Origin of the sequence: Zhihengliuella sp., assembly GCF_031178195.1 — a bacterium.
Lineage (GTDB): Bacteria > Actinomycetota > Actinomycetes > Actinomycetales > Micrococcaceae > Zhihengliuella.
In genome coordinates, this window is sequence record NZ_JAPSJL010000001.1 from 285,691 (window position 1) to 401,033 (window position 115,343).

Here is a 115,343-nt window from a genome sequence, read left to right on the forward strand (position 1 = left end):
CTCCTGCGGCGGGAGACCACGCCGGACGCGATCTTCTGCGCCAACGACCTGCTCGCCACCGGCGTGCTCCAGGCCCTGATCATGGACGGCCGCTACCGGGTGCCGGAGGACGTGGCACTCGTGGGCTACGACGACATCGAGTTCGCCTCCAGCGCGATCGTCCCGCTGACCACCGTCCGCCGGCCGGCCGAGGAGATGGGCCGCACGGCCGTGCGGATGCTCCTGGGCAGGGCCGACGTCGAGCACACCGTGTTCAAGCCGGAGCTCGTGATCCGCGCGAGCACGGCGCGCGAGACCGGCGAGGCGAGCGCAGCCCACTAGGACCGCTCCGCGCAGCCCTACCGCGGGAGCTGCGGAGCGCGCAGCTGCCAGACGAGCGCGACGACGGCGACCGCCGTCAGCACCGACATGGCCACGGGCAGCGAGGCCGCCATGGTCGTGACGCCGATCGCGGGACTGAGCACGATCGTCGTCGCACGCATCGCGAAGCTGACCCACGTCACACCGCTGTGCGGCGGCAGGCCGGGGACCGCGTCGGCCTGCGCGAAGGCCACGGGCACGGTGACCGCGCAGCCGAGGCCCGCCACCACCAGACCGAGCAGCGTCAGCGGGACATTCGGGGCCCAGGCGGCCGCGAGCAGTCCGACGGCGACCGCCGCCAGGGAGATCAGCAGGGCCCGCCGGTCGCCCAGCCGGTCGATCACCCGGTCGCCGAGCAGCCGGCCCACGAACTGCGCGCCGAGCAGGACGCTCACGCCGATCCCCGCCGCACCGGCGGGCAGCCCCCGCTCGCTGGCCAGGAGGACCGCGGACCAGTTCCCGCCGATCTCCTCCACGCTGATGCCGGCCAGCGCCACCAGCGCCAGCGGGATGAGGAACTTCGCGACGCCGCGGCCGCCCAGCGAGGCGGCGGGGGCCTCCTCGGCGACGGCCGCTCGTTCGGGCAGGAAGTTCCGCGCCGCCCACGCCATCGATGCGACGCACACCGCGCCCCACACGGCCAGGTGGGCCACGAGCGGCACGTCGGCGACCGCCATGACCGTGCCGACGCCGCCGCCCACCGCCGCGCCGATGCTCCACCCCGCGTGCATGAAGTTCAGCAGCGAGCGGCCGTACGCCTCCTGCACGCGCAGCCCCTGCGAGTTCTGGCCGACGTCCACGCACGCGTCCCCCACGCCGCAGAGGAACAGCCCCAGGAGGAACAGCCACGGCAGCCCGACGACGACGCCGGTGGCCGCCACGGTCAGGGCGAGGGCGCACCAGAGGGTGCCGAACGCCGTCGTGCGCGGGGTGCCGAAGCGGCGCAGGACGGCCGCCGGCAGGTGGAAGGCGGCGGCGCCGCCGAGCGTCATGCCGACCACGAGCAGGCCGAACACCGCCGGACTGACCCCCATCACGTCCTTGACCTCGGCGTAGCGGGCCAGCATGGAGGCGGGGAGCGCGCCATTGGTCGCGAAGGCCAGCATGGCGGCGACGCGGGCGCGCCGGAGCACGGGATCTGGATGCATGAGGTCGAGTCTTCCGCATTCTCCGCCGGCTGGTGAAAAACAACGACGGCGCGTCGGACTCGGGCGACCAGCGGGTCCGGCCCTGCGCCGAACGCGCGTCCCCCTCGGACGCCGGCCGTACGCTGGGAGCGCCCCGTGCCGCATCGCGGCCCCGCTCCCCCGACCCGCCCGCCGAGGAGAACAACCCATGATCCGCGAGCATGCCCTGCTCCCCGTGCGCGAGGACCTCGAGCTCGAGTTCGAGGCCGCCTTCGAGCACGCCCGCACACTCATCGCCGCCAGCCCCGGCTTCCGCGGCCTGACGCTCTCCCGGTGCATCGAGCGCCCGTCCACCTATCTGCTGCTGGTGGACTGGGACAGCGTCGCCGACCACGAGGAGGGCTTCCGCGGCTCCGCCGGCTACGAGCAGTGGCGGGCGCTGCTGCACCGGTTCTACGAGCCGTTCCCGCGCGTGGAGCACTTCGAGACGGTCGCCGCGGTGGTTGACCCGCATGCGTAGGCTGGGACCGAGTCCATCGAGAGGGGAATGACATGGCGAAGAAGTCGTGGGCCGAGCTGACCCGGCAGCAGAAGTGGCGCCTGGGCGTCCTCGGCGTGGCACAGCTGGCCCTGCAGTTCGTGGTCCTGCGGGACATCGCGGAGCGCCCGGCGGAGGAGGTCAACGGCCCGAAGGCGGGCTGGATCGCCGCGAGCTTCCTCAACTTCGGGGGGCCGCTGGCGTATCTGGCCTTCGGCCGCAGGAACTAGCACCCACCCCCTGGCCCGGGCCCGTCCACTGCGGACGGACCCGGGCTTTTCTGCGTCCCGGGGCCGGCAGCCCGGCGGCAGCGCATCGGCGTCGCACTCCTGCAGGCCCACACCCGCTTCGGCCTGCAGGAGTGCGACGCCGAGCCCCGGGAGCTGCAGAAGTGCGACCTCGAGCCGCGGGACCTGCAGGAGCGCACCCTCGATCTCTCCCGCCCCGGACTATGACCGCAGTCACATGTGCCCTACAGTTGGAGCAGGCGCTTGTTCGACTATCGAACCGGCCGTTCTATTATCGAACACAGGGGATGCAGCGACCCCGTCACGAAGGAGTGAGGAAGCCGTGCAATTCCACCACCAGGGCTATGTCTCCGGCGACCCGCGGGTGCAGCCCGCGGCCGGCGTCGGACTGGACCGCCCGGAGGAGCTCCCGGACCGGGTCGACGTCCTCATCGTGGGGACCGGCCCCGCCGGTATGATCACCGCCGCGCAGCTCTCCCAGTTCCCGGACGTGACCACCCGCATCGTCGAGCGCCGCCCGGGCCGGCTGGCGATCGGCCAGGCGGACGGCATCCAGGCGCGCAGCGTGGAGACGTTCCAGGCCTTCGGCTTCGCCCAGCGCATCACGGAGGAGGCGTACCGGATCACGGAGATGGCCTTCTGGAAGCCGGACCCCGAGGACCCGTCCCGCATCATCCGCACGGCCCGCCCGGAGGACGACCCGGCCGGCATCAGCGAGTTCCCGCACCTGATCGTCAACCAGGCTCGCGTGCTGGACTACTTCGCCGAGTTCATGAGGAACTCCCCTACCCGCATGGAGCCGGACTACGGCTACGAGTTCACGGGCCTGGAGGTCGACGACGACGCCGAGTACCCCGTGACCGTGACCCTCGCCCGGACCGCCGGCGAGGACATCGGCGAGGAGCGCACCGTCCGCGCCAAGTACGTGGTGGGGTCCGACGGCGCCCGCAGCCGGGTGCGCCAGTCGATCGGCTGCTCGCTGGCCGGGGACCAGGCGAACCACGCGTGGGGCGTCATGGACGTCCTCGCGGTGACCGACTTCCCGGACATCCGCCTCAAGTGCGCCATCCAGTCCGGCAGCGGCGGGAGCATCCTCCTCATCCCGCGCGAGGGCGGCCACCTCTTCCGCATGTACGTGGACCTCGGCGAGGTCGACCCCGAGAACCACGGAGCCGTGCGGAGCACCACCATCGACGAGATCATCGCCAAGGCCAACGCGATCCTCAGTCCGTACACCCTCGACGTCCGCAACGTCGCCTGGCACAGCGTCTACGAGGTGGGCCACCGGCTCACCGACCGGTTCGACGACGTCGTGGCGGAGAAGCGCGGCCGGCGGACCCCGCGGGTCTTCATCACCGGCGACGCCTGCCACACGCACAGCGCCAAGGCGGGCCAGGGCATGAACGTCTCCATGCAGGACGGATGGAACATCGGCTGGAAGCTCGGCCATGTGCTGGAGGGGCGCAGCCCGGAGAGCCTGCTGGCCACGTACTCGGCCGAGCGCCAGGTGGTGGCGCAGAACCTGATCGACTTCGACCGGCAGTGGTCCACCCTCATGGCCAAGAAGCCGGAGGAGTTCGAGGACCCCTCGGAGCTCGAGGAGTTCTACGTCCGCACGCAGGAGTTCCCGGCCGGGTTCATGACGCAGTACTCGCCGTCCATGCTGGTCGCCGAGGCGGAGCACCAGGATCTCGCCACCGGCTTCCCGGTGGGCAAGCGCTTCAAATCCGCACCGGTCGTGCGCGTGTGCGACGCCGTCCCCCTGCACCTGGGGCACCACGCCAGGGCGGACGGCCGCTGGAGGATCTACGTCTTCGCCGACCAGGCGGAGGCCGGCGGCGCATCGGACGTCGCGGAGTTCGCCGCGTGGATCGGCGACGCGGCGGACTCGCCGTTCGCGGCCCTGCCCGACGGCGTCGCACCGAACGATTGGTTCGACCTCAAGGTGGTCTACCAGCAGAAGCACAGCGAGGTGGACCTCGGCGCCGTGCCCGCGGAGTTCAAGCCGCCCATGGGCCCCTTCGGGCTCACGGACTACGAGAAGGTCTACGCGGCCGACCCGCGGGAGGACATCTTCGAGGCCCGGGGCATCGCGCGCTCGGGCGCCGTCGTCGTCGTCCGTCCGGATCAGTACGTGGCGCAGATCCTGCCGCTGACGGCGACGGAGGAGCTCGGCCGGTTCTTCGCCGGCGTCCGCGGCACGGCGCAGCCGCCGAGCGATGTGCAGCTCGGGGACGCAGCAGAGCCGATGAGCGGAGCGCAGGCGGTGAGCGGCGCAACGCCGTCGCACTAGCCAGCACGTGAATGGGCGGCCCGGCACGGAGACGTGCCGGGCCGCCCGTTCCTCTCCGAGGCGCCTGCCTCGATCAACGGCCGTCGCCGCCGGGACGCTCGGGAACGCGCCCGCTGGCGCTGCTAGACCTCGAAGTCGCCGAAGCCCCCGCCGTCGCCGCCGAAACCGCCGAAGCCACCGCCCTCGCCGCCGAAGAGGCCGCCCAGCAGCCCGCCGGCCTGGTCCGTCAACCCCTCGCCGGCGGCCGTGATGCCCTCCCCGGCGCCCGCGATGCCTTCTCCGGCGCCGGCGATACCCTCCGTCAGCCCGTCGCCCGCGCCGGAGAGCTCCTCGCCCAGGCCGCTGAAGCCATCCAGGAGCGGGCCGGCGATCGCGGTGCCGATGAAGGCGCCGGCCACGCCGGCCATCAGTCCCGCGCCCAGGCCACCTGCCGCCCCTGCGGCCAGGCCGCCCATCCCGGGACGACGGGAACCACCGCCCTGTGCGCCGCCCCCGCCGAGGAGCTTCTCCATGAAGCCCGGGCGGGAGACCTCGGCCCGGGTGGCAGCCCGCGCCAGGTCGTGCGGCCGGTCGGTACCGGGCCGCTCGGCCGGCGGCAGCTCCTCGGAGAGCTCCGACTGCAGGAGTGCGCGCTGCTGCGGCGTGAGGCGGGCGAAGGCCTCCTCGTGCGCGCGCTCCATCTCCTGCGGCGGCGCCGTCCGCAGCATGTAGCGGTACTTCTCGATCGCCGCCCGGTCCTCGCGGGACATGGCGGCCGCGTCACCGCCCGGGGCGCCCTGCGGCCGCTGGCGACCCGAGTCGGGCCCGCGATTCTCGTACCGTCGGTCACCATGGCCGCCGCGGCCTCGGTCCTCGTAGCCGCGATCGTCGTAGCCGCCGGAGCCATAGCCCGGCTGGCGGTCGGCCTGCCGCCCGCCCGGTCCGCGCTGGCCGTCCCCGCTGCGCTGCTGGAGCTGCTCGCGGACGTAGTCGCCCGCCATCTGCTTTCCCTTGCGGACCAACTTGTCGAACATCGCCACGGTGCGGCCTCCTCGTTCTCGGGTGCGGCACGATTCCCACCGCGCCTCTCCCCGTTAAACTCCCACGCCCGGCCGGGAGTTCCCTCACCGGGCCCCCTGAGTCGGCCATCGAGACGGACGTCCGCCCGCCGTCCACCGCAGAACTAGATAACTTAGTTATATAAGTCTGTTATGCTGTTGCGCGTGTCCAGCACCCCCACCACTGCAGAGCTCATCAGCCGCCTCCTCGGTTCGGCCTACCGCACCACACGCCTGGCGGCCCACCTCTCCCCCGCACTCCGCGGCGACACCAACTACCGCGTCCTCGGACTGCTGCGCCAGTTCGACGGCGTGCGGGTCGGCCAGATCGCGGCGCACGAGCGCATCAGCCAGCCCCGCGCGACGCAGATCGCCGCGGACCTCGAGGCGGCCGGCCTGGTGGAGCGCGGCAGCGACCCCGAGGACCGGCGGGCCTCCCTCCTCCGGATCACCGCAGCGGGCAGTACCGCCCTGGACGAGCGGATGATCCAGCTCGCCGAGCTGCTGGAGCCGCGCTTCCCGGACCTGGACGAGCAGGACCGGGCCGCGATCGCGCGGACCATCGAACTGCTGGAGGCCGCGACCGGCGACTGACCGGCATCCGAGCGGGCGCCGGCGCACCCAGCGGCCCGCCGAGGATCCACCACGACCACGACCACCGACCACCGATCGACCCCGAAGGACCGAACACCGCGTGACCCGAGTCCCCACCGTCCAGCAGAATTCCATCCTCGACCAGCCCCGGGCCGTGTGGGCCCTCGCCTTCGCAGCGGTGATCGCGTTCATGGGCATCGGCCTCATCGGCCCGATCCTGCCCACCGTCACCGTCCAGCTCGGGGCGACGCCCACCCAGACCTCGCTCCTCTTCACCAGCTACCTGGCGATCACGGGGCTGGGCATGTTCTTCACGAGCTGGGTCTCCTCGCGGATCGGTTACCGGACCACGCTGATGCTCGGACTGGCGGTCATCGTCGTCGCGTCCGCCCTCGCCGGGTGCGCCACCTCGATCGAGGCGCTCATCGCCTTCCGCGCCCTCTGGGGCCTGGGCAATGCGCTCTTCATCTCCACGGCCCTGGCCTCGATCATCAGCGCGGCGAACGGCAGCGCCGGCTCGGCCATCATCATCTACGAGGCGGCGCTCGGCCTCGGCATCGCCATGGGCCCGCTGGCCGGCGGCCTGCTGGGGACGATCGGCTGGCAGGCGCCCTTCTTCGGCACCGCGGTGCTGATGCTGATCGCGTTCGGCTCCATCCTCTTCTTCCTGCCCCGGAGCGGATCGCGCCCGGAGCACGCATCGGTCGGGGCGCCCTTCCGCGCCCTGGCGGTGCCGTCGATCCTGACGCTCGCCGTGGCCGCGTTCCTCTACAACATCGGCTTCTTCGTGCTGATGTCCTACACCCCGTACCCGCTGGGCTTCACGTCCCTCGGCATCGGGATGGTCTTCACCGGCTGGGGGCTCGGCGTCGCCCTGACCAGTGTCTTCGGCGCACCGATGCTCACGCGGAGGATCTCGCCGCGGCGCGTGCTATGGGCAATGCTCGCGCTGTTCGCCGCCGCGCTCGCGGTCACCGGCTTGGAGGTCGGGAATACCCCGGCGCTTGTGGCCATGGTGGTGGTCGGCGGCCTGATCATCGGCGTCATCAACACCGTTCTGACCGAGTGCGTGATGGAGGCGAGCGACCTGCCCCGCGCGGTCGCGTCCTCGTCCTACTCCGGCGTCCGCTTCCTGGGCGGTGCCATCGCCCCGCCGGTCGCCGCGGCCCTCGCCGCGGCGTGGACGCCGACGGTCCCGTTCCTCTTCGGCGCCGGCGGGGTGCTCCTGGCCGCCGTGCTGGTCCTGGCGGCCGGCCGGGTGCTCGAGCGCACCGAGGAGCCGTTCCACGAGTCGCCGGCGCAGGAGGCGGAGGCCATCTCGCTGGGCGAGTAGGACAGGACGGCGGCCGCGCCGACCCCTCGGACGATGGACGCCGCAGGCGTCGACTCAGGCCGGCGCAGCGGTCCCGGTCTCGAGGCGGTGCCAGATGAGGGCGACGTGCAGCGCGGCCCGCGACTCGGCGTCGTCGAGCGAGACGCCCAGCTTGTCCTGCAGCCGGGCCAGCCGGTCGTAGAGCGCCGCGCGGCTCAGGTACCCGGTGCGAGCCAGCGCCGACTTGTTCCCGCCGTGCTGGAGATAGAGCTCCAACAGCTCCAGCGACGCGGCGTCGCCGTCCTCCAGCAGCCCGGCGAGTTCCGCCTCCGCGAACGCCCGCACCCGCGCATCCGTCCGCAGCAGGGACAGCAGCCCGCGCAAGCGCAGGTCGGCGAACCGGAAGAACGGGCGCGGCCGGGTCTCCAGGGTCCCGGCGATCTCGGCGACCTGCACGGCCTCGTCCAGGCCCGCGGCCGCTTCCAGCAGCGCCGGGCGGCTGCGCCCCACCCCGACGGTCCAGCCGGCGTCGGACTCATTCTGCCGCCGCCGATCGGCCAGCCGCGCGCAGATCCCCTCCAGCATCTGGTCCTCCAACTGCCGGGCGCCCACCGGGAGCAGCATGCCGATCGAGCCGGCGTCCTTGCCCGCGGCGAGCATGGTGCGATGCGAGCGCCGGACCACCTCCACGAGGTCGTCCATGAGCGCCCGCTCGCGGAGCTGGAGGCTCGTGGGCGCCTCCGCGGGGAGCCGGTCCAGGCGGAACACCACCGGCAGATAGTAGGGGGCGTCCTTGAGCCCGAGCGCCCCGGCACGCGTCCGGGCCGCCGACTCCGTCAGGGTCGCCGAATGCTGCAGCTCGTGGATCAGGCCGGCCTGCGCCTGGTAGAGCAGCTCGCGCTCGTCGCGGCCGGCGATCCGCGCCAGCGTGAGCGCCTGACCGGCGCGCTCGAGCACCTGGACCGCGTCGTCGTCGTCCTCCAGCGGCCCCGGGACCACGAGCCGCCCCCAGCGCCGCCCGGCGAGCCCCACCGGCGTCTGCAGCCAGTCCTCCGTATCGCCGCGGCGCCCGGTCCGCTCGAGGTAGCCCACCAGCCGGGCCCGGCCGGACCAGTCGCGCAGCAGCTCGGCCGAGTCCTCCGCGTGGAACGCCAGGACCCGGTGCGCCACGTCCTCCAGAACCACGGGCGCGCCGAGCAGTCCGGCCGTCCGGTCGACGATCCGCTGCTCGCTGGCGCTCTCGAGCGAGAGCTGCGTGAAGACCTCGTGCACGCGCCGGGCGCGCTCGACGCGGGCGAGCTGCTCCCCGACGAGCATGCGGTGCGCCACCTGGGTGATGCGCACGAACCTCACCTTCCGCGTCAGCAGCACCACGGGGAATGCCCGTCCGACGACGGCGGTGCGCAGGTGCGCGATCGCCTCCGGGGCGGGGCGCGAGTGCTCGTCGACGAGCTCGATCACGGCCCCGGCGGCCCCGGCCGCCTCCAGCTCGTCGAGGAAGCCGGCGGTGGCCTCCGCCGAGTGACGGAACGCCTGACCGGTGGTGAGCACCAGCTCGCCGCCCTCGAGCAGCTCGGCCACGTGCGCCGAGTCGCCGACGTGGACCCAGCGCACGACGGCGTCCAGGCCATCCGCGCCGGCCAGGACCTCGGGGTCCCCGGCGCGGATCTCCTCCTGGTCCAGCACGGCGGCGAGGGTGAGCCCCGAGGCGGGGGCATCCGGTGCAGGGGCTTCCGGGACGGGAGTGCCCGAAGGCGATGCAAGGGTACTCATCGACAGATCGTAGCCCTAGGCGTCCGAATCCCGACAGGTTGTCTCTACCGTCGATGTAACAGAGGTCTCAGGATGGAGGCAGAAGGCGCTCACAGCGCAAGCACCACAGAAGGAACCGGCATGCAGACCATCACCAAGACGCTCGGCCACTGGATCGACGGCGCGGAGTTCGACGCCGAGCAGGGCGGCCGATTCGCCGACGTCACGAACCCCGCCACGGGGCAGGTCACCTCCCGCGTGGCCCTGGCCTCGGCGCAGACCGTGGACCGGGCCGTCACGGCCGCGAAGGCCGCCTTCCCCGGCTGGCGTGACACCTCGCTGGCCAAGCGCACCACCGTCCTGTTCGCGTTCCGCGAGCTGCTCAACGCCCGCAAGGGCGAGCTCGCCGAGATCATCACGGCCGAGCACGGCAAGGTCCTCGACGACGCCCTCGGCGAGATCTCCCGCGGCCAGGAGGTCGTCGAGGTCGCGTGCGGCATCGCCCACCTCCTCAAGGGCGGCCACACGGAGAACGCCTCCACCAAGGTGGACGTCCACTCCGTCCGCCAGCCGCTGGGCGTCTCCGCCATCATCTCCCCGTTCAACTTCCCGGCCATGGTGCCGATGTGGTTCTTCCCGGTCGCGATCGCCGCCGGCAACACCGTCATCCTCAAGCCCAGCGAGAAGGACCCGACGGCCGCCAACTGGATGGCCGAGCTCTGGCGCGAGGCAGGCCTGCCGGACGGCGTGTTCAACGTGGTCCACGGCGACAAGGAGTCCGTGGACGCCCTCCTGGACCACCGCGACGTCGACTCCGTGTCCTTCGTCGGCTCCACCCCGATCGCGCAGTACGTCTACGAGCGCGGCACGGCCTCCGGCAAGCGCGTGCAGGCCCTCGGCGGCGCGAAGAACCACATGCTGGTCCTGCCGGACGCGGATCTGGACCTCGCCGCCGACGCCGCGGTCAACGCGGGCTACGGGGCCGCCGGCGAGCGCTGCATGGCGATCTCCGTCGTCGTCGCGGTGGAGTCCATCGCCGACGAGCTCGTCGCCAAGATCGCCGAGCGCACGCGCACGCTGCGCATCGGCGACGGCACCCGCGGCTGCGACATGGGCCCGCTCGTCACCGCCGCCCACCGCGACAAGGTCGCCTCCTACATCGACGCCGGCGAGGCGGCCGGCGCCGAGCTGGTTCTCGACGGCCGCCAGGTGGACCCGGACGCCGACGGCGAGGGCTTCTTCCTCAACCCGACCCTGTTCGACCGCGTGACCACGGACATGTCCATCTACACGGACGAGATCTTCGGCCCGGTCCTCTCCACGGTCCGCGTCGAGAGCTACGACGAGGGACTGGAGCTGATCAACAACAGCGAGTACGGCAACGGCACGGCGATCTTCACCAACGACGGCGGCGCGGCCCGCCGCTTCGAGAACGAGGTCCAGGTGGGCATGGTCGGCGTCAACGTGCCGATCCCGGTCCCCATGGCCTACTACTCCTTCGGCGGCTGGAAGGCCTCCCTCTTCGGCGACACCCACGCACACGGCGCCGAGGGCGTGCACTTCTTCACCCGCGGCAAGGTCGTCACCAAGCGCTGGCTCGATCCCAGCCACGGCGGACTCAACCTCGGCTTCCCGACCCACTCCTAAGGAAGAGGACCATGACCAAGACCACGACGACGGCGGCCGTCGCCCCGACGTCCGAGCAACTGGACGCCGGACGCCGGGCCTACGAGCTGGATCGCGCCCACGTCTTCCACTCCTGGTCCGCCCAGGAGACCCTGGATCCGATGTCGATCGTCAAGGCGCAGGACGTCTACGTCTGGGACGCCGACGGGAAGCAGTACCTGGACTTCTCCTCGCAGCTGGTCAACACCAACGTGGGGCACCAGCACCCGACGGTCGTCAACGCGATCGTCCGGCAGGCGACGGAGCTGTGCACGGTGGCCCCGCAGCACGCCACCGCGGCGCGCTCGGAGGCGGCGCGGCTGATCGCCGAGCTGACGCCGGGGGACCTGAACCGGGTGTTCTTCACCAACGGCGGCGCCGACGCGAACGAGCACGCCATCCGCATGGCCCGCCTGCACACCGGGCGGAAGAAGGTCCTCTCCGCGTACCGCAGCTATCACGGCGGCACCCACCTGGCGATCAACGTCACCGGCGACCCGCGGCGGGTCCCGAACGACGACGGCGACTCCGGCGTCGTGCACTTCCTACCCGCCTACCCGTACCGCTCCTACTTCTCCTCCACGTCCCCGGAGGAGGAGACGGAGCGGGCGCTGCGGCACCTCGAGGACATCATCGTCCTCGAGGGCGCCGGAAGCATCGCGGCGCTGGTGCTCGAGTCGATCCCCGGAACTGCGGGCATCTACGTTCCGCCGCCCGGGTACATCGAGGGCGTGCGCGCGCTCACGGCCAAGTACGGGATCGTCTACATCGCCGACGAGGTCATGGCCGGCTTCGGCCGCGCCGGCAAGTGGTTCGCCGTCGAGCACTGGGGCGTCACCCCGGACATCATCACCTTCGCCAAGGGCGTCAACTCCGGCTACGTGCCGCTCGGCGGCGTCGCGATGTCGGAGGCGATCTATCAGACGTTCGCGCAGCGGCCCTACCCGGGCGGGCTGACGTACTCCGGCCACCCGCTGGCGTGCGCCGCGGCGGTCGGGGCGATCACGGCGATGCGCGAGGAGTCCATGGTCGAGAACGCCGCACGCCTGGGCGAGGAGGTCTTCGGCCCCGAGCTGCGCGCCATGGCCGAGCGTCATCCCTCGATCGGCGAGGTCCGCGGCGCCGGGTGCTTCTGGGCGATCGAGCTGGTGAAGAACCGGGAGACGAGGGAGCCGATGGCCCCCTACGGCGGCTCGTCACCGGAGATGAACGAGCTCATCGCGGCGCTGAAGGCCGCTGGGCTCCTGCCGTTCGCGAACTTCAACCGCCTCCACGTGGTGCCGCCGCTGAACATCGGCGAGGAGGAGGCGCGGCGCGGTCTGGCGATCATCGACGAGGCGCTGAGCCTGACCGACCAGCACGTCGTCTGACACCCGTCCGCACCGGGAGCGGGGAGGGAGCCGAGCGGCCCCCTCCCCGCTCGCGTGTCCGGTGGGACCGGGTCCGGTGCCGGACGGCAGGTGCACGGAGGTCAGGTGCGGAGGAGTCAGGTGAGCCCGAGCTCGGCGAAGGCGGCCACCAGGCCCTCCTGCCGCGGCGGCGCCGCCGTCCGGTCCGCCAGAGCCAGCAGGCGCTCCGAGGCGCCCTCGATGACGATCCCGACCCCGGCGAACTCGATCATCTCCAGGTCGTTCTCCCCATCGCCCGCGGCGACCGAGTCCTCGCGGGCGATGCCGAGCCGGGCGAGCGCCGCCGCGACGCCGTCGGCCTTGCTGATCCCGCGCTGGTAGAGCTCGCCCGTGTGCCGGCCCTCGTCCGCGATCGAGTTCTCGACGACGGCGATCCCGTCGCCGATCTCCTCGACCAGGCGGGCCATGGGGACGGAGCTGTCCATCACGGACACCTTCGAGAACGGCACCTCGGTGCGCTTGCCCGCCGGCCGCAGGGCGCCCAGGATCGCGGACGCCCCGGCGCCGACGCCGCGGTCGAAGTGCTCCTGGATGATCGCCCGGAAGCGTTCCTCCGCAGCCGGCGGGACGTGGAGGAACTCCTGCGCCTCGAGCACGTAGACGACGTCGTTGGCGTCGAGGACCTCGACCGTCCGGGCCGCCAGATCCGCGGGGAACCGACGGTCCACCAGCACCTCCCCGGCGACCTCGACGTACGCGCCGGCGCTGGCGACGACGCCGTCGAAGCCCGCTCCGAGGAGGTCCGCGGACAGCATGGACGTGGGCCGGCCCGTGCAGAGGAAGACCTTGTGCCCCGCCGCACGGACGGCTCGCACGGCCTGGGCGTGCCCCGGCGGGACCACCCCGTAGTCGGCGTAGGTCCCGTCGACGTCGAGGAAGACCGCCCGGACGGCGCCGCCGCGGCCCGGGCGCGCGGGAGAGCTGTGAGGCTGGGATCGCATGCTGGGATCCTACCGGCGTCGGCTGCGAGGCGGAGCAGCCTGTGGCCGGTCGGGTCGTGCACCTCGAAGGATGCTGGCGCGACGCCGTCGGACCGGTCAGTCGGTGTGCGACTCCAGGAAGCGGTAGACCTCGGTGTCATCCACACCCGGGAACGCCCCGGGCGGCATCGCGGCGAGGAGGTGCTCGTTGGCCCGGGTGGCCGGCCACGCGTGGCCCTCCCACGCGGCGGCGAGCGTCTCCGGCGGGCGCCGGCAGCAGGTCTCGTCGGGGCACCGGGACTTGGAGCGCTCCGTGGTGTCGCGGCCGCGGAACCACTTCGCGTGCTCGAACGGGACCCCCACCGAGAGCGAGAACAGCCCCGCCGAGTGGCGCTCGGTCCGCGCGGTGCACCAGAACGTCCCGTTCACAGTGTCGGTGTACTGGTTGAAGGCCCGGAACTTGTCCGGCACGTCGAAGACCACCCGGCTGGTCCAGTACCGGCAGATCGCTTGCCCCTCGATGGCACCGGTGTGGTCGGCGGGGAAGTTGACGCCGTCGTTCTCGTAGGCCTTGTGGACGATCCCGGACTCGTGCACCTTCTGGAAGTGCGTGGTGATGCCCAGGTGCTCGGTCGCGAGGTTCGTGAACCGGTGCGCCGCCGACTCGTAGGACACCGCGAACGCGTCCCGCAGGTCCTCGATCGCCAGCTCCTTCTGCGCCCTCGCCCGCTGGAGCAGCGCCACGGTCTGCCGCTCCGGCATCAGCAGCGCCGCGGCGAAGTAGTTGGTGTAGACGCGCTGGCGGAGGAACTCGGAGTAGTCCGCCGGCGTCCGGTGCCCCAGCACGTAGTTGCCCAGGGCCTGCAGCAGCACGGACCGCTGGTCGTGCCCGCGGTCGTCCTGGGTCAGGTAGATCCGCTTGTTCTTCAGGTCCGTCACGGAGCGCGTGGAGTGCGGCAGGTCGTTCACGAAGCGCAGGCTGAAGCCCAGATGGTCGGCCAGATCCGCGGTCACGTGCTGGGACAGCGGTCCGTCGCTGTGCCCGACGGCGTCGAGCAGCTCCTGCGCGCCGCGCTCCAGCTCCGGGTAGTAGTTGTTGCACGCGCGCATCTCCGCGCGGAGCTCGGTGTTGGCCCGCCGCGCCTCCTCCGGGGTGGCGGCCTGCTCCTCGAGCCGCCGCGCGAGCTCCCGCTGCAGCCCGACCAGCGACTCCAGTACGTCGATCCCCAGCCGGGAGGAGACCCGGACCGTCGGCAGTCCCAGTGACTGGTACAGCGGTCCGCGCTGGGCCCGCTCCAACTCGATCTCGAGGGCGGCACGGCGGCTGGGCGGGCCGCCGCCGAGCAGGTCGTCGACGCTCGTCCCCACGGCGGAGGCGAGCTGTTTGAGCAGGCTCAGCTTGGGCTCGCGCCGGCCGTTCTCGATCAGGCTCAGCTGGCTGGGCACGACGCCGACCGCCTCGCTCAACCGGTCGAGCGTCAGCCCTGCCTCCTTGCGGGCATGCCGCAGCCGCCGCCCCAGGGCGATCACATCGACGGCGTCGTCCTCCGGTTGATCGCGGGCCGGGGGCGCCTTGCGCGTCCGGTCGGGTGGGGTCATGCGTCGAGCGTACGCCACGCGCCCGCGCGGGGCACGGCTGCCACCGGGCTCACGCCGGCGTCGTGCCGCCTCCGACGGCGATCCGGGTCAGGAGGTCGGCGGCGACGCTCACGGCGATCGTCGCCGGGAGCTTGCCCGGCACCCCGGGCAACCCGATCGGACAGTCGATCCCCTCGACTGCGCCCTCCTCGTGGCCCATCGCGGTCAGGTTCGCCTTGAAGCGCGTCCACTTGGCGTCGGAGCCGATGAGGCCGATCGAGGCGAGGCCGGGGTGCCGCAGCGCCGCATCGCACAGGTGCAGGTCCTCGGCGTGGTCGTGGGTCATGATGAGCACGTGGGCGCCCTCGGGCAGCCGGCCGATCACCTCCTCGCCCATCACGGCCGGTTCCGGGTGGATCCGGGCCACCGACGGCTCGAGGACGTCCAGTCCCTCGAGCTGCTCGGGGCGCGAGTCGCTCAGGTGCAGCTCGAGGTCCTGGCGGGAGAGGATGCGGGCGAGTTCGAGGCCGACATTCCCCAACCCGAAGATCGCGATGGTCGTGGGGACGCGCAGCGGTTCCAGCAGGACCGTCACCTCTCCTCCGCAGCACTGGCGCCCGTACTTCGCCGGGGCCTTGTCGTTCAGCCGCAGCGTCAACAACTCGGGGCCGGCCGCGGGGTCCGCCAGCATCTCCCGCGCCCGGATCACGGCCGTCATCTCCAGATTGCCGCCCCCAATGGTCTCGAGGACCGCATCGGCGGTGACGATCATCTTGGCCCCCGCCTCGCGCGGGGCGTGGCCGCGGACGGCGGCCAGCGTCACGAGGACGGCTGGCCGCCGGCTGCGGCGGAGGTCGGCGGCCGCATCGATCCAGGTCATGGCATCGACGCCGCTGCCCTCTGCGGATCCGGCGCACCCGGAGCCTGCGCCTCGGGCGACGACGGTGCGGAGGCCCCGTGCGCCGTCGCCGTCGGACTCGGCGTCGTGCCCTCCGGGGCCTGCGCCCCCATGGGGCTCTCCTCCGCGGGCCTCTCCGCGCCGCCGCGCACGCTCTGGATCGCCCAGAAGACCGCCTCCGGCGTCGCCGGCGAGGCCAGCTCCACGGAGCGTCCCGGCGCGCCGAACTCGGCGACAGCCTGGCGGAGGGCCTCCCGGACGGAGAACGCAAGCATCAGCGGTGGCTCGCCCACGGCCTTGGAGCCGTAGACGACGCCCTCCTCATGCGCCTTCTCCAACAGCGACACGTTGAAGACCTCCGGCATCTCGGAGAAGCTCGGAATCTTGTAGGTACTCGCCGCCTGCGTGGCGAGACGGCCCCGGGTGGGGCGGTCGCTCGTGTCCCAGCGGAGGTCCTCGAGCGTCATCCAGCCGGCGCCCTGGACGAAGCCGCCCTCGATCTGCCCCAGGTCGATCAGCGGAGAGAGCGAGTCGCCGACGTCATGGACGACGTCGACCCGGCGGAGCGTGTAGGACCCGTCGAACCGGTCGACCTCGACCTCGCTGGCCGCGACCCCGTAGGAGAAGTACTTGAAGGGTTCGCCCTTCATAATGCTTAGGTCCCAGTGCAGCCCCTCCGTCCGGTAGAAGCCGGCCGCGGAGAGCTGGACGCGCTGGAAGTACGCCGTGCGCACCAGGTCGGCCCACTCCAGGGTCTCCCGGGTGCTCAGACCGCTGACGACGCCGCGGTGGAAGCGGATCTCGTGGGCGGGGACGCCGAGCCGGGTCGCCGCCACCTGGGCCAGCCGTCCCCGGATCTGCTCGCAGGCGTCCTTCACGGCCCCGCCGTTGAGGTCGCTGCCGGAGCTGGCGGCCGTCGCGGAGGTGTTGGGGACCTTGTCCGTGCGCGTGGGCGCCAGCCGGACGGTCGGCAGCGGCACCCCGAGGGTGGTGGCCGCGACCTGCAGCATCTTGGTGTGCAGCCCCTGGCCCATCTCCGTCCCGCCATGATTGACCAGCACGGACCCGTCCTTGTAGACGAGCACCAGCGCGCCGGCCTGGTTGAACGCGGTGAGATTGAAGGAGATGCCGAACTTCACGGGCGTCAGTGCCAGCGCGCGCTTCCGGTGCTCGTGGGAGGCGTTGAACGCGGCGATCTCCGCCTCGCGGCGCCCCACGTCCCCGGTCGCGAGGACCTGCTCCCACGCGGCCGCCAGCCGGTCCGGGTGGCGCACCGGCTGGTAGTAGGGGGTGTCCTGCCCCTCCACGTAGAAGTTGCGGCGGCGCAGCTCCCGGGGGCTGAGACCCAGCCGCGGGGCCACCCGGCCGAGGATGTCCTCCATGACGAGCATGCCCTGGGGTCCGCCGAAGCCGCGGAACGCCGTCTGGGAGGTCTTGTGGCACTTGGCGATCCGCCCGTGCACGCGGATGTTCGGCACCCAGTACCCGTTGTCGATGTGGCACAGGGCGCGGGTCAGCACCGGTTCTGACAGATCGAGGCTCCAGCCCCCGTCGGCGGTGAGCGTCGCGTCGAGCGCGAGGATGCGCCCGTCGTCGTCGAACCCGATCCGCCAGGAGGAGTGGAAGCCGTGCCGCTTGCCGGTCATGGTCATGTCCAGCGTGCGGTTCAGGCGGACGCGCACGGGCCGGCCCGTGAGCACGGCGCCGAGGGCCGCGACGGCCGCGTACCCGTGCGGCTGCATCTCCTTGCCGCCGAACCCGCCGCCCATGCGCAGCACCTGCACGGTCACCTGGTGGGCGGGGACGTCGAGCACGTGGGAGACGATGTCCTGGGTCTCGGTGGGGTGCTGGGTGGAGCAGTTGATCATGATCTGCCCGCCCTCGTCCACGGAGGCCAGGGAGTTCTGGGTCTCCAGGTAGAAGTGCTCCTGCCCGGCGAACTCGAACTCGCCCTCGAACACATGCGGCGCATCGGAGAACGCCGCACCGACGTCGCCCTTGTCGATCTCCGGCCGGATGCCGTGGTAGCTCCCGGCCTCGATCGCGTCCCGGATGGTGACCAGGGACGGGAGGGGCTCGTAGTCCACCACGACGGCGGCGGCGCCGGCCTTCGCGGCCTCGAGGTCCTCGCCGAGGACCCAGGCGAGCGGCTGGCCGTAGAACATGACCTCCTCGACGGGAAGCATCGGCTCGTCGTGCTTCGCTCCCTGGTCGTTGACGCCGGGGATGTCCTCGGCGGTGATGACCCGCACGACGCCGGGCACGTCGGCGGCGGGTGCCGGGTCGAGCCGCAGGATGCGTGCGTGGGCGTGGGTCGACTGCACCGGGTAGGCGTGCAGGACCCCGACCATGCGGTGGACGAGGTCGTCGGTGTAGAGGGCCGTGCCGGTGACGTGTTCGACGGCGGACTCGTGCGGATGGCTCTCCCCGACGATGGAGCCGGTGGGGCGCTGGGACAGGTCGCTCATGGGTTACTCCCCCTTCCGGGGCCGGGTGGTGGCCAGCTGCTCGGCGAAGAACCGCTCGAGCGAGGACTCGAGCATGGCCCTGCGGTAGGCCGCGCTGGCACGGTGGTCGTCGAGCGGGGTGCCCTCGGCGCCCAGGACGGGTGCGGCGGCGCGGATGGTCTCCAACGTCCAGGGCCGGCCCTCGAGGGCCGCCTCCGTGGCGCGGGCCCGCAGCGGCGTCGCGGCGACGCCGCCCAGGCCGATGCGCGCCTTGACGACCACGCCGTCGTCCACGGTCACGGCGTAGCCGATCGCGACGCTGGAGATGTCGTCGAAGCGGCGCTTCGAGATCTTCTGGAAGGAGGTCAGTGGCGCCAGGGGCCGCGGGATGCGGATCGCGGCGATCAGCTCGTCGGTGGCCCGCACCGTCTGGCGGTAGCCGGTGAAGTAGTCCGCCAGCGGGACGGTCCGGCGGCCCCCGGAGGACACGAGCACCAGCTCGGCCTCCAGCGCCAGGAGTGCCGGCGGGGTGTCGCCGATGGGCGATCCCGTGCCGAGATTGCCGCCGATCGTCGCGCCGTTCCGGATGAGACGGGAGGCGAACTGCGGGAACAGCTTGCCCAGCAGGGGGATGCTGCCGGCGAGCTCCCGCTCGAGCTCGCTGAGCGTGCAGGCCGCCCCGAACTCGACCGCGCCGTTGGAGACATCGATCCGGCGCAGTTCGGCGAGCCGGTCGATGGCGACCACGGAGCGGGCGCGGGCTCCCTTCAGATTGACGTCGACGCCCCAATCGGTGCCGCCGGCGACGACGACGGCGTCCTGCTCCTCCGCCAGGATGCCCAGGGCCTCGGCGAGCGTGGCGGGCCGACGGTAGCGGCCCGTCTCCCCCGACGGCGTGTCCGCTCGGTGCAGGTCGGTGGCCGCTGGTGCCGGTGCGGGGCGGGCGAGCCGGGCGGCGAACGGATCGTCCTCGTCCGGCGTCCCCAGGGCGAAGGCGGCGTCGCGGATCGGGCGGTAGCCGGTGCACCGGCACAGGTTCCCGGACAGCGCGTGGAGATCGAATCCGTTCGGACCGCACTCGTGGCCGTCCCGGTCTGCGTCGGCCGCGGCTACCGGTCCGGAGGCCGCGTCCGGCGCGGGTGCGACGGCGGCGCGCTCGGGCCGGTAGTACTCCGAGGCCATGCTACAGACGAAGCCCGGCGTGCAGTAGCCGCACTGCGATCCGCCGCTGCGCGCCATCTCCCGTTGGACCGGGTGCAGGTCCTCGCGGGTCCCCAGCCCCTCGGACGTGAGGACCTCCTGGCCGTCGAGCGCGGCGGCGGGGAGCAGGCACGCGTTCAGCGCCGTCCAGCGGGTGCCCTCGCCGTCGTCGCGGGCCACGAGGATCGCGCAGGCGCCGCACTCGCCCTCGGCGCAGCCCTCCTTGCAGCCGATGAGGCCCTCTTCGCGCAGGAAGTCGAGGGCGTTGGTGTGGGTGGGTCCGTCGAACTCCCGGACGGTCCCGTTGACAGTGACGAAGCACCGTGCTGCTTGAATTGTCTCCGCGGTCATGCCGCCTACCTCCGACGCCTCGGCAGTGAGGCGCTCTGTCAGAAAGAAATGGGTGAAAAAGGGAACGGGCCATCGGGGACGGCCCGAGGCGGGGTGCTTCCGCGGTCGTGAGCCCGCCTGAGGCCGCGTGCCGCGGAACGGCGCCGGGGGTCCTGAACTGCGCTGGGTCCTGAATTGCACTCAGGTCCTTCGCAACAGGACCATGCGGACAGGGCCGTACGGGCAGGAGGGCATCGCGGCCGCGACCGGCCGCCCCGCAGGGTCGGCGGCACAGCACCGCGGGGGTCAGTCGCCGTGGGCGATCTGCCCGGCTCCCCAGGCACCGCATCCACCCATGATCATCCTCCAGCTATTCCGAATCATGGAAATATTCTTCACTCTCTCGAAATTCTGACCATCCGGGCGAGGTATGTCAAGCATCACATCGGGCCGCCCGGGAGCGGACCGGGGTTGGCGGCTACCCGAGGAGCGCGGTGATCGGCCCCCGCGCGAAGTACACCAGGAACCCCGCGGCGACGATCCACATCAGGGGGTGGATCTTCCGGTAGCGGCCGGCCGCGGTGTTGACGACCACCCACGCGATGAACCCGACGCCGATGCCGTTGGCGATCGAGTACGTCAGCGGCATGGTGATCAGCGTCAGGAAGGCCGGGAGTGCCGAGGAGAACCGCTTGAAGTTGATCTCGCGGATCTGCGTGCACATGAGCGTGCCCACCAGGACGAGGGCGGCGGCCGCGACCTCGATCGGCACCACCGAGGTCAGCGGCGTGAAGAACATCGACCCCAGGAACAGGACTCCGGTGACGACGGCGGCGAGCCCGGTGCGCGCGCCCTCACCGATGCCCGCGGCCGAGTCCACGTAGACGGTGTTCGAGGACGATGAGCCCATGCCGCCGCCGACGGCCCCGAGGCCCTCGACGACGAACGCCGCCTTCAACCGGGGGAACGTTCCGTCCTTGCGAGCCAGGCCGGCATTCCGGGCCAGACCGGTCATGGTGCCCATGGCGTCGAAGAAGTTCGTGAACACGAGCGTGAAGACGAGCATCGTCCCGGCGAGGACTCCGATCCGGGAGAAGGCCCCGAAGAGGTCGAACTCTCCGGCCAGGCTCAGGTCCGGCACGGAGACGATCTGCCCTGAGAGGACCGGCGTGTTCAGATGCCACCCGTGCTCGTTCCCGGCGGACATCGGACCGAGGCGGAGCACGGCCTCGACGATCGCCGCCAGCACGGTGGTGGCGACGATCCCGATGAGGATGCCGCCCTGGACGCCGCGCGCCACGAGGGCGCCCATGATCAGCAGCCCGACCACGAATACCAGGGTCGGGACGGACACGATCGACCCGCTGTCGCCCAGCTGGACCGGCGGCCCGCCCACGGTCCGCGTCACGAAGCCGGAGTCGACGAAGCCGATGAACGTGATGAACAGGCCGATGCCGACGGTGATGGCGGCCTTGAGGTCCTGGGGGATGGCTTTGAAGATGGCCGTCCGGATGCCGGTCAGTCCGAAGATCACGATCAGCACGCCGTTGATGACCACCAGTCCCATGGCCTCCGGCCAGGTCACGTCCTGGATCACGGACACGGCCAGGAACGAGTTGATGCCCAGGCCGGCCGCGAGCCCGAAGGGCAGGTTCGCGACGAGGCCGAACAGGATGGTCAGCGCACCCGCGGTGAGGCCGGTCATGGCGCCGACCTGCGCGGCGGGGAGCCAGCCCCCGGCAACGTCGACCGGCGCGGCCTCGGCGCTGAACCCACCGAGGATGAGCGGGTTCAGGATGACGATGTAGGCCATGGTGAAGAACGTGACCAGGCCGCCACGGAACTCCCGGGACAGCGTCGATCCGCGTTCGCTGATCCTGAAGTAGCTGTCCAGCAGCCGGGCCGGCCCGGGCGCCGCCGGGGCCGGTGCGGGAGTACCCGTGGGGCCGGGCGTCGCCCTCGAGGGCTGGGTCGTCGTCATGGGGCCGCCCTCCCTAGTAGTCCACTCGGGTCTCGAGTTCGCCCCAGGCGCGGAACGGCCTCAGGTGCGCCTCGGCACCGGGAACCTCACGGACCACCGGCATGAGCGCACGGTCGGCGTCCTGGGCGAAGTAGTCGTAGAAGACGGCGTCGTCGAATCCCGCGTGGGCGGCGTCGTGGCGGTCGGCGGCGAACACCACGCGCTCGATCCGGGCCCACAGCGCCGAGGCCAGGCACATGGGGCAGGGTTCGCAGCTGGAGTAGAGCGTGCAGCCGCTCAGGTCGAAGGTGCCCAGCCCGCTGGCGGCCGCGCGGATCGCGACGACCTCGGCGTGCGCCGTGGGGTCGTTGCTGGCGGTGACCCGGTTGACCCCCTCGAACGTCCTGCCGTCGGGGGCGACGACGAGGGCGCCGAAGGGCCCACCCGCGTTGAGGACATTGGTGGTGGCGATCTCGATGGCCATCGACAGGTAGTCGCGGCCGGTGGTGGGGACGTCCATTGTGAGGCTCCTGGAATACTCGCCGGACCAGTCGCAGAGCCGATCGACCCCTACGGTCGCTCGAGTCCCGGTGCAGCCGGTCGGCTGGAAACGGATTGACCTAACGCCCGGTAGATAGCGACCCGACCCGCGGGTGCCCGCCATAGACAGTCACCGACCGTACCAAGCTTCTGTGATCTGCGCCACACTTTTTGGAAAAATCTTCTTGCCTAGCGGTAGCGAGCAGCGTCGGCGGCGCGGCTCCCGCCACCGGAGGGTTCGCCTCCGCTGCGGTGCGCGGCCGGTCGAATTCACAGGAAGGCCGACGACGCGTCGGCCCGGCGTGACCCTCCGTTAACGGCCGCCGGACACCGTGGGGAGACGTTGGGGGACATCCGACCGCTTCTACGGAGGACCACACGTGAACTCGACCTTCCGCACGAACCATCGACCCGAACGCCACCGCTCGACCAGCATCACCCGTGCCGCCACGGGCACCCTGGCGGCCGGCGCCGTCGCCCTGCTCGCCGCCACGGCCGGCGGCGCCGCCGCGACCGCTACCCCCGCGCCGTCGGCACCCGCCGCCTCCGCCCCCGGCGAGTGGGCCGAGGAGGCCTACCGCGGCGACGTCGAGGTCGTCCCCGGCTCCGGCGACGCCGACGAGACCCTCGAGGGCGTCGTGTTCGACGACAGGGACCGCGACTCCACGCAGGACAACAACGAGCGCGGCATCAAGGGCGTCACCGTCTCCAACGGGCGCGACGTCGTCACCACCGACGCCCGGGGTGCCTATTCGCTGCCGGCCTTCGAGAACATGACGGTGTTCGTCACCCAGCCGGCGGGCTGGCAGGTGCCGGTCGACGCCGACAACGTCGCCCAGTTCTCCTACAACCACCTGCCCGAGGGCTCGCCGGAGCTGAAGTTCGGCGGCATCGACGCCACCGGGGCGCTGCCCGAGGCCGTGAACTTCCCGCTGGCGAAGTCCAAGACCACCAAGTCCAAGGAGCAGCACTGCCTGATCGGCGGCGATGTGCAGACCTACACGCAGGAGGAGGTCGAGTACGCGAAGAACGGCGCATTCGCGGACCTCGCCGAGCGGACGGACTACGAGGGCTGCGGCGCCCTTTTCATCGGCGACGTGGTGGGCGATGACCTCTCCCTCTACCCGCAGACGCGCGAGCTCGCCGGCATGCTCAACGGGCCGGCGCGCTTCCTGCCCGGCAACCACGATCTGGACTTCGACGCGACCGACTCCGCGCACACGTTCGACACCTTCCGCGCGAACCTCGGCCCCGAGTACTACTCGTACGACGCCGGCCGGGCCCACGTCGTCGCACTGAACACGGTGGAGTTCCCGACCCAGCAGCCGGCCCGCAAGGGCGATTACACCGGCTCGCTGGACGAGCGCCAGCTCGAGTGGCTGCGCAACGACATCGCCAACACCCCGGAGGACAAGTTGATCGTCCTCGCAGCGCACATCCCGCTGCTGGACTTCGCCGATCAGGGCAGCTCCAAGCACCAGGTGGCGCAGGTCAAGGAGATCTACGAGCTGCTGGAGGGCCGCGAGGCGATCGCGCTCGGCGGCCACACCCACAGCATCGAGAACCTGCGCGCCGGCGACCGGCTCGAGGGCTGGAAGGACGTGATGGGCGTCGACGAGCTGCCGTTCACGCACATCACCGCGGGCGCCATCTCCGGCGACTGGTTCTCCGGCCAGCTGACCGAGGAGGGCTACCCGGAGGCCGTGCAGCGCGACGGCGGCCGCCCGGGCGTGCTGACGCTGGACATCGACGGCACCGACGTGACGGAGCGCTTCACCGTCCGCGGCGAGGACGCCTCGGACCACGTGAACTCCGACCAGATGAACCTGGGTGTGAACACCCCGCGCTACCGCGAGTGGTTCGAGGCGAACAAGGCTGACAAGGGCGAGGCCGAGGAGTTCGCCGAGCCGCTCGCCGTCTCCCGCGACGACCTGGCCGGTACCACTTGGCTGACCACTAACTTCTGGATGGGCTCCACGGGTTCGGAGGTCGAGGTCTCGATCGACGGCGGGGAGGCCGTGGCCGCCGAGCGCACGCAGAAGATGGAGGGCGAGGGCCAGCTGGTCGGCGCCGAGTACTCCGACCCGGTGGCGGTCCAGCAGCAGCTGGTCCACGGCGGCTCGCTCGCGGACCGCATGATGCACCTCTGGCGCCTGGAGCTGCCGGCCGATCTGGCCGCCGGCGAGCACACGGCCACCGTGACCGCGACCGACGTGCACGGCCGCGAGTACACCGAGGAGCTGACCTTCACGGTCGCCGACTGACACTCGTCGGCCCCGAGGGCACCCGACGACGGCGAGAGGGCCTCCATCGCGCCGTCGACCGTCGTGAATCTGTCCGCGTCCGATATCGGGGAGTCCGGCATGGGCGCGACATTCTCGCCGCTCACTGTGAATCGGCCGGCCGGGCCTCCGAGCACGATGTAGACCTCGTGCTCGGGCACCCATTCGAGGAAAAGAAGCACCGAGTCCCCACCGCGAAACAGCGGATCCTCCTCGACGTCGTGCAACACGCCCTCGTGTACACCGCCTGTCTGTCGAACCACTATGACCTCGGACTCGGGTCGCACGCCCGAGCTATGGAGCCACTTCCTAACGGACAATGTCGCGTCGCTCAATGGAACGCTACCAGCCACTAGGTCGGCGAATTCCGTCGACTGCACCTCCGCGACAACAATTCCATCCGCAGCGTCTTTCAATTCCTTTAATGTTTCAAATTCCCCAGGGTAACTCAATTGGGGATGCACCGTAGCCGTGGGTTCCGCACTCGGACCCGCGCCTCCCGCACAAGCCGAGAGAGACAATCCTGCTGCCAACGCGAGTGCGAGAATTCTAAATTTCATGTTCGTCATTGCAGCCCACCCTCAGTAGAGCGCGTTAACGCCGTTTATGTCGTCGACTTGTGGTGTATTATGGATCCTTCCACTCGTGGCGGGGTACATTACTGCATACCTATTGGATACGTGCGCCAAGCCGACAAGGTGCCCAACCTCGTGAACGGCAACTCCGCGAACCTTGGCATAAGAGTAATATTGAGTGTACCTAGAGTTTAGAACTCCTACAGAGCCGTTATAAAAATATCCGCCACTGTACCGGTATTGCGCAAGCCCATCCCAGGAGACATCCGACCGATAAGCGGTCGTGAGCGTGACCTGAGCGGCCGGTGAGTTTGAGTACCGCACAGCGAGATCTCTCATCTTATCCCAGTCTGCAATAGCGCCATTCCATGCGCTATTATGACTTCCATACTGCCCAGGATGTGGATGAGTAGTAACGCTGGCATATCGCCACTTGGCCCCAATGTGCGCATATGCTGAAGCGGATTCAGCTCCGACCGTCACAAAAGACCCGATAGCGGCAATCGTAATTACTGAGGCGACAGCACGAATTGGAAATTTTTGTTTTCTCATCAGCATCCTCCACGCTCCGCTCACGAGGGCCCACCCCGTTCGAATTAAGTGTTCCAGCCCTCAATCGCTCAATTGGCCTCGAGATGCGAACCTTGCGTATGTTTTCGATGAAGTCAATGGTTGATGCCAAACTGATACCAAAGGTCGCCAGCGGCCGGGTAGGCAGACGAATCTGTCCATCTGCGTGGTTGGTCATCCTGCACACTCGATCGTGCGAGGTTCGGGGGCGCATATTCATCAGCGGTCGCAGTCAGTAGCCAGCGTCACGGAGAACAGATTGCTCCGAATTCGACCGTTGCACCATATGGCCATGGCCCTTAGTCTGGCATGACCATTAGATGTTGTGGGTCATGACGTTATGACAGTTCCGGGACGTGAGAAGGGGTAGCTCTTCGCGGCAGGATTGATATCCGCGAAGAAACCATTCCCTGCGAGGAGCTACCCCTCATGTCCCACTCTAACGCCGCACTGACCCCTGTCGCCCGCCTGAAGGTCGTCGAGGCTTGCCAGCACCGCCCGAAGGCCCATGTCGCGGCCGAGTTCATGATCAGCCGGGCCACCGTGACCAAGTGGTGCCGCCGCTACGCCGAGCACGGGACCGCCGGCCTGCAGGAGATCTCCAGCAGGCCGCACGCCTCCCCGTCGCAGACCCCGCCGGAAGTCGTGGCCCGGATCGAGGCGCTGCGGCGTGATCACAAATGGTCCGCGACCCGGATCGCGTTCAAACTCGGCTGCGAGGGGATCCGCATCAGCCCCCGGACAGTCGGGCGCTGGTTCGCCCGCCTCGGCATCAACCGGCGCCGGCACCCGCTCCCCGACGAGGAGAACTCGAGGAAGACCTCCCGGAAGATCACCGCCCGGTACCCCGGGCACATGGTGCACCTGGACGTGAAGAGGACCGGCCGTATCCCCGACGGCGGGGGCTGGTTCGCCCACGGCCGAGACAGTGAACAGGCCCGCGCCGCCGAACGTGCGAAGGCCAAGAAAGGCGCCCGACGCGGGTACGTGTACCTGCACACGATGGTGGACGGATTCACCCGTCTGGCCTACACCGAGACCCTGCCCAACGAGCAGGCTCCGACCACGATCGGATTCTTCCATCGGGCCCGGGCGTTCTTCGCCACCCACGGCATCACCCGGATCACGCGGGTGGTCACGGACAACGGGCCGAACTACACGGCGAAGAACTTCGTACGATCCGTCTTGGCGACCGCCGCCTCTCATCAGCGGATCCGAGCGTACACGCCCAGGCACAACGGCAAGGTCGAACGCTACAACCGGATCCTCGCCGAGGAGTTCCTCTACGCCCGCATCTGGACCTCAGAGGACGAATGTGCCGAAGCGCTAAAGACATGGGTGATTCACTTCAACTACCATCGACCCCATAGCGCCGCGAAGGGACACCCACCCGTCTCACGCCTCCGGGCCAGTGCCACCAACGTCATGGCCTCATACACCGCCGACGCCACCGGACAGCGAACGACGGCGGTGCCGGACCTGGAAATGGTCCGGCACCGCCGTCGTCGTTCAGCCCACCGCTCCCCCTCGGCACGCGGGCCCAATCAGAGCGGGGTGACGTAGGCCCCGGCGATACCGCCGTCTACCAGGAACTGGCTCGCCGTGATGAAGGAGGAGTCGTCCGAGGCCAGGAAGGCGACGGCTGCGGCGAGCTCGTCCGGCTCGGCGAAGCGGCCCAGCGGCACGTGCACGAGCCGGCGCGCGGCCCGCTCCGGATCCTTGGCGAAGAGCTCCTTGAGCAGGGGTGTGTTCACCGGGCCGGGGCAGAGCGCGTTGACGCGGATGCCCTGCCGGGCGAACTCCACGCCGAGCTCCCGGCTCATCGACAGGACGCCGCCCTTGGACGCCGAGTAGGAGATCTGCGACGTGGCGGCCCCCATCACGGCCACGAAGGAGGCGGTGTTGATGATCGATCCCCGGCCCTGCTCCTGCATGTACGGGATGACGTGCTTGCAGCAGTAGTACACGGAGGTCAGGTTGACCTCCTGCACCCGGCGCCAGGCCTCGATGCCGGTCTCCAGGATGGACGCGTCGTCCGCCGGCGAGATGCCCGCGTTGTTGAAGGCGATGTCGACGCTCCCGTGCGCCTCCTTCGTCGCCTTGAAGACGTTGACGACGTCGTCCTCGTTCGTGACGTCCGTGCGCACGAACAGGCCGCCGACCGACTCGGCCGCGGCCTGGCCCGCCTCGTCGGAGCAGATGTCGGCGATGACCACCTGCGCCCCCTCGTGGGCCAGTCGCCGGGCCGTGGCCAGGCCGATCCCCGAGGCCCCGCCGGTGATGACGGCGCTGCGGCCCTGGAGTCGGTTGCTGACCAGCCCGTTGTACGGCGCTGCGTTGGTTTCTGTCACTGGATGCTCCTAGGTGTCCGGTGTGGGATGTCGGGTGTGGCTAGTCGGTGGAGATGAAGACGTTCTTGACCTCGGTGAAGGCGTCCAGGGCGTCGGGGCCCAGCTCGCGCCCCAGTCCCGATTGCTTGAATCCGCCGAAGGGGGTGGAGTACCGGACCGAGGAGTGGGAGTTGACCGAGAGGTTCCCGGCCTCGACGCCGCGCGAGACGCGCAGGGCGCGGCCGACGTCGGAGGTCCAGATCGACCCCGACAGCCCGAAGGCGGAGTCGTTGGCGATGCGGACGGCGTCGGCCTCGTCGTCGAAGGGGACGACGGCGACCACGGGTCCGAAGATCTCCTCCTGCAGGGCGCGCGCCCCGGGATCGCGGGGCGTCAGGACCGTGGGCGGGAACCAGAATCCGCCGCCCTCGGGGGCCTCTCCCTGGAAGGCGACTTCGGCGCCGAGGCGGCCCTCGCCGTCGTACACGTAGGAGGCGACGGCGTCCCGCTGGGCGGCCGAGATGAGCGGACCCATGTCGGTGCCCTCGTCGCCGGGGTCGCCGACCCGGAAGGCCTTGACGGCGGGCTCGAGCAGCTCGAGGAAGCGATCGTAGGCGCTGCGCTGGACCAGGATCCGCGAGCGGGCGCAGCAGTCCTGCCCGGCGTTGTCGAAGACGCCCCCGGGGGCGTTGGCGGCGGCCTTCTCCAGGTCGGCGTCGGCGAAGACGATGTTGGCGCTCTTACCGCCGAGCTCCAGCGTGACCCGTTTGACTTGCTCCGCGCAGCCGGCCATGATCCGCTTGCCGACGCCGGTGGAACCGGTGAAGACCACCTTCCGGACCGCCGGGTGGGTGACGAACCGCTCCCCCACCACGGAGCCCTTGCCGGGGATGACCGTGAGGACGCCCTCGGGGATTCCCGCCTCCAGCGCGAGCTCGCCGAGGCGGATGGCGGTCAGCGGTGTGAGCTCGGCCGGCTTCAGGACCACGGTGTTCCCGGCGGCCAGCGCGGGGGCGAGCCCCCAGCCGGCGATCGGCATGGGGAAGTTCCAGGGGACGATCACGCCGACCACGCCGAGCGGCTCGTGGAACGTGATGTCGACGCCGCCGGCCACGGGGATCTGCTGCCCCAGGTGCCGCTCGGGCGCGGCCGCGTAGTAGGTCAGGACGTCGCGTACATTGCCGGCCTCCCAGCGGGCGTTGCCGATCGTGTGGCCGGCGTTCTGAACCTCCAGCTTCGCGAGGTTCTCGAGGTCGGCGTCCACCGCGGCGGCGAAACGGCGCAGGAGGCGGGCGCGGTCCGCGGGCGCCACGGCCCGCCAGGTCTCGAAGGCGGCTGCGGCCCGCTCGATCGCCCGGTCGGTGGCGGCGACGTCGGCCAGCTGGACCTCGCGGATGCCCCGGCCCGTCGCGGGGTTGAGGACGGTGAACGAGCTCATGCGTGGCTCTCCTGTCGTTGGTGTCGGTGGGCGGTGGCCGCCTCGATGAAGCCGGCGAACAGCCTCGCGTCGGCGGGGTTCTCCTCGGGGTGGAACTGCACGCCGAGCACCCAGCCCGGCGCGGCGGGGCACTCGACGGCCTCGATGGTCCCGTCGGGGGCCCAGGCCGTGGCCCGCAACCCCTCGCCCAACCGCTCCACCGACTGGTGGTGGTAGCAGGGCGAGGTGGCCGACTCCCCCAGTAGCTCCGCGGTGAGCGATCCCGGCGCGGTGGTGAACTCGACCGTGCCGAAGACGCCCGGGGACGGCTGGTAGCGCGACTCGGGCAGCAGGTCCGGCACATGCTGGTACAGCGTGCCGCCGAGGGCGACGTTGAGGATCTGCGCCCCCCGGCAGATCGCGAACAGGGGCAGCCCGCGCTCCAGCGCGGCACGGGTGAGCCGGATGTCGTGGTCGTCCCGCTCCGGCTGCGAGGCGGTGCTCGGGTGCGGCTCCGCCCCGTAGTTCGCGGGATCCACGTCGACGCCGCCGATCACGATCAGCCCGTCCAGCCCGTCCAGCACGGACTCGTCCGTGCCGACCGGCGGCAGCAGCAGCGGGGTGCCGCCCGCGGCCACCACGCCGGTGACGTACTTGCCCGGCACGATCGCGGCGGGACTGGTCCAGACGCCCCAGGACGCCTGCTGCCAGTAGGTGGTCAGCCCGATCCGCGGCCGTCCGGCGACGCGGGGCCGGCCCGTCTCGGTTCCCAGAATCGTCGGCTCCATCAGTGGCGCTCGAATCCCCGGCGGACCTCCCAGTCCGTGATGGCGGCGTTGAACTGCTCGAGCTCGACGTCGGCGTAGTGCGTGTAGTGGTCGACGACCTCCTGGCCGAAGACCTCGCGGGCGATGGCCGAACCGGCGAAGAGCTCGCGGGCCTCGGCCATCGTGTGCGGGACGTGCTCGGCGTCGGAGTCGTACGCGTTGCCCTCGACCATGGGCGGCAGCTCCAGGCGGTGCTCGATGCCGTAGAGCCCGCCGGCGAGCATCGCCGAGAGGGCCAGGTACGGGTTGGCGTCGGCCCCGGGCAGCCGGTTCTCCATGCGGGCGGACTGCCCGGCCCCGACGAGGCGGACGGAGCAGCTGCGGTTGTCCAGGCCCCAGGCGACGGCGGTGGGGGCGAAGGATCCCTTGGCGAACCGCTTGTAGGAGTTGATGTTCGGCGCGTAGAAGAGGGTGAACTCGCGCATGGTGGCGAGCACGCCGGCGATGAAGTGGTCGTACAGCGGCGTGCGCCGTCCCTCCTCGGCGTCCCAGAAGGCCAGGCCGCCGTCGAGCCCGCGCAGGGACATGTGAATGTGGCAGGAGGACCCGTCCCGCTCGTTGGGCTTGGCCATGAAGGTCACGGACTGCCCGCGCTGGGCCGCCATCTGCTTGGCCGAGAGCTTGTAGAAGACGTGGTTGTCCGCGGTGGTCACCACGTCGTCGTACCGGAAGGCGATCTCGTGCTGGCCGAAGTTGCACTCGCCCTTGGCCGACTCGACGATCATCCCGGCGTCGTACATCGTGTTGCGGATATCGCGCAGGAGAGGCTCGACGCGCATGGAACCGAGGATCGAGTAGTCCACGTTGTACTGGTTTGCCGGCGTGAGGTTCAGGTAGTGGCCGTCGTGGGCCTCCTCGTAGCTGGTGTTGTAGACCATGAACTCGAGCTCGGTGCCGGCGAGCGCCCGGTAGCCGAGCTCGGCGGCCTTCTCCTGCTGCGCGCGGAGCAGGCTGCGCGGCGAGACGGCGACGCGGCCGCCCGAGGTGTAGTCCAGATCCGACTGGATCATCGCCGTGCGCTCCAGGTAGGGCACCCGGCGGATGGTGTCGAGGTCCAGGTCGAACTCCATGTCCCCGTAGCCGGTGTCCCAGCTGGTCATCGAGTATCCGTCGACCGTGCGCATGTCGGTGTCGACGGCCAGGAGATAGTTGCAGGCCTCCGAGCCGCTCTCCAGGGCGGAGTCCAGGAAGAACCGGCCGTGGATGACCTTGCCCTGCAGACGTCCCTGCATGTCGGTGAAGGCGACGATCACGCTGTCGATCTCGCCGCTCCGGACGGCCTCGCGGAGCTGCTCGACGGTGAGCATCCTGTCGTTGCGCGGATGTGAAGTCATGGTCCTGCTTTCCTGGTGGGTGTCGTCGGCATGGGCCTCGTCGGCGGTCAGGGGGTTCATTTGAGCGTCTTCTCCGAGTCCTCGAGCATCGCGAACTCCTCCTCGGGGGCGCTGGCGACCAATCGGTGGCGGCTGTAGAACCAGAAGTAGGCAATCGCGGCGAGGAAGACGACGGCGGTGATGCCGGCGGCCTTCGCGTCCAGGACGAACGTGGCGACCAGGGCCACGACGGCGAGCACGAGGGCGATGCCGGTGGTGACGACGCCTCCGGGCGTCCGGTAGCCGCGGGCCAGGTCCGGCTCCTTGACCCTCAGCATGATGTGGCTCAGGTTCAGCAGGACGTAGGACACCGTGGCGCCGAAGACGGCGATGTTGATGAGCAGGCCGCCGTCGCCCGTGGCGGCGGCGAGCACGAAGCCGACGGTCCCGGGGACGAGCAGGGCGACCCACGGGGTGTGCCGTTTGGACGTGAGGGAGAGGAAACGCGGGAGGTAGCCGGCGCGGGAGAGGGCGAAGAGCTGCCGCGAGTAGGCGAAGACGATCGAGAAGAAGCTCGCGACCAGGCCGGCCAGCCCCGCGTAGTTGACGATGTCGGCCACCAGTGCGTTCTCGCCGTAGGCCGCCCGGAGCGCCTCGGGCAGGGGCGAGTCGGAGGTGCCCATCGCGCTCGCGCCCGCAGTGCCCGGGACCAGGACCAGCATCGCGGCCCCGGAGACCACCAGGAACAGCATGGCGAAGATGATGCCGCGCGGCATGTCCCGGCGGGGATCGGCGGTCTCCTCCGCGGCCAGCGGGACGCCCTCGATCGCGAGGAAGAACCAGATGCCGAAGACGAGGGCCGCGAGCACGCCGGGGACGCCGAAGGGGAGGAATGCACTGGATCCCACGGACCCGTCCGGGACGATGTCGAAGAGGTTGGCCGCATCGAAATGCGGGATCAGCGCAATGGCCGTGACGAGCAGGGCGACGACGGCGACGGCGGTGATGCCGAACATCAGCTTGAGCGCCTCGCCGACGCCCCAGAGGTGGATGCCGATGAAGACGATGTACGTCACCAGGTACACGGGCCACGAGTTGGTCAGTCCGAACAGGCCCAGGGCCTCGATGTAGCCGCCGATGAAGGTCGCGATCGCGGCGGGCGCCACCGCGTACTCGATGAGCACCGCGACACCCGTGGCGAATCCTCCCAGCGGCCCGAGCGCCCGGCGGGCGAACCCGTAGCCGGCTCCCGCCGTCGGGAGCGTCGAGGAGAGCTCCGCGAGCCCGAAGACCATGCACGTGTACATGACCCCCATGAGCACGAAGGCGATGAGCAGGCCGCCCCATCCGCCGACCGCCAGGCCGAGGTTCCAGCCGGAGAAGTCGCCGGAGATGACGTAGGCGACTCCGAGGCCCGCGAGCAGGATCCACCCGGCGGCACCGGACCTGAGCTGTCGGTGCCGGAGATAGTCCTGGTCCACCGAGTCGTAGTCGATATGGGGTGCACGTGCCATGGTCGCCCTCGCTGCCGAGTTGGGATGTGTTCGTGGCCCGAACCCTCAATGGGATGATTTCAGACCTTTGAATCTCCTCAACTGTGAGTCACGTTACGGCGAGCGTCAAGACTTGGCGCGTTAAGACTTCGTTTCAAGGGTCTACTACTGCACCAATTCCGTGGCGCCACGGGCCGTGGCATGCTGTTGCCATGGGTACACCCGACAAGCAGCAGGCCCCGCCCTCGGCGAGCTACCGCCTGCTGGGCGTCGCCCGCAAGGGCAATGCCTTCGAGGAGACGGTCGAGCACCTGCTGCGGGGTTTCCGGCTGGGCCTCTTCCCGCCGGGCGGCAGGCTCCCCCCGGAGCGCGAGCTGGCGGAGGAGCTGGGCGTCTCGCGGGCGACTCTGCGGGACGCCCTCGCGGAGTTGCAGAAGGCCGGGTACCTGACCATCCAGCGTGGGCGCTACGGCGGCGCGATGGTCGCCACGGAGCTGCCCACGCGGGGCGCGGTCCTGGACTCCGGTGACCTGGAGCTCGTCGAGGATGTCCTGACCTTCCGGGCCGTGGTGGAGCCGGCGGCGGCGGCGCTGGCGGCCAGGGCGGCCCTGACCGCGGCGCAGCGGAACGGCCTCCTGGACACCCTGCGGGCCGTCTCCGCGGCCGGCCCGGGCCAGTACCGCCCCCTGGACGCCCGCCTGCACATCGCCATCGCGGAACTCACCGCGTCGCCCCGGCTCGCCGCCGCCGTGGCCGAGGCCCGGGCCGCGACCAGCGACCTGCTGGACCGGATTCCGTTCCTGGCGCCCAATATCGAGCACTCCGACGTCCAGCACCAGGCCATCATCGAGGCGATCCTCGCCGGAGACCCGGAACAGGCGCGGGGTCTCATGGCCGAGCACCTCGAGGGGACCGCGGCTCTCCTGCGCGGCTTCCTCGCCAGCGGGGACATCCGCACCGGCGCCTGACGCGCCGGTGCCGTCAGCGCGCGGGCTGGCGGCGCGGGACCCAGCTCATGCAGTAGTCCAGGTTCGCGATGACGGTGCGCACGGCGGCCTCCGCGTCGCCGGCGGCGATCGCCTCCACGAGCTCGTCGTGGCCGGAGGCCAGGCAGCCGTCGAACCCGGCCTCGAGCCGCTGCACCATCTTGGTCCCGTGGAAGACGTCGCCGAAGCTCGCGTAGAGCTCGTGCAGCAGCGGGTTCCCGGACGCCTCGGCGACGCGCAGGTGGAAGCCCCAGTCGGCCTCCGACCAGCCCGGGTAGTCCGCGGCGTCCCACGCCGCCCGGCGGCGGGCGAGCAGCTCGCGCAGCTCGGCGACGACCAGCGGGTCCGCGGCCTGCGCGGCGAGCCGGGCGGTCTGCGTGTCCAGCGCGAAGCGGACCTGGAGCACGTCCTCGTCCGCGTGCTCGCGGTAGACGCGCTGCGCCGTCGCACTGATCTCACTGGTGGCGCGCACGTAGGTCCCGTCCCCGCGCAGCACCTCGAGGAGCCCGGCGTGGGCGAGCGCCTTCACGGCCTCGCGGAGCGTGCCGCGGGAGACGCCGAACTCCGCGACGAGCTCCGGTTCCGGCGGGATCCGCTCCCCCACAGGCCAGCGGCCGGAGGCGACGGCGTCCCGCAGCCTCCCGACGACCTCCTGCATCAGGGGCGCGCGGACCGGCCCGCCGCTCATGCGCGCGCCTGCCCCGGCATGCGGCCGTAACGGCTGATCCGGTAGCCGAGGACGAACTGGAGCACGGTGCAACCGATGAGGATCATGAGCGGGACCGTCCAGGAGCCCAGCGCCCCCTGGAGCAGCCCGAGGCCGAACGGGCCGATCGCCGCGACCAGGTAGCCCAGCGACTGGGCGAGCGTGGACAGCGCCGTGGTCTCCGTGGCGGTCTCGCCGCTGCGGCTGATCAGCAGCATGAGCAGCGGGAAGATGCCCAGGCCGAACCCGATGAAGACGGACGGGACGGCCGCGGCCCCCACCGGCAGGACCAGCAGGGCGACGGTCCCGACCACGTAGGACGCGCAGGTCAGGACGAACGCCGGGCGCAGGAGCCGGGGCTTCGACGCCATCCAGAGGACGATCATCACGGTAGGGATGCTGACCGCCTGCAGCAGACCGAGCATGAACCCGGCCGTCGCGGCGTCCAGCCCGCGGGTGACCAGCATGTGGGGGTACCAGCTCATGAACGTGTAGACCAGCAGCGCCTGGACGGCGAAGAGGGACGTGAACAGCAGGCCCTTGCGCGTGGCGAGCATCGGCCACGGCGAGACGTGCGGGGGAAGCGGGCCGGACGAGCGTTGCGCCGCGGCGGCGATGGGCAGCAGGACCAGGAGCGCCAGGGCCGCCGGGACGGCCCAGGCGGCGAGGCCGAGCGTGGGCGAGCCCAGCGCGGTGGCGATCGGGAAGCTGAAGGCGGCCGCCGCGGTCGCGCCGACGGACAGCGTCACGCTGTAGGTGGCGGTCATCGCGGCCGTGCGCCGGGGGTGGTGCTCGCGGATGAAGGACGGCATCGCGACGTTGCAGACCGCCAGCCCGCACATGCCGAGCACCGTTCCGACGAGCAGCAGCCACGTCGACTCGACGGCGCGGACGGCCAGTCCGAGGGTGAGCAGCACGAGCGCGAGGGCCAGGGCGCGCTCGAGCCCCGTGCGCTTGACCAGCCAGGCGGTCCCGGCCCCCGCGAAGGCGAAGCAGAGCACCGGGATGGTCGGCAGGAGCGAGGCGACGAACGTCCCGTAGCCGAGCATGGCCTCGAGGTCGTGGTACAGCGGCGCCGCCGAGGCGATGCCGGCGCGGAGGTTCAGACCCACCAGGACGACGGCGGCCACGGCCAGCAGCACGGCGAGCCAGCGGCGGGGCTGCTCCGCGGACGACGCCGCGGAACCAGCTGCCGGCTCCGCACCTTCCGCCGCCCCCTCGAGCTGCCCAGGCTGCCCGGGCCGCTCGGACGGCTCGGTCAGGATCGCGGCCTCGGCGAGCGCAGTGGGCGGTTCCGGGCGGGTCGCATCGGCGGCGGTCTCGGACGTCATGCTTAAACATTAGACGTCTGATGTTTGCCTGGGCGAACTTCGTGATGGACTCCACGGGGCGCTCCCCGCTCCGGGCCGCCGACCGTGGCCACCGGAGGTCCGGGAGGCCCTCAGCCCTCGCTGCGGCGCCGGACGATCTCGTTGACCCAGATCGGCACGTACGGCGACGTGCAGTTCGGCGGCGTCGGATAGTCCTTGAGGACGCCCAGGCGCTCGCCGATGTCCAGGGCGCGCTCCCGGTGCTCCGCATGCTCGATGCCGATATTGCCGAGACAGGTGTTCATCGCCCATTGCAGGCGTTCCGGGGCGTCGCGCATCTCGGCCTCGATGGTCTCGAGCAGACCGGGCAGATCGAGCCCCTCCGGCTTCTTCACCACCCGGTCGCTCGTCAGCGCCCAGCCGGCGCTGGCGACTACGGGGTCGGCGTCGCCCAGCCAGGAGGTCCGCAGCTCCTCGGCATGCGAGCTCTTGCGGACCACGTACGCGACGAGCCAGTCCTGGACCTTCGGGGCCCGGGCGTCCCGGAGCATGGCGTCCAACTCGTCGCGCTCGAACGCCTTGGGCCGGCAGATCAGGAGCGCCAGCAGGCGGGCCGCCGCGTCTCCGGTGGCCCACAGGTCACGCGCCAGGTCCTGCTGCGTCTTCAGTCGCTTGGCCACGGCCCGCAGCTTGGTCAGGTTCACCCCGTGCTCGTCGCCGTGTCGCTCGTTGACGGCGCGGACCCTCGGATCCTCCAGTTCGGCCAGTTCCGCCATGACCTCTTCGAGAGTCTCCGCCATCGCTCCTCCTCCGCTCTCGCCTGCAGTCCTCGACCGCACCGGCTCGCCCAACTGCCCCCAGCCTAGGCCCGCTCTCGCGAGACGGGGAGGCCTCGCGGCTCCCTGCGGCCCAGCTGCGCGGGACGCGCTGACGCCGTCCGGCGGGCCCTGTCCGCCAGCACCACCCGCTGTCTTTTCCATGCTCCTCCGCGGGCCTATCCTGAGCATGCAGCCCCACCCGCCGCCACCAGCTCGGGCGGTCGCCGCCACCGCAGCCTCCGCCATCACCGAAAGGCCCGCCATGTCAGTAGAGCAAGCAGAGCCCGCCGAATCGGCCGAGGCCGTCAGCCGCCGTCTGCACCTGGAGCCGGGCGACGCGGTCTTCGTCATCGGCGGAACCCCGGAGGAGCACCAGCTCCTCGAGCCGCTGCCCGACGGCGCCGCCAAGGTCGACGCACCCGCCGAGGCCGACGCGGCCGTCCTCTTCGCCGCGGTGCTGGAGGACCTAGAGATCCTGCTGGATCAGAGGCTCACGCCCCTGACGGCGGCCCGCGCCGTCTGGGTGGGCTACCCGGTCGACGACGAGCTGACGCGCCCGGCCGTGGACGACGCCGTGGCGGCCCGCGGCTGGGCGCCCGGGGCCGAGACCGCGCTGTCGGACGCCTGGCGCGCCGTGCTCATCGTGCCGCGGCCCGCCGGGACGCGCTGGGTCCCCTCGGCGGAGGAAACGGCCGATGCCCCGGCCGACGAACAGCCCGACCCGTAGGACCGGACGGACGACAACTCCGGCACTTTTACTCGAAATGAGAAGAAGTGCAGAAATTTTCTTCACCAACCCCTATTGACGGGTCGAAATCTGGCGAAAAGTTGATCCCACGACGAGGCGCCACCGGAACCCCACCGGCACGGACCACACGGTCCGGCACCTCGTGAAGACGTTCCGCAACGGACGATCACCGAGGGAGTCAACGATGACGAACAGCCAGAACCGCGAGCAGGAGACCCAGCAGCGCATCGAGCGCCTGGAGCTCGAGTGGACCGCCGACCCGCGCTGGGAAGGCATCACCCGCGACTACGCCGCCGCCGACGTCGTACGCCTCCAGGGCACGGTCCAGGAGGAGTACACGCTGGCCCGCCGCGGCTCCGAGAAGCTGTGGAACCAGCTCCGCGAGGAGAACTCCACCGGCGCCTACACGAATGCGCTCGGCGCCCTCACCGGCAACCAGGCCGTCCAGCAGGTCAAGGCCGGACTCCGCGCCATCTACCTCTCCGGCTGGCAGGTCGCTGCCGACGCGAACCTCGCCGGGCAGACCTACCCGGACCAGTCGCTCTACCCGGCGAACTCGGTGCCGCAGGTGGTCCGCCGCATCAACAATGCGCTGCTCCGCGCGGACCAGATCGAGCACGCCGAGGGCGTCAGCACGGTCGAGGACTGGCTGGTCCCGATCGTCGCCGACGCCGAGGCCGGATTCGGCGGCCCGCTCAACGCCTTCGAGCTCATGAAGTCGATGATCGGCGCCGGCGCCGCGGGGGTGCACTGGGAGGACCAGCTGGCCAGCGAGAAGAAGTGCGGCCACCTCGGCGGCAAGGTGCTCATCCCCACCGGCCAGCACGTCCGCACCCTCAACGCGGCCCGCCTCGCCGCGGACGTCTCCCACGTCCCGAGCGTCATCGTGGCCCGCACCGACGCCGAGGCCGCCACGCTCCTGACGTCCGACGTCGACGAGCGGGACCAGCCCTTCCTCACCGGCGAGCGCACGGCCGAGGGCTTCTACAAGGTCCGCAACGGGATCGAGCCCTGCATCGCCCGCGCCAAGGCCTACGCCCCGTACTCCGACCTCATCTGGATGGAGACAGGCACCCCGGACCTGGAGCTCGCCCGCCGGTTCGCGGAGGCCGTCAAGTCCGAGTTCCCGGACCAGATGCTCGCCTACAACTGCTCGCCGAGCTTCAACTGGAAGAAGCACCTGGACGACGAGACGATCGCCAAGTTCCAGCGCGAGCTCGGCGCCATGGGCTTCACCTTCCAGTTCATCACCCTGGCCGGATTCCACGCCCTCAACCACGAGATGTTCGACCTCGCCCACGGCTACGCACGCCGCGGCATGAGCGCCTACGTGGAGCTGCAGGAGCGGGAGTTCGCCTCCGAGTCCCGCGGCTACACCGCCACCAAGCACCAGCGCGAAGTCGGCACCGGCTACTTCGACGCCGTCTCCACCGCCCTCAACCCGGGCGGCTCCACCCTGGCCCTGGTGGGATCCACCGAGGAAGGCCAGTTCCACTAACCCCTCCAGGACGACGGCGGTGCCCGCCGCCCCTCGGCGAGGCCCGGCCACCGCGAGGCGTGCCGGCCGCCCCGGCGAGGCACCGCCGTCGTCCTCCCCCTTCACTTCTCCCGAGGAGACCGCCATGAACAACCCGATCACCCTGAACGGCATCACGATGACCGCCTCCCCCGTCTGCCAGCAGCAGCGGGTCATCACCCCCGAGGCCCTGGACTTCCTGGGCGAGCTGCACCGCCGGTTCGACGGCCGGCGCCGCGAGCTCCTCAACGCCCGCGAGCAGCGCCGGCAGGCCATCTCGCGCGGCGCCGACCCCAAGTTCCTGCCGGAGACCCGGCACATCCGCGAGGACGACTCGTGGCGGGTCGCCCCGATCGCGCCGGGGCTCGAGGACCGCCGCGTGGAGATCACCGGCCCCACGGACCGGAAGATGACCATCAACGCGTTGAACTCCGGGGCCAAGGTGTGGCTGGCCGACATGGAGGACTCGCTGACGCCGAACTGGCGGAACGTGGTCAAGGGGCAGCTGAATCTGCAGCGCGTGCTGGACCGCGAGATCGACTTCACCACCGAGGAGGGCAAGGAGTACCGGCTCACGGGCGAGACGCTGACCGACCTGCCGACGATCGTGGTCCGGCCGCGCGGCTGGCACCTGCCGGAGAAGCACCTGCTGATCCAGAACCAGCCGATCTCCGGTGCCCTGGTGGACTTCGGGCTGCACTTCTTCCACAACGCCAAGCGCCTGATCGAGCTCGGCCGCGGCCCGTACTTCTACCTGCCGAAGCTGGAGAGCCACCAGGAGGCCCGGCTGTGGAACGACGTGTTCGTCTTCGCGCAGGACTACCTCGGCATCCCGCAGGGCACTGTCCGGGCGACCGTGCTGATCGAGACGATCACCGCGGCGTTCGAGATGGAGGAGATCCTCTACGAGCTGCGCGACCACGCGGCGGGCCTGAACGCCGGCCGGTGGGACTACATCTTCTCCATCATCAAGAACTTCCGCGAGCGCGGGCCCCGCTTTGTGCTGCCGGACCGCTCGATGGTCACCATGACGGCCCCGTTCATGCGGGCCTACACCGAGCAGCTGGTCCGGGCCTGCCACCGCCGCGGCGCCATGGCGATCGGCGGCATGGCGGCCTTCATCCCGAACCGGCGCGACGAGGCGGCGAACGCCGTCGCCTTCGAGAAGGTCACCGCGGACAAGACCCGCGAGGCCGAGGACGGGTTCGACGGCTCGTGGGTCGCCCACCCGGACCTGGTGCCCGTGGCGCGAGAGGTGTTCGACGGCGTGCTCGGCTCGCGCCGGAACCAGCTCGACCGCTCCCGCGACGACGTCCAGCCGGACGATGTGGCGCTGCTGAACGTCGCCGCGACGCCGGGCCTCATCACCGAGCAGGGCGTGCGCAGCAACATCGAGATCGGCATCCGCTACATCGAGTCGTGGCTGCGCGGCAACGGCGCGGTGGCCCTGCAGAACCTGATGGAGGACGCCGCCACGGCGGAGATCTCCCGCTCGCAGATCTGGCAGTGGATCCACCAGGGCGCCGTCACGGACGACGGCGAGCTCATCACCCGCGAGTACGCCACGGAGCTGCTCGAGGAGGAGTTCGCCCGGATCCAGCGCTTCGAGGGCGACCGGTTCGACGAGGCCCGGGAGATCTTCGAGGCGGCCGCGCTGGCGGACCGGTTCCCGGACTTCCTGACCCTGCCGGCCTACAACCGGTACCTGTGCGAGACCAAGGAGCTGCAGACCGCGTGAGCTGAGCGGGCAGCCGGCGGAGATCCCGCCGGCGCAGTTCCGACCGATGTGGCGGCGGATCCCCTTTCCTGGCAGAGCAGGGGGTCCGCCGCCATGGCGTGGCGCGGGGTTTTTGGCGCTGAGCGGTGTTCTCGGGAGCGCCTTGTTCTACGGAGCGCCGTGTTCTACGGAGCGCGGTGTTCTACTGGCGGTTCTACTGGGAGCGGTGGCGGCGGACGAGCAGGACCGCCGCCGTGATCGTGAGCAGCGCACCGCCGACGGCCAGCGCCGCGAGGCCCGGTCCCGCCAGGGAGGCTCCCTCCACGCCCACGGCCCCGGTGTGGTCGGCGTCGAGGCCGTCGCCGTCCGGAGTCCCCGGCCCGGCCCCCGCGCTGCTCGTCGGGTCGGAGCCGGCCGGCGCGGAACCCTCCGCGGCCGACGACGCCCCGCCGTCGGAGGACTGCGCACCGGCGTCCGCCGAGGAACTCGTGCCGGACCCGGGCGCACCCGAGCCGCCCGCGTCCGAGTCGCCCGCGTCCGTGCCGCCGGGGCCCTGACGGTCCCCTCCCGCGTCGCCGGATCCGCCCGGCCCGGTTCCGCCGGGGCCCTGGCCGCCGTCGTCCGCCGAGGCCCCCGAGCGGTCCGTCGCGGATCCGCCGGCGCCCGGGCCCGCTGGATCGGTCGGGGCCGGGTCACCGCTCGACGCGGGCGTCGCCCCGGGTGCCGGATCCGGCGCGGCACCGTCCGGATCGGCACCGTCCGGATCGGCGGGCTCCGGCGTGGACGACGTAGGCCCCGGGGTCTCGGTCGGGGTCGGTTCGGCCGGGTCCTCCGACGGTGCGGGGGCACCGTCGCCGACCACCTCGACGGAGTAGTCGACGATCATCGAGCTGGAGTAGCCGTCGGTGGCCTGCATCGTGAAGTCGTAGGTGCCCGGCTGCGTGGGCGCCGGCAGGCTGAAGCGGCCGTCCTCGTCGACGGCGTAGGCGACCGCGCGGGACCCGCTGGAGCGGACCATCACCTGGACGTTCGTCGCGGCCCCGGGGACGACGCCGGCGATCGGCTCGCCCGGGGCCACCTCGCCGCCGCGCGGGGTCGAGGTGATCTCGGGGTCCGCCACCGTCCCGCTCGTCGGCTGCGGCGTGGGGGCCGGCGTCGACGTCGAGCTGCTCGAGGTCCCGTCGGTGGGCGCGGGACCCTCCGGTTCCGGCGTGGCGGCCGGTTGGTCGCTGCCCGACTGGTCGTCCGTGGAGTCGGAGCCGCTCGTCTCGGGCGCGGTGGTGTCGGCCGCGGTCGCCGCCGGCGCGCTGCGCATCGCCGGCTGAACGCCGGGGGTCGCGGCGGCCGCAACAGCGGGGGCCGCGAGACCCGCCGCGGCCAGCAGGGCGGCGGCGGCCGCCGCGTGCCATGCGGTCGTCCATGGTCGGGTCGAAGTCATACCCCAGCGCTTTCCGTCGGGTCGGGCCCGCCTGTCGATTCCGGGCTGCGCGCCCGCGGCGCGTTCTGCCTGCTGCGCACCGCCGACGGGTGCGTCCGATCCAGCGTAGGCGCATCAGTTAGATAACAGCAAGGTAACGATCCACCCCGGGGATCCCCGGCGGGCACTTACCCTCGACTGCCGCGAGGGGCGGCGGACCCGCTAAAGGCCCTCTGATCTGCATGGCAGCGCGCCCGCGGACGGATCGGGGTTCCGTTGCCGCACCGAGACCAGTAGCGTCGCCCTAGAGCCCGGGTTGAGGCGGGAACGCCACCCGGGGCGGCTCGCAGGCACGGACCACCCGGCCGTGCCACGAGAGCCCGACGGACGAAGGAGAGAGCCATGACCCGCATCGCCATCATCGCAGGCAGCACCCGCCCCAACCGGCAGGCCAGGACCGTGGCCGACTGGGTGCTCGAGCACGCCGCCCAACGCAACGACGCCGACTTCGAGCTCGTCGATCTGGCCGACCAGGGCCTGCCCCTGCTGGACGAGCCGATGCCGCCCTCCCTCGGCGAGTACACCAAGGAGCACACGCGGGCCTGGGCGGAGCGGATCGCGTCCTTCGACGGCTTCGTCTTCGTCACCCCCGAGTACAACCACTCGGTGCCGGCGGCCCTGAAGAACGCCGTCGACTTCCTCTACGCGGAGTGGAACAACAAGGCGATCGGGTTCGTCAGCTACGGCAGCGCCGGCGGGACCCGCGCCGTCGAGGCGTGGCGCCTGATCGCCGCAGAGGTCCAGATGGCCGATGTCCGGGCCCAGGTGTTCCTGCCGTTCTCCACTGACTTCGCGGAGAACCAGTCGTTCGAGCCCAGCGACGGTGCCACCGAGGCGCTGGGCCCGCTGTTCGACCAGGTCGTCTCCTGGTCGGAGGCCCTCCGCGCCGTCCGCGAGCGCTGACGCGCAAGGCTCCCCGAGAGGGCGACGGCGATCGGCAGGGTGGCCGGCAGGTGGCCGGGAATCAGGCGGGGAGGCGGCGCGTTGTCCCCGTCATGACCGAAACCCCCTCCCCCGCCGCGCCGTTGCGCGCCCCCAGCCCGACGGCCCGCCTACGCGTGGACATCTGGTCCGACGTCGCCTGCCCCTGGTGCTACATCGGCAAGCGTCGGTTCGAGGCCGCGCTGAGCCGCGTCCCCTTCCGCGACCGCGTGGACGTGTCCTGGCACAGCTTCCAGCTGGACCCGGGCCTGCCGGAGCACTACGACGGCACCGAGCTCGACTACCTCGCCGAGCGCAAGGGCCTGCCACGCGAGCAGGTGCTGCAGATGTTCGAGCAGGTCTCCTCCGCCGCGGCCGGAGAGGGGCTCGAGTACGACTTCGACGCCGTGAAGGTCGCCAACACGTGGACCGCGCACCGGTTGCTCCACCTGGCGGCCGAGCACGGCGCGGCCGACGCCCTGAAGGAGGCCCTCCTGTCAGGGCACTTCGAGCACGGCCTGGACCTGGGCTCGCGGGACGAGCTCCTCGCCGCGGCGACGGCGGCCGGTCTGCCCGGGGACGCCGTCGTCCGCGTCCTCGACACCGATGCTTACGCCGACGCGGTGCGCGAGGACGTCGAGCAGGCCCGGGCGCTGGGCATCGGCGGCGTCCCGTTCTTCGTCCTCGACATGAAGTACGGCGTCTCCGGGGCGCAGTCCGCGGAGGCCCTCGAACAGGCTCTCACCCAGGCGTGGTCCGAGCTCCCGGTGCTGCAGCCGGCGGCCGGGAGCGCCGCCGGGGCCGCGTGCGGGGTCGACGGCTGCGACTGATCGTTCCGTCCGCGACGGTCCGTCCGGACAGGGAGAAGCCCGGAGGGCCGATGCCTTGAGCGTCGGTCCTCCGGGCTTCTCCTCTCCCGTGCCCCAGCGGTCCGGGGCCTCGAACGGGCGGGGTCAGGCGTGCATCTCCTCGAGCTCCTTGCCCTTGGTCTCCTCCACGAACTTCCAGACGAAGATGAAGGACAGGACCGCGAACGTCGCGTAGAGCCCGTAGGCGAGCGTGAGCCCCACGTTGGCCAGCGGCGGGAACGTGTAGGTGATGACGAAGTTCGCCAGCCACTGGGCGGAGGCCGCCACGGAGAGTGCGACGGCACGGAGCCGGTTCGGGAACATCTCGCCGAGCAGGATCCAGACCACCGGGCCCCACGACATGCCGAACGCCACGACGAACAGGTTGGCGGCCACGAGCGCGATCATGCCCCACGGCTGCGGCAGGTTGACCACGGCCTCCCCGCCCGGCTCGGTCGCCGGGGTGACGATCGCCTGGCTGAAGGAGATCGCCATGGTGAGCAGGCCGACCGCCATGCCGGCCGAGCCGATCAGCAGCAGGATCTTGCGGCCGATCTTGTCCACCAGCATGATCGCGACGACCGTGACGACGATGTTGACGATGGACGTGACCACGGAGATCGTGAACGACGCCGACTCGGCGAAGCCCACGGACTTCCAGAGCGTGTTGGAGTAGTAGAAGATCACGTTGATGCCGACGAACTGCTGGAACACCGAGAGCAGGATGCCGACCCAGACGATCGGCAGGAGCCGGCCGTTGCCGCCCACGAGGTTGTGCAGGCCCTGCTTGGTCTCGATGTTGATGGTCGCCTTGATGTCGGCGATCTTGGCCTCGACCTCCTCCTTGGTCTCGAGCCCCATCACCTCGACCAGGGTCTTGCCGGCGCGAGCGTAGTCGCTGATGGCCACCAGGTAGCGCGGGGATTCCGGGAGCCGCAGGGCGAACAGGCCGTACAGGATCGCCGGGACCGTCTCCGCCAGGAACATCCAGCGCCAGGCGTCGAGGCCCATCCAGCCCAGGGCGTCCGACCCGCCCAGGGCGCCGGCGATGAGGGCGTTGGAGAGCAGGGCAGCGAAGATGCCGGTCACGATCGCCAGCTGCTGCAGCGCGCCCAGGCGCCCGCGGCTGTGCGCCGGGGAGATCTCGGCGATGTAGGCGGGGGCGAGCACGGACGCCATGCCGACGCCGATGCCGCCCAGGAAGCGCCAGAGGATGAGGTCGACCACGCCGAACGCGAAACCGGAGCCGAGGGCCGAGGCGGTGAAGAGGATCGACGCCAAGACCATCGCCCAGACGCGTCCCTTGCGGTCGGCGATGGGTCCCGCGCTCCAGGCGCCGGTCATGGCGCCGAGGAGGGCGCACGAGACGGCGAAACCCGTGAGACCGGGGCCCAGGCCGAAGTCGCTGCTCATCGCATCCACGGCGCCGTTGATGACGGAACTGTCGAAGCCGAAGAGGAATCCGCCGACGGCGGCCGCGATGGCGACGCCGATGACCCGCCGGGGAGTCTTGTGGTGTGGGGTAACTGAGACGTCTGACATGGCGGACATGCTACCCCCCGGTAGGCGCTGTGCGAATGGCGTCCCCGCCGAGGTGCGTCGGGCGGCGGCTACGGGCCGACGAGCCGGCGGCCCGTCATCGGCGGCCGCGGCGCAGTGGCCAGGACGAGCAGTGGCCAGGACGAGGGGCGGGACGAGGCGCGCCGCGACGGGACGCGGATCACCGGCAGACGAGCGGTCCGGGCTCGGTGCTCACTTCGGCCGCCGGCTGCAGCTCCTGGAAGCTCTCGCCCAGGACGAGCCGCACGGTCACCCCCGCCATGTCGTCGTCGCGTTCGTAGGCGGCGCCGGGGAGCTGACGCTGCACCGTGAGCGCGGCGTCGTAGCCCTCCGGTCCGCTCACCACGAGACCCACCATCCCGCGCGACGGCAGCGAGTCGTTGCCGAGCACGCCCGGGCGGAAGCCGCGGTCGACGAGCTGCGCCCGCGTTCCCTCGGCGAGGCCGGGCCGGCTCGTGGCGTTGTAGACGTCCACCGTCACCCCGGCCGGATCCAGATACTGCCGTTCCCCCGGCGGGCACGCGGGCTCCGAGGGCGCCGCGGCCGCGTCGGAACCGGGCTGCGGCCACGACAGGTCGAGTCGCTTGGTCAGGACCAGGTAGCCGGCCACCCCCATGGCGACGACGAGGAGCAGGACGAGGACGAGCGCGATCCCATGCCGGAGGCGGCGCCGGTAGTGCTCCGGATTCTCCACGTGCTCGGGATCGTCGACGGCGTCGGTCAGCTCCTCCAGGTCCGCCCCGGTGTAGACCTTCCGGCCGTCCCACTCGAGCGGCCCCTCCCCGGTCCGGCGTTTCATGCCCCGGCGCCCCTGGCCGCGTCGGCCTGCGAGCCCGCACCGTCCAGGCGCAGCACCCGCGCGTGCAGGACGGCACGCTGGTGCAGCGCCGTCCGCACGGCGCGGTGCAGGCCATCCTCCAGGTACTTCTCGCCACGCCACTCCACCACGTGCGGGAAGAGGTCGCCGAAGAAGGTCGAGTCCTCGGCCAGCAGCGCGGAGAGGTCCAGCGTCGTCTTGACCGTGACGAGCTGATCCAGCCGGATCTGCTCGGGCGGGATCTGCGCCCAGTCCCGCGGCGTGGTGTACCCGTGGTCGGGATAGGGGCGGTGGTCGCCGACTGATTTGAAGATCACCGTCCCAGCCTAGACAACGCCACGCCCGCTCCCAACGGCCGCCACGACGGCGGTGAGCAGCCCACCGGCGCAGCGCGCAACGCCGTCGTTCCCCGGACTCCTCCTCCCGACTCCGTCAAGGGGTCCGCAACCCTGCGTCACGGGCGGAAACCGAGCGTCACAGATGCTGGGGCGGCCGCAACAAATGGCCATACGGTGTCCGCATGGCTACAGTTCGCACTTCCGTCCCCGTGCTGGACCTCTCGACGGCCCGTCTGACCGACGGGCGCTTCAACCCCGAGTTCATCGACGCCCTGCGCGACGCCGCCCACAACGTCGGCTTCTTCCAGATCGTCGGCTACGGGGCGCGCCCCGGCCAGCCCGCCGAGCTCCTCTCCACCCTCGCCGAGTTCTTCGCCCTCCCCCTGGAGGACCGTCTGGCCCTCGACAACCGGAACTCCGCCCAGTTCCGGGGGTACACCCGCCTGGGCAAGGAGATCACGCAGGGCCGCGCCGACTCGCGCGAGCAGATCGACTACGGGCCCGAGCTGCCCGTGCGCGCGGACGTCCCGGCCGACCAGCCGTACCTGAACCTCCAGGGCCCCAACCAGTGGCCGGCGGGATTCCCGCGGCTGGAGGCGGCCGCCATGGAGTGGGCCGAGCTGATGAGCGGAATCGGCGCCGAGCTGCTCAGGGCCATCAGCGTCTCCCTCGGCCTGCCCGAGGACCACTTCGCCGAGCCGTTCGACGGCGACCCCGCCTGGATGGGGAAGCTGGTCCACTACGTGGGCGGCCAGATCCCGGAGGCCGGCACGCAGGGGGTGGGATCGCACGCCGACTACGGCTTCGTGACCCTGCTGCTGCAAGACCAGATCGGCGGGCTCGAGGTCCAGCCCTACGGGCAGGACGAGTGGATCACGGTTGAGCCGATCGAGGGGGCCCTGGTGGTGAACCTGGGCGAGATGCTGGAGGTCGCCACGGACGGGTACCTCATGGCCACGATCCACCGTGTGACGGCCCCGCCGCCCGGCGTCGACCGCTACTCGGTTCCGTTCTTCTGGTCCCCGCGCCTGGACGCCGTGATCGACCGCGTGGAGCTGCCGACCGAGCTGGCCGCCGAGGCGCGCGGCGTCTCCGACGACCCGACGAACCCGATGCTCGCCTCCTACGGGGCCAACGTGCTCAAGGGATGGCTCCGCGCCCACCCGGAGACCGCCGCGAAGTTCTACCCCGAACTGGTCGGGGCCACGGCCCGCTAGCGTCCCGTCCGGACCGGGTCGGTCTGCGGGGAGCGCCGCTCCAGCTCGAACAGCACCCAGGACAGCACTGCCGCGCCGACGGCCATGACCGCCCGCGGCCTCGCCACGCGGCGGGCGGTCAGCGCACGGTGGATGCGGGCATCGATCGCCGCCCCGCCAGCGGCGCTCGCATAGACGGCCCCCGCCAGGAGCCCTCCGACGGTGATCGCGCCGAGCGTCGAGGCCCGACGGGCCGCCGTCGCGTCCGACTGGCGCTGCTCAGTGCCCTCCGGGTCCGGGCCGTGCGCGTCCGCGGCGGTCGTGAACGAGGTCCGGAAACCGGACCTCCAGCCCAGGCCGCCGAGGGCCCCGACGACGAGCGCCAGCCCGGCCCGGAAGCAGCGCCTCGTCGCCGGGCGGAACGTCGTCGGATCCACCAGGGTCGCGGCGCCGGTCAGCGCGGCCTGCACCAGGCCCGCCGTCGTCGACTCCCTCCAGTGCGAGCAGTCAGACCCGTGCTGCTGGAGCGGCTGGACGGTGCTGGAAGCGCGGTCTGCGGTCATACGTCCAGCCTACGGCCCGCGCTGGTCCGGTGCCGGGCCCGTCTCAGCGATCGACTCCAGCACCGACGCCCGGGCGCCGGAGCGGAGAACGACCGGGGCTCGCGGCGCACGCCCAGACAACGCGCCTCCCTTGACGCTCGCTCAGCGTACGCCCAGAGCCAGCGAAGAGTCCCCGGAACTCCCTTGAGCAGGACTTGGATCGCTCCTAGCGTCGGAGACGTCGGCACCGGATGGACCGGAGGCGACGCAAGCAGAGGCAAGTAGAAGGGAGTAAGACATGGCTGACAACAACAACCCGGGCCAGTTCGGAAACCGGAACGACACCGAGGAGCAGGCCTCGCGCGGGGGCCAGCAGAGCTCCGGCAGCTTCGGCGAGACCAACAGCGCCGACCCCAGCCGCGCCGGCGAGCAGGGCGGCCGCGAGAGCTCCGGCAGCTTCGGCGAGCCCAATAGCGCCGACCCCAGCCGGGCCGGCCAGCAGGGCGGCCGCGAGAGCTCCGGCAGCTTCGGCGAGCCCAATAGCGCCGACCCCAGCCGCGCAGGCTCCCAGGGAGCCGAGGCGCAGCCGACCGAGGCCAAGGCCGAGGGCGGGCGCAACAGCCATTGATACCGATCGAGCATTCGCATGAGGGTGCGGGTCCGGAACCGACCGGGCCCGCACCCTCGCTTGTTCGGTCCGCTTCCACCACGTTTTCCAGCTCGTTCTGAATCCGATCCGTCCGCCACCCCGCGGGCGCTGAGTGAGGAGTTGAGATGTTCCTTCACAAGCAGGCCCTTCAGTACAAGTCCACTCCCGAGAAGCCGGACGCCGTCTACGCCCGGAAGCTGCAGGAGGTGATCGGCGGCCAGTACGGCGAGATCACGGTCGCCATGCAGTACAGCTTCCAGGCGTGGAACACGCACATCCCCGGCAAGTACCGCGATCTGCTCTTCTCCACGGCCGCCGAGGAGTTCGGCCACGTGGAGATGCTCGCGACCATGGTCGCCCAGCTGCTCGAGAAGGCCCCCGTGGGGGCGACGGAGGAGGCCGTTCAGGACGATCCCGCCGTGGCGGCCGTCATCGGCGGGACCGACGTGCAGCAGGCCATCGTGGCCGGTGCCGGCGCACGTCCCGTGGACAGCAACGGCAATCCGTGGAGCGCCGCCTACGTGACGGCCAGCGGCAACCTGCTCGCGGACTTCACCTCGAACGTGAACGCCGAGATGCAGGGCCGCCTGCAGGTGGCGCGGCTCTACCACATGACGGACGACCCCGGGGTCCGGGACATGCTGGCGTTCCTGCTCGCCCGGGACACCATGCACCAGAACCAGTGGCTCGCCGCGGCCCGGGAACTGCAGGAGGAGTCGAAGGAGAACCTGCCGGTGCCGAGCAACCTGCCGCAGAGCAAGGAGCATCAGGAGTACTCGTACCAGGCCATCAACTTCTCCGACGGCGAGCAGATGGCCGACGGTTCGTGGGCCCGCGGCACCGCCCCCGACCAGCTCGGGGAGTTCACCTACGTCCCGACGCCGATGGACGGCACGCCCATGCCGCCACCCACGCACCCGGACGCCCGCTTCTTCGGCACCACCGGCGTCCCCAACGTCGCCGAGCAGGCGGCAGCCACGGCCCAGGACAAGCTCAAGCGCGAGTAGCCACGGCCGGCACCGGCGGCACGGGTCGACGTTCAGGCCCGCAACGCCACGACCGAAACAGACAGGCGGGGCCCCCGCCCCCCGCCCGGGGGCCCCCCGGGAGGCGCGGGGTGTGCCCGCAGCGCGGGGTTTTACTTCCCCCCCCCAACCCCCCCCCCCCACCCCCCCGGGGGCCCCCCCGCCCCCCCCCGGGCCCGCCGCTCTGTCTGCGCTGTGTCTCCGCTCTGCGCTGGGTCACCGATCTGCGCTGTGTCTCCGCTCTGCGCTGGGTCACCGATCTGCGCTGTGTCTTCGATCTACGCCGGTCTCCGCTCAGGCGGGACGGAGCCGGACGTGGCCGTCGGAGACCATCAGCTCGTAGCGGGGCTGAGGGATGCTGGCGGGACCGGTGTCGACCGCCCCGGAGCCCAGGTCGAACGCGCTCCCGTGCCACGGGCAGACGATGCACCCGTCCCGCACCTCTCCCTCGGCGAGCGGGCCGCCCAGGTGCGAGCACGTGTTGTGCAGCGCCCGGATCCGCTCCCCGGTCCGCAGGACCATGACCGGTTCCCCGTCGACGTCGACGACGGCCGGCGTGCCGTCGTCGAAATCGTCGATCCGGCCGACCTCGACCCAGTGCTCCGTGGGCTCCGGCGCGCCGGCGCGGTTCACGCCCACACCCTGGGCGTAGGACAGGTGGCCGCCGAGGAACCCGGAGGCGCTGACCACGCCGAGCCCTGCGAAGGACAGGCACCGGCCGAGTCCGCGGTGGCCGGCGCGGCGGCTGAGCAGCGAGGCGAGGTACAGCACGCTGGCCACGGAGTTGGCGGCCGCGTGGACGAAGCCGACACGGCGCTCCGCCCCCTGCGTGTAGGACCAGTCGTGCAGGCCCGTGGCCGCCGCCGGGACGGTGCCGAGCAGGCCGGTCGCGACGGCGGTGTCCGCCGCCTCGTCCTGGCCGCAGACATCCAGGACCGCGGCCATGCCGTAGGCCCCGAGCGGGACGGCGATGAGCGCCGGGTGCAGGGGGTGGCCCAGGTGCTTGCCGCCGAGCAGGTTGCGGATCGGCGGCGGGGACAGCACCGCGCTGACGCTGGACGCGAGGGGCCCGGCCACCCGGTCGAGGTCCCTCCACTTCTCCAGTCGGGACAGAAGGGGTTCGAGGTAGTTCACGTCGGCCTTCCTTTCTCGCAGCTGGTCGGCCCGTTCAGCGGGCGTCTGGTGCGAGCTTCGCCCGTCCGGTCCGGAAACGCAATGGTTCCGCGCCCGCGGTCAGCGACGGTACAGCGCTCCTGCAGCTGATCCCCAGCTCAGCCGCTCAGCCCGCGCCCAGCACCAGCTGGGCGATGAGGACGGAACCGAGGAACGTCCCGGTCAGGACCAGTAGGCCGACGGGCACGATGCGCCAGCCGACGCTGCCGAGGACGCGCGCGTCCCGCCCCAGGCCGAGCCCGGCGAGCACGAGCACCGGAGTGGTCATCGGCAGGAAGTCGATGGGCTCCGCCAGCGCCAGCACGCCGCCGGCGATCGGCGACCACGGCAGGGTGGCCAGCATGGCCAGCGTCATGGTCACCACGAGCGAGGAGATCCGCAGGTACCGATGCGCCAGCATGCCGACGACCACGAAGGCGACGATCATGCCCACGCCGGGGAGCACGTCGAGCGAGACGCCGCCGCCGGCGGCCCAGACGGCTACCAGCATCAGCACGGCGGTCAGGCCCAGCAGGGACCAGTCCGACGCCGCCTTTCGCGGTGCGGCCTCCTTCTTCGGCACCACCTTCGCCTCGGGCAGGACCGTATCTGCCTCCTGCTTATCGGCGCGGCCCCGCGTGAGGAAGCGGTAGAACCGGTCGGCCAGCGGCAGGGCCACGTAGACGCCCATGTAGAGGCCCAGCGCGGAGCTGAGCAGGTTGCTGAGGGCCGCCAGGGCGAGGATGTCGCCCTGCATGGCCGGGAACTGGGCGGCGACCGCGTTCGAGGCGGCGGCCATCATGGAGCCGGAGCCGACGCCGGACCCCATGGCCAGCGCCAGCGGATCGAACCAGCCGGCCCCGGCGAGGATCGAGGCCAGCAGGCCGACCCAGAGGGCGCCGAACACGGTGCCGAAGACGTACATGGCGAGCACGCCCCGGGTCTCCGCGGAGTCGACGCCGTAGCGCTCGCCCGTCATGGCGAACGCGCCCTCGCGGGCGATCGAGAAGGTCGCTCCGATCGACGCGCGGCCCATGCCGAGCAGGACCGCGATCGGCATCGCCACGACGATGGTGAAGAGGTTGCCGATCTCCTGGATGATCAGGGCCGGACCCGCCTGGAGCAGGACGGAGATGTTCTCGCCGACGAGGAACGCCAGCCGGGTCACCAGGAGCAGGACGCCGACCTGCATGGCGGCCGACGCCACACGCTGCGTGTGCTCCGGGAAGGGCTTGAGCCGCTGCAGGCTGACGGCGGCTCCGAGCAGGAGGCCCCAGATGAGCGGGAGGAGCGTCAGCGTGCCGATCCCGATGCCGATCTCGTGGGTGCCGATCAGCTCGGCCGCGATCGTCACCGCCCCGCCCACGAGCACCAGCGGGATCCAGAGCCGGGCCCCGGTCCTCGACGCCGCGTGCGTCGTCGCGCCGGCGGTCATGCCCGGGCCTCGCTGCCGGACGCGACGGCGAGTGCCGCGTAGGGGGCGCGCTCGGCCTGCTCGGCGAGCAGCCCGCGCCGCACCGAGGGATCGGAGGCGACGTCGGCGATGGCCCGCGCCATGGCGATCGCGCCGTCGATCGCGGCGTCGTCGCCGCCCGGTGCGACGGCGTCGTCCGCGAACGCCCGGGTGTGCGGCGGGTTGCCGCTCCCCTTGACGTCGATCATCGGGTGGATGGAGGGCAGGTACTGGGAGACATTGCCCATGTCCGTGGAGCCGCCGGTCATGCCGCTGGCGTCCTGGACGGTGCGCCCGAGCCCGCGGACCGCGTCGGCGAACGGCCGGGCCAGCCGCGTGTCCTGGAGCAGCGGCGCGTACTCGGGCTCCGTCTCCTCGAACTCGACGGTGCAACCCGTCGCGAGCGCGCCGGCCTCGAAGCAGGCGCGGACGCGACCGCGGAGGTCGTGCAGCCGCTCGAGGTCGAACTCGCGCACCTCGAAGTCCACGATGGTCCGCTCCGGGATGATGTTGGTGGCCTGACCGCCGTCGCGCACGAAGAGTCCCACGCGGGCGGTGGCGGGCAGCTGCTGCCGGAGGAGGCCGACGGCGACCTGCGCGACGACGGCGGCGTCGCCGGCGTTGACGCCGTCGGTCGGCGCGGCCGCCGCGTGCGCGGCCCGGCCGGAGAACGTCGCCGCGAACCGGGAGACCCCCTGCGTGTACGTCGTGGCCGGGTCCGCGTCGGCCGTGCCCGGGTGGACCATGAGCGCCACCGTGTGGTGGTCGAAGCATCCCCGCTCCAGCATGAGGACCTTTCCGCCGCCGTGCTCCTCGGCCGGGCAGCCCACCACCTCGACGGTCAGGCCGAGCTCGTCCGCGACGGCCGCCAATCCGATCGCGGCGCCGACGGCCGCGGCGGCGATGATGTTGTGGCCGCAGGCGTGGCCGATCTCCGGCAGGGCGTCGTACTCCGCGCACACCCCGACCACGAAGTCGCCGCTGCCGAAGCGGGCGGTGAAGGCCGTGGGCAGGTCTGCCACGCCCTCGGTCACCTCGAAGCCGGCGCGCGCGAGCTCGTCGCGAACGCGTGCGGCCGCGCGGTGCTCGGCGAAGGACGGTTCGGCGTAGCCGTGGATGTCGCGACTGAGGGAGACGAGGCGGGCGCGGGAGTCGCGGATCGCTCCGTCCAGGCGGTCGCGGAGGGCTTCGGAAGTCATGGGGGACATCTCCTGGGAAGGTGATACGAGTCACCCCGAGCGTACGAAGGGTTGTACTCGAGACCGCTGTAATGCACGATCTCATCATGAACGATGACTCTCTGCACGATTCCGTCACTGCGGGGGCCCTGCGGGGCGGACCGGGCGCGGCGACGCGCTCCGCGCGGGACGCTCACGGCAGGGACGCCGTCGTGCTCGACGAGGACGACCTGCGGCTGGTCCATGCGCTGCAGATCGCTCCGCGGGCGAGCTGGGCCGAGCTCGGCCGACTCCTGGGCATGGCCCCGTCCACGGCCGCGCGCCGGTGGGCGCGCCTCGAGGAATCCGGCGCGGCCTGGGTCTCGTGCCAGCCGATCGACGACCCGGGCTCGTCCATCGCGGTACTGGAGGTCAGCTGCCGGGCGGGGTCGGCACTGGCCGCCGCCACGACCCTCGCCGCCGACTCGGCGGCGATGACGATCGACATCACGTCCGGATCCCGAGACCTCCTGGTCACCGTCACGCGGCCGGACCAGCTCACGCTCAGCGACTACCTGCTGGAGCGGGTCGGCCGGATCCCCGACGTCGAGTCGGTGCGCAGCCACGTCGTCGCCCGGGTCTACACGGACGCGAGCCGGTGGAGGCTGCGGAGCCTCTCCAAGCGCCAGGAGGAGGCGGTCGGCGCCGTGGCCGCGTCGGGCACCCGGCACGGCCCGGCCAGCCCGTTGGACCGGCGCCTCGTGGAGCTGCTCTCCACGGACGGGCGGCGACCGGTGGCGGACCTGGCGGAGCAGCTGGACGTCTCGGAGAGCACGGTGCGCCGACGCCTGCAGGCGCTCTCGGCAGCGGGATCGCTGCGGCTGCGCTGCGAGGTCGCGCGCGATCTCACCGAGTGGCGGGTCCTCGAGTGGTTCTTCCTGCGCGTCCCGCCGGACCGGATGGACGAGGCCGGACAGGTCCTGGCCGGGATCCCCGAACTGCGGACCGCCCTGTCGATCGCGGGACCGACGAACCTGATCGCCGCCGCGTGGCTGCGCACCGTGACGGACGGGCAGCGCCTGGAGGCACGGCTGCGGCAGCAGATGCCGTGGCTCGAGTTCGTCGACCGCAGCGTGGTGCTCCGGCCCGTGAAACTCGTGGGCCGGCTCCTCGATCCGCGCGGATTCGCCGTCGGGACCGTGCCGCTCGTGGCCGACCGGCAGGCCTGAGCCACCGGACCAGACGACGGCGCCGCACGGTGAGCGCTGGAGCCTCGGAGCCCCCAGCGCCAGCGGTGACAGCGGTGGCGGGTCCGTTAACGACTTCGGGCGGGACACCACTCGCTGGTGTCCCGCCCGAAGACTTCGGCGGAGGATGGGGTGTCTAGTCTCAGAACATAGTTGACACTCTCTGGCGCGGGCACCCCCGGTGATACTTGACAGGTGTCTCGGGACATCCTTGACGGTCCGACGGGAGTGATAGTTGACACCTGTCTCGGGACATCGTTGACACCTGCGGCGTTGAGCCGGGCATGGGAAAGCAGAAGAACCTCGTCATCGTCCGCTCCGTGCTCGAGCAGGGCCTGAGCGTCACCGCGGCCGCCACGAAGTACGGCGTGAGCCGCCAATGGATCTACGCGCTCCTGGCCGAGTACCGAACCGGCGGCGCCGAGGCCCTCGAACCGGCCTCCCGCGCGCCCCACCGCCGCCCGATCACCACCCCGGAACCGGTCCGGCAACGCATCCTCGAGCTGCGCCGGCAACTCCACGACCAGGGAGCCGACGCCGGCGCCGAGACCATCGCCTGGCACCTCGAGCGCGAAGGGGATGCCCCCGCCCTCCCGGGCGACGATCCACCGGATCCTCCGCACGGCCGGGCTCGTCGCCCCGGAACCGCGCAAGCGCCCAAAATCCTCCCTGCACCGCTTCGAGGCCGCCGTGCCGAACGAGACCTGGCAAGCCGACATCACCCACTGGCCACTGGAGAACGGCGCCGCCGCAGACATCCTGGACTTCCTCGATGACCACTCCCGCTACCTGCTGCACCTGCAGGCCTACCGCCCCTGCACCGGAGCCGACGTCGTGGAGGCCATGAACGCCCTGATCAAACGCTACGGAGCCCCTGCCTCGACACTGACCGACAACGGCATGGTCTTCACCTCCCGCTTCGCCTCCCGTCCCGGCGCCAGGAACGGATTCGAGACGCTCCTGGCGACCCACCGCATCCAGCAGAAGAACGGCTCCCCGGGCCACCCGCAGACCCAGGGCAAGATCGAACGCTTCCATCAGACCCTCAAACGCTGGCTCGTCCGCCGCCCGCTCGCACCCGACCTGCCCGCCCTGCAAGCCCAGCTCGACGAATTCAGGCACTGGTACAACCACGACCGTCCCCACCGGGCCACCGGCCGCCGCACCCCGGCAACCGCCTACGCAGCCCTACCCAAAGCCGTCCCCGAGAGCACGCCCGAGCAGGGATACCGCACCCGCACAGACCGCATCGATGCCAACGGCAAAGTCAGCATCCGCTACGCCGGCCAGCTCCGCCACCTCGGCATCGGACGCGCCCACCGCGGCGCCCCCGTCCTGCTCCTGATCCACGACGACCGCGTCACCACGACCCACTCCGGAACCGGAAAGATCATCGCCGAGCACCGCATCGACCCCACCCGCGACTACCAGCCGAAACTCCGCCCGGACTGAACCCGCACCCAGGCACGAAAAAAGGAGGTCCTCCGAACCCATAGGTTCGGAGGACCTCCTGTCAACGATGTGCTGAGACATCTGTCAACGATGTCCCGACACATCACACGGCGGAGGATGGGGGATTTGAACCCCCGAGGGCGTGAACCCAACACGCGTTCCAGGCGTGCGCCATAGGCCGCTAGGCGAATCCTCCAATGGCACTCGACTCCGATCCCGCGACCACGCCGCAGCATCAAAATTGAGCAGGCTCCAGCCTACCCGAGACGCGCCGGAACCGCGAATCCGGCATCTCCTGCAGCGATTTTCCCCGCCCGCCGCCGATCGGCTAGACTCATTGATCGGCCCCTCATGTGGTGTCATCCTGCTGAACTCCCCCAGGACCGGAAGGTAGCAAGGGTAGGTGGGCTCTGGCAGGTGCATGAGGGGTCTTTACTTTTCCCGGCTGTCTCGCGGAAGGTGTCCCATGGGTTATGGCCGCTACGCCCCGAGCCCGTCGGGCGAACTCCACCTCGGCAATCTCCGCACCGCCCTCCTGGCCTGGCTCTTCGCCCGCTCCACGGGACGCGGCTTCCTCCTGCGCATCGAGGACCTGGACCGCGCCCGCGCCGGCGCCGAGGAGGCCCAGCTCCGCGACCTCGCCGCGATCGGCCTCACGTGGGACGGCGTCGCCAAGCGCCAGACGGACCGCTCCGCCGGCTACGCGGACGCGCTGGACCGGCTGCGCGCCGCCGGCCTCCTCTACGAGTGCTTCTGCACCCGCCGCGACATCTCCGAGGCGCCCCGCGCCCCGCACACGCCGCCCGGCGCCTACCCCGGGACCTGCCGGGACCTGCCCCCGACCGAGCGGGACGCCCGCCGCGCGGAGCGCCCGGCTGCGCTCCGGCTGCGGTCCGACGTCGTGCAGTTCACGGTGCGCGACCTCCTCCACGGCGAGTACACGGGCGTCGTGGATGACTTCGTGATCGTCCGGAACGACGGCGTGCCCGCCTACAACTTCGCCGTCGTCGTCGACGACCGCCTCCAGGGCGTGGACCAGGTGGTGCGCGGCGACGACCTCCTGTCCTCCGCGCCGCGCCAGGCCTACCTCGCGACCCTGCTGGACGCCCCGGTCCCGGAGTACGCGCACGTGCCGCTGGTCCTCAACGCGGACGGCAAGCGCCTCGCCAAGCGCGACGGCGCCGTCACGCTGGGCGATTTGTCCACCACTCGCGTGGTGGACGGCGTGGAGTACGACGCCGTGGGACCGGACCGGGTGCGCGAGGTGCTGCTGGAGTCGCTGGGGCTGCCGGGCGGCTCCCTCGCGGCGGCGCTCGAGGCGTTCGATCCGGCCGCGCTGCCGCGCGAACCGTGGATCCTCGACTCTCCCCTCACAGGTGTCTGATCCGGCGTGCGCGGCCGTGCGGGAGGGGCTAGGGTTTTACGCGTGAGTACAGCCCTTTATCGCCGATACCGGCCGGACACCTTCGCGGAGGTCATCGGGCAGGAGCATGTCACCACACCCCTGATGACGGCCCTCGAGAAGGACCGCGTCAACCATGCCTACCTCTTTTCCGGTCCGCGCGGCTGCGGCAAGACCACCAGCGCCCGCATCCTGGCCCGGTGCCTGAACTGCGAGCAGGGCCCCACGCCGAACCCCTGCGGCCAGTGCCCCAGCTGTATCGACCTCGCCACGGGCGGGGCCGGCTCGCTGGACGTCATCGAGATCGATGCGGCCAGCCACGGCGGCGTCGACGACGCCCGCGACCTGCGCGAGCGCGCCACGTTCGCCCCCACGCGCGACCGCTTCAAGATCTTCATCATCGACGAGGCCCACATGGTCACGTCGGCCGGTTTCAACGCGCTGCTCAAGATCGTCGAGGAGCCGCCGCCCCACATCAAGTTCATCTTCGCGACCACGGAGCCGGACAAGGTCATCGGGACCATCCGCTCCCGGACGCACCACTACCCCTTCCGGCTGGTGCCGCCGGAGACCCTCATGGAGTACCTCGAGCGGCTCTGCGCCCAGGAGGGCGTCCCGGTGGCCCCGGGCGTCCTGTCGCTCGTCCTGCGCGCCGGCGGGGGCTCCGTCCGGGACACGCTCTCCGTGTTGGACCAGCTCATCGCCGGTGCCGGCCCCGACGGGCTGGACTACGAGCTCGCCGTCTCCCTCCTCGGCTACACGCATGCCGCCCTGCTGGACGACGTCGTCGACGCGCTCGCGGCCAACGACGCCGCCACGGTCTTCGGCGTCGTCGACCGCGTGGTGCAGACCGGGCACGATCCGCGCCGGTTCGTGGACGACCTGCTGGAGCGGTTCCGCGACCTGATCATCGTCAAGGCGATGCCGGACAGCGCCGCGCAGATCATCCGCGGCGTGCCGGAGGACCAGCTGGACCGGATGCGCCAGCAGGCCGCCACGCTCGGCCAGGGGGAGCTCAGCCGCTCCGCCGACGTCACCAACCAGGCGCTCACCGAGATGTCGGGCGCCACCAGTCCCCGCCTCCACCTCGAGCTGCTGTGCGCGCGGCTGCTGCTGCCGGCGTCGGACACCGGCGAGAACGGAGTGGTCGCCCGCGTCGACCGCATCGAGCGCCACCTGACGCAGGGCGGCGCGGCCCCGCTGGCCTCCGGCCCCGCCCAGTACGACGCCGGTTCGCCCGCAGGCGCCCTCGCCGACTCCGGTGCCGGGATCGACGGCAACGGCGGAGCCGCCGCCGTGCGCGAGGCGCTGCGCGCGGCCAAGGCGCGGCAGGACCAGGACGGCCCCGCCGCGGCGCCGCCCGCCGTGCCCGCCGAGGCTCCCGCGGCCGAGACACCCCCCGTTGGGACACCGTCCGCTGAGGCACCGTCCGCTGGGGAACCTGCGGCGGCGGCCCCCGCCGCCGGAACCTCGGCCGCTGCAGTACCCGCCCCGGCCGCCCCGGCCGAGGGATCCCCGGCCGTCGGAGGGCTCTCCGGCCCGCCGGCGTCCCCCGAGACAGCGGCTCAGGTCAACGCCTCCGGGGCCCCACAGGCCTCCCCCTCGAGCGTGCCCGCACCGCAGGAGTCCTCCGCGTCGGGCGGAGTCCCGCGCCCCGCGGCCCCGGCCGAACATCCGGCGGACGCGCGAACCGACCATGCGACCGCACACCAGCCATCGCCGCAGTCCTCGGCGGAGCCCGCTCAGCAACCCGCGCCGCCGGCTCCCGCACCGAGCCCGGCCCAGGGCTCCGCGGCAGACTGGGGAGGCACGTGGGCGGCCGTTCCGGAGCCCCCGCGGCAGACGCCGGCCCCCGCAGCGTCCGCCGGCCAGTCGGCACCGGCTCCGACGCCGACTCCGACGCCGACTCCGACCCCGGAGCCGTCCGCCCCCACGTCGGATCCCACGTCCGGTCGGACCCCTGCTCCTACCTCTGCTCCGACGGAATCACGGTCCGCTCCCGGGTACCCCGCCCAGCAGCCGTCATCCTCGCAGCAGGATGCCGGCGAGCAGCCGACCGCGGAATCCGCCCCCAGCCAGCCCGGCGGGACCGGCTCCGTGGAAATGTTCCGCCGCGCCTGGCCGGAGGTCCTCAAGGTCGTGGCCGGCGAGCGCCGCGCCGTGCAGATGAACCTGCAGCAGAACGCGGCGGTGTCGGGCTTCGACGGGCGGATGCTCACGGTCTCGTTCGCCAACCCGGGCGCGCTGGCGCACTTCACCAGCCGCCCTGACAATGGGGCCCTGCTGCAGTGGGCCATCAACCAAGTGCTCGGCGTCCAGGTCGAGATCGACGTCGCTGCGGGAGGGTCCGTTCCGACGGGTGGTTCCGGCCCAAAAGCTGATCGCCGGCCCGAGCCGGCGTCCGCAGGGAATCCGACGGGGAACGCGTCGACTCGCGCGGCTGCCCCGACGCCGCGGCCGCAGTCCAGCCCTCCCCGGGACATCCCGCCGTTCCGACCGGAGCCGCAGCTGCAGGAGCACTACGAGCGCCCCGCTGCGCCCGAGTGGACGGAGTTCCCGCCCGCCGACGCGACCCAGCCCGCCGAGACTGGAGAGTCCCGCCCCGTTGCCGGCACCGCCACGCCGTCCGAGCCGCAGGCCTCGACGGAGGTGCCGGCCAACACCGCGCGGCCGACCACGTCGGCAGCCTCGGCAGCTTCCGCCGCTTCGGCACCTTCGGTCGATTCCGCCGCTCCGGCACTCTCGGCGGATGCCACCCCTTCGGCACCTTCGGCAGATGCCACCGCGTCGGCACCCTCGGAACCCTCGTCAGGCTCGGCTGCTTCAGCACCGTCAGCAGGTTCGGCCGCGGAGGCCGAGCCCGTAGGACCCGCACCCTCGGCGTCATCCGCCGCCTCCGCACCATCCGCTCCGTCGCCTGCGTCCGCCGCACCGCAGCATCCGGACAGTCGCCCGCACGCCGGCTCGGCCCCCGTCCCTCCCGAGAGCAACGACACCGCGCCGGCCACTGGCGGCTGGGACCCCGCCGATGGCTGGGTGCCGCCGGACGAGCCCCCGGCGGAGGACGAGCCGCCGTACCCGTACGACGACGGTGGATGGGCCGATGCACCAGACACGGCCAACGCGCCCGGCCCCTCCACCACGACGGATGCGGCCGGACGGTCTGCTCAGCGCGCGCAGCCCGGCGAACCCCAGGGCCAGACCCCCGCGAGTGGCCTCGGGCCGCCACCAGTCATCCCGCCCGCCCCGAAGGGGCCGACGCCGCCGCCGCCGTCGTGGGCCGGCTCAGCCCTGCCTCCGACCATGCGCCCGGAGGCCAGCGAGAAGCCTGTCGCCCCGGAACCGGACCAGCAGCGCGCCCAGAAGGTGAGCCGCTACCAGCGCCTCCTCGCCCAGGCCCAGGGTGACGGCGGCTCGCCGATCCCGGGCGGGGTCTCCCGCGGCAGCGGACTCGACGGCACTCCGGGCACCGGCGGCGCCCCGTTCGGAGGATCCGGCGAGGGCGGCACCCCGGCGGGCAGTACGCCGTCGTACTCCGGATCCTCGAACCCGGGGATGTCGGGTCCCGGAGCGTCGAGCACGGGGGCTCCGTCCCCGGGAACGCCCGGAGGCTTCAGGGGCGCCGGACCGGCTTCGGGTGCGCAGGTCGTAGACTCGTCCTACGCCGGGAGTCCGGCGAACGGGACCGAGTACTTCGAGCCCAGCGACGACGACATCGCGATCGAGGACTCCACGCTGATCGGCCGGGCCGCGATCGAGCGGATCCTCAACGGACGGCTGATCGAAGAACGCGGTCTCGACGGAACGCCCGTCAACTAGGCGCCCCTAGGGCGCCGCATCCGAGTGTGAGGTTTCGTGTACGAAGGCGCAGTCCAAGAACTGATCGACGAGTTCGGCCGGCTCCCCGGCATCGGACCCAAGTCGGCCCAGCGCATCGCCTTCCATATCCTGGAGGCCGACCGCGAGGACATGAACCGACTCGCCGACGCCATCCGCGTGGTCAAGGACAAGGTGAAGTTCTGCTCCATCTGCTTCAACGTGACCGAGCAGGAGACGTGCAGCATCTGCCGCGACCCCAAGCGGGACGAGACCGTGCTGTGCGTGGTGGAGGAGTCCAAGGACGTCATGGCCGTGGAGCGCACGCGCTCCTTCCGCGGCCGGTATCACGTGCTCGGCGGCTCCATCAATCCGATCGGCGGCGTCGGCCCCGACCAGCTGCACATCCGTGAGCTGCTCAGCCGGCTGAACGACGAGAAGATCCAGGAGATCATCATCGCCACCGACCCGAACCTCGAGGGCGAGGCGACCGCGACCTACCTGGGCCGCCTGCTCGGCACCATCGGCATCCGGGTCACCCGGCTCGCCTCCGGTCTGCCCGTCGGCGGTGACCTCGAGTACGCGGACGAGGTCACGCTGGGCCGCGCCTTCGAGGGCCGCCGCACGCTCAACAGCTGACGGCAGGCGCTTCTAGCGCGCCCGCTCCTCCAGCCGGAATCCGTCCGCGATCTCCAGCAGCCGGTCGCGGTAGTCCGTCCACCACTGCTGGCCGGTCTGCGGCAGGTTGCTGTTCCCCTCGAGGAGGCCGGCGCTCCCGTCGATGGCCTCGCGCACGATATCCGCGTGGCCGGCGTGCCGGGAGATCTCCGCGATCATGTGCACCACGAGCCGACGGACCGTCGTGTCGCGGGACGCCGGCCCCCACCAGGGGACGTGCCCCGGCGCGTCGAGGCCGAGCTCGTCGATGGCCGCCTCAGCCCGCTCGGCGGCCCGCCGGTAGAAGTCGACCACCCACTCGCGGCTCTCCTCCGCCGTGGCGTGCATGTCCGCGTTGGGCTCCGCGTCCTCCGCCATCCACGAAAGCTCCTCCTGCTCCCGGCCGAGCACCTGCCCGAAGTAATCCGTCTCCACACTGGCCACGTGCTTGAGCAGGCCCAGGAGGTTGGTGCCGGTCTGGGTCATGGGCCGGCGCACGTCGTACTCGCTCAGGCCGTCCAGCTTCCAGAGCAGGGCCTCGTGGGCCTCGCGCAGGTAACGCTTGAGGATCTCGGTCTCCGTCGTCGTGCCCTCGCCGCTCATGCTCCCACCCTAGTTCAGGCGACCCGGGTGCCCGTGGCGAGTTTCCGCGCCGGGGTGACCAGCCGGCGTCGTCCGTCCGCCATGAGGAGACCCACGAGCACCAGCTGCACGCCCAGCCCCACCGGCCACAGCGGCGGCATCTCGCCCGGGTTCATGGAGGGCTCCGGCTGCCGGACGCCATTCACGCAATCGGGACCGTCGACCCCGTACTGCGCCATGCGCACCCCGACCTGGACGGCGCCGAGCGGCCCCTCCGGCGCGTAGTCCTGGCCGGCCGCGGCCGGCTGCGTGGGAACAGCGTCCGCGACCACGACGAAGGGGTTCGCCGCGAGCATCCACGCGGTGCGCTCGGTATGGAGGATGGTCCGCTCGATCGGCTTGTCGGTGCAGATCTCGTCCTCCGGCCGGTACACGAAGTCCGCGTGCTCGGCGTCGAACTCGCGCCAGAACCGCTCCTCGTCCTCGATCGGCTCGCCGTTCTCGTCGAGCGGGACGCCGTTCTCGTCCATCTCGACGTTGGCGTACGGGTCCTGGGGGTTGACCACCTCGTAGTCGGTGACGGTCTCCTGCGTCATGCTCAGGCTCAGTCCGAACCCGATGAGCGTGCCCAGGCCCAGCAGCGCCACCACCAGATAGGTGCCGACGACGGCGAACAGGGGGCGCGTGGAACGGGCCGAGATGCCGACGCCGATGGCGCAGGCCACCCCGAGCTCGACGGCGCACATCAGCACGAACAGGGGGACCGCGGGCAGGTACACGTCCCCGTAGGACATGGCCCAGGCGAGCATCGGCAGGGTGACGATGAGGAACGCGAGCGCCGCGATCCAGGAGGCGAGCCACTTGCCCCAGAGCAGCTGCCCGGGTGTGAGCAGGGTGTTCTGCAGGATCGCCAGGGTGCCGCCGGCGCGGTCCCCCGTGATCGTGTTGGCGCTCAGTGCCGGGGCGACCAGCAGCCCGAAGAGCAGGACGAAGGAGATGACCAGCTCGAACATCATCTGGCCGACCTGCTCTGCCTCGGCCGTGCCGAGCACCAGTGGCGACGCCGAATAGGCCGCCAGCGCGGTGACGGCGAGGATCACCAGGAACCAGACCACCAGCATGATGAACCAGGACTTGGACCGTACCCGCTGCCTGAGCTCCAGCTCGACGACCGTCCTGATCCCGCTCAGGTAGCCCAGGCTCGCTGCCTTCTCGTCACTCACTGGCCGGCCTCCGGGTTCCTGCCCTCGCGATGGGCACTCGTCATTCGGTGCACCTCGGCCGCGTAGACCGAGCTCATGTAGGTCTCCTCGAGGGCCCCGACGCTGGGGGCGAAGGCGGAGACCGCGACCCCCGCGTCGATCAGCTCGCGCAGCAGCTGCGCCGCCTGGAGCTCGCTGGAGGCCTCCACCAGCGCCTCGGGCCGGCGCTGCCCCGCGGGAACGGTGAACAGGACGCCCAGGTCGGAGAGGGTCCGCAGGAGGTGCTCCTGGTCCAGCCCGCGGATCGTGTAGCCGCGCAGCTGCTCCTCGACGTCGTGCACGGACTGGTCCCGCACGGTCTGGCCGTCGGCGACGAAGACCGCCCGGTCGGCGATCTCGTCCAGCTCCGACAGCACGTGCGAGCTGACGACGACGGTGCGCCCCTCCGCCGCGAACTTCCGCAGGAGGTTCCGCAGCTCGATCCGGGCTCCCGGGTCCAGACCGGAGGCGGGCTCGTCGAGGAGCAGGACGGCGGGGTCGTTCATCAGTGCGCGCGCCAGCGAGAGGCGCTGCTGCTGGCCGCGGGAGAGGACGCGCGCCGGCTGCTTCGCCAGCGGCGTGAGCTTGACCATGTCGAGCAGCTCGTCCGCACGCTCGCAGGCCCGTTCCTTGGTCATGCCGTAGAGCCGGCCGACGGCCACCAGGATCTCCCGGGCCGTCAGCGCCTCCCACACGCCGAGCGTGTCCGGCATCCAGCCGATCCGGGCGCGCACGTCCCGCGGGTGCTCGACGACGTCGAGCCCCCCGATCCGGATGGTCCCGGCGTCCGGCCGGAGCAGGGACGCCAGCATCAGCAGCAGCGTGGTCTTGCCGGAGCCGTTGGGTCCGATAAACGCCGTGACCTCGCCCGGCGCGGCCGTGAAATGGATGTCCTTGACGGCCTTCACCGGGCCGAAGGCGCGCGCGAGCCCGGTGGCGACGATGCCGCCGCCCTGCCGCGCCGCACCGCTGACTCCGGCGTCGTTCCCGACGTCGTTCCTGACGTCGTTCCCGGCGTCGACGGTTCCGTCGTCGCTCCCGGCGCCCTGCGGCTCCCTCGGTGCCCCTGTCACGGAATCCTCCTCGCTCGCGGCCCCACGGCCGCCCCGGCCTCAAGCCTAGAAAACTCATCCCGTGGCCGGACACCTCCCACGGGATGAGTTTGCGGCGGGGGGACTCATCCGGTGCGGGAATATGACCCGCCCGGTTCACGAAAACGGGCGGCCGTCCGGGCGCTCGATACACTGATCGGCAGCATCCACGGCCCACCCGCGGCCCGGCGCCGCCCGGCGGGGCGGAGTCGCGGCAGCCCACCACCAGCCGGTGACGACACCGGGAGACCCCTTCAGGAGAGTGCTACGGCATGAGCCTCATTGTGCAGAAGTTCGGCGGATCGTCCGTGTCCGATGCCGAGGGCATCAAACGGGTGGCCCGCCGGATTATCGACACGAAGGCGGCCGGGCACGACGTCGTCGTGGTGGTCTCCGCGATGGGCGACACCACCGACGAGCTGCTCGACCTGGCGGGCCAGCTGACCACGGAGGCTCCGGCGCGCGAGATGGACATGCTCCTCTCCGCCGGCGAGCGCATCTCCATGGCGCTGCTGGCCATGACGATCGACGGCATGGGCGAGCGGGCCGTGTCCTTCACGGGCAGCCAGGCCGGCATGATCACCGACTCCGTGCACGGTAAGGCCCGCATCATCGACGTGTCGCCGGAGCGCGTGCGCCAGGCCGTGGACCGCGGGTACGTCTCGATCGTCGCGGGCTTCCAGGGCATGAGCCGGACCAGCAACGACATCACCACCATGGGCCGCGGCGGCTCGGACACGACGGCGGTCGCGCTCGCGGCGGCGCTGAACGCGGACGTCTGCGAGATCTACACGGACGTCGACGGCGTCTACACGGCGGATCCGCGCATCGTGGCCTCGGCGCAGAAGATCGACCGGATCTCCAGCGAGGAGATGCTGGAGATGGCCGCGTCCGGCGCGAAGATCCTGCACCTGCGTTGCGTGGAGTACGCGCGACGGTTCGGAGTGCCGCTGCACGTGCGGTCCTCCTTCAGCCCGAACGAGGGCACCTGGGTCATGCCCAGCCCCGACGACCAGATCAAGATTCAAGAGGGAGAGCCCTTGGAACAGCCCATCATCTCCGGCGTTGCCCACGACCGCTCCGAGGCGAAGGTCACCGTGGTGGGTGTGCCGGACATCCCCGGCAAGGCGGCTCAGATCTTCGGTGTCATCGCGGGTGCGCACGCGAACATCGACATGATCGTCCAGAACGTCTCCACGGCCGGCAAGGAGAAGACGGACATCTCCTTCACCCTGCCCGTGGTCGAGGGCAAGGACGCGCTGGACGCGCTCCGCGCCGCGATGAACGAGATCGGCTTCGAGGCGATCGAGTACGACGACCAGATCGGCAAGCTCTCGCTGATCGGCGCCGGCATGCGCTCCAACCCGGGCGTCTCCTACAAGTTCTTCCAGGCCCTCCACGAGGCCGGCGTCAACGTGGACATGATCTCCACGTCCGAGATCCGCATCTCCGTGGTCACCCACGCCGACAAGCTGGACGAGGCCGTCCGCGCCGTGCACGGGGCCTTCGGCTTGGACGCGGACGTCGAGGCGACGGTCTACGGCGGCACCGGCCGCTAGTTCCGGCGCCCTCCGTGGGGCCGCCCGTGCCTGGCCGCCACATGGCAGGCCAGCACGGGCGGCGCCCCTCGGCGGAGCCGTGACAGATTCCGGACGAGTCGACGCAGAACCGGCGTTGGCCCGCCCGTCCCTCCATCGGCGTCGCCATCGTGCAGGCCCGATGGCTCGACGTCGCAGTCATGCACGCCGGACGCATCGACGTCGCGGTCTGACAGCCCCTTCGCGTGAATCGGATGTCGGAGTGCGACGTCGATGCGTTGCCGCGTCCGGGTCGCTCCCCCGGCGCGGGCGCGAGATGCCGCCCCAGCACGCTCGATGCCGCGAGATGCCGCCCCAGCACCAGTTTCCCCCGAGAACGGTGCTGGATTGGCATCTCGCGGCCTCGCCACCCGCGCCGGTCAGCGCTCGGGCGCCAGCGTCTTCGAGAAGACGGCCTCCCCGAGCGCGTTGCGGAGGGTCACGGTGAACTGATCAGCCTCGTCGAGCTCGACGTGGCCGAAGAACTGGCTCTTCCCGTCGCGCGGGGATTGGTTGGCCCGCTCCCCTGCCTTCGCGAAGGCGACCTCCGGGCCGAAGGTGCCGTCCATCTTGTTGGGCCCGAACGAGCCCGCGTTGATGGGCCCCGCCACGAACTCCCAGAACGGTTCGAAGTCGGTGAACGCGGCACGCTCCGGCGAGTAGTGGTGGGCGGCGCAGTAGTGGACATCGGCGGTGAGCCAGACGATGTTCTTCACGCCGGCATCCTTGAAGGCCTTCAGCAGCCGGGCGAGCTCCAGCTCCCGGCCCAGCGGGGCGCCGTCGTCCGCGTTGGAGATGGACTCCTGGGCGTCGCCGTCGGGCACGACGATCCCCAGCGGCAGGTCGGAGAGGATCACCTTCCACGTGGCCTGGGAGCGGCGGACCTCCTTGATCAGCCACTGCAGCTGCTCCTCGCCGAGGATCGGCGTGGCGTGGGGTTCCATTCCGTCGGTGTTCTGCCCCTTGAAGGTGCGCATGTCCAGCGAGAAGAGGTCCAGCTGCGGCCCGCGTTCGATCTTGCGGTAGATGCGCGCCGGCTCGAACCCGGTCCCGCGCCGCATGGCCCGCGGATCCGCGAGTGGCTGGTACTCCTGCCAGGCGCGACGGCCGCGGGCAGCCAGGGTGTCGACGTCGCGCACCGTGTACCGCTCGTCCTCGAGGACCTCGCCGTGCCACCAGTTGTTGGTGGTCTCGTGGTCGTCCCACTGCGCGATGACCGGAACCTCGGAATAGAACGCGCGGACGTTGGCGTCCATCAGGTTGTAGCGGTGGCGGCCGCGGTACTCGTCGAGGGTCTCGGCGACCTTGGCGACCTCCGGCGTGACCAGGTTCCGCCAGATCTGCCCGTCCGGCTCCTCGACCGTCTCCGCGATCGGTCCGTCGGCGTAGATGGTGTCGCCCGAGTGGACGAAGAAGTCCGGCTTCACCGCGCGCATCGCCGAGTACGCGAACATGCCGCCGATCTCCTCGTTGATGCCCCATCCCTGGCCGGCGGTGTCGCCGGTCCAGACGAAGCTCTGCCCGCGCGGGACCTCTCCGCGGCCCCGCCCCGGGCCCCGTCCGACGGCGTTCGGGCCGGGTGCCGTCGAGAAGCTCCCCTCACGGGACTCGCCGAGGTTCCCGTGTTCGTCCTCGAACGCCATGGTCACGGCGAAGCGACTGCCGGAGGGCAGCTGGGGGGCGGCGATCTTGGCGGTGTAATCGGAGTCCTCCGTGGCCCAGCCGCTGCGCAGCGTCCGCGCGAAGGCGCCCTTGCCGCGCAGGACCCGGCCGTCGGCGTCGACCGTCCGGAGGGTGGCGACGAGCCGCCCCCGCCCCGACGCGCGCGACCAGAGCACCGCCGAGTCCGTCCCGGCGTCGCCGAACTGGATGCCGGACGGGAGCGTCAGCCGCTGCCGGACCAGGCCGGGCGAAGCGGTGCGCAACAGTCCGCCGGCCGTCGCGGGCGGGGCGGTCACGGCGGCGGCCAGACCGGCGCCTCCGGCCGCGAGCGTACCGAGGACCAGGGAGCGTCGTGAGATCTCAGGCATGCCTCCGAGTGTGGAACACCCGGACAACGCGGCGGTGAACCCGCCATGGCCACGGTCTGACGATCCGGTGCGGCAGTACGCTTGAGCAACCCGACTGAGGAGCCCGATGCCCTTCCGCCCGCTTGCCGCCGCGCCCGGGGCCGACGTCGAGGTGCCGGCGCCCGTCGTGGAGTACGCCGCCGGCCGCGGCGTCGGACCTGACCGCGTGCTGCCCGTCTGGCGGAACGAGCTCGGCGGCCTCACCTTCAAGCTGGTCCTGCCCTCCGGCGGCACCGAGTTCGCCAAATGGTCGCCGGTCGCCGCGGGCCTCGATCTACGGGCCGAGGCAGAGCGCCTCATCTGGGCGGCGGACTTCACGCCGGTCCCCCGCCCGCTCCACACGGCCCGGCACAACGACGGCTCGCACCTCCTCGTCACCGCCGAGGTGCCCGGGGAATCGGCGGTCTCGCCGCGCTGGATCGCGCAGCCGGAGCAAGCCGCGCGGGCCATCGGCACCGGGCTGAGGGCCCTGCACGACGCCCTGCCCGTGGACGGCTGCCCCTTCGACTGGTCGCTCGGCTCGCGGCTCGCGCGCGCCGGGGACGCTGCCCTCGGCCGCGCCCTGGCGGCAGAGGCCCCGAGCATCGACCGGCTGGTGGTCTGCCACGGCGACGCCTGCGCGCCCAACACCCTCCTGGACGACGACGGCGCCTGGTCCGCGCACGTGGACCTCGGGTCGCTTGGGGTCGGCGACCGCTGGGCCGACCTGGCCGTCGCCGCGTGGAGCACCGAGTGGAACTACGGCCCCGGGTTCGAGCACCACGTCTACGAGGCCTACGGGATCACGCCGGACGCGGAGCGGATCGAGTTCTACCGGGCTCTCTGGGACGCCACCTGAGGGCGCGGCCCGTTCGCGCGGCTCCTAGAATGGCAGGGATGACCTCCCTCCCCGAATCCGCGTGGCTGCCGCGCGCCCTCGCCCACCGCGAGCGCGTGGAGCGATTCGCCGCGCCGTTCGTGGAGCGCCGGAGAAGTCAGCGCAGGCACCCGGTCGAGGACTTCCTCTTCACCTACTACACCCAGAAGCCCGGCCAGCTGCAGCGCTGGCACCCGGGCGCCGGCGTCGTATTGGACGGTGAAGCCGCCGCGGAACGGCGTGACTGGAAGTTCTACACGGAGCACGACGGCGGCGTCGGACTGGATCAGGAGGCCTTCGGCGCCGCTCGGGCGGAGGCGATCCGGTTCGCGCGGATCATCCTCGCCGGGACGGCCAGCCGGCCGGGGAACTTCGCATGCTTCGGCCTGCACGAGTGGGCGATGGCGTACAAGTCGGAGAGCAACGGGATCCGGCACGAGTACCTGCCCCTGCGGCTCGGCGCGTCCGGAACCGACCGGGTGGTGGAGGAGCACCGGATCCGGTGCACGCACTTCGATGCGTTCCGGTTCTACACCCCGGAGGCGGCGCCCCTGAACGAGCTGCAGCCAACCCGCGAGACGCAACGAAACCTCGAGCAGCCGGGCTGCCTGCACGCCAACATGGATCTCTACAAGTGGGCCTACAAGCTCACGCCCGCCGTGCCGAGCGAACTGGTCATGGACTGCTTCGAACTGGCGTGGGACATCCGGACCATGGACATGCAGGCGTCCCCGTACGACCTCTCCGACTGGGGCTACGAGCCCATCCGGATCGAGACGCCCGAGGGCAAGGCCCGGTACGTGGAGCTCCAGCGCCAGTTCGCGGAGCGGGCGGACGTGCTGCGGGCCCGGCTGCTGCAGGTCGCCGAGGCGCTGCCCTCCGCCTAGCGGCCGCTAGCTCGGAGCTCCCTCGATCTCGACGGCCGCGGCCCAGAGGAAGTCCTCCCCGCGGTCGCCGGTATCGGCCGTGATCTGGAGGTACCCATCGTCGCGCACGGTCCGCTCCTCGATCGCGAAGTACTGGATCGTATCCTCCCCGGCGCATTCGATGTCGGTCGCCGATCCATTCACCGTCAGCGTCAGCTCGACGCCCGCGGGCAGGCAGACGACCCGCCCGGTCAGCACGGTGCTCTGCTCCTCCTGCGGCGGCAACTGCACCCGTGTCCGGACCTCGCCCCCACCGCCGCCTCCGGCGCCGGCGATCCCTCCCAGGAGTTCCCCGCCTTCGGCCTCCAGGACCGCGAAGAGGCGCTCCGCCTCGTCCGCCTCCCCGGCCGAGGTCCCGGTCGCCGAGGCGGTCTCCCGCGGCTCCGGTGCACTGGACGTCGCCTCCGCAGGCTCCGGCGGAGCCATGCCAGACTGCTCCGCCTGCCCAGAGCAGCCGGCCAGGAGCGCCGTCGTCCCCAGTAGCGTCCCCAGCAGCGTCACCGCACGCGCCATTGCCCCCGACTGTGTCCGCGCCATGGTCTCTCCCCCTCCGATCGAATCCCCGCCGCGGCCGTCGGTCGCTCGGCTGCGGCAGCCGTCTCGCGGCCGCGCCGCTTCCGGCCGAGCCTAGCGGCCGCCCGCGGCCGGCGACAGGCCCGTGCCAACGCCGGTGGACCGTCGTCACCCACCGGCCGAACCGGGCGCTGAGCTGGCTTTCCGGGGAACGGTTCGAAAGTCACAGGCGCGACCCCGACGCTGTGACTCGGCGCACCGACGATCTAGGCTGTGCTCAAGCATCACCGAAGCCGCGCCCGGCGGAGCGCCGACGACGCCGCCCCGGGCCCCGGCACCACCCGTCAGAAAGAGGTCCGCCATGAGTTCCATCCTCCTCGCACTCATCGGCATCGCAATCGTCATTGCGGGCTACCTGCTGTACTCGAAGTACCTCAGCAAAAAGGTCTTCGCCCTCGATCCCGGCTACCGGACGCCGGCCCACCGCTACGAGGACGGCGTCGACTACGTGCCGACCAACAAGTACGTCCTCTGGGGCCACCACTTCACGTCCGTCGCGGGCGCCGCACCCATCGTCGGTCCGGCCATCGCCGTCATCTGGGGCTGGCTGCCGGCCCTCCTCTGGGTCACGCTCGGCACGGTCTTCTTCGCCGGCATGCACGACCTCGGCGCCCTCTGGGCCTCGAACCGCAACCGCGGCCAGTCCATCGGCACCCTCTCCGGCCGCTACATCGGCGCCCGCGGCCGCAATCTCTTCCTGGTGGTCATCTTCCTGGTGCTGCTGATGGTCAACGCGGCGTTCGCCGTCGTCATCTCCAACCTGCTGGTCTCCACGCCGACGGCGGTCATCCCCGCCTGGGGCGCGATCGTCGTCGCGCTGCTCATCGGCCAGGCCATCTACAAGCTCAAGTGGAGCCTGCCGGTCGTCTCGATCGTCGGCGTGCTCGCGCTCTACGGCCTGATCCTGCTCGGTGATGCGTTCCCGGTGGTCCTGCCGGACGTCATCATGGGTCTGAACGCCAACGCCTTCTGGATCATCGTCCTGTTCGTGTACGCGGCGATCGCCTCCATGCTGCCCGTGTGGATGCTGCTCCAGCCGCGCGACTACATCAACGGCCTGCAGCTGTTCATCGCGCTGGCGATCCTCTACGGGGCGATCATCATCTCCGGCCCCACCATGGTGGCCCCCGCCTTCAACACCAACGTCCCGGAGGGCACGCCGTCGCTCGTGCCGCTGCTGTTCGTCACCATCGCGTGCGGCGCCATCTCCGGTTTCCACGGGATCGTGGCCTCCGGCACGACGTCGAAGCAGCTGGACCGCGAGACCGACGCCCGGTTCGTGGGGTACTTCGGCGCCGTCGGTGAGGGTCTACTGGCCCTCGGCACGATCATCGCCGTGTCCGCCGGCTTCCAGACGGTCGCCGAGTGGGAGGAGATCTACTCCGCGTTCGGCGAGGGCGGCGTGGGTGCCTTCGTGAACGGCGGCGGCGCGATCGTCAACCAGGGCCTCGGCATCCCCGAGTCGCTCTCGGCCACCATCCTGGCGACCATGGCCGTGCTCTTCGCGGCCACCACCATGGACACCGGCGTCCGCTTGCAGCGGTTCGTGGTGCAGGAGGTCGGCCAGATCGCCGGGGTGCGGGTCCGCCCCGTGCTCGCCACCCTGATCGCCGTGGCCGTGACCGTCGCGCTGACCTTCAGCGCCGGCGCGGACGGCTCCGGCGGCATGCTGATCTGGCCGCTGTTCGGCACCACCAACCAGCTGCTGGCCGGCCTGACCCTGTCGATCGTGGCGGTGATGCTGCTCAAGCGTCGCCGCCCCGTCCTCCCGGCGCTGATCCCGCTGACCTTCGTGCTGGTCATGACGGTGATCGCGCTGCTGGTCCAGATGGTCGACTTCTACCAGGCACAGAACTGGTTGCTGCTGGGACTGGACATCATCATCCTCGTCGCCGCCGTCTGGGTGATCGTGGAGGCCATCACCGCCATGGGCCGGGCCCGCCGCGAGCCGGCCGACCTGGACGACGCCGACGAGGACGCCGACGCCCTCGCCGGCAGGTAGCGGGCCGAGCAGCATGGGCCGACTGTCCGCCTTCGCCGCGGGCCTGCGCGAGTTCTACATGGCGCCCTACCGGCGCACGCTCGCGCGGGCCCAGCGCGACGAGGAGGACCTGTTCATGATGCTGGTCCTCTCCGAGGCGCTCGGCGTCCCGAACCCCGCCAGCTACTACACGCTGGAGCTGCTGCCCGTGATGTTCGACCGATTCCACGACTGGCACCGGCGGATGGGGATGGACCGCTCGCCGCTGGACTCGATCTCCTGCTGCTGACCGCCCCACCCGGACCACGAGAGGACCAGATGACCACCGCGAACAACGCCGCGCCGGCGGCGGAGGCCCTGCGCGGGCTGGCCGCGGGAGCCCGCGTCGTCTTCTTCTCGGGCAAGGGGGGCGTCGGGAAGACGACGACGGCGGCAGCCACCGCCGTCGCACTCGCCGACGCCGGGGAGCGGGTCCTGCTCGTGTCCACCGACCCGGCGCACAACCTCGGCCACCTCTTCGAGCGTCGGCTGAAGGACACGCCGTCGACGCTCGCGACCACGGCGGCCGGCGGCCGGCTGGACGCCCTCGAGATCGACCCGGCAGCGGCCACGGCAGGACACCTGAAAGAGGTCGGCGCGACCATCCGCGCGATGATGCCCGAGCACCTGCACCGGGAGGTCGACAAGTACCTCCGGCTCGCGGCCGACGCGCCCGGCACGCACGAGGCCTCCGTGCTCGAGCGGATCGCCGAGCTCACCGAGGAGCTCACGGACACGGACGGCTACGACGTCGTCGTCTTCGACACCGCTCCGTCCGGGCACACGGCCCGGCTGATGGCCCTGCCCGACCTCATGACCGCGTGGACGGACGGGCTGCTGCGCCGACGCGAGGCCAGCGAGAGGTTCGGCGAGGCCGTCGTGGGGCTCGGCGGGAAACGGCAGGCGGAGGACAACCGGGACGCCAGGATCCGGTCCGTGCTGACGCGCCGGCGGGACCGGTTCGCCCGCCTGCGGGGGCTGTTGGCGGACCGGGACCGGTGCGCCTTCGTGCTGGTCCTCGCCGCCGAGCGGCTGCCGGTGGCGGAGACCATCGAGTTCCACGAACAGCTCCGGGCCCAGGGCATCGGCGTGCGGGCCCTGGTGATCAACAAGCGGTCACCAGGGGACGCCGGGGAGTTCCTGGCGCGGCGCCGCAAGGCGGAGGAGCGCTACGTCGCCGAGCTGCGACAGGCCGTGCCCGACCCGCCCGTGCTCAACATCCGGCTCGCACCCGACGAGCTCCGCGGTCTCGATGGCCTGTGGAGCCTGCCGGACCTCGTCGAGAACTGAGGCGTGGAGGGCTGAGGCCGGCCGCCCGTCCCGCGCGTGAAGTAGTTTCAGAGCATGGAGTTCTTGATCCTGCTGGTGGGACTGCTGTTCGGGACCGTGCTCGTGGTCGGGCTCGGCGAGCGCATCCGGCTGCCCTACCCGGTGCTGATGCTGCTGTTCTCAGCGGGCGTGGCCTTCCTGCCGTTCATCCCCGAGCTGCGGATCGATCCGGAGCTGATCCTGCCCCTGTTCCTGCCGCCGCTGCTGTTCGCGGCGGCCCAGCGCAGCTCGTGGTCCGTCTTCCGGTTCCGTTGGCGCAGCCTGGTACTGCTCGCTGTGCTGCTCGTGGCCGTCACCGTCGCGGTCGTGGCCGGTCTGGCCTGGTGGCTGGTCCCCGCCCTGGGCGTCCCGGCCGCGATCGCCCTCGGCGCGGTCGTCGCCCCGCCGGACCCCGTGGCCGTCGAGTCCGTGGCCAGCAAGGTGAGCATGCCGCGGCGGCTCGTCTCGACCCTGCAGACCGAGGGCCTGTTCAACGACGCCATCGCGATCGTCATCTTCCAGGCCGCCGTCGCTGCGGCGGTCAGCGGCGGCGAGGTCGGCTGGGGCATCGTGCCCGCGTTCCTGCTGGGGGCGGCCGGCGCGGTGCTGCTCGGGCTCGGCATGGCCTGGCTCGTGGGGACGCTCAACCGGTTCGTGCCCAACCTGATCGCCCGCTCCGCGACGACGCTCGTGGCCCCGTACGCCGTCTACCTGCTCGCCGAGGAGGCGCACTGCTCGGGCGTCGTCGCCGTCGTCGTCACCGCCCTCGAGCTCGGCCGGCGCGCCCGGCCGCAGGACTCCGAGGAACGGCTGACCCGCGCCGCGTTCTGGGACGTCGTCGAACTCCTCACCACAGGCGTCGCGTTCGGCCTGGTGGGCATCGAGATGCGCTATGTGATCCAGGGCGAGGGCGCGGACCTGCTCGGCTTCGTCCCCGGCATCGCGGTGGTCTGCGCGGCGGTGCTGCTGGTGCGCCTGCTCTGGATGATGGCGATCCTCCGGCTCGGCGGCACCGAGCGCCGGAGCAAGGTCCCCGGGTCGCTGAAGGAGGTGCTGGTCCTGACCTGGTGCGGTATGCGCGGGCTGGCAACGCTGGCCCTGGCCCTCGCGCTGCCGGCGACGACCGAGGCCGGGAATCCCCTGCCGGAACGCAACTTCGTCATCGCGGCCGCCTGCGCGGTGCTCCTGGTGACGCTCGTGGGCCCGGGCCTGACGCTGCCCTGGCTGATGCGGCGGCTCGCACTGCCGGACGACCACGCCGAGATCGAGCGGCAGGAGCGGGCCTTGGCCCGACGCGCCCAGCAGGCGGCACTGAAGGCGGTGCGGCACTCGACGGCGGCGCAGAAGCTGCCTCCCGAGCGGCGGACCGTGCTGGCCAAGCGCATGGAATCGCTGCACACGCTGCTGGAGAGCGACGTCGAGGACGACCCCGAGAAGATGCGTGCGCTCCGCCAGACGCTCTCGGTGATGGACGAGGTCCAGCGGCAGGCGTTGAATGTCGCCCGACGGGAGGTGCTCGCCGCGCGGAAGGCCCCTGGCACGGACCCGGAGGCAGCCGACGTCGTGCTCCGCCGGCTGGACCTCCGCACGGTCACGCTGGATCGGTAGGCCGGGCCAGGCGGACTCGTCGGGCGGGTCGGGCGCAGCCGGTCGCGCCGGGCATCCCCAACCCTCAGGCGCGGGCGAGACTCCGCCGGACCCGCCGGTCCACTCGGCGGATCAGCCGACGTCGCCCGTCACGTAGAGCCAGCGGCCGTCCTCCCGACGGAAGCGGCTGACCTCGTGCATCCGGTGCCGGGCGCCGGAGTCGTCGCGGAACTGGGCGACGAACTCGACGGTGCCGACGTCGTCGAACGGTCCGCCCGCCGTCGTGCTCACGATGGTCAGGCTCCCCCACGCAGGGCCCGGCTCCATCAGGCCGGCCAGCGGCGGGCGTTCGGTCCGGTCCCACGTGCGGTGGAGGTAGCGGGCGAGCCGGCCGGGGTCGCGGTCGAGGAGGGCGTAGGCCGAGTAGCGCGAGCGCATGAGCGCCTCGGCGGTGGGCGCGGTGCCGCCGGAGTGGAAGCGGGCGCAGCAGTCGCCGTAGCTGTCGCCCGTGCCGCACGGGCAGCGCTGGGACGGGTCGATGGTGGCGGGCATGCCTCCAGCTTAGGCGGCCGGACGACGAGGTCGGGCTCCGTTCCCGTGGAGGGCGGTGCCGCTCCCCTGTCGAGGTGGAGCGCGCGAGGAAGGCACTGGACGGTCTCACCACCTACGACGAGCTGATGGGAACCGCGTGAGTGCCGCCCGTCACCCGTGGGCCTGGCCGAGTCTGCGGCCCGGTAGACTGGTGGCGCAAGCTCGCGGAGCGCCCCTCGGCGTGAGACGGCACCCCTTCCGCGGGCGCCCATCCCCTCGCGCACAGGAGTAGCACCGGATGCCCCGGATCGTTGTTGATGTCATGCCCAAGCCCGAGATCCTGGACCCCCAGGGCAAGGCGATCGTGGGCGCCCTCCCCCGCCTCGGTTTCGACGCCTTCTCCGGCGTCCGCCAGGGCAAGCGCTTCGAGCTCGCCGTCGACGGCGAGGTGACCGAGGCGGTCCTGGCCCAGGCCCGCGAGGCCGCCGAGACGCTCCTGTCGAACCCGGTCATCGAGGACGTCGTCAACGTGCAGGTGGTTGAGGACTAACGATGACGGACCTCCCCCTGATCGGCGACTACTCGACGCCGACCACCGAACTCTCCGGCGCCCGCATCGGCGTCGTGACCTTCCCCGGCACCCTGGACGACCGGGACGCCGCACGCGGTGTGCGGATGGCCGGCGGCGAGGCCGTGGCTCTCTGGCATGCCGACGAGGATCTGCAGGGTGTCGACGCCGTCGTCATCCCGGGCGGCTTCTCCTACGGCGACTACCTGCGCGCCGGCGCCATCGCCCGCTTCGCCCCGATGATGGACCGCATCATCGACGCGGCGAACTCGGACGCGAAGCTGCCCGTGCTCGGCATCTGCAACGGCTTCCAGATCCTCACCGAGGCACACCTCCTCCCGGGCTCGATGGTGAAGAACGACCACCTGAAGTTCATCTGCCGCGACCAGATCCTGCGGGTCGAGAACAACACGACCGCGTGGACCAACCAGTTCGCGGCCGGCCAGGAGATCAGCATCCCGCTGAAGAACCAGGACGGTCAGTACGTCGCCGACGAGAAGGTCCTGGACGAGCTCGAGGCCGAGGGCCGCGTGGTGTTCCGCTACGTCGGCTGGAACCCGAACGGCTCGCGCCGCGACATCGCCGGCATCTCCAACGCGGCGGGCAACGTCGTCGGACTCATGCCGCACCCCGAGCACGCCGTCGAGGCGGGCTACGGCCCCGACCACACCGGAACCGACGGTCTGGGCTTCTTCACCTCCGTCCTGACCCAGCTTGTTGGAGGAACCAAGTGAGCGCCGAAGTCGCCGAGAAGGAATTCAACATCGACACGGTCGACAACGCGGCCGCGTCCCCCGACGTGGAGCTGCCCTGGGCCGAGCTCGGCCTGAAGCAGAACGAGTTCGAGGAGATCGTCAAGATCCTCGGCCGTCGCCCCACCGCCGCCGAGCTGGCGATGTACTCGGTGATGTGGAGCGAGCACTGCTCCTACAAGTCCACCAAGAACCACCTGCGCCAGTTCGGGCAGAAGGTCACGGAGGAGATGAAGAAGGACCTCATGGTCGGCATCGGCGAGAACGCCGGCGTCACCGACCTGGGCGACGGCTGGGCCGTCACCTTCAAGATCGAGTCCCACAACTCGCCGTCGTTCGTGGAGCCGTACCAGGGGGCGGCGACCGGCATCGGCGGCATCGTCCGCGACATCATCTCCATGGGCGCCCGCCCGGTGGCCGTGATGGACCCGCTGCGCTTCGGTGCCATCGACCACCCCGACTCGCAGCGCGTGGTGCACGGCGTCGTCTCCGGCATCGGCGGCTACGGCAACTCCCTCGGCCTGCCGAACATCGGCGGTGAGACCGTCTTCGACCCGATCTACCAGGGCAACCCGCTGGTCAACGCCCTCGCCGTCGGCACCCTGCGCCACGAGGACCTCCGTCTGGCCAACGCCTCCGGCGTCGGCAACAAGGTGGTCCTGTTCGGGGCGCGCACGGGCGGCGACGGCATCGGCGGCGCGTCGGTGCTCGCCTCCGAGTCGTTCGACGACACGAAGCCGTCGAAGCGCCCCGCCGTCCAGGTCGGCGACCCGTTCGCCGAGAAGGTGCTCATCGAGTGCTGCCTCGAGCTGTTCAAGAACTCTCTCGTCGAGGGCATCCAGGACCTCGGTGCCGCCGGCATCTCCTGCGCCACCTCCGAGCTCGCCTCCAACGGCGAGGGCGGCATGCGCGTCGAGCTGACCGACGTGCTGCTGCGCGACCCCACTCTGACCCCGGGCGAGATCCTCATGTCCGAGTCGCAGGAACGCATGATGGCGGTCGTGACGCCGGAGAACGTCGCCGCGTTCGAGGCCGTCATGGCCAAGTGGAACGTCGAGTACTCCTGGCTCGGCGAGGTCACCGACGACGACCGCCTGATCATCACCTGGAACGGCGAGGTCATCGTCGATGTCGATCCCAAGACGGTCGCGCACGACGGACCGGTCTACGACCGCCCGTACGCCCGCCCGGAGTGGCAGGACGCCCTCCAGGCGGACACGTTCCGCGGCTCGGTGAACGCGGCGATCCTGCCGTCCACCGGTGACGAGCTGAAGGCCGCGGTGCTCGAGCTGATCGCCAGCCCGAACATGTGCAGCAAGAACTGGATCACCGACCAGTACGACCGCTACGTCGGCGGCAACACGGCCCTTTCCTCCCCCGACGACGCGGGCGTGGTCCGCGTCGACGAGGAGAGCGGCCTCGGCGTCGCCATCGCCACGGACGCCAACGGGCGCTACACCTATCTGGACCCGTACGCCGGCGCGCAGCTCGCCCTGGCCGAGTCCTACCGCAACGTCGCCACGTCCGGTGCCGTTCCCGCGGCCGTCTCGGACTGCCTGAACTACGGCTCCCCCGAGGACTCGGACGTCATGTGGCAGCTGGCCGAGGGCATCCGCGGCCTCTCGGACGCGTGCATGGAGCTGGGCGTCCCGGTCACCGGCGGCAACGTCTCGCTCTACAACCAGACCGGCGACAAGGCCATCCACCCGACCCCCGTGGTCGCCACGCTCGGCAAGTTCGACGACGTCGCCCGCCGCACGCCGTCGGGCTGGCGCCCGGACGCCGACGGGCAGGCGATCTACCTGCTCGGCGAGACCTACGACGAGCTGGACGGCTCCGAGTTCGCGAACCTCCGGGGCCACCTCGGCGGCCTGCCGCCGAAGGTGGACCTCGCCAAGGAACGTCTGCTCGGCGAGCTGCTGATCAACGCGTCCCGCGATGGCATGATCGACGCAGCCCACGATCTCTCCGAGGGCGGCCTCGCGGCGGCGTTGAACGAGATGGTGCTGCGCTACGGCGTCGGTGCCCGCGTGGCACTGGACGACCTGTGCGAGCGCGACGGGATCGACGCGTTCACCGCGCTGTTCTCCGAGTCGCAGGCCCGCGCGGTCGTCGCAGTCCCGCGCTCCGAGGAGGTCCGCTTCAACGACATGGTCGGCGCGCGCGGCTACGCCGTGACCCGACTCGGCGTCGTCGATGCCGAGTCCGGAGCACTCGAGGTCCAGGGCCAGTTCACGGCCACGATCGACGAGCTGCGCGAGGCGCACGAGGGAACCCTGCCGAAGTACTTCGGCTAGACACCCGACATCCCGTACGACGGCGGCGCCGTCACCTTCCAGCGGAGGGTGGCGGCGCCGCCGTCGTGCTGTGCCCGGCGGCGATCAGGCCATGGCCCGCCTCGATCGCCGACGGGTGGGCGGGGGCCGGGCGAACGGCGTGAGCAACGTCCAGCCGGAGGGACCAGGGCTTCCGCAGCGGTTCGCGCCCCGAGCCGGTCGACTGAGCGGGTTCCGCTCCGGCGCGCTCCACTACGGCGTCAGGACCACCTTCACGCACCCGTCCTCTTTCTTCTGGAAGGTCGAATACAGGCCCGGCCCCTCGGCGAGCGGCGCCCGGTGCGTCACCAGATCGTCCAGGCCCAGCGGATCCGCCGGGTCCTCGGTGAGGGGCAGCAGCCGGTCCGTCCAGGCGCGGACGTTGCACTGGCCCATGCGCAGCTGGATCTGCTTGTCGAACAGCTTCAGCATCGGCATCGGGGTCGCCTGCCCGCTGTAGACGCCGCTGAGGGAGACCGTTCCGCCGCGGCGGACGGCGTCGATGGCGGCGTGCAGCACCGATGTCCGGTCGACGGCGGCGGTCTCCATGACCTTCTGGGCGGCCTTGTCCGGCAGCAGGCCCGTGGCCTGCTGGAGGAACGATGCCGGCCCGTCGCCGAGGAGTCCCGTGCCGTGGGCCTCCATGCCCACGGCATCGACGACGCCGTCAGGCCCGCGGCCGGTCATGTCCCGGAGACGGGAGGGGACGTGCTGGTCCAGCTCCAGGACCTCGACACCGTGGCGCTCGGCCATGGCCCGACGCTCCGGCACGGGGTCGATGCCGATGACGCGGTAGCCGCGGTGCCGGCCGATCCGCGCCGCGAGCTGGCCGACGGGGCCCAGCCCGAACACGGCGAGCGTCCCGCCGTCGGGCACGGCCGCGTACTCGACGCCCTGCCAGGCGGTCGGCAGGATGTCGGAGAGGAAGAGGTACCGGTGGTCCGGCAGGTCGCTGCCCACCTTCACGCAGGAGTAGTCGCCGTACGGGACGCGCAGATACTCGGCCTGGCCGCCGGGGACGCTCCCGTAGAGCGCGGAGTAGCCGTAGATCGCCGCTCCACTGCCCTTGGCTGCGACCTGCGTGGTCTCGCACTGGGACTGCAGCCCGCGCCGGCACATCCAGCACTCGCCGCACGCGACGTTGAAAGGCACGACGACGCGGTCGCCGGGCCGCAGTGATAGGACTTCGCTCCCGACCTCGTCGACGATGCCCATGGCCTCGTGCCCCAGAACGTCGCCCGCCTCCAGGTAGGGGCCGAGCAGTTCGTAGAGGTGGAGGTCGGAGCCGCAGATTGCCGTGGAGGTCACTCTGATGACGACGTCGGTTGGCTGCTGGATGCGCGGGTCCGGCACCTCCCCGTAGCCGATACTCCGCTTGCCCTGCCAGGTCAGTGCTCTCATCGTCGCTCCCCGGGGTCTCGATGGTCGTCGATCCTATGGTCGTCTCCAGCCGGCCGACCGGACGTCCGGTGCCGGGCGTCTTCAGTCAAACACGAGGGCCACCGCAAAGCCGTGGGCTTCAGCGAATTGCCAGCGAACGGAAAGACACCACGGTCATTTCCCGAGTCGGTGGACAAGTCCCGGGGTTGAGGTTATGTTGAGCGCACATGCCCGTCACCGAGGTTGGGGGACGGTGTGAAGTCTCGAGGATCTTGCCCTGTCGGAGCCTGTTTTCTTCACGGACTCCGCGCGGGGCCCGAGTTGAGGGAGCTCCCATGAAGACGTTCTTCGGATCCGACCGGCACACTGTCGTGGCCCCGAGCCACAGACGACGCCTGCTCGCACCGGCCGTCGTGGCCGTCGTCGCGCTCGGAATGAGCGGATGCGCCACTGGTTCGCAGCCAGACGAGCCTGCCGAAGGACCTTCCTTCGAGACGGACGCGGAGATGCAGGGTGAGCTCACCATCATGGGCTTCAATCCGGACGCGGACGAAATCGCTCGGACGCGTACCGACGTCGCCATCGAGGCCGTCGAGGGAGCAGAGGTCAACGTCGTCGAAGGGGAGTTGGACGTCCAGCAGTTCCTCTCCTCCATCGCCTCCGGCGAGGCGCCCGACCTCATCTACGCGAACCGCAACCAGCTCGGAACGTTCGCGTCCCGCAACGCCATTCTGCCGCTCGACACCTGCCTGGAGGCCGAAGGCGTCGAGGTCGGCGACTTCCGCGAACCGGCCATCGAGCAGGCCACCTTCAACGACAGCCTCTACGGACTGCCCGAGTTCAACCAGGTGCAGATCGTCATGGCCAACGACGACCTCCTGAAGCAGGAGGGACTGACCACGGGCGACGTCGACGGTTCCGACTGGGAAGCCGTCGCCGCCGCGAACGAGAAGCTCTCGCGCTCGGAGAACGGCGGACTGACGGTCATCGGGTTCGACTCGAAGCTGCCGGAATTCCTGCCTCTCTGGGCCAAGGCCAACGGCGCGGATCTGATCTCGGAGGACGGCCGCACGGCGCAGCTGGACGACCCGAAGGTGATCGAGGCGCTCGAGTTCGCGGTCGGCATCTATGAGGCCCAGGGCGGCTTCGGCGACGTCAAGGCATTCCGCGACTCCGCCGACTTCTTCGGCGCCGGGAACCAGTTCGCCTCCAACACCCTCGGCGCGATGCCCATGGAGCAGTGGTACGTCAATATCCTCAACGACGTCTCCCCCGAGGCACCGATGGCCTTCACGACCTTCAAGGACAAGGAGGGCGAGCCGCTCAGCTACGCCACCGGTTCCGCGTGGGCCATCCCAAGCGGCGGCAGCAATCCGGCCGCCGCCTGCCGCTTCCTCGCCGCGATGACGAAGACCGACACCTGGATGCAAGCCGCCGAGGCGCGCGCCTCCGCACGCGAGGAGGAAGGCAAGCCGTTCACCGGCCTCTTCACGGGCAACCGGGAGGCGGACGAAGAGATCCGCAGCACCTACGTCGAGACCTCGGAGGCCCTGACCGGCCCGTGGGCCGAAGCCGTCGATGCCTCCTACACCGCCAACGAGAGCTCCTTCTCCCAGCCAGCGACGCCGGCCGACGCGGAATTCGAGCAGGCGTGGCTCGACGGGGTGAACCGTGTCCTTACCGGCGAGCAGACGCCCCAGGACTCCATGGCAGCGGCCCAGGAGGAGGCGCAGGCCGCTCTGGACAAGGCCTGGGCCGAGTGGGACGACAGCGAGGCCGGATCCGAAGGCTAGTCGACGACCATGGAGAATACTTCCGTCTCCGGTCCCGCCGCGGGTCTGCGCGCGCGGCGGGACCGCGCTGCGGACACCGTCGACTTCCCAGTCCGGCCGGGCCAGCGGCGAGCCCGCCGGCGACACGTCCGCAACGCACTGCTGTTCATCTCACCCTGGATCCTCGGCTTCCTGATCTTCACTGCCTGGCCGATCCTGTACAGCGGCTACCTGTCGCTGACGGACTACGACGTCCTGACCGACCCCAGTTTCATCGGGTTCGACAACTACGAGGCCCTCGCCGCGGATCCGAAGGTCGCCATGGCGTTGCAGAACACCTTCATCTTCGCGGCGATGTCCGTGCCGACCAACATCGTGCTGTCCCTCGGACTCGCGGTCCTGCTCCAGCGGACCATCAGAGCCCGCGGGTTCTTCCGTACCGCCTTCTACCTGCCCAACATGACCCCGCCCGTCGCAGTCGGCGTGCTGCTGCTCCTGCTCTTCAATGGCCACAACGGTCTGGTCAATGACGTGCTCGAGTTCTTCGGTATTCCCGGTCCGGCCTGGACCACCGACCCGACCTGGGTGAAACCGGGCCTGGTCCTGATGAGCCTGTGGACCCTCGGGGCCTCCGTCATCATCCTGCTCGCAGCGTTGAACAACGTTCCGCGAGACCTACTGGACGCCGCACGCGTCGATGGGGCAGGACCGGTCCGTCGCTTCGTCTCAGTGACGCTGCCGATGATCTCCAGCACCCTGTTCTTCTTGGTCATCGTCAACACGATCGCCGGCATGCAGTCCTTCACCGAGGCCTACACGGCCTACTTCGGCGCCGGCAACGACACCTACAGCAACGATGCTGCCCTGTTCTACGTGATCTACCTGTTCCGTCAGGCCTTCGAATTCCTCAACATGGGATTCGCCTCGGCGATGGCATGGCTGCTGTTCCTGATCATCATGGTCATCACCGCCGTTCAAATGGTGGTGGGCCGCCGGATGGTCTTCTATCAGGGGGAAGACGGTGGATAGTACGACGACGCTGCCTGCGGCAGTCCCAGAGTCCAAGACAGCCAGCCGAGCCGCGCAGGTCCGGGCGCGAGCCGACTTCCGCGCCCATCAGAAGGGCTGGCTGGGCCGCGGCCTGATCATCGCACTCCTCACGCTCGCGACCGTCGTCTTCGTCTACCCGCTCATCTGGCTGGTGAGCGCCTCGCTCAAGCCGCGCTCCGAGGTGTTCGACAACAAGCTCATCCCCGAGTCGCCGACCATCGAGAACTACATCACCATCTGGCAGGAAGCACCGCTCGCCCTGTGGATCGGCAACACGCTGCTCGTCACGGTGCTCGCCGCGGTAGCGGTCACGTTCAGCAGCGCCCTGGTGGCCTGGGGCTTCTCGTACTACCGGTTCCGCGGACGCGATGCGCTGTTCTTCCTCGTACTCGCCACCATGATGCTCCCCGGTGCCGTCACCATGATCCCCACCTTCCTCATCTGGGACGCCCTGGGACAGGTCGGAACACTGACGCCGCTGTGGGCGGGGAACTTGTTCGGCTCAGCGTTCTACATCTTCCTCATCCGTCAGTTCTTCCTGGATCTGCCCCGGCAGGTCTTCGAGGCCGCACGGATCGATGGCGCCACGGACTGGCAGATCTTCACCCGCATCGGCGTCCCGCTCTGCAAGCCTGCCCTGGTGGTGACGCTGCTCTTCGAGGCGCAGGCGGCCTGGACGGATCTCATGCGGCCGCTCATCTACCTCCGGGATTCCAGCACTTTCACGATCCCTCGCGGCCTGAAAGCCATGCTGGACCAGTTCGGATTCGCGGGCAACTGGCACTGGGAGCTGATCGTCACGGCCGGAGTCATTACCACCGTGCCGATGATCATCCTGTTCTTCATCGGGCAGCGGCACTTCATCGAGGGTGTCGCCACCACCGGAGCCAAATCATGACATCGATCCACCATGGAGCCACGATCCCGCATCTGCGGGCCCCGGACCTCGCGCCGGCATTCCTCTCCCGCGGTTACACGTTCATCGGGTGGCACTGTGACCGGCTCGGGACTAACGCCTTCACCGGTCGCCTACTCGGGCAGCAGACCCTGTTCCTGCGTGGAGCGGCGGCCGCCGAGCTGCTCTACACGCCCGGCCTCTTCCCCCGGCCTGGTGCGCTGCCGCGGTCTGCCGTCGTGCTCCTCCAGGACCGAGGAAGCGTCCAGACGCTGGAAGGCGAGCAGCATCGCCGACGGAAGCTGCTCTTCACCTCTCTGGCCCGCCCCGGCGAGACGCAGCGGTTGGCCGACCTCTTCGACGAGGAACTCGCCTCCGCTCTCCCCGCCTGGCGCGCAACCGGGCGCATCCGGCTCCACGACGAGGCAGTCCGCCTGGTGGGCCGGGCCGCAATTCGTTGGGCCGGTATCCAGACCGACGACACCGACATGGACCGGCGTGCGGCCGAACTCGGCGCCATGGTGGAGCATGCCGGGTCGGTCGGGCCGATGAACTGGGCGGCCCGACTCCGCCGACGCGGCACAGAAGCGTGGGCGCGGACCTTGATCTCCCGCACACGACACCACCTCGACGCGTCCGGGTCTGTCGACGGCACATTTCCTCTCGACGTGGTAGCCAGTCACGTCGAGGCCGACGGCGAGCGGCTGGACGAGGCGGTCGCAGCCATCGAGCTATTGAACCTGCTTCGCCCCATCGTCGCAGTGTCCCGCTTCATCGCGTTCGCAGCGGTAGCGCTCGACGCGCACCCACAGTGGAAGCGGACTCTCGCCGCTACGAGCGGTGCGGAGGCGCCCCACCCGCAAGCCGTCGACGCGCCCAACCGCGGAAGGGACGTCGACGACGCTGTCCTTCCGGCCGCCCGGCGCTTCGCCGAAGAAGTCCGGCGCACCACACCGTTCTTCCCCGCAGTCGCCGGCCTCGCCGCACGCGACTTCGCTTGGGAGGGAACCACATTTCCCGCGAGGACTCGCGTCATGGTCGATCTCTATGGAACGAACCATGATCCCCGCGTCTGGGAGGATCCACGTGCCTTCGACCCTGATCGGTTCGAACGGGTCAGCATCACCGCTGACAATCTGGTCCCGCAGGGGGCCGGGGAAGTCGAGGCTGGTCACCGGTGCCCTGGCGAGGCCATGACACTGGCGCTCATTCAGCGGGCCACGCTGGCTCTGGCCCGAATGGATCCCGTGCTTCCAGCTCAGGACCTATCCGTGGACCTTCGGCGGCTTCCGGCCCTGCCCGCGTCGGGAGTCATCCTCGATATCCACTGATTGGATCCGGTCTCCCCATTCGGTCGGACGTTCTGTGGTCGGTAGTGACGGCTCCACCTTGCCGGTCGTCAGGCCATCCGTCGATCCACCCATTAGAAGGGGATGGGTGTCGGTTCGGGTGGGTCGAGGGGCAGGAGTGCTGTCTGGTCGGCTGTTTCGGGGTGGAAGTAGGGGTTGCGCATCAGGGGCCTCTGCGGGTCGACGGTCGCCGGTGGCCTCCAGAGCGGGATGCCGGTGCTGGTGTCGATGTCCCAGGTGCTGTTGTCGGCCAGGGTGTGGTGGAACAGGCAGCACAGGGCCCCGTTGGACACGTCGGTGGCCCCTCCTTGGTGCCAGGGGATGACGTGGTGGGCCTCGCACCAGGTCGCCGGGACCGTGCAGCCGGGGAACGTGCAGCCCCGGTCGCGGATGGTCAGGGCGCGGCGCTGGGCTGCGGTGAAGGTCCGTTGGGCCCGCCCGAGGTCCAGGACCTGGCCCTGGCCGCCGAGCACGGCCGGCAGCACCGCCGCATCGCAGGCCAGTTCCCGCAGCTGCGCCGGCGGCATCATCGGGGTGTAGATGCCCCGGCTGATGGGCATTCGCCACGACGAACCACCCGACGACTCATCCGATAGCTCGCCCTGTGGGTCATCCGGTGAGTCGCCCGATGGACCGGGCCGGGCGGCCGGGCCGCTGAGCCCGTTGGACCCCTCGGTTCCGTTCGTCTGGTGCAGCAGGGTCTGGTGGTCGATGGTGACCATGACGACGGGGCGTTGGCCGCCGGTGGAGGGCAGCCGGTCCGTGGCCAACGCGATGTTCAGGGCGGCGAGGATCCCGTCGAGCTCCTGCTGCGCCCGCGACCGATCATCCGCGAGCGCGGCCCCCGGCTCGGGGAGGAAAGCCACCGGGACCGCCGAAGCACCGGGACCCGGACCGGGATCAGGGCCAGCGCCAGCGGCGCTGGCTCCGCTGGCGGTCGTCTCGCCGTCTCCGGCCGCGGAACCGCCATGATCCTTCTCGTGCTCGTGCTCGTGCTCGTGCCCGTACGCGTTCTCGTTCTCGTCGGCGTCGACGCCGCCCGGGCTGCTCGTGCCCGTCCGGTTCGCCTTCCCCGTGGCGGCCGTGGCGTCGACGCCGCCACCGGCGCTCGATCCCGCCCCGCCGGCCGCGGGTCCAAGCCCCTCGGCGGTCACGCCGGAGAACGGGCTGTCAACGGCAGATACGTCATGCCCGGCCGTGTCCGGGGCCCCACCACGGGGCCCGCCGGAAGACGTCCCCTCCGGTCCCGCCGCTGTCCCGTGCGGGGCCTCGTCGTTGTTGTTGCGGGTGGTGCGGGGGTTGGTGGCGGCGCCGGTGACGGTGCGGAGGATCTCGAACTGCGCGGTCGTGACGTTCAGATGGAACCGGTGCAATCCCTGCCGCCGGCCCTTGTAGAACAGTCCCTGCTGGGACTGCTTGACCGCCGCGGAGGGCTCGAGGCCGTCCTGGTCGATCGCGACCTCCCACTGCTGGGCCACGGCCTCGACAGTGCGCGGATCGAAACGCCGGGCCGCCTGCGCGAGGTTCTCCTCCATCGCCTCCCACATCCGCACCGCGTCCGGGCCGAGCTGGACGGCCCGCGGGGCCACCCGGTCCAGGCAGCGCACCGCGATCACCGCAGCCTCCGCGGAGACCTCCCCGGCGACAGCAGCCTCACCCAGATGCGGGTACCTCGGCACCAACACCTCACCGGTGAGCGCACGGCGGGGCAGCAACGACCCGGCCAGGTTCAGGCGCCGGTTCGTCTCGGTGGTCGTGACGCGTTCGGCGTGCCGGTACCAGTCCGCGGTGCTCTTGAACTCCGACAATCCCCGCCCCGTCCCGCCGGCCCCGGCCCCGGCGAGATCGGCCTCCTCCGCGACCCGCGCCCCCAGGACCCGCCCGAAATCCGTGCCCCGGCCCACACCCTCGAGCACGTGCACCAGCCGGGCCGCCGGACCCGGATCCCACGGACATTCGCAGACCGCCTCGGCCGTCTCCGCGAGAAGCTCCCGGACCACCACACCCAAAGCCTCCCACCGCTCCACCAGGCCAGAGCGCCCGAGCGTCGAGCCCACAGCCACCGCCGATACCCCGGCGGCGGACCCGTCAGAGGGAGAGTCTGCGGTCTCGGCGCCAGGAGCGGACGATACCGAAGGACCCGGCCACGGATCAGTCGACACGGCAGGACCGCCTGCCTCGACGGAGGACACAGGACCGGCAGAGGAGACCGCGGCGGGACCATCCGAAGCCGGCACCGTGCCGGTCGACACGGCAGAAACAGGCGCGGCATCTGCTGCTGCCGCAGACGCTCCGCCCGCCCCATCCACTCCACCGGTGAAATCCATACCTCCATCCTCGCCCGCCACCGGACTGGACGCCCGGACGGCCGGCACCACTGTGCACAGCAACGCCCGGCAACGGACCTGTGGAGGACAAGTCCACTACCGCAGCGGCCGGCCGCCGTCCTCGGGTGCAGTCAGGAGACCAGGATCTGCGTCGACGTCTCCTTGAGTTTCGCGTTGGCCCAGCGCATCTGGCGCAACGTGTCGGGATGGCACCGCTTGGTGACGTCCAGCAGATCGGTGTGCTTGATGCCCTGAGCGGCCTGCGCGAGCATCTCCCAGTCCGCAGAGACCCCGGATGCCTTTGTATACACCTCCCGGAGATCGATCAGCATCAGAAGCTCTGCCTTCGCCCTCCGCCCGATGAGTTCGCTCCCCTTCTCGAGCACATCGTGGAGCACACCCGATTCGCTGTCCGGCTCGGGGTTCAGGTCCTGACCGTAGCGCTGCCCGATCTCCGCGATCTCGCGAACGTGCCGATGCGACCAGCCGGCCAGATCCCGCGCCAGATGGTAGATCTCGTGATCGACCTTGTGCCGCTCGGACACGTGCAGCAGCTTCTTCGCCAACTCGTTCTCGGAGTGGTGGATCTCGTGCAGGACCAGTCCGATCTTCATCGCGCAGCTCCCTCCGTCGTCGCGCCACCGGCGGTCTCAGGGGAACGACGGCGGCCGCCGACTTCCTCGCTCGCCGTCGCCGAACCGTCCCCGACCGTGCGGGTGCCGAGGTCCGCAACAGGCGCAGACGCCGTCGTCGTCGGTGCCTTCGAGGGGCCGCTCCCGGCGGCGATCCGCTCGATGCGCGCGGCCGCCGTCTTGAAGATCGGCTGCTTCGAGGCCGGGTCCCAGTCGGTGATGGTCAGCTCGTTGGCCGCCCGGCCGGCGCCGTCCGGCTCGTGTCCGCCGGACGTGTCCCAGTAGCCGTAGTGGAACGGCAGGAACAGCGAGCCCGGGCGGATCCCGGTGATCCGCACCTGGGCCTCCACGCTCCCGCGCGGGCTGCTTACCCTCGCCAGATCGCCCTCGGCCAGTCCGGCAGCGTCGGCGTCGGACTCCGAGACCTCTACCCACACCTCGGGTGCGGCGTCCTGGAGCTGCGGCGCCCTCCCGGTCTTCGTCCGCGTGTGGAAGTGATAGAGCGTGCGCCCGGTCATGAGTTGCAGGGGGTAGTCCTCGCTCGGCAGCTCGTGCGGCGGCAGGTAGGCGGCGGCCTTGATCACGGCCTTGCCGGAGGGGTTCATGGACCGGTACTCGTCCGGTTCCAGCGGAGCCCCCGTCACCAGATCCCGGCCGTAGCTCTCGCAGTAGTCCGGCGCGCTCCAGAACTTCCCGTCCTGGTAGATGCGCTCGGTCCCGTCGGGATGCTCGTCGTTGCACGGCCACTGGACGCCGGACCCGCCGCGGAGCTTCTCGTAGGTGAGGCCGGTATAGTCGCACGGCCGCCCGCGCGTGCACTCCTTCCATCCCTCGAACGCACCCTCCGCGTCTGTCCACTTCACCAGCGGGTCGCCGTCCTTGTCCCGCAGATCGAGCCTGCGCGCGTAGTCGATGAAGATGTCCAGATCCGGCTTGGCCTCTCCCGGCGGGTCGACGGCCTTCTCCGAGAGGTGCACGGTGCGGTCCACGTTGGTGAACGTCCCGGTCTTCTCACCCCACGTCGCGGCGGGCAGGACGACGTCGGCCAGCTGGGCGGTCTCCGACATGAAGATGTCCTGGACCACCAGGAGCAGTCGCTCCTGCTGGAGGATCGAGCGGATGCGCTGGAGCTCGGGGAGCGAGACCGCCGGATTGGTCCCGCTCACCCAGAGGAGGCGGATGGAGCCGTCCTCCACATACCGCATCATCTGCATGACATGCGTGGGCGGCGAGTAGTGCGGGATGTCCATCGGCTCCACGTTCCACACCCGCGCGAGGTCCTTCACGTGTTCGTCGTTGGACCAATTGCGGAACGCCGGCAGATCGCCGTCGCCGCCGGCCTCCCGGGTGTTCTGAGCCGTGGGCTGGCCGTTCATCTGGAGGATGCCGCAGCCAGGCCTCCCCAGCATCCCGCGGATGATGTTGATGTTGTTGACCTGCACGGACGCCGCCGTCGCCTGGTTGGACTGGTAGAAGCCCTGCAGCACCGTGGAGAGCAGCCGCTCCGCCGTCCCCAGGATCCGGGCGGCCTCGCGGATCTGCTCCGCCGGCACGTCGCAGATACCGGAGACGTACTCGGGCGTGTACTCCTCGACCCGCTTCTGCAGCTCCTGGAACCCGACGGCGTGGGCTTCCACGTAGTCGTGGTCCACCCAGTCGTGGGCGACGATCTCGTGCAGCAGGCCGTTCATGAGCGCCACGTTCGTTCCGGGGCGGGGCGCCAGGTGGACGGTCGCCTGCTCGGCCACGCGCGTCGGTCGGGGGTCCACGCAGATGAGCTGCGGTGGGTTCGGTCCGGCCAGCCGGTCCAGGATCCGCATCCACAGCACCGACTGGGTCTCGGCCATGTTGTGCCCGTAGAGCGCGATCACGTCCGCGTGGTCGACGTCGGTGTAGGAGCCCGGCTGGCCGTCGCACCCGAACGACTCCTTGAGGGCGGCGGCCGCCGTCGCCGTGCACAGGCGCGTGTTGCCGTCCACGTGGTTCGTCCCCAGGCCGCCATGGGCGATGAGTCCGAGCGTGTAGTACTCCTCGGCGAACAGCTGCCCGGTCGTGTAGAAACCGAGGGCGCTGGGTCCCTGCTCGTCGAGCAGCTCGCGGGTCCGCCGGACGATCCGCTCCATCGCCGTGTCCCAGTCCGTCTCGACGAGCCGGCCGTTCTCCCGTACCAGTGGTCTGGTCAATCGATCGGGCGATGAGTTGGCCTGCCACCCGTAGAGGTCCTTCACTCCCAGCCGGCCGTGATTCACCCGGTCGGCCGCCCGTCCGCGGACCCCGGCGATCCTGCCGTCCTTCACGGCGACGTCGAGGGCGTCGCCGTTGGAGTGCAGGATCGACGCCGTCTGCACCCAGCAGTCGACGTCGCCGGGGGACAGTCCCTCCTCCAGGTGGGCGTCCACCCGGACGGGCCAGTCCTCTCCCGGCCCATAGGGGGTCCGGGAGCCCCAGGGCTGCGCAATCCTGTCCTTGCTCGTCATCGAGACCTCCTCGTTCGCTCCCCCGGCCGGCGGATCGGCGCCCGCCCCGGCCGCAGACGACGGCGGGGCGGCACCGGATGCTCTCCGGTGCCGCCCCGCCGTGGTCATCGATCCGCCGTCACAGGGTCCGATCGATGCCTGGTTCCCATCCTCGTCGCGCCGGCTCTACAGCCCCGCGGGACCGGCCGTTCCCGGCGTCGTGCCCGGCGTGCCGGAGCCACCTGCGGCACCCGGTCCGCCGGTCTCGCGGCCGCCGTGCACCTCGCCGCGCCAGCCGCCCTCGGCGCCCTGCTCCTCGACGAGTTCCTTGAAGCTCTTCAGATCCTTCTTCACCTGCAGATCGTCCAGACCGAGCTTCCCGCCGACCTTCTCCAGGAAGGTGGCGTCGTCCCAGGTGAACTCGACGTCGATGCGGGTGCCCTCGCGGGTCCGCGGTGCCTGCTGCGCCGTCTGGTCGTCGGTGCCCAGATCCGGGTCGAGCCCGCGCGCCGCGGCGCTGCCCTCGAGTCCGGCCATTCCGGGCCCGGAGTTCAGCGGATCGAGGGTCGAGTCGTCGGCGTCGCGCTCCACGATCTCGATCGGCTCGAAGGTGACGCGACCGCTGTGGCTCTTCCCGTCGACGCTCTCCCACGCGATGACCTGGTCCGGCACCTGGTCGGTGATGCGAGTGTCGAACTCGCGCTCGACCCCGCCGATCGAGGCGACCCAGTGGTTCGTCGTGTCGTCGACCTGGGTGACGCTCTCGACGGCACCCATGAACCGCGGGAACGACTCGAACTGGGTCCATTCGTTGTAGGCCGTCCGCACGGGGACGGCGACTTCGATGCTCTCGTTGACGGTTGCCATGATGCTCTCCTTCGATCGGGATTCGAGCTCTCTGCGCTGGTCTGCGGCTCCAGGCCCGCCAACGGGCCCGGACTTTCACGCTAGGTCCGGGTTCCCCTCCTGTGAACCCCGGCAGACTCCGAATCTGCTGGAAAGAACCTGAGCATCGCTTCCGTCCGGGCCGAGGGCCGCCCGACCCGGCAGGGCCCCGGCGCCAGCGTTCCCCGGAGCGGTGCGGCCGACGGTCCACCCAATGGTCCGTGCCGTCACAGTCGCAGGTCGCGCCTGCGGAAGAGGGCCAGTCCCGCCACGGCGAGGACGACGGCGGTTCCCGCACCGACGGCGAGCGGTGTCGCGTCGCCGTCGCCCGGCCCGGCGAGTGCCAGGGCGTCGATCATCCCGAACGGCTCGACGTCGAGGACCGCCTGGGGCAGCTCGAACAGGGGCCCGTACATTCCCACCACGAACACGACGATCAGCAGCGCCCACAGGGGCACGCTGCTCCAGCCGAGCCCGTAGAGGAGCATTGCCGCGGCGACCCAGCATGCCAGGAGCGGCCCGTACGCCAGCGCGGCGAGCGCGAACTCGCCGACGGCGGCGGCCCCGATCTCGGACGAGGCGCCCAGGCCCAGCCCGGCGCCGGCGACCACGAGCAGGAGGAGGCTCGCGCCGAGGTGCACCAGCAGGGGAGCCCCCGCCCACCGGGCGCGCGGCACCGCTGCGGCCAGGGCCAGCTCGGCCCGCCCGCCGGCCTCATCGGAGCGCAGCCGGTGCGTCGCCGCAAGCCCGTAGACGGCCACTGCCATTGCGAAGAACTTCAGGAAGGCGCCCATCGCCTCGGAGACCAGGTTCGCCATGGCCTCCTCGTCGGTTGGGTCGACACCGAGGACCGCGAGCAGCTGCGGCTGGGACGCCATCGTCTCGGCCATGGGGCCCGCGATCGAGCCGGTCAGCGCGCCGAAGACGAACAGGCCGACGGCCCACCACGTGATCCGCCCGCGCTCGAGCCGGAGCGTCAGCCCGACCAGCGTCCGCCCCGCGGCCGTGGCGCGGACCCGCCCACGACGGTCCGGCAGCAGGCCGGCGCCGACGTCGCGCCGTGCCTCCAGCGCGTACCCGAGCGCCGCACCGGCCACGGCGAGCGCGACGAGCAACAGGAGCGGCCACCAGCGCAGATCGACGAAGAGCCGCATCTGCTGGGCCCACCCGATCGGGGACGCCCAGGACAGGGCGCTGCCGCCGCGCTCCTGGGCATCGCCCACGGCGCGGAGGACATAGGCAGCCCCGAGCACGGCCCCGGCCATGCCGGAGGCCGCCCGGGCGTGGGAGCTGAGCTGCGCCGTCGTCGCGGCGATCCCGCCGAAGACGAGCCCGACAGCCGCCACGGCCGCTCCGAACGCCCACGAGTCCGCGGCGCCGAGGCCCGCGGCGAGGAGCGCCGCCGACAGCAGGGTCCCGACGACAGCGTTGGCGACGAGGAGCACCGTGAGGGCCGCGGCCAGCTGGGCGTGGCGGCCCAGCGGTGCGGCGCGCAGCAGCTCGGTGCGCCCGGCCTCCTCGTCGCCGCGCGTGTGCCGGACGACGAGCAGGAGGGACATGATGGCCACCGCGACGGCGAGGAGACCCAGCATCTCGTTCGCCATGAGAGCGCCGATCGTGTAATCGTCCAGGCCGTACCCGGGCCCGGCCATCATGGCACCGGCGGGCTCGGCCATCACCGCGGCGCGGGCCTGGAGACCGTCCGCCCCGAAGACGCGCGGCAGGACGAGCGCGGCGTAGGCGGCGAAGCCGGAGAGCAGCAGCGCCCAGACGAGGAGCCGCATGCGGTCCTCCTGGAGCATGGACCGGACCAGGCGTCCGGTCCCGACGAAGGTCGTGTTCATGCCCGGTGCGCCGCCTTCGTCCTGGCCGGGCCGCCGCCGCCGGTCCCGGAGCCATCACCGTCGCCGTGGCCGTCGCCGTTGCCGTAGTGGTGCACGAAGAGTTCCTCGAGGCTGGGCGGCGTGGCGGTGAGCGTCCGCACCTCGCGCCCCGCCAGCGCACCGACCACGGTGCCCATGGCGCCGTCGTCAACGGTGAAGCGGAGCCGGCCTGCGTCCGCGGTGAGTCCGTGCACCCCGGGCAGGGCCTGGATCTCCGCTGCGGGGACGTCGGCGTCGAGGAGGACGGTGCTGCGGGTCAGCCGGCGGAGCTCGGCGAGGGAGCCCGTCTGCACGTCGCGCCCGTCGCGGATGATCGTCACGCGCGAGCAGAGCGCCTCGACCTCGGCAAGGATGTGGCTGGAGAGCAGGACGGCGGTGCCGCGGTCGGCCGCCTGACGCACGGCGTCCTGGAAGACCAGCTCCATCAGCGGGTCCAGTCCGGAGGTCGGCTCGTCGAGGACGAGGAGGTCGACGTCGGACGCGAGGGCCGCCACGAGGGCCACCTTCTGGCGGTTGCCCTTGGAGTAGGTGCGCCCCTTGCGCGTGGGGTCGAGCTGGAAGCGCTCCAAAAGTTCGGCGCGGCGCGCCTCGTCGACGCCACCGCGGAGGAAGCCGAGCAGGTCGATGGCCTCCCCGCCGGTGAGCTTCGGCCAGAGGGTCACGTCGCCCGGGACGTAGGCCAGGCGGCGGTGGAGCGCGACGGCGTCGCGCCAGGGGTCGCTGCCGAAGAGCCGGGCCGTGCCGGCATCGGCGCGCAGCAGGCCGAGCAGGACGCGGAGGGCCGTGGACTTGCCGGCGCCGTTGGGTCCGAGGAAGCCGTGGACCTCGCCCGGCTCCACGCGCAGTCGGAGGCCGTCCAGAGCGCGGACGGCGCCGAAGTTCTTGACGAGGCCGTCGACCTCGATGATGGGTTCCATCAGTCCTCCTGCGGGGACGCGGCGGTGGCTCCGGCGGTGGATGCCCCGCCGGGTGACGTCGTGGGATCGGCAGCCGCTGCGGCGGTTCTGCCCTGATCGGCGCGGCCCGTGGCCTCCAGGTACGCGTCGAGCGTGTCCGTGCCGGCGTAGACACCGTGCGTGTAGAGCTCCACCATGGGCAGGCCGTGCTCCGCGATGTAGTGGTTCAGGAAGTCGGAGAGCCTCTCCGGGGAGAACTCGTCCCCGCCGTCCGCCGTGTAGAGGGTGAGGGCCAGGAGCGCCGAGCCGAACCCCATGACGGTCAGGGTGCGGGCACGGGCCTCCTCGTCGAGCGAGGGTTTCAGGAGCCCGCTGGCGACGCCGTCGGCGATCCAGACGCGGGCGTCGGAGACGAAGTGGTCGATCAGCCTGGCCGCAGCGGAGCCACCGGCCTGGAGACAGCGCAGGCAGTACGCGACAGGCACCGCGTACTCCTCGATCCGGCTCATCGCGGCCAACGACGCCAGCGCCCCGCCGGCAACGGACTCGCGCTTGGCGGTCAGGATGAGCTCGAGGACGTGCCCGTCGCAGGCCTCGCGCAGGCCCTCCTTGGAGCCGAAGTGGTGGTTGATCAAGCCAACGCTCACGCCGGCGGCCTGCGCGATCGAGCGCACGCTGACGGAGTAGCCGCGGCGGGCGATCTGCTCGATCGCCGCGTCCCGGATCCTCGCCCGCGTGGTCACGTCCTGCTCCGCCGCCACGTCGCCCCCTCTACTCTTCGCCCGACTCGTTCAGCCGCCCGACTCGCTCACTCCCTTGTGAACGGCCGCTCCCTTGTACCGCCGCCCCATTGAACTACCGCTCCACTGAACTACCGCTCCACTGAACGCTTGTTCAGGATGCTATACACGTGTTCAATCGTGGTCAAGGGATGGTTTCAATCCCGTCACGACTGCGCGCTGACCAGTGACGCAGGGCACTGCCTGCCTATGCTGGTGGGCATGGAGCGGAACCGGAGCAGTGAGCGGCCCCGCCGCGTTCGTCGTCGGACCCGGCCGTCGCGCGGCCGCCTCGCGGTCGCCGGCCTGGCCCTCCTCACGACGGCGGCCCTGACGGGCTGCGAGGTGCTGCCGGAGGTCTTCCCCAAGGCCTTCCCGAGCACCGAGGCCAGCGAGGCACCGCCGAGCGTCCGGGCGACGCCGGCGGCCGAGGGCGAGTGGAAGCAGGTGACCACGCAGGCCGGGGACATGTCCTTCGCCGTCCGCGCGGACTGGACCGTGCTCCCCGTCCCCGCGAACCAGACGAGCTCGACCACCGGGATCCCGGCCTACGAGGTCCTCGACAGCGAGGACCGCGTCCTGGCGACGCTCCAGCAGAATCCCGGCCGCGGGACCCGGACCGCCCTGCCGGGGTCGACCTTCACGCCGGTGGACACCGTCCCGGCACCCGACGTGACCTACCTCGGGGCGGGCGACACCGCCGTCGTACTGGATCTGACGACGCACCCGAACGCGGACTCGGTGCTCTCCTACGGGCTCACGAACGGCACGGAGGTCACGACGGCGGTGGCGCCGGGCGGGCACGTGCCGCTCGGCGGCGGGGTGCGCGGCTACCCGAAGCTCGCCGGGCCCCTGTTCTTCCAGGGGCGGGCGGACCTCGGCGCCGACGACTCCCCCACCCGGCAGGAGGACGCGCTCGCGCTGGCGGAGCAGTACGTGTTCACGCAGGAGTACGCCGACGTGGTGCACATGCTGCAGTCCCTGCGCTACCACCCGGAGCGCGCGACGCCGGCGGAGTGCGACGGCGCGGCCTTCCGGTTCGAGACCGTCAACGTGGACTGCGACTCGGTGCTGGACATCTACCACACGGCGCGGATCGCACAGGAGATCGACGCCCGCACCGGCTCGCTGGTGCGCGTGCGGGACCGCTGGCTCTGCCGACTCAAGGAGCTCGGCGCAGAGCTCGACGGGCTGCCGCCGGGCTACGGGATCGACGGCAAGTGCCGGCTCGAGGACGGGTACGGCACCTTCACCGCCCTCTGGAAGGAGTAGCCCGGCGCACCGGGATCAATCGACCCGGAGCTCGCCCATCGTGTCCCAGCCCTCGCCCTCGATCAGGCGGCTGACGATCCGCGGGGTCTCGGCGAGCAGCGGGCGCATGGTCTCGAGGCCCTGCTTGAAGTGATCGCTGGTCACGTGGGCCTCGCCGGCATCGTCCTTGAAGGCCTCGACTAGGACGAACTCATGCGGGTCCTCGACGCTGCGCGACCACTCGAACCAGAGGTTGCCCGGTTCGGCGCGCGTGGCCTCCGTGAACGCCCGGTTCTTCTCGATGAACGTCTCGGCTTCCTCCGGCTTGACCTTGTACTTCACCACGATGAAAATCATGCCCCCAGCCTAGGCCCGGCCGCCCCCGGGTTGCAGCGCGCCGGCACGTGAGGGCCGTGACACCCGCCGCGGCGTCGGGCCTCAGCCGCCGGCCAGACGCCGCCAGCCCAGCGCCTCGCGATCCGCCGCCGGCAGCGAGGCGACCACCAGGTCGTACGAGTCCTCGATCAGGTCGCCGACCATGTCCGCGGGCAGCGCGGGGCAGTCCACGGTCACCCAGTGGCGCTTGTTCATGTGATAGCCGGGCGTGATCGCCGCGTGCGCCGCGCGCAGCTGCTCGCCGAGCGCCGGGTCGACCTTCAGGTTCGCCGTGGTCCCGTCAGCCCACACGAGCGCGAACATCCTGGCGCGCCCACCCGAGCGGCCGCGGACCTTGTAGACGCGCGTGTCCGGCCCGAACGGCTGGTCCTCGAACGCGCCCGGCATCGCCAGCAGCAGTCGGCGCAGTGCAGCGGAGTCCACTCGCTCACTCTATGCTGTCCGCATGACCGGCACAGCCCCCTCCCAGCACGACTCGGACGACTCGAGGCCGGTCGCGGCGGCCCGCTCCGCCGCCCATGACGACCGCTTCGCCGCAGCGGCCCGGTCCGGCTACGCCACCAGCGGCCTGCTGCACCTGGTGCTGGGGTGGCTCACTGCGATCGTCGCCTCCGGCGGTAACGCGTCCGCCGACTACAGCGGCGCGCTCCGGGCCGTCGCCGCCCAGCCGTTCGGCGTCGTCGCACTCGCCATCGCCGGCGCCGCGTGCGCCCTGCTGGGGCTGTGGAACGCGGGCCGGGCGGTCTTCGGCCGGGACGGCGTGCGCAGCCGGCTCGGCGCGGCCGGCACGACGGCGGTCTACCTGGTCATCGGGGCCACGGTCCTGCGCTACGCGTTCGGGACGCGCAGCAGCGCGGCGCAGTCCACGCGGAGCCTCTCCGGGGAGCTGATGACGAACCCCTTCGGCTCGGCGCTGCTCATCGCCACGGGTCTGGTCATCCTGATCGTCGCCGGCTACCACGTCTTCAAGGGAGTGGCGCGGAAGTTCCTGGACGACCTCAAGGGCCTGCCCAACACCCCGGTGCTCGGGACCGTGACACTGCTCGGGACCGCCGGCTACGTCGCCAAGGGGCTGGTGCTCGGCGCGCTGGGACTGCTGTTCATCGTCGCCACCGTGCAGCACGACCCGTCCGACTCCAGCGGGCTCGACGGCGCTGTGCAGGCCGTGCGCGACCAACCCTTCGGCCCGTCGATCCTGCTCGGACTGGCGGTCGGGCTGGTCCTCTACGGCGCGTACCAGATCGTGCGCGCTCGGTACGACACGATGGAATGAGCGCCCCGCCGGAGCGGGAGCCCGGCGCCGCTACAGCCCCAGCCGCGGCGCCTCGATCAAGGGGCACGTGTCCATGACGACGTCGAGCCCGGCCGCCCGGGCGCGCTCCGCGGCCGCGTGGTCCACCACGCCGAGCTGCAGCCACACCGCGGAGGCCCCCGCGGCGATCGCCTGGTCCACCACGTCGCCGACCCGCTGCGAGTTCACGAAGCAGTCGACGACGTCGATCCGGCCCGGGACGTCCGCGAGCCGCCGGTAGCCCGGCTCGCCCAGGACGTCCTCGCCGGCGAGGTTCACCGGGACGATCTCCATCCCGCGGGCCTCGCGCAGCCAGCGCGCCACTCCGGGCGCCACCCGCCGCGGATTGGCCGTGAGTCCCACCACGGCCCACCGGCCGGGCGTGGTGAGGAGCCGGCGGACGACGGCGTCGTCGCTGCCGGGCCAGCGGTCGTGAGCCCCGTCTCCTGCTGCAGCATCCATGCGCCCAGCGTAGGCCTCCCGGCGGGCGCGGGGCAGCCCAGGGGGCGGCCCGCGTTCAGGCCGGTGCCCTAGAATCGGGTGCCGCTGTCACGTTCCTCCATCCCGCTGCCCAGTCCCGCCGCCACATTCCCCGGCCCGCCCCCCGTTTCCCCCGTTCCCGCCGCCCCTCCTCGCAGAAAGTGCCGCATGCTCCCCACCCACCCCGCTGCCTCCGCCTGGGCCGACCAGCTGGAGTTCCGCGAGTCCGCCGGGTGGAGGCTCCTCTCCGCGGCGCCGTGGGTGGCCGCGTTCCTGCGCACCGAGTTCGGCACCGCCTCCCCGCGCGTGGGGCTGGAGCCCTTCCACGCGTCGCTGGACGCGTTCCTGAAGCACCTGCGCGCGCAGACGCCCGCCGTCGTACTGAACGAGTCCTGGCAGGCGCAGCAGTACGCCGACTCCTGGGTGCGCTCCGGGTTCCTGGCGCGGCCGCTGGTCGAGGGGCGGTTCGTCTACGAGCCGACCGCGCACACCGCACGGGTCCTGCGCTTCCTCGACGCCGTGGCCGGCTCCGGCACCAACCTGAACTCGTCCCGACTGAGCACACTGCTCACCAGCCTCGAGTCGCTGGCCCACGAGACCGACCCGGACCCGCAGGCGCGCATCCGCCAGCTGGAGGCGGAGATCGCCGAGCGCCAGGCCCGCCTGGACGCCCTGCGCAGCGGCGAGGAGCCGGCGATGCTCCCGCCGGACAGCGCGCTCGCGGCCGCCCGCAGCATCCTGGATCTCGCCGCGGACCTGCCGGCGGACTTCAAGCGCATGCGCGACGGCGTGCACCGGATGCTCCACGGGATCCGGCAGGAGATCATGGAGTCCTCGGTCACCAAGGGCGTCGCGGTCGGCCAGGTGCTCGAGGGCGACCGGCGGCTGCGCTCCACGCCGGAGGGCGAGACGTTCCGCGGGTTCACCGCGTTCCTGAACGACCCGCAGCAGCAGGCCCGCTTCCGGCAGGCCGTCAACGACATCCTGGAGCGCGGCTTCGTCGACGAGCTCTCCCCCGGGGAGCGCCACACGATCGCGAACCTCCTGCGCGAGTTGCGCCGCCAGGCGTCCGAGGTCCACGCGACCTACGGCAAGCTCTCCGAGTCGTTGCACGCCTACGTGCAGTCGGACGAGCTGCGCGAGTCGGAGCAGCTGCGCCGGGCGATCCGCACGGCCGAGCTGGCCGTCGCGAAGTCCGCGGCCCTGCGCCCGCGCACCGCGGTCGCGCCGCTGCGCCTGTACGCCCCGGAGTTCGCGACGCTCTCCGGGCTCGGGATCTTCGACCCGGCCGAGCACGTCGCGCCGCCGCGCCTGGCCGAGCCGCCCGCGCTGAGCGCCGCCGACATCCACCGCACGCCGTCCACCCCGCCGGCGGACGCGGAGGCGCTGCGCACCGCCGTCGTCCGGGCGCTGGTGCGCGTCGCCACCGCGGAGGGGACGGACGGCACGACGGCGGAGGCCGGGGCGGGTGCGGCGCCCGCGGTCACGCTGGGCGAGGTCCTCGATCAGCTCGGCGCCGAGCACCGGCACCTGAACTCGGTGCGCTACCTCGTGGAGCTGGCGCGCACGTCGGCGCCCGGCAGCGCCCACCGGGGCGTCGCGGACGGGTCCGGCGGCGAGGCGGAGACCGTCGTGGCCGGCGAGCTCGACGCCACCCGCTACCAGCGCATCTCCATCCGCCAGATCGACGGCACGGGGCGCACCGCGTACCTGCCCGTGGTCACCTACACGATGTCCGGAACCGAGACCGAGGAGTCCGCATGAGCAGCCCCACCACCGCGCACAGCGTCGATCCGGAGGCCGCCGGTCCCCGGAGGACCGGAGGGCGCGACGACGTCGTCGGACCCCGCGGTACCGGCCGCACTGTGGGGCGCGCCGAGGCCGGGGGCGCCGCGGCCGGGAGCGCCGCCAAGGGCGCCGCCGAGGCGAGGGGCCAGGCCGCCGAGACGCGCCTGTTCGACGGGGACACGGGCCGCTTCGAGCTGCCGCTGCGCCAGGCCCTGGTCCGCCTGCTGCGCGGCCCCTACCTGGACGGGACGGCGGACGCCCGGCTGTGGCAGCTGGTGCTGGACCGGCGTGCCGAGATCGCCGCCTACGTCTCCGAGCTGTTCCTGCGCCTGGAGATCGACGCCGAGCGGAAGATCGCCCTGCTCACCCCGGTGGAGGTCGACGCCCCGCACACCACGGCGATCGCCCCGCGCAAGCCGCTCAAGCGGGAGGAGACGCTGCTGGCGCTGCGGCTGCGCCTCATGCTGGACCGGCACGCCGGCACCGGCACGGACCCGGTGATCTCGCGCGCCGGCGCCCGCGACATCCTGGAGGAGCACCGCCAGCCCGGGGCGGTGGACGACAAGCGGCTCGAGGAGCTCACCGACGCCTCGCTGGCGCGGCTCCTGGCCCTGAAGCTGATCCTGCCCACCGAGCTGCCGGACGAGTACCGCGTCTCCGGGGCGCTCGCCCTGGCCCTGCCCTTCGCCACGGTGGACGGGATCCCGGCCTACATCACGGCGATCGAGCGCGGCGACGCCGCCCTCGATCTCGAGCCGGACCTCGAGACGGCCCCGGCCGGACACGAGGAGGCGTAGTGGGCATCGAGTACACGCTTCCCCTTGGCGAGGCCGTCAACCCGGGCCAGCACCGGCTCGCCCGGATCCAGGTGGTCAACTGGGGCACGTTCCACGGCCGCCACGAGCTCTACGTGGACCGCAGCGGCACCTTGCTCACCGGGCACCCGGGCGTCGGCAAGTCCACGCTGTTCGATGGGATCGGGCACATCTTCCACGCGGTCCCGCGCCTGAACGAGTCGGCCCACGAGGCCTCGAGCCGCCGCGACCGCCGCACCACCTACTCCTACATGCGCGGCCGCCAGTTCAAGACGTCCGACGGCGTGGTCGCCCAGCGCCCCGGCGCCACCTGGAGCGCCATGGCCCTGGTCTACGAGGACGGCCTCGGCGGCCAGACCTGCATCGCCGCGCTGTTCGACCTCCCCGCCAACGGCCTCGAGGGCCAGGTCGGCAAGCACTACGCGATCGGCGACCGCCCCCTGGACACGGCGGCCCTGGAGGACCACGGTCCGCGCCGCTTCTCGCCGTCGAGCCTGTCCAAGGCGCTGCCCGGTTTCGACGTCTACGACACCCACAAGACGTTCGCCGAGCGGTTCCGGCGCCGCCTCGGGATCGACCACGACAAGGCGTTCAGCCTCCTGCGCACGCTGCAGAACGGCAAGGGCCTGGACCGCGGCGTCAACCAGTTCTTCCGCCACGAGGTGCTCGAGGTCCCCGGGACGCTCGCCGCGGCCGCCGGCGCCGTGGAGGACTTCTCCCACCTGCGCGGCATCCACCGCCAGCTGGAGGAGGCCCGCGCCCAGCGCGACGCCCTCGAGCTGGTGCCCGCCCAGTACGCCCGCTACCGCGAGCTGCTGGCGGAGCGCACGGCACTGGGCCGGGCGTACGACGTCGTCCTGCCGCGGGTGCGGGCCGCCCAGACCGCGGAGGTGCTCGGGCACGAGACCGCGCGTCTCGAGGGCGATCTCGCCGCGCGGCGCACCGGGATCGCGGACGCCGCGGCCGCCAAGGAGCGGCTCGACGAGCGGGTGCGGTCGCTCCAGGAGCAGCACGACGCCCACGGCGGGCAGGCCGTCCGCACGCTCGAGCGCGAGCTGGAGGCGGCCCGGGCCCGGCTGGCCGAGCGGGAGAAGACGGTCGCCAAGCTGATCGCGGAGGCCGAGGCCGCCGGGGTGAACCTGGCCTGGTCGGCGTCCGGACTGGACGCGATGCGGCGCGAGGCGGCGGTCAGCGGCGAGCGGCTGGAGTCGATCGCCGCGGACACGCGCACGCTCGAGTACGAGGCGATGGCCAAGGTGATGGCCGCCCGCGACGAGCTGCGGCAGCTGCGCGCGGACATCGAGTCCTACCGCCGCCGCGGCTCCAACATCGACGACCGCTCCGCGACGGCCCGGCGCACCATCTGCTCGGTCACCGGGCTGGACCCGGAGCAGCTGCCGTTCGGCGGCGAGCTGATGGACATGGCCCCGGACGCCGGCGCGTGGCGCCCGGCGGCGGAGAAGGCGCTGCGGTCGCTGGCGACCACGCTGCTGGTGCCGGGCGAGCACCTGGCCGCGGTCACCCGCGCGATCGACGGCGGGGCCGTGGACTCCGTGCCCGGCATGGGGCGGCTGCGCTGGGTGGACGTCTCAGTGGCGCCGCGCAGCGCCGAGGCGCGCCCGGCGGATCTGGTGACCAGGCTGGAGTTCAAGGAGGGTGCGGCCGGAGCCTGGCTGCGCGCCAAGATCACGGCCGACCACGCGTTCGTCTGCGTGGAGGACGACGCCGAGCTGCACGGGCACGACCGCGCGATCTCGCTGGCCGGGACCCTGAAGACCGGCCGCGGGGCGTTCGAGCGGGACACGCGGCCGCTGCCGGCGTCCGACTACCTGCTCGGCTTCACCAACGAGGAGAAGATCGCCCAGCTCGAGGGCGAGGCCGCGGAGCTGGAGTCCCGGCGGCTCGAGGCGGAGGGCGTGGCCGACGAGCGCAGCCGGTCCACGCAGGACCTGGCCGCCCGGGTGCGCGCCCTCAAGGCCCTCGCCGGGGACACCCGCGACTTCGCGCAGCTCGACGCCGCCCCGGCGCGGGCCGCCGTCGAGGAGCTGGAGGCACGGATCACCGATGCGATGGGCGCGTCCGACGACCTGGCGTCCGTGCGTGAGGCGCTGGATGCGGCCCGCGCCGAGCTGGAGTCCACGGTCGGCCGGCTCGCGGTGCTGCGCAGCGACGCGGACGCGCTGGAGCGGGCGGCCGCGCGGGCGCGCCGGCAGCTCGAGTCGGCTGCGGCCACCGTTCCCGGGGCCGGCTCCGATCGGCCGGGCACGACGTCGGACTCGGCCCCGTCCGCCGACAGCACCGGCGAGCGCAGCCCCGAGGACACCGGGGACGCCGAGGAGTCCACGACGGCGCCGGTCACGGAGCAGGAGCAGGCGGCGCTCCTGGAGCGCTTCGCCGCCCTGGCCGAGGCGACGGACGTCGCCGAGGTGGAGGCGGCGGCGTCGAACGCGGCGCTGGTCCTGACGGAGGAGCTCGGCCGGCTGCGCCAGCGGATCTTCGGCGCCGAGGCGGAGCTCTCGGAGACGTTCCGGCAGTTCGCGCGCGACTTCGGCCCCGGCGCGGCCGCGTCCTACGGGACCGGGGCCGAGGCAGCTCCGCAGTACGTCGAGCTGTACCAGTCGATCGTGGACGAGGGCCTGCCGCAGCGCGAGGACGAGTTCCGCGAGTACTTCTCCAACCGCTCCTACGAGCGCTTCTCCGACCTGCTGCAGCTGCTCGAGGAGGAGCGACGCGCGATCGCCGAGCGCATCGAGCCGCTGAACCAGATCCTCTCCGACGTCCCGTTCGAGCAGGGCTCGCGCCTGCGGCTGGAGCTGACGACGACGGTGCCGGACGAGGCGCGCACGTTCCGGGCCGAGCTGAAGGAGGCCCTCGGCAACGCGTACGCGCCGGCGACCGACGGTGCGCAGCTCACGGCGCGCTACGAGCAGCTGGAGCGGCTCGTGGACGCGCTGGACGATCCGGGCCGGGCGGCCTGGCGGGACACCGTGCTGGACGTGCGCCGGCACGTGACCATCGGCTGCAACGAGCACAAGGCCAACGGCGAGGTGGAGACCGGGCTGGAGCCGGGCACGCTGTCCGGCGGCGAGGGGCAGCGCTTCACGTCCTTCATCATGGGGGCGGCGCTCGCCTACCAGCTCGGCTTGGCCACGCAGGGCTTCACCACCTACGGGACCGTGATGATCGACGAGGCCTTCATCCAGGCGAACTCCGACTACGCGGCGGCGGGCATCAACGCGCTGCAGGAGTTCGGCTTCCAACTGCTGCTGGCGGCGCCGGAGGACAAGGTGGATCTCGCCAAGCACCTGGGCTCCATCACGGACATCGTCAAGCACCCGGCGTCGAACGTCTCCGGGTTCGTGGCGACGGGCCTGTCGCCGGCGGTCGCGACGGACATCGTCCTGCGCTGAGGAGGCGCCCACAGACGGCGGGCCGGGTGCCCAGAACCTCCAGATGTGACCCTTGACACGTGTTAGTGAAGCGCGTTACCTTTGAAGCCACGCTTCAGTAACACGAGTTACTGGCGAGGAGCTGAGCAAGGGGCACCATGGAGCACACGCGGGAGAGGCCGGTCACGATGGCCGACGTCGCACGCGCCGCCGGCGTCAGCCGGACGACGGTGTCCTTCGTGCTCAACGGCCGCTCCGGCGTCAATATCCCGGGAACCACCCGGGAACGGATCCTGCACGCCGCCGAGGGCCTCGGGTACCGCCGCAACGCGGCCGCCCAGGCCCTGGCGAGTCAGCGGTCCGGCTTGTTCGGCCTCGTCACTGAGATCGTTACCTCCCCCTTCGCCGCCGATGTCATCAAGGGCGCGCAGTGGCGGTCCTGGGAGGACAACAGGTTCCTCCTCATCGCACCCAGCGAGAACGAGCAGATGATGGAGGCAGCGGCGATAGAGAAGCTGCTGGAGCAGCGCATCGAGGGCCTGATCATTGCCGCGTCCTGGCACCAGGCCGTCGAAGTACCCGAGAACGCCCACCAAGTCCCGTGCGTGCTGGTGCACTGCTTCGACGAGTCGGGCCGACTGCCGAGCGTCGTGCCGGATGAAGAGTCCGGGGGCAGGGCCGCTGCCCAGGAGTTGCTCGCGTACGGCCACCGGGAGATCGGACACATCACGCTGCCGCCCGGGATCCCCGCGCAGGTGGGCCGTTTGCGCGGATTCGGGGCTGAGCTCTCCGCCGCGGGCGTGGCCCTCCCGGACCACCGAATTGTCGCCGGCGATGGCACCGCGGAGAGCGGCTACCACGGAGCAGCCGAGCTTCTCGATGGGCCGAACCCGCCAACGGCGATCTTCTGCGGCAATGACCGCATGGCCATGGGCGCCTACGACGCCATCAAAGAACGGGGCCTCCGCATCCCCCACGAAATCTCGGTCGTCGGCTTCGACGATCAGCAAGCACTGGCCGACAGTCTTCGGCCAGGTTTGACGACGGTCGCCCTCCCCTTCGAGGAGATGGGAGCCGCCGGGGTCAGGAAACTGACCGCAATGACAACGGGCAGCCGGGATACGAGTTCGCACCTCGCCCTCGACTGCCCGCTGCATCGACGTTCCTCAGTTGGATTCGCACTCCGCTGAGAAACTTCCCTCCCGCACAACCACTTGACCGGAAGAGGATAATTTCATGATAGCCACATCACTGAGGCGCGGCATGCTCCGGGCCGGGGCCATCGCAGCCGTCGGCGCCCTCGCGCTGACCGGCTGCAGTTCCGGCCCCGCCGAGGACGCCGGCGCCGACGCGGGTCCGCTGCTCACCATTCCGCGCGAGGACATGGGGACGTTCTCGCAGAACTTCAACCCGTTCTCCCCGAACGCCGCCCCGATGACCACGCAGTCCATCTACGAGTCGATGCTGATCTACAACCCCGCGGACGGGAACACGGTGCCCTGGCTCGCGGAGTCCTGGGAGCCCAGCGAGGACGGCCTCTCCGTCACCTTCAACCTCCGCAAGGATGTGAAGTGGTCCGACGGCGAGCCGCTCGTCGCCGCCGACGTCGTGACGACCTTCGAGCTGCAGCGCGAGCTGCTTGGCGGATTCGACTACCTGGAGACAGTCGAAGCCGTTGACGAGTCCACGGCGCTCTTCACGTTCAACAAGAAGTTCTCGCCGGCGCTCTTCGAACTGGGCCAGCAGGTCATCGTCCCCGCCCACATCTGGTCCGAATTCGCGGAACCCGGCAACGAACAGAACTCGGTCCCCGTCGGCACCGGGCCCTACACGGAGGTCTCGAACTTCCAGGCGCAGTCCTTCGACCTGCTGCCGAACCCCGAGTACTGGCAGCCCGACAAGCAGAAGATCCCGGGCATCCGCATGCTGGCCTTCGCCGGCAACGACGGCGCCAACCTCGCGGCCATCAATGGCGACGTCGACTGGGCGCCGCAGTACATGCCCGACATCCAGAGCACCTTCGTCGACAAGGACCCCGAGCACCGTCACTACTGGTTCCCGCCCACCGGCGCGGAGATCAACTGGCAGCTCAACACCACCCTGGACATGTTCGCCGACGCCGACGTGCGCAAGGCGCTGAGCATGGCCATCGACCGGGAGCAGATCGTCGATGTCGGCATGTCCGGCTACACGATCCCTGCCGACTGCACGGGGCTGTCCGGCAATTACGACGAGTGGCGCGACGAGGACGTCGTCGCGGACTGCGGCTGGACCGAGCACGACGCCGAGGCGGCGGCCGCACTCCTCGATGACGCCGGCTACACCGCGGGCCCGGACGGGCAGCGGACGACGCCGGACGGGGAGCCGTTCGCCTTCGACATCTCCGTCGGATCGACCTCCTCGGACTGGCTCTCGGTCGCGAACATCATCGCGCAGAACCTCCAGGACATCGGCGTCCAGGCCACCGTCGATTCGCCCGACTGGGCCGCGGTCGTCGCCGGCTACGAGACCGGCGAGTTCCAGACCGGCATCGTCTGGAGTGCCAACGCGCCGACGCCGTACCAGTACTACCGGAACATCATGTCCACCGAGTCGGTGAAGCCGGTCGGCGAGCAGACGTTCGACAACTACCACCGCTTCGGCAGCGAGGAGGCGGACGCCCTCCTGGCCGAGTTCGCCGCGACGACGGAGGAAGCCGAGCAGCAGCGACTGATGTCGGAGCTGCAGACCCTCTACTCGGATCTCGCCCCGGTCGTGCCGCTCTTCCCCGGCCCGGAGTGGGGCGCCTACACCACCGAGCGCTTCGTCGGCTGGCCCACCGAGGAGAACCCGTACGCGACGCTCGCGACGCGTGCCCCGACGACCGTCCTGGTCCTCACCTCGCTCGAACCGGTCGAGTAGGGCCTCGGCCGGACAGGCCCCTCGGTTCGACCCGGCGCCCGGCACGTCCCGGCGCTCACACCGTCGCGGGGGGGGGGGGCCCCCCCCCCCCCCCGCCGCCGCCGCCACGGCCCGCACTCCTCCCCCTTTCGAAAAGGACAGCCATGGGCTTCATCCTGCGCAGGCTCGGTTTCTACCTGATCGCCTTCTGGGCCTCGATCACCCTGAACTTCATGCTCCCCCGCCTCATGCCCGGCGACCCCGTCACCCGGATGCTCTCCCGCTCCCAGCAGCGCTTGGACCCGCAGCAGATCGAATCGCTCCAGAGGCTGCTCGGCGTCGAGGGCGGACCGTGGTGGCAGGAGTACTTCGGCTATCTGGGGCGCGTCCTGACCGGCGACTTCGGGGTGTCCATCTCCCGGTTCCCGACCCCCGTCAGCGACGTCATCGCCGCCCAGCTGCCCTGGACGCTGCTCCTCGGCGGTGTCTCGCTGGTCATCGCCGTCATCATCGGCAACCTGCTGGGCATCCTCGCCGCCTGGCGGCGTGGCGGCATCCTCGACTCGGTGACGCCGCCGCTGTTGGTCTTCATCGGTTCCTTCCCGTACTTCTGGCTCGCAATGGGTGCGCTGTACGTCTTCGGCGTCACCCTCGGCTGGTCGCCCCTGCGTCACGCGTTCTCCGTCGGGATGACGCCGTCGTGGGACCTCGCCTTCATCGCCGACGTGGCGTCCCACGTGCTCCTGCCCGCTCTGTCGATCGTGCTCGTCTCGATCGGCGGCTGGATGCTCGGCATGCGGAACACCATGATCACCACGAACGCCGAGGACTACATCCTCATGGCCGAGGCGAAGGGCCTGCGGCCGCGGCGCATCATGTTCAACTACGCGGCGCGGAACGCGCTGCTGCCGTCCGTGACCAACATCGGCATGAGCCTCGGGTTCATCGTCGGCGGCGCGCTCCTGACCGAGGTCGTCTTCGCCTACCCGGGCGTCGGCTACCAGCTGCTGGCGGCCGTGCAGGGACTCGACTACCCGCTAATGCAGGGCCTGTTCCTGACCATCACCGCCGCCGTCCTCCTCGCCAACCTGCTCGTCGACCTCGTCTACGTCCGTCTCGACCCGCGTGTGCGGGTCAGCTGATCCGGAGGATCCCATGGCTCTCCCACCCCCTGCCCCGGTCTCCGGCCGCCCCCGCGGTCGTGCCTCCCTGCGGCTCATCCGCAGCCTCGCCCGCAACCGCAAGGCCGTCGTCGGCCTCGCCATCCTCGCGGTGTTCGTCCTCCTCGCTCTGCTGGCGCCGGCCCTCTACCCGGAGGACCCCTCGCGCATCGGCTCCGGCGGCGCGACTCCGCCCAGTCCGGAACACTGGCTCGGGACGACGGCGAAGGGCCAGGACGTCATGGCCCTGACCCTGTGGGGCGCGCGCTCGTCGCTCTTCGTCGGCGTCCTCGCCGGGGTCCTCGCAACCATCGTCGGCGTCGTCGTCGGGCTGACCTGCGCCTACTTCGGCAAGGCCGTCGACGAGGTCCTGTCCCTGCTGACGAACGTCTTCCTGCTGCTGCCCGGTCTGCCCCTGCTCGTCATCCTCGCCGCGTTCATGCCGCCCGGCCTCGGCACCGTGATCATCGTCCTCGTCATCACGGGATGGGCCGGCAGCGCCCGCGTCCTGCGCTCCCAGTCTCTCTCCATCCGCGGCAAGGACTACATCGCGGCGGCCCTGGTGACCGGCGAGCGGCCGCTGCGGATCATGCTCCGCGAGATCCTGCCCAACATGGCCTCGATCGTCATGACCACGCTGCTGGGCAGCGTGATCGGAGCCATCGGCGCGCAGGCCGGGCTCGAGTTCCTCGGCCTCGGCGACGCCAACACCATCTCGTGGGGCACCAACCTCTTCTGGGCGTCGACCGACGGTGCGCTCATGCTCGGGCAATGGTGGATCTTCATCCCCTCCGGCCTGGCCATCGCGCTGGTCGCCTACGCCCTGGCCATGTGCAACTACGCCGTCGACGAGATCACCAACCCGCGCCTGCGCAAGCCACGCCGGGCCGCGAGCGCCACGGCGCCGACCGCCGTGCAGGCCGCCGAGCCGCAAGGAGCCCACCAGTGAAACCAGTCCTCGACATCGAAGAGCTGACAGTCGAGTACGTCAGCGACGAGCGCTCCGTCCGCGGAGCCGACCGCGTCAGCTTCCACATCGCACCCGGCGAGATCCTCGGGCTCGCCGGCGAGTCCGGTTCCGGCAAGTCCACGGTGGCGCACTCCATCATGCGACTCCTGAAGGACCCGGCCCGCATCACCCACGGAGTCATCCGGTTCGACGGCGAGGATGTCCTGTCCATGAGCGCCGACGAGTTGCGCTCGTGGCGCTGGCGCGAGGTCGCGATGGTCTTCCAGTCCGCCATGAACTCGCTCAATCCCGTCATGCGGATCGGCGACCAGCTCGCCGACGTGTTCACCACCCACGAGGGCCTCGGCAAGCGAGAGGCCCTGCGGCGGGCGGCCGAGCTGCTCGAGCTCGTGCGGATCCCTGCTGACCGCGTGAACTCCTACCCGCACCAGCTCTCCGGCGGCCAGCGGCAGCGCGTCGTCATCGCCATGGCGAGCGCCCTGCGCCCGCGCCTGCTCATCCTGGACGAGCCCACGACGGCCCTCGACGTCGTCGTGCAGCAGGAGATCCTGGCGCAGATCCAGGAACTCCAGGCGGAACTGGGATTCGCGGTCCTGTTCATCACCCACGACATGTCGCTGATGCTCGAGATGTCGGACCGCATCGGCGTCATGTACGCCGGCCGGCTCGTCGAGCTCGCCCCGGCCGAGGCGCTGCGGCGGCGGCCGCTCCACCCGTACACGCAGGCCCTGATGGGCGCCTTCCCGCCGATCAGCGGCCCACGGGTGAAGCTGACCGGCCTGAGCGAGGGCGTGCGCTTCACCGAGATCGGCGATCTCGAAGACACCGGCGGCGGGCACTTCGTCGCCCCGACCGGCTCCTCGCACCTCGAAAGGGAGGTACTCCGATGACGACGGCCCCCACGACGGTCGCCGCCCCCGCAGTCCGGGTGCGCGGCCTGAACAAGACCTTCACGACCGGCAGCCTGCTGGCGCGGAAGCGGCTCCACGTCCTGCGGGACATCGACCTGACAATCGACGCCGGCGAGATCGTGGCGCTGGTCGGCGAGTCCGGATCCGGCAAGTCGACGCTGGCCCGCTGCCTGGCGCGCCTCGAGCACCCGGAGTCGGGTTCCGTCGAGGTCTTCGGCGAGGACGTCCTGCGCACCCAGCGCCGCGGGGCGACGCGTCGGTACCGCAGCGACGTCCAGATGATCTTCCAGGATCCCTTCGGGTCGCTGAATCCCACCCACCGGGTCGAGTCCGTGCTGGAGCGCTCGCTCCGTCTGCACGGCGGACCCGGCCAGTCGGCGTCGGAGCTGCGCAGCCGGCTCGTGGAACTCGTCCGGACCGTGGACCTGGACCCGGCGGTGCTCAGCGCGTTCCCGCACGAGCTCTCCGGCGGCCAGCGCCAGCGCATCGCCATCGCCCGGGTGCTCGCCGTCGAACCGAAGGTCATCCTGGCGGACGAGCCGACGTCGATGCTCGACGTCTCCGTCCGCATCGGCATCCTGAACCTGCTCGCCAAGCTGCGGGACGAACGCGGCATCGCCATCCTCTATGTCACGCACGATCTGGCCTCCGCCCGCTATCTGGCAGACCGGACCATCGTCATGAACGCCGGACGCATGGTGGAGGGCGGACCGTCGCTGGAGCTCCTCGACGACCCGCGGCACCCCTACACCCGCCTCCTCGTCAGCGCCGTCCCCGACCCGGAGCGCTCCGAGCCGTTCGACGCCGGTGCCCGCGCCGAGCTGCGGAAGGAGGTCGAGACCTGGACCTCGTCGCCGCAGCAGGTACCCACCGCGGTCGGCACCGCAGGGGACGTCGGAACCGCCGACGGACCGACCGATTCCGAGCACTGGGTGCTCATGCCACAGGAGAACAGATGATCCCGGCTTCCAAGCAGTCCACCGACCTGATCGCACAGGCACAGGCCGATCCCCTGCGCCCCCGCTATCACTTCACGTCGCCGGCCGCCTGGCTCAACGACCCCAACGGGGTGGCCCAGTGGGACGGGCTCTACCACCTCTTCTACCAGTACAACCCGGAGGGCCCGTTTCACGACCGGATCCACTGGGGCCACGCGGTCAGCGAGGATCTGGTGCGCTGGCGTGACCGCCCCCTCGCGCTCTCCCCGGGTTCTGGCCCGGACCGGGAGGGCTGCTGGTCCGGGGTCCTGGTCGACGACGGCGGGACCCCGACGATCGTCTACTCCGGCCGGGCCGACGGCCGGGAGCTGCCGTGCCTGGCCGTCGGCTCTACAGACCTCGACGTCTGGACCCCGCTCGATCGTCCGGTCATCGACGCCCCGCCGGAGGGGCTGGAGGTCACCGAGTTCCGCGACCACTGCGTCTGGCGGGAGGCCGGGCGCTGGCGACAGCTGATCGGCAGCGGGATCGTCGGGGCGGGCGGCACGGCCCTGCTCTATGAATCCGAGGACCTCCGCTCCTGGACGGAGCTCGGCCCGCTGGTCGTCGGCGATGGCCATCCGGTCCGACTCGACGACGTCGACTGGACGGGGACCATGTGGGAGTGCGTCGACTTCTTCCGGCTCGCGCCCGGCCCCGCCGGCGAGACCGGGGCGCCCGACGGCAACAGCGCCGACCCGCACCTGCTCGTTTTCTCGGCCTGGCACGAGGGCCTCACACTTCGCCCGTTCATCGCCATCGGCTCCTACGATGGCCGGCGCTTCTCGATCGACCGGGTCCAACGGCTCGATCTGGGCGGACGTCACGCCTACGCCCCGCAGACGTTCCGCGACGATCACGGGCGGCGCGTGCTCTGGTCCTGGATGCAGGAGGGGCGCGACGACGCCGCCCAGGCCGCGGCCGGCTGGTCCGGGGCGATGACCATACCCCGCCGGCTCTGGCTCGACGCGGACGGCGGGGACGCAGCCGGCGTCGTGCGCGCCGAGCCGATCGCCGAGGTGGAGTCTCTGCGCTCCCTGCCCCTGCTGCCGCTGCCCGGTCCCACCGGTCAGCACGAGTTCGCCGGCACGGCGGCCGACGTCGAGATCGCGGCGCGGATCGAGACGGGCGGCCGCCTCGACGTCGTCCTCTTCGCGACGGAGGACGGGGCCGAGCACACCGACCTGCGCGTCCACCGGCGGGCCGATGGTGCCCAGGAGATCGTGCTGGACCGGGAGAGCTCGACGCTGGCGGGCGGGTGCGACACCTCGCCGCACGCCGGCGAGGTCCGCTCCACGGCCGTGGAGACGCAGATCCGGATCCTGCTGGATGCCTCCAGCGTGGAGGTCTTCGTCGACGGCATCGCGCTCACCACGCGGGTCTACCCCACACGGCCGGACGCGAGCCGCATCCGCATCGAGAGCAGCGGTGGAGCCACCGTCACCTCCGCACGCGCCTGGCGACTCGAGGGGGCCGAGCAACCGGGGCGTGTACTGCGCCCCTGAGCCCCGCGCGCCCGTCACGCCGTCCTGTCCCGGCCCGCCCACGGCCACTACCGTTCCGACACTCAGCGTTCCGCAACCGAACAAACCCCTGGAAGAGAGGCCACCCGTGTCCAAGAACCACGAGAACCAGTCCGAGTCCCTGCCCCGCCGCGCACCGGCCGTCGGCCGACGTTCCATGCTCCTCGGTGCGGGAGGGGCGGCCGCTCTGGGCGGTCTGTCCCTCGGCGGGATCGCACCGGCGGCCGCCGCGCCGGACCACGCCAACCCCGGCCGCCCGAGTGGCAAATCCGCACGGGCCGTCCCGGAGCACTCCTACCGTCCCGCCTACCACTTCAGCGTCCCCGACAACTGGAAGAACGATCCGCAGCGGCCCGTCTTCGTGGACGGCGAGTACCTGTACTACTACCTCTACAACGCCGACTACCTCGACGGTGGCGCGGGGACGTCGTGGCGCCTGGCGACCACCCGGGACCACGTGTCGTTCGAGGACCACGGCGTCGCGATCGAGAAGAACTCGAACGGGAACGGCGACTGCTGGTCCGGCTGCGTCGTCGTCGACCATGACGACACGGCCGGCTACGGGGCGGGCGCCCTGATCGCCCTGGTGACGCAGGCGCCGTCGACCGGTCAGGCGCAGTACCTCTGGTACTCCACCGACAAGGGCCGGACGTTCACGCCCGGCGGGGAGGACCCGGTCCTGCCGAA

General features: G+C 71.2%; 93 protein-coding genes, 1 tRNA gene, 1 other RNA gene and 2 pseudogenes (2 of these 97 only partly in view). 52 read left to right on the forward strand and 45 right to left on the reverse strand.

What is annotated here, in order from left to right:
- Positions 1–321 carry the 3' end of a LacI family DNA-binding transcriptional regulator gene (locus tag RIN46_RS01245; protein ID WP_309080605.1) on the forward strand. The gene continues 690 nt to the left of window position 1, outside the view, so only the last 321 of its 1,011 coding nucleotides appear in the window; the start codon falls outside the window, past its left edge; the stop codon is at positions 319–321.
- 17 nt (positions 322–338) lie between these two features.
- Here the strand turns inward: RIN46_RS01245 and RIN46_RS01250 are convergent, their stop codons facing one another.
- Positions 339–1,508, reverse strand: coding sequence for an MFS transporter (locus RIN46_RS01250; protein WP_309080604.1), 1,170 nt, complete (start codon positions 1,506–1,508; stop codon positions 339–341).
- Positions 1,509–1,695: 187 nt separating this feature from the next.
- Between RIN46_RS01250 and RIN46_RS01255 the strand changes: the two genes are divergently transcribed.
- The 3 genes from RIN46_RS01255 (at position 1,696) to RIN46_RS01265 (ending at position 4,566) form a co-directional block, all read left to right on the forward strand.
- The gene (locus RIN46_RS01255) at positions 1,696–2,007 is read left to right on the forward strand and encodes an antibiotic biosynthesis monooxygenase (RefSeq protein WP_309080603.1); all 312 of its coding nucleotides are present in this window, start codon (positions 1,696–1,698) and stop codon (positions 2,005–2,007) included.
- Positions 2,008–2,039: 32 nt separating this feature from the next.
- Positions 2,040–2,255, forward strand: a complete 216-nt coding sequence (locus RIN46_RS01260) for a PLDc N-terminal domain-containing protein (protein WP_309080602.1) — start codon at positions 2,040–2,042, stop codon at positions 2,253–2,255.
- A gap of 340 nt (positions 2,256–2,595) precedes the next feature.
- Positions 2,596–4,566 carry an FAD-binding monooxygenase gene (locus RIN46_RS01265; protein WP_309080601.1) on the forward strand — a complete coding sequence of 657 codons (1,971 nt, stop codon included), beginning with the start codon at positions 2,596–2,598 and terminating at the stop codon, positions 4,564–4,566.
- A gap of 122 nt (positions 4,567–4,688) precedes the next feature.
- Here RIN46_RS01265 and RIN46_RS01270 read toward each other — a convergent pair whose 3' ends face one another.
- Positions 4,689–5,579 carry a hypothetical protein gene (locus tag RIN46_RS01270; protein WP_309080836.1) on the reverse strand — a complete coding sequence of 297 codons (891 nt, stop codon included), beginning with the start codon at positions 5,577–5,579 and terminating at the stop codon, positions 4,689–4,691.
- A gap of 189 nt (positions 5,580–5,768) precedes the next feature.
- On the opposite strand from RIN46_RS01270, the gene RIN46_RS01275 reads away from it, so the two are divergent.
- Entirely contained in the window at positions 5,769–6,197 is a 429-nt protein-coding gene (locus RIN46_RS01275; protein WP_309080600.1) for a MarR family transcriptional regulator, read from the forward strand.
- Between the two features lie 100 nt (positions 6,198–6,297).
- Complete coding sequence (locus RIN46_RS01280) at positions 6,298–7,530, forward strand: MFS transporter (protein WP_309080599.1); 1,233 nt, start codon at positions 6,298–6,300, stop codon at positions 7,528–7,530.
- 54 nt (positions 7,531–7,584) lie between these two features.
- Here the strand turns inward: RIN46_RS01280 and RIN46_RS01285 are convergent, their stop codons facing one another.
- On the reverse strand, positions 7,585–9,282 hold the full coding sequence (locus RIN46_RS01285; protein ID WP_309080598.1) for a PucR family transcriptional regulator ligand-binding domain-containing protein: 1,698 nt from the start codon (positions 9,280–9,282) through the stop codon (positions 7,585–7,587).
- Between the two features lie 120 nt (positions 9,283–9,402).
- Between RIN46_RS01285 and RIN46_RS01290 the strand changes: the two genes are divergently transcribed.
- Entirely contained in the window at positions 9,403–10,908 is a 1,506-nt protein-coding gene (locus RIN46_RS01290; RefSeq protein WP_309080597.1) for a CoA-acylating methylmalonate-semialdehyde dehydrogenase, read from the forward strand.
- A gap of 11 nt (positions 10,909–10,919) precedes the next feature.
- The gene (locus tag RIN46_RS01295; RefSeq protein WP_309080596.1) at positions 10,920–12,296 is read left to right on the forward strand and encodes an aspartate aminotransferase family protein; all 1,377 of its coding nucleotides are present in this window, start codon (positions 10,920–10,922) and stop codon (positions 12,294–12,296) included.
- Between the two features lie 116 nt (positions 12,297–12,412).
- On the opposite strand, the gene RIN46_RS01300 is transcribed toward RIN46_RS01295, so the two are convergent.
- The 7 genes from RIN46_RS01300 to RIN46_RS01330 all read right to left on the reverse strand — a co-directional run bounded on the left by RIN46_RS01300 (position 12,413) and on the right by RIN46_RS01330 (position 22,188).
- Complete coding sequence (locus RIN46_RS01300) at positions 12,413–13,276, reverse strand: HAD family hydrolase (RefSeq protein WP_309080595.1); 864 nt, start codon at positions 13,274–13,276, stop codon at positions 12,413–12,415.
- 96 nt (positions 13,277–13,372) lie between these two features.
- Positions 13,373–14,854 carry a helix-turn-helix domain-containing protein gene (locus RIN46_RS01305; RefSeq protein WP_309080594.1) on the reverse strand — a complete coding sequence of 494 codons (1,482 nt, stop codon included), beginning with the start codon at positions 14,852–14,854 and terminating at the stop codon, positions 13,373–13,375.
- Positions 14,855–14,903: 49 nt separating this feature from the next.
- Entirely contained in the window at positions 14,904–15,713 is an 810-nt protein-coding gene (gene xdhC / locus RIN46_RS01310) for a xanthine dehydrogenase accessory protein XdhC (RefSeq protein WP_309080593.1), read from the reverse strand.
- Positions 15,710–18,199, reverse strand: coding sequence for a xanthine dehydrogenase molybdopterin binding subunit (gene xdhB / locus RIN46_RS01315; RefSeq protein WP_309080592.1), 2,490 nt, complete (start codon positions 18,197–18,199; stop codon positions 15,710–15,712). The genes xdhC and xdhB overlap by 4 nt, the downstream gene beginning before the upstream one ends.
- 3 nt (positions 18,200–18,202) lie before the next feature.
- Complete coding sequence (locus RIN46_RS01320) at positions 18,203–19,729, reverse strand: FAD binding domain-containing protein (RefSeq protein WP_309080591.1); 1,527 nt, start codon at positions 19,727–19,729, stop codon at positions 18,203–18,205.
- 457 nt (positions 19,730–20,186) lie between these two features.
- Positions 20,187–21,689, reverse strand: coding sequence for an NCS2 family permease (locus tag RIN46_RS01325; RefSeq protein WP_309080590.1), 1,503 nt, complete (start codon positions 21,687–21,689; stop codon positions 20,187–20,189).
- A 13-nt stretch (positions 21,690–21,702) separates the two neighbouring features.
- Entirely contained in the window at positions 21,703–22,188 is a 486-nt protein-coding gene (locus RIN46_RS01330; RefSeq protein WP_309080589.1) for a nucleoside deaminase, read from the reverse strand.
- A 400-nt stretch (positions 22,189–22,588) separates the two neighbouring features.
- Here RIN46_RS01330 and RIN46_RS01335 point away from each other — a divergent pair, with 400 nt between their 5' ends.
- A complete protein-coding gene (locus tag RIN46_RS01335) occupies positions 22,589–24,472 on the forward strand; it encodes a calcineurin-like phosphoesterase family protein (RefSeq protein WP_309080588.1) in 1,884 nt (627 codons plus the stop codon).
- Between the two features lie 599 nt (positions 24,473–25,071).
- Here the strand turns inward: RIN46_RS01335 and RIN46_RS14300 are convergent.
- Complete coding sequence (locus RIN46_RS14300) at positions 25,072–25,623, reverse strand: matrixin family metalloprotease (protein WP_375164259.1); 552 nt, start codon at positions 25,621–25,623, stop codon at positions 25,072–25,074.
- A gap of 441 nt (positions 25,624–26,064) precedes the next feature.
- Here RIN46_RS14300 and RIN46_RS01340 point away from each other — a divergent pair.
- Positions 26,065–27,075, forward strand: a pseudogene (locus RIN46_RS01340) (IS481 family transposase); the annotation flags it as partial.
- A 104-nt stretch (positions 27,076–27,179) separates the two neighbouring features.
- Here RIN46_RS01340 and RIN46_RS01345 read toward each other — a convergent pair.
- Genes RIN46_RS01345 through eat form a run of 5 tightly spaced genes read right to left on the reverse strand, consistent with a single transcriptional unit; the run spans position 27,180 to position 33,036 of the window.
- On the reverse strand, positions 27,180–27,986 hold the full coding sequence (locus RIN46_RS01345) for a 3-oxoacyl-ACP reductase (protein WP_309080587.1): 807 nt from the start codon (positions 27,984–27,986) through the stop codon (positions 27,180–27,182).
- A 40-nt stretch (positions 27,987–28,026) separates the two neighbouring features.
- Positions 28,027–29,403 carry an aldehyde dehydrogenase family protein gene (locus tag RIN46_RS01350; protein ID WP_309080586.1) on the reverse strand — a complete coding sequence of 459 codons (1,377 nt, stop codon included), beginning with the start codon at positions 29,401–29,403 and terminating at the stop codon, positions 28,027–28,029.
- Positions 29,400–30,170, reverse strand: a complete 771-nt coding sequence (locus RIN46_RS01355; protein WP_309080585.1) for a gamma-glutamyl-gamma-aminobutyrate hydrolase family protein — start codon at positions 30,168–30,170, stop codon at positions 29,400–29,402. The genes RIN46_RS01350 and RIN46_RS01355 overlap by 4 nt, the downstream gene beginning before the upstream one ends.
- Positions 30,170–31,543, reverse strand: a complete 1,374-nt coding sequence (locus tag RIN46_RS01360; RefSeq protein WP_309080835.1) for a glutamine synthetase family protein — start codon at positions 31,541–31,543, stop codon at positions 30,170–30,172. The genes RIN46_RS01355 and RIN46_RS01360 overlap by 1 nt, the downstream gene beginning before the upstream one ends.
- A 56-nt stretch (positions 31,544–31,599) precedes the next feature.
- Entirely contained in the window at positions 31,600–33,036 is a 1,437-nt protein-coding gene (gene eat / locus RIN46_RS01365; RefSeq protein ID WP_309080584.1) for an ethanolamine permease, read from the reverse strand.
- Between the two features lie 191 nt (positions 33,037–33,227).
- Between eat and RIN46_RS01370 the strand changes: the two genes are divergently transcribed.
- Positions 33,228–33,983 carry an FCD domain-containing protein gene (locus RIN46_RS01370; RefSeq protein ID WP_309080583.1) on the forward strand — a complete coding sequence of 252 codons (756 nt, stop codon included), beginning with the start codon at positions 33,228–33,230 and terminating at the stop codon, positions 33,981–33,983.
- A 13-nt stretch (positions 33,984–33,996) separates the two neighbouring features.
- Here RIN46_RS01370 and RIN46_RS01375 read toward each other — a convergent pair whose 3' ends face one another.
- The 3 genes from RIN46_RS01375 to RIN46_RS01385 all read right to left on the reverse strand — a co-directional run bounded on the left by RIN46_RS01375 (position 33,997) and on the right by RIN46_RS01385 (position 36,817).
- A complete protein-coding gene (locus RIN46_RS01375; protein ID WP_309080582.1) occupies positions 33,997–34,689 on the reverse strand; it encodes an FCD domain-containing protein in 693 nt (230 codons plus the stop codon).
- Positions 34,686–36,038, reverse strand: coding sequence for an MFS transporter (locus tag RIN46_RS01380; RefSeq protein ID WP_309080581.1), 1,353 nt, complete (start codon positions 36,036–36,038; stop codon positions 34,686–34,688). The genes RIN46_RS01375 and RIN46_RS01380 overlap by 4 nt, the downstream gene beginning before the upstream one ends.
- Positions 36,039–36,148: 110 nt before the next feature.
- Positions 36,149–36,817, reverse strand: a complete 669-nt coding sequence (locus RIN46_RS01385; protein ID WP_309080580.1) for a DNA alkylation repair protein — start codon at positions 36,815–36,817, stop codon at positions 36,149–36,151.
- A 280-nt stretch (positions 36,818–37,097) separates the two neighbouring features.
- Here RIN46_RS01385 and RIN46_RS01390 point away from each other — a divergent pair, with 280 nt between their 5' ends.
- From RIN46_RS01390 to aceB, 3 genes are all read left to right on the forward strand, one after another.
- Positions 37,098–37,562: a hypothetical protein gene (locus tag RIN46_RS01390; protein ID WP_309080579.1), complete on the forward strand. Its 465-nt coding sequence runs from the start codon at positions 37,098–37,100 to the stop codon at positions 37,560–37,562.
- A 205-nt stretch (positions 37,563–37,767) separates the two neighbouring features.
- A complete protein-coding gene (gene aceA, locus RIN46_RS01395) occupies positions 37,768–39,081 on the forward strand; it encodes an isocitrate lyase (protein ID WP_309080578.1) in 1,314 nt (437 codons plus the stop codon).
- Between the two features lie 124 nt (positions 39,082–39,205).
- On the forward strand, positions 39,206–40,837 hold the full coding sequence (gene aceB / locus RIN46_RS01400) for a malate synthase A (protein ID WP_309080577.1): 1,632 nt from the start codon (positions 39,206–39,208) through the stop codon (positions 40,835–40,837).
- Between the two features lie 193 nt (positions 40,838–41,030).
- Here the strand turns inward: aceB and RIN46_RS01405 are convergent, their stop codons facing one another.
- On the reverse strand, positions 41,031–42,254 hold the full coding sequence (locus tag RIN46_RS01405) for a hypothetical protein (protein ID WP_309080576.1): 1,224 nt from the start codon (positions 42,252–42,254) through the stop codon (positions 41,031–41,033).
- A gap of 381 nt (positions 42,255–42,635) precedes the next feature.
- On the opposite strand from RIN46_RS01405, the gene RIN46_RS01410 reads away from it, so the two are divergent.
- Complete coding sequence (locus RIN46_RS01410) at positions 42,636–43,196, forward strand: NAD(P)H-dependent oxidoreductase (protein WP_309080575.1); 561 nt, start codon at positions 42,636–42,638, stop codon at positions 43,194–43,196.
- 92 nt (positions 43,197–43,288) lie between these two features.
- The gene (locus RIN46_RS01415; protein ID WP_309080574.1) at positions 43,289–44,044 is read left to right on the forward strand and encodes a DsbA family oxidoreductase; all 756 of its coding nucleotides are present in this window, start codon (positions 43,289–43,291) and stop codon (positions 44,042–44,044) included.
- Positions 44,045–44,167: 123 nt separating this feature from the next.
- On the opposite strand, the gene RIN46_RS01420 is transcribed toward RIN46_RS01415, so the two are convergent.
- The 3 genes from RIN46_RS01420 to RIN46_RS01430 all read right to left on the reverse strand — a co-directional run bounded on the left by RIN46_RS01420 (position 44,168) and on the right by RIN46_RS01430 (position 46,756).
- Positions 44,168–45,604 (reverse strand): sugar porter family MFS transporter, encoded by a 1,437-nt coding sequence (locus tag RIN46_RS01420; RefSeq protein WP_309080573.1) that lies wholly within the window; start codon positions 45,602–45,604, stop codon positions 44,168–44,170.
- A gap of 178 nt (positions 45,605–45,782) precedes the next feature.
- Positions 45,783–46,421 carry a LytR C-terminal domain-containing protein gene (locus RIN46_RS01425; protein WP_309080572.1) on the reverse strand — a complete coding sequence of 213 codons (639 nt, stop codon included), beginning with the start codon at positions 46,419–46,421 and terminating at the stop codon, positions 45,783–45,785.
- Positions 46,418–46,756, reverse strand: coding sequence for a type II toxin-antitoxin system VapB family antitoxin (locus RIN46_RS01430; RefSeq protein ID WP_309080571.1), 339 nt, complete (start codon positions 46,754–46,756; stop codon positions 46,418–46,420). Before RIN46_RS01430 ends, RIN46_RS01425 begins: the two co-directional genes overlap by 4 nt.
- Positions 46,757–46,959: 203 nt before the next feature.
- Here RIN46_RS01430 and RIN46_RS01435 point away from each other — a divergent pair, with 203 nt between their 5' ends.
- Positions 46,960–47,994: a 2-oxoglutarate and iron-dependent oxygenase domain-containing protein gene (locus RIN46_RS01435; RefSeq protein ID WP_309080570.1), complete on the forward strand. Its 1,035-nt coding sequence runs from the start codon at positions 46,960–46,962 to the stop codon at positions 47,992–47,994.
- On the opposite strand, the gene RIN46_RS01440 is transcribed toward RIN46_RS01435, so the two are convergent.
- Positions 47,991–48,536: a hypothetical protein gene (locus RIN46_RS01440; RefSeq protein ID WP_309080569.1), complete on the reverse strand. Its 546-nt coding sequence runs from the start codon at positions 48,534–48,536 to the stop codon at positions 47,991–47,993. The genes RIN46_RS01435 and RIN46_RS01440 overlap by 4 nt on opposite strands.
- Before the next feature lie 277 nt (positions 48,537–48,813).
- On the opposite strand from RIN46_RS01440, the gene RIN46_RS01445 reads away from it, so the two are divergent.
- Both RIN46_RS01445 and RIN46_RS01450 read left to right on the forward strand, forming a co-directional pair.
- Positions 48,814–49,143, forward strand: coding sequence for a stress protein (locus RIN46_RS01445; RefSeq protein WP_309080568.1), 330 nt, complete (start codon positions 48,814–48,816; stop codon positions 49,141–49,143).
- Positions 49,144–49,289: 146 nt separating this feature from the next.
- Positions 49,290–50,171 carry a manganese catalase family protein gene (locus tag RIN46_RS01450; protein WP_309080567.1) on the forward strand — a complete coding sequence of 294 codons (882 nt, stop codon included), beginning with the start codon at positions 49,290–49,292 and terminating at the stop codon, positions 50,169–50,171.
- Between the two features lie 312 nt (positions 50,172–50,483).
- Here the strand turns inward: RIN46_RS01450 and RIN46_RS01455 are convergent, their stop codons facing one another.
- The 3 genes from RIN46_RS01455 to RIN46_RS01465 form a co-directional block, all read right to left on the reverse strand.
- Entirely contained in the window at positions 50,484–51,323 is an 840-nt protein-coding gene (locus tag RIN46_RS01455; protein WP_309080566.1) for a Rieske 2Fe-2S domain-containing protein, read from the reverse strand.
- A 145-nt stretch (positions 51,324–51,468) separates the two neighbouring features.
- Complete coding sequence (locus RIN46_RS01460) at positions 51,469–52,776, reverse strand: DUF3100 domain-containing protein (RefSeq protein ID WP_309080565.1); 1,308 nt, start codon at positions 52,774–52,776, stop codon at positions 51,469–51,471.
- The gene (locus RIN46_RS01465; RefSeq protein ID WP_309080564.1) at positions 52,773–53,993 is read right to left on the reverse strand and encodes an amidohydrolase; all 1,221 of its coding nucleotides are present in this window, start codon (positions 53,991–53,993) and stop codon (positions 52,773–52,775) included. The genes RIN46_RS01460 and RIN46_RS01465 overlap by 4 nt, the downstream gene beginning before the upstream one ends.
- Positions 53,994–54,079: 86 nt before the next feature.
- Here RIN46_RS01465 and RIN46_RS01470 point away from each other — a divergent pair, with 86 nt between their 5' ends.
- Positions 54,080–55,180, forward strand: coding sequence for an AsnC family transcriptional regulator (locus RIN46_RS01470; protein ID WP_309080563.1), 1,101 nt, complete (start codon positions 54,080–54,082; stop codon positions 55,178–55,180).
- A gap of 302 nt (positions 55,181–55,482) precedes the next feature.
- Positions 55,483–56,650: pseudogene (locus tag RIN46_RS01475) on the forward strand (IS481 family transposase).
- 111 nt (positions 56,651–56,761) lie between these two features.
- Here the strand turns inward: RIN46_RS01475 and RIN46_RS01480 are convergent.
- Positions 56,762–56,846 (reverse strand) — tRNA-Ser (locus RIN46_RS01480).
- 144 nt (positions 56,847–56,990) lie between these two features.
- Here RIN46_RS01480 and ffs point away from each other — a divergent pair.
- The 4 genes from ffs (at position 56,991) to recR (ending at position 62,507) form a co-directional block, all read left to right on the forward strand.
- An RNA gene (gene ffs, locus RIN46_RS01485) (signal recognition particle sRNA small type) lies at positions 56,991–57,087 on the forward strand.
- Positions 57,088–57,116: 29 nt separating this feature from the next.
- Entirely contained in the window at positions 57,117–58,034 is a 918-nt protein-coding gene (gene gluQRS / locus RIN46_RS01490) for a tRNA glutamyl-Q(34) synthetase GluQRS (RefSeq protein WP_309080562.1), read from the forward strand.
- Positions 58,035–58,076: 42 nt separating this feature from the next.
- Positions 58,077–61,871, forward strand: a complete 3,795-nt coding sequence (locus RIN46_RS01495; protein ID WP_309080561.1) for a DNA polymerase III subunit gamma and tau — start codon at positions 58,077–58,079, stop codon at positions 61,869–61,871.
- 36 nt (positions 61,872–61,907) lie between these two features.
- Positions 61,908–62,507 carry a recombination mediator RecR gene (gene recR / locus RIN46_RS01500; RefSeq protein WP_309080560.1) on the forward strand — a complete coding sequence of 200 codons (600 nt, stop codon included), beginning with the start codon at positions 61,908–61,910 and terminating at the stop codon, positions 62,505–62,507.
- 12 nt (positions 62,508–62,519) lie between these two features.
- On the opposite strand, the gene RIN46_RS01505 is transcribed toward recR, so the two are convergent.
- Genes RIN46_RS01505 through RIN46_RS01515 form a run of 3 tightly spaced genes read right to left on the reverse strand, consistent with a single transcriptional unit; the run spans position 62,520 to position 65,292 of the window.
- Positions 62,520–63,128, reverse strand: a complete 609-nt coding sequence (locus tag RIN46_RS01505) for a DinB family protein (protein WP_309080559.1) — start codon at positions 63,126–63,128, stop codon at positions 62,520–62,522.
- Positions 63,129–63,142: 14 nt separating this feature from the next.
- Positions 63,143–64,330: an ABC transporter permease subunit gene (locus RIN46_RS01510; RefSeq protein WP_309080558.1), complete on the reverse strand. Its 1,188-nt coding sequence runs from the start codon at positions 64,328–64,330 to the stop codon at positions 63,143–63,145.
- The gene (locus RIN46_RS01515; RefSeq protein WP_375141859.1) at positions 64,327–65,292 is read right to left on the reverse strand and encodes an ABC transporter ATP-binding protein; all 966 of its coding nucleotides are present in this window, start codon (positions 65,290–65,292) and stop codon (positions 64,327–64,329) included. The genes RIN46_RS01510 and RIN46_RS01515 overlap by 4 nt, the downstream gene beginning before the upstream one ends.
- Before the next feature lie 419 nt (positions 65,293–65,711).
- Between RIN46_RS01515 and RIN46_RS01520 the strand changes: the two genes are divergently transcribed.
- The gene (locus RIN46_RS01520) at positions 65,712–66,998 is read left to right on the forward strand and encodes an aspartate kinase (RefSeq protein ID WP_309080556.1); all 1,287 of its coding nucleotides are present in this window, start codon (positions 65,712–65,714) and stop codon (positions 66,996–66,998) included.
- A 398-nt stretch (positions 66,999–67,396) separates the two neighbouring features.
- Here the strand turns inward: RIN46_RS01520 and RIN46_RS01525 are convergent, their stop codons facing one another.
- Positions 67,397–69,046, reverse strand: coding sequence for an alkaline phosphatase D family protein (locus RIN46_RS01525; protein WP_309080555.1), 1,650 nt, complete (start codon positions 69,044–69,046; stop codon positions 67,397–67,399).
- A gap of 106 nt (positions 69,047–69,152) precedes the next feature.
- Here RIN46_RS01525 and RIN46_RS01530 point away from each other — a divergent pair, with 106 nt between their 5' ends.
- Both RIN46_RS01530 and RIN46_RS01535 read left to right on the forward strand, forming a co-directional pair.
- Positions 69,153–69,923, forward strand: coding sequence for an aminoglycoside 3'-phosphotransferase (locus tag RIN46_RS01530; protein ID WP_309080554.1), 771 nt, complete (start codon positions 69,153–69,155; stop codon positions 69,921–69,923).
- A gap of 38 nt (positions 69,924–69,961) precedes the next feature.
- A complete protein-coding gene (locus tag RIN46_RS01535) occupies positions 69,962–70,828 on the forward strand; it encodes a 3-methyladenine DNA glycosylase (RefSeq protein WP_309080553.1) in 867 nt (288 codons plus the stop codon).
- 6 nt (positions 70,829–70,834) lie between these two features.
- Here RIN46_RS01535 and RIN46_RS01540 read toward each other — a convergent pair whose 3' ends face one another.
- Entirely contained in the window at positions 70,835–71,404 is a 570-nt protein-coding gene (locus RIN46_RS01540) for a hypothetical protein (protein WP_309080552.1), read from the reverse strand.
- A 337-nt stretch (positions 71,405–71,741) separates the two neighbouring features.
- Between RIN46_RS01540 and RIN46_RS01545 the strand changes: the two genes are divergently transcribed.
- Genes RIN46_RS01545 through RIN46_RS01560 form a run of 4 tightly spaced genes read left to right on the forward strand, consistent with a single transcriptional unit; the run spans position 71,742 to position 76,376 of the window.
- Entirely contained in the window at positions 71,742–73,442 is a 1,701-nt protein-coding gene (locus tag RIN46_RS01545) for a carbon starvation protein A (protein ID WP_309080551.1), read from the forward strand.
- A 13-nt stretch (positions 73,443–73,455) separates the two neighbouring features.
- A complete protein-coding gene (locus RIN46_RS01550) occupies positions 73,456–73,710 on the forward strand; it encodes a cory-CC-star protein (protein ID WP_309080550.1) in 255 nt (84 codons plus the stop codon).
- Between the two features lie 29 nt (positions 73,711–73,739).
- Entirely contained in the window at positions 73,740–74,750 is a 1,011-nt protein-coding gene (locus RIN46_RS01555) for an ArsA family ATPase (RefSeq protein WP_309080549.1), read from the forward strand.
- 54 nt (positions 74,751–74,804) lie between these two features.
- Positions 74,805–76,376: a Na+/H+ antiporter gene (locus tag RIN46_RS01560; RefSeq protein ID WP_309080548.1), complete on the forward strand. Its 1,572-nt coding sequence runs from the start codon at positions 74,805–74,807 to the stop codon at positions 76,374–76,376.
- Between the two features lie 111 nt (positions 76,377–76,487).
- Here the strand turns inward: RIN46_RS01560 and RIN46_RS01565 are convergent, their stop codons facing one another.
- Positions 76,488–76,907, reverse strand: coding sequence for a YchJ family metal-binding protein (locus tag RIN46_RS01565; protein ID WP_309080547.1), 420 nt, complete (start codon positions 76,905–76,907; stop codon positions 76,488–76,490).
- A gap of 277 nt (positions 76,908–77,184) precedes the next feature.
- Here RIN46_RS01565 and purS point away from each other — a divergent pair, with 277 nt between their 5' ends.
- The 3 genes from purS to purL are packed head-to-tail and all read left to right on the forward strand — an operon-like array spanning position 77,185 to position 80,503.
- Positions 77,185–77,436 carry a phosphoribosylformylglycinamidine synthase subunit PurS gene (gene purS / locus RIN46_RS01570; protein ID WP_309080546.1) on the forward strand — a complete coding sequence of 84 codons (252 nt, stop codon included), beginning with the start codon at positions 77,185–77,187 and terminating at the stop codon, positions 77,434–77,436.
- A 2-nt stretch (positions 77,437–77,438) separates the two neighbouring features.
- Positions 77,439–78,188, forward strand: a complete 750-nt coding sequence (gene purQ / locus RIN46_RS01575) for a phosphoribosylformylglycinamidine synthase subunit PurQ (protein ID WP_309080545.1) — start codon at positions 77,439–77,441, stop codon at positions 78,186–78,188.
- On the forward strand, positions 78,185–80,503 hold the full coding sequence (purL, locus tag RIN46_RS01580; RefSeq protein ID WP_309080544.1) for a phosphoribosylformylglycinamidine synthase subunit PurL: 2,319 nt from the start codon (positions 78,185–78,187) through the stop codon (positions 80,501–80,503). Before purQ ends, purL begins: the two co-directional genes overlap by 4 nt.
- Before the next feature lie 231 nt (positions 80,504–80,734).
- Here purL and RIN46_RS01585 read toward each other — a convergent pair whose 3' ends face one another.
- Complete coding sequence (locus tag RIN46_RS01585) at positions 80,735–81,922, reverse strand: zinc-dependent alcohol dehydrogenase (protein WP_309080543.1); 1,188 nt, start codon at positions 81,920–81,922, stop codon at positions 80,735–80,737.
- Positions 81,923–82,236: 314 nt separating this feature from the next.
- On the opposite strand from RIN46_RS01585, the gene RIN46_RS01590 reads away from it, so the two are divergent.
- The 4 genes from RIN46_RS01590 to RIN46_RS01605 are packed head-to-tail and all read left to right on the forward strand — an operon-like array spanning position 82,237 to position 86,949.
- A complete protein-coding gene (locus RIN46_RS01590; RefSeq protein WP_309080542.1) occupies positions 82,237–83,694 on the forward strand; it encodes an extracellular solute-binding protein in 1,458 nt (485 codons plus the stop codon).
- 9 nt (positions 83,695–83,703) lie between these two features.
- Complete coding sequence (locus tag RIN46_RS01595; RefSeq protein ID WP_309080541.1) at positions 83,704–84,702, forward strand: sugar ABC transporter permease; 999 nt, start codon at positions 83,704–83,706, stop codon at positions 84,700–84,702.
- Positions 84,695–85,621: a carbohydrate ABC transporter permease gene (locus RIN46_RS01600; protein WP_309080540.1), complete on the forward strand. Its 927-nt coding sequence runs from the start codon at positions 84,695–84,697 to the stop codon at positions 85,619–85,621. The genes RIN46_RS01595 and RIN46_RS01600 overlap by 8 nt, the downstream gene beginning before the upstream one ends.
- Positions 85,618–86,949 carry a cytochrome P450 gene (locus RIN46_RS01605; protein ID WP_309080539.1) on the forward strand — a complete coding sequence of 444 codons (1,332 nt, stop codon included), beginning with the start codon at positions 85,618–85,620 and terminating at the stop codon, positions 86,947–86,949. The genes RIN46_RS01600 and RIN46_RS01605 overlap by 4 nt, the downstream gene beginning before the upstream one ends.
- A 92-nt stretch (positions 86,950–87,041) precedes the next feature.
- On the opposite strand, the gene RIN46_RS01610 is transcribed toward RIN46_RS01605, so the two are convergent.
- The 7 genes from RIN46_RS01610 to RIN46_RS01640 all read right to left on the reverse strand — a co-directional run bounded on the left by RIN46_RS01610 (position 87,042) and on the right by RIN46_RS01640 (position 96,807).
- Positions 87,042–89,030 (reverse strand): DUF222 domain-containing protein, encoded by a 1,989-nt coding sequence (locus RIN46_RS01610; RefSeq protein WP_309109432.1) that lies wholly within the window; start codon positions 89,028–89,030, stop codon positions 87,042–87,044.
- Between the two features lie 395 nt (positions 89,031–89,425).
- The gene (locus RIN46_RS01615; protein WP_309081471.1) at positions 89,426–89,908 is read right to left on the reverse strand and encodes a hypothetical protein; all 483 of its coding nucleotides are present in this window, start codon (positions 89,906–89,908) and stop codon (positions 89,426–89,428) included.
- Positions 89,905–92,403, reverse strand: a complete 2,499-nt coding sequence (locus RIN46_RS01620; protein ID WP_309081470.1) for a nitrate reductase — start codon at positions 92,401–92,403, stop codon at positions 89,905–89,907. The genes RIN46_RS01615 and RIN46_RS01620 overlap by 4 nt, the downstream gene beginning before the upstream one ends.
- Positions 92,404–92,568: 165 nt before the next feature.
- Entirely contained in the window at positions 92,569–93,249 is a 681-nt protein-coding gene (locus tag RIN46_RS01625; RefSeq protein WP_309081469.1) for an SRPBCC family protein, read from the reverse strand.
- Between the two features lie 245 nt (positions 93,250–93,494).
- Positions 93,495–95,111, reverse strand: a complete 1,617-nt coding sequence (locus RIN46_RS01630; protein ID WP_309081468.1) for a polyketide antibiotic transporter — start codon at positions 95,109–95,111, stop codon at positions 93,495–93,497.
- Complete coding sequence (locus RIN46_RS01635) at positions 95,108–96,067, reverse strand: ABC transporter ATP-binding protein (RefSeq protein ID WP_309081467.1); 960 nt, start codon at positions 96,065–96,067, stop codon at positions 95,108–95,110. Before RIN46_RS01635 ends, RIN46_RS01630 begins: the two co-directional genes overlap by 4 nt.
- Positions 96,067–96,807 carry a TetR family transcriptional regulator gene (locus RIN46_RS01640; protein WP_309081466.1) on the reverse strand — a complete coding sequence of 247 codons (741 nt, stop codon included), beginning with the start codon at positions 96,805–96,807 and terminating at the stop codon, positions 96,067–96,069. Before RIN46_RS01640 ends, RIN46_RS01635 begins: the two co-directional genes overlap by 1 nt.
- 240 nt (positions 96,808–97,047) lie before the next feature.
- On the opposite strand from RIN46_RS01640, the gene RIN46_RS01645 reads away from it, so the two are divergent.
- Positions 97,048–98,097 (forward strand): hypothetical protein, encoded by a 1,050-nt coding sequence (locus tag RIN46_RS01645; protein ID WP_309081465.1) that lies wholly within the window; start codon positions 97,048–97,050, stop codon positions 98,095–98,097.
- A 15-nt stretch (positions 98,098–98,112) separates the two neighbouring features.
- Here the strand turns inward: RIN46_RS01645 and RIN46_RS01650 are convergent, their stop codons facing one another.
- Both RIN46_RS01650 and RIN46_RS01655 read right to left on the reverse strand, forming a co-directional pair.
- Positions 98,113–98,433, reverse strand: coding sequence for a putative quinol monooxygenase (locus RIN46_RS01650; protein ID WP_309081464.1), 321 nt, complete (start codon positions 98,431–98,433; stop codon positions 98,113–98,115).
- A gap of 81 nt (positions 98,434–98,514) precedes the next feature.
- The gene (locus tag RIN46_RS01655; protein WP_309081463.1) at positions 98,515–98,895 is read right to left on the reverse strand and encodes an MmcQ/YjbR family DNA-binding protein; all 381 of its coding nucleotides are present in this window, start codon (positions 98,893–98,895) and stop codon (positions 98,515–98,517) included.
- A gap of 22 nt (positions 98,896–98,917) precedes the next feature.
- Between RIN46_RS01655 and RIN46_RS01660 the strand changes: the two genes are divergently transcribed.
- A complete protein-coding gene (locus RIN46_RS01660; protein WP_309081462.1) occupies positions 98,918–99,745 on the forward strand; it encodes a DUF1206 domain-containing protein in 828 nt (275 codons plus the stop codon).
- Positions 99,746–99,775: 30 nt separating this feature from the next.
- Here RIN46_RS01660 and RIN46_RS01665 read toward each other — a convergent pair whose 3' ends face one another.
- Positions 99,776–100,225, reverse strand: a complete 450-nt coding sequence (locus RIN46_RS01665) for a CoA-binding protein (RefSeq protein ID WP_309081461.1) — start codon at positions 100,223–100,225, stop codon at positions 99,776–99,778.
- 186 nt (positions 100,226–100,411) lie between these two features.
- Here RIN46_RS01665 and RIN46_RS01670 point away from each other — a divergent pair, with 186 nt between their 5' ends.
- The 11 genes from RIN46_RS01670 to RIN46_RS01720 form a co-directional block, all read left to right on the forward strand.
- A complete protein-coding gene (locus RIN46_RS01670; protein WP_309081460.1) occupies positions 100,412–102,007 on the forward strand; it encodes a DUF3375 domain-containing protein in 1,596 nt (531 codons plus the stop codon).
- Entirely contained in the window at positions 102,004–102,828 is an 825-nt protein-coding gene (locus RIN46_RS01675) for a DUF4194 domain-containing protein (RefSeq protein ID WP_309081459.1), read from the forward strand. The genes RIN46_RS01670 and RIN46_RS01675 overlap by 4 nt, the downstream gene beginning before the upstream one ends.
- Positions 102,828–106,256: an ATP-binding protein gene (locus tag RIN46_RS01680; protein WP_309081458.1), complete on the forward strand. Its 3,429-nt coding sequence runs from the start codon at positions 102,828–102,830 to the stop codon at positions 106,254–106,256. The genes RIN46_RS01675 and RIN46_RS01680 overlap by 1 nt, the downstream gene beginning before the upstream one ends.
- 137 nt (positions 106,257–106,393) lie before the next feature.
- A complete protein-coding gene (locus RIN46_RS01685) occupies positions 106,394–107,425 on the forward strand; it encodes a LacI family DNA-binding transcriptional regulator (RefSeq protein ID WP_309081457.1) in 1,032 nt (343 codons plus the stop codon).
- A gap of 46 nt (positions 107,426–107,471) precedes the next feature.
- The gene (locus RIN46_RS01690) at positions 107,472–109,136 is read left to right on the forward strand and encodes an ABC transporter substrate-binding protein (protein WP_309081456.1); all 1,665 of its coding nucleotides are present in this window, start codon (positions 107,472–107,474) and stop codon (positions 109,134–109,136) included.
- A gap of 143 nt (positions 109,137–109,279) precedes the next feature.
- Positions 109,280–110,257: an ABC transporter permease gene (locus RIN46_RS01695; RefSeq protein WP_309081455.1), complete on the forward strand. Its 978-nt coding sequence runs from the start codon at positions 109,280–109,282 to the stop codon at positions 110,255–110,257.
- Positions 110,258–110,270: 13 nt separating this feature from the next.
- Positions 110,271–111,224, forward strand: a complete 954-nt coding sequence (locus tag RIN46_RS01700) for an ABC transporter permease (RefSeq protein ID WP_309081454.1) — start codon at positions 110,271–110,273, stop codon at positions 111,222–111,224.
- The gene (locus RIN46_RS01705) at positions 111,221–112,135 is read left to right on the forward strand and encodes an ABC transporter ATP-binding protein (RefSeq protein WP_309081453.1); all 915 of its coding nucleotides are present in this window, start codon (positions 111,221–111,223) and stop codon (positions 112,133–112,135) included. Before RIN46_RS01700 ends, RIN46_RS01705 begins: the two co-directional genes overlap by 4 nt.
- Positions 112,132–113,115 carry an ATP-binding cassette domain-containing protein gene (locus tag RIN46_RS01710; protein WP_309081452.1) on the forward strand — a complete coding sequence of 328 codons (984 nt, stop codon included), beginning with the start codon at positions 112,132–112,134 and terminating at the stop codon, positions 113,113–113,115. The genes RIN46_RS01705 and RIN46_RS01710 overlap by 4 nt, the downstream gene beginning before the upstream one ends.
- Positions 113,112–114,638, forward strand: coding sequence for a glycoside hydrolase family 32 protein (locus RIN46_RS01715; RefSeq protein ID WP_309081451.1), 1,527 nt, complete (start codon positions 113,112–113,114; stop codon positions 114,636–114,638). Before RIN46_RS01710 ends, RIN46_RS01715 begins: the two co-directional genes overlap by 4 nt.
- Positions 114,639–114,744: 106 nt before the next feature.
- Positions 114,745–115,343, forward strand: partial view of a glycoside hydrolase family 32 protein gene (locus RIN46_RS01720; RefSeq protein WP_309081450.1) — the 5' portion only. Its footprint extends 1,036 nt past the window's final position; 599 of the gene's 1,635 nt are visible here — the first part of the coding sequence; the start codon lies at positions 114,745–114,747; the stop codon falls past the right edge of the window.

Excerpts from the sequence above, each read along its gene's own strand:
- RIN46_RS01250 (WP_309080604.1), bottom strand. The coding sequence starts at position 1,508 with ATGCATCCAGATCCCGTGCTCCGGCGCGCCCGCGTCGCCGCCATGCTG.
- RIN46_RS01255 (WP_309080603.1), top strand. The coding sequence starts at position 1,696 with ATGATCCGCGAGCATGCCCTGCTCCCCGTGCGCGAGGACCTCGAGCTC.
- RIN46_RS01260 (WP_309080602.1), top strand. The coding sequence starts at position 2,040 with ATGGCGAAGAAGTCGTGGGCCGAGCTGACCCGGCAGCAGAAGTGGCGC.
- RIN46_RS01270 (WP_309080836.1), bottom strand. The coding sequence starts at position 5,579 with ATGTTCGACAAGTTGGTCCGCAAGGGAAAGCAGATGGCGGGCGACTAC.
- RIN46_RS01285 (WP_309080598.1), bottom strand. The coding sequence starts at position 9,282 with ATGAGTACCCTTGCATCGCCTTCGGGCACTCCCGTCCCGGAAGCCCCT.
- RIN46_RS01290 (WP_309080597.1), top strand. The coding sequence starts at position 9,403 with ATGCAGACCATCACCAAGACGCTCGGCCACTGGATCGACGGCGCGGAG.
- RIN46_RS01295 (WP_309080596.1), top strand. The coding sequence starts at position 10,920 with ATGACCAAGACCACGACGACGGCGGCCGTCGCCCCGACGTCCGAGCAA.
- RIN46_RS01300 (WP_309080595.1), bottom strand. The coding sequence starts at position 13,276 with ATGCGATCCCAGCCTCACAGCTCTCCCGCGCGCCCGGGCCGCGGCGGC.
- RIN46_RS01305 (WP_309080594.1), bottom strand. The coding sequence starts at position 14,854 with ATGACCCCACCCGACCGGACGCGCAAGGCGCCCCCGGCCCGCGATCAA.
- xdhC (WP_309080593.1), bottom strand. The coding sequence starts at position 15,713 with ATGACCTGGATCGATGCGGCCGCCGACCTCCGCCGCAGCCGGCGGCCA.
- xdhB (WP_309080592.1), bottom strand. The coding sequence starts at position 18,199 with ATGAGCGACCTGTCCCAGCGCCCCACCGGCTCCATCGTCGGGGAGAGC.
- RIN46_RS01320 (WP_309080591.1), bottom strand. The coding sequence starts at position 19,729 with ATGACCGCGGAGACAATTCAAGCAGCACGGTGCTTCGTCACTGTCAAC.
- RIN46_RS01325 (WP_309080590.1), bottom strand. The coding sequence starts at position 21,689 with ATGACGACGACCCAGCCCTCGAGGGCGACGCCCGGCCCCACGGGTACT.
- RIN46_RS01330 (WP_309080589.1), bottom strand. The coding sequence starts at position 22,188 with ATGGACGTCCCCACCACCGGCCGCGACTACCTGTCGATGGCCATCGAG.
- RIN46_RS14300 (WP_375164259.1), bottom strand. The coding sequence starts at position 25,623 with ATGCTGATGAGAAAACAAAAATTTCCAATTCGTGCTGTCGCCTCAGTA.
- RIN46_RS01350 (WP_309080586.1), bottom strand. The coding sequence starts at position 29,403 with ATGAGCTCGTTCACCGTCCTCAACCCCGCGACGGGCCGGGGCATCCGC.
- RIN46_RS01355 (WP_309080585.1), bottom strand. The coding sequence starts at position 30,170 with ATGGAGCCGACGATTCTGGGAACCGAGACGGGCCGGCCCCGCGTCGCC.
- RIN46_RS01360 (WP_309080835.1), bottom strand. The coding sequence starts at position 31,543 with ATGACTTCACATCCGCGCAACGACAGGATGCTCACCGTCGAGCAGCTC.
- eat (WP_309080584.1), bottom strand. The coding sequence starts at position 33,036 with ATGGCACGTGCACCCCATATCGACTACGACTCGGTGGACCAGGACTAT.
- RIN46_RS01370 (WP_309080583.1), top strand. The coding sequence starts at position 33,228 with ATGGGTACACCCGACAAGCAGCAGGCCCCGCCCTCGGCGAGCTACCGC.
- RIN46_RS01375 (WP_309080582.1), bottom strand. The coding sequence starts at position 34,689 with ATGAGCGGCGGGCCGGTCCGCGCGCCCCTGATGCAGGAGGTCGTCGGG.
- RIN46_RS01380 (WP_309080581.1), bottom strand. The coding sequence starts at position 36,038 with ATGACGTCCGAGACCGCCGCCGATGCGACCCGCCCGGAACCGCCCACT.
- RIN46_RS01385 (WP_309080580.1), bottom strand. The coding sequence starts at position 36,817 with ATGGCGGAGACTCTCGAAGAGGTCATGGCGGAACTGGCCGAACTGGAG.
- RIN46_RS01390 (WP_309080579.1), top strand. The coding sequence starts at position 37,098 with ATGTCAGTAGAGCAAGCAGAGCCCGCCGAATCGGCCGAGGCCGTCAGC.
- aceA (WP_309080578.1), top strand. The coding sequence starts at position 37,768 with ATGACGAACAGCCAGAACCGCGAGCAGGAGACCCAGCAGCGCATCGAG.
- aceB (WP_309080577.1), top strand. The coding sequence starts at position 39,206 with ATGAACAACCCGATCACCCTGAACGGCATCACGATGACCGCCTCCCCC.
- RIN46_RS01405 (WP_309080576.1), bottom strand. The coding sequence starts at position 42,254 with ATGACTTCGACCCGACCATGGACGACCGCATGGCACGCGGCGGCCGCC.
- RIN46_RS01410 (WP_309080575.1), top strand. The coding sequence starts at position 42,636 with ATGACCCGCATCGCCATCATCGCAGGCAGCACCCGCCCCAACCGGCAG.
- RIN46_RS01415 (WP_309080574.1), top strand. The coding sequence starts at position 43,289 with ATGACCGAAACCCCCTCCCCCGCCGCGCCGTTGCGCGCCCCCAGCCCG.
- RIN46_RS01420 (WP_309080573.1), bottom strand. The coding sequence starts at position 45,604 with ATGTCAGACGTCTCAGTTACCCCACACCACAAGACTCCCCGGCGGGTC.
- RIN46_RS01425 (WP_309080572.1), bottom strand. The coding sequence starts at position 46,421 with ATGAAACGCCGGACCGGGGAGGGGCCGCTCGAGTGGGACGGCCGGAAG.
- RIN46_RS01435 (WP_309080570.1), top strand. The coding sequence starts at position 46,960 with ATGGCTACAGTTCGCACTTCCGTCCCCGTGCTGGACCTCTCGACGGCC.
- RIN46_RS01440 (WP_309080569.1), bottom strand. The coding sequence starts at position 48,536 with ATGACCGCAGACCGCGCTTCCAGCACCGTCCAGCCGCTCCAGCAGCAC.
- RIN46_RS01445 (WP_309080568.1), top strand. The coding sequence starts at position 48,814 with ATGGCTGACAACAACAACCCGGGCCAGTTCGGAAACCGGAACGACACC.
- RIN46_RS01450 (WP_309080567.1), top strand. The coding sequence starts at position 49,290 with ATGTTCCTTCACAAGCAGGCCCTTCAGTACAAGTCCACTCCCGAGAAG.
- RIN46_RS01460 (WP_309080565.1), bottom strand. The coding sequence starts at position 52,776 with ATGACCGCCGGCGCGACGACGCACGCGGCGTCGAGGACCGGGGCCCGG.
- RIN46_RS01465 (WP_309080564.1), bottom strand. The coding sequence starts at position 53,993 with ATGACTTCCGAAGCCCTCCGCGACCGCCTGGACGGAGCGATCCGCGAC.
- RIN46_RS01470 (WP_309080563.1), top strand. The coding sequence starts at position 54,080 with ATGAACGATGACTCTCTGCACGATTCCGTCACTGCGGGGGCCCTGCGG.
- gluQRS (WP_309080562.1), top strand. The coding sequence starts at position 57,117 with ATGGGTTATGGCCGCTACGCCCCGAGCCCGTCGGGCGAACTCCACCTC.
- RIN46_RS01505 (WP_309080559.1), bottom strand. The coding sequence starts at position 63,128 with ATGAGCGGCGAGGGCACGACGACGGAGACCGAGATCCTCAAGCGTTAC.
- RIN46_RS01520 (WP_309080556.1), top strand. The coding sequence starts at position 65,712 with ATGAGCCTCATTGTGCAGAAGTTCGGCGGATCGTCCGTGTCCGATGCC.
- RIN46_RS01525 (WP_309080555.1), bottom strand. The coding sequence starts at position 69,046 with ATGCCTGAGATCTCACGACGCTCCCTGGTCCTCGGTACGCTCGCGGCC.
- RIN46_RS01530 (WP_309080554.1), top strand. The coding sequence starts at position 69,153 with ATGCCCTTCCGCCCGCTTGCCGCCGCGCCCGGGGCCGACGTCGAGGTG.
- RIN46_RS01535 (WP_309080553.1), top strand. The coding sequence starts at position 69,962 with ATGACCTCCCTCCCCGAATCCGCGTGGCTGCCGCGCGCCCTCGCCCAC.
- RIN46_RS01540 (WP_309080552.1), bottom strand. The coding sequence starts at position 71,404 with ATGGCGCGGACACAGTCGGGGGCAATGGCGCGTGCGGTGACGCTGCTG.
- RIN46_RS01545 (WP_309080551.1), top strand. The coding sequence starts at position 71,742 with ATGAGTTCCATCCTCCTCGCACTCATCGGCATCGCAATCGTCATTGCG.
- RIN46_RS01550 (WP_309080550.1), top strand. The coding sequence starts at position 73,456 with ATGGGCCGACTGTCCGCCTTCGCCGCGGGCCTGCGCGAGTTCTACATG.
- RIN46_RS01555 (WP_309080549.1), top strand. The coding sequence starts at position 73,740 with ATGACCACCGCGAACAACGCCGCGCCGGCGGCGGAGGCCCTGCGCGGG.
- RIN46_RS01560 (WP_309080548.1), top strand. The coding sequence starts at position 74,805 with ATGGAGTTCTTGATCCTGCTGGTGGGACTGCTGTTCGGGACCGTGCTC.
- RIN46_RS01565 (WP_309080547.1), bottom strand. The coding sequence starts at position 76,907 with ATGCCCGCCACCATCGACCCGTCCCAGCGCTGCCCGTGCGGCACGGGC.
- purS (WP_309080546.1), top strand. The coding sequence starts at position 77,185 with ATGCCCCGGATCGTTGTTGATGTCATGCCCAAGCCCGAGATCCTGGAC.
- purQ (WP_309080545.1), top strand. The coding sequence starts at position 77,439 with ATGACGGACCTCCCCCTGATCGGCGACTACTCGACGCCGACCACCGAA.
- RIN46_RS01585 (WP_309080543.1), bottom strand. The coding sequence starts at position 81,922 with ATGAGAGCACTGACCTGGCAGGGCAAGCGGAGTATCGGCTACGGGGAG.
- RIN46_RS01590 (WP_309080542.1), top strand. The coding sequence starts at position 82,237 with ATGAAGACGTTCTTCGGATCCGACCGGCACACTGTCGTGGCCCCGAGC.
- RIN46_RS01595 (WP_309080541.1), top strand. The coding sequence starts at position 83,704 with ATGGAGAATACTTCCGTCTCCGGTCCCGCCGCGGGTCTGCGCGCGCGG.
- RIN46_RS01605 (WP_309080539.1), top strand. The coding sequence starts at position 85,618 with ATGACATCGATCCACCATGGAGCCACGATCCCGCATCTGCGGGCCCCG.
- RIN46_RS01615 (WP_309081471.1), bottom strand. The coding sequence starts at position 89,908 with ATGAAGATCGGACTGGTCCTGCACGAGATCCACCACTCCGAGAACGAG.
- RIN46_RS01620 (WP_309081470.1), bottom strand. The coding sequence starts at position 92,403 with ATGACGAGCAAGGACAGGATTGCGCAGCCCTGGGGCTCCCGGACCCCC.
- RIN46_RS01625 (WP_309081469.1), bottom strand. The coding sequence starts at position 93,249 with ATGGCAACCGTCAACGAGAGCATCGAAGTCGCCGTCCCCGTGCGGACG.
- RIN46_RS01630 (WP_309081468.1), bottom strand. The coding sequence starts at position 95,111 with ATGAACACGACCTTCGTCGGGACCGGACGCCTGGTCCGGTCCATGCTC.
- RIN46_RS01635 (WP_309081467.1), bottom strand. The coding sequence starts at position 96,067 with ATGGAACCCATCATCGAGGTCGACGGCCTCGTCAAGAACTTCGGCGCC.
- RIN46_RS01645 (WP_309081465.1), top strand. The coding sequence starts at position 97,048 with ATGGAGCGGAACCGGAGCAGTGAGCGGCCCCGCCGCGTTCGTCGTCGG.
- RIN46_RS01650 (WP_309081464.1), bottom strand. The coding sequence starts at position 98,433 with ATGATTTTCATCGTGGTGAAGTACAAGGTCAAGCCGGAGGAAGCCGAG.
- RIN46_RS01660 (WP_309081462.1), top strand. The coding sequence starts at position 98,918 with ATGACCGGCACAGCCCCCTCCCAGCACGACTCGGACGACTCGAGGCCG.
- RIN46_RS01665 (WP_309081461.1), bottom strand. The coding sequence starts at position 100,225 with ATGGATGCTGCAGCAGGAGACGGGGCTCACGACCGCTGGCCCGGCAGC.
- RIN46_RS01670 (WP_309081460.1), top strand. The coding sequence starts at position 100,412 with ATGCTCCCCACCCACCCCGCTGCCTCCGCCTGGGCCGACCAGCTGGAG.
- RIN46_RS01675 (WP_309081459.1), top strand. The coding sequence starts at position 102,004 with ATGAGCAGCCCCACCACCGCGCACAGCGTCGATCCGGAGGCCGCCGGT.
- RIN46_RS01685 (WP_309081457.1), top strand. The coding sequence starts at position 106,394 with ATGGAGCACACGCGGGAGAGGCCGGTCACGATGGCCGACGTCGCACGC.
- RIN46_RS01690 (WP_309081456.1), top strand. The coding sequence starts at position 107,472 with ATGATAGCCACATCACTGAGGCGCGGCATGCTCCGGGCCGGGGCCATC.
- RIN46_RS01695 (WP_309081455.1), top strand. The coding sequence starts at position 109,280 with ATGGGCTTCATCCTGCGCAGGCTCGGTTTCTACCTGATCGCCTTCTGG.
- RIN46_RS01700 (WP_309081454.1), top strand. The coding sequence starts at position 110,271 with ATGGCTCTCCCACCCCCTGCCCCGGTCTCCGGCCGCCCCCGCGGTCGT.
- RIN46_RS01710 (WP_309081452.1), top strand. The coding sequence starts at position 112,132 with ATGACGACGGCCCCCACGACGGTCGCCGCCCCCGCAGTCCGGGTGCGC.
- RIN46_RS01715 (WP_309081451.1), top strand. The coding sequence starts at position 113,112 with ATGATCCCGGCTTCCAAGCAGTCCACCGACCTGATCGCACAGGCACAG.